The sequence below is a fragment of the Paenibacillus sp. 01T47 genome (genome assembly GCF_056398245.1).
This window is the reverse complement of sequence record NZ_JBFTPA010000002.1, coordinates 519,045-634,387: the sequence shown is the minus strand read 5'-3', so window position 1 is coordinate 634,387 and position 115,343 is coordinate 519,045. Positions and strand designations below refer to the sequence as shown.

Below are 115,343 nucleotides of genomic sequence, written 5' to 3'. Positions count from 1 at the left end.
GGTAGCGGCAGTCGAAGGCTTGCAAGGGGAGTCCATCGCTTCCGATGATACCGTTATCGCAACACTCAAGCATTTCGCCGGCTACGGCAGCTCCGAAGGAGGACGCAATGCGGCGCCCGCTCGAATCGGCGCGAGGGAGCTTCTCGAAAAGGATTTGTTGCCATTCGAGCGAGCGGTGCAGGCCGGTGCGCTGTCGATCATGACGGCATACAACGAAATTGATGGCGTGCCATGCACGTCAAATCATGAGCTGCTTACCCGAACTTTGAGAGAAAAGTGGGGATTCGACGGATTCGTCATTACCGATTGCGGAGCGATCAATATGCTTTGCGGCGGCCACCAAGTAGTAGAAAGTGAAGAGGATGCAGCATGCGCGGCGCTGCTTGCGGGCGTCGATATGGAAATGTCCGGTGACAGCTTCGGCAAGCATTTGCTGCATGCCGTACACAATCAAAAGGTCTCTATAGACGATATTGATCTTGCAGTGCGCCGCATCCTTCACCAGAAATTTGAGCTAGGCTTGTTCGAGAGACCATACGTGAGCCCAGACAGGGCCTCGGAGGTTATCGGCCAAGAAAGCCACATCAAGTTGGCGGGAAGGATGGCGCAAGAAAGCATAATCCTGCTCAAGAACCACAATCAGGTGCTGCCATTGTCAACAAACTTGAGCAAAATCGCGGTGATCGGACCTAACGCGAACAACATTTATAATCAATTGGGTGATTATACATCTCCGCAGGAGCGCTCCGGAATTGTGACGGTACTGGATGGCATTCAGCGAAAATGTGTTGGCCAAAGCGAGGTCATGTATGCGCCGGGCTGCCGCATTAAAGATCCGTCGAAGGAAGGATTCGAGCACGCACTCCAAATCGCGCAGGCTGCAGATGCGATCATAGCCGTAGTTGGCGGTTCCAGCGCAAGGGACTTCGGCGAAGGAACGATAGATTTGAAGACGGGTGCTGCGATTATTACCGATCAGTCAAGCTTAAGCGATATGGATTGCGGGGAAGGATTTGACAGAGCGGAACTGAGTTTATCAGGCGTTCAATTGGAATTGCTGAAAGAGCTTCACAAGACAGGCAAACCGCTTATCGTCGTCTATATCAACGGACGGCCGATCGTGGAACCGTGGATCGATGAACACCCCGATGCGATTCTAGAGGCTTGGTATCCCGGACAGGAAGGCGGGAATGCAATCGCGGACGTTCTATTCGGCGATTACAACCCGTCCGGCAGGCTCACAATATCGATTCCAAAGCACTCGGGACAGCTTCCGATTTATTACAATACGAAGCGGACCAAAGGCAAGCGGTATGTGGAGACAGACTTAGAACCTAGATATCCATTCGGTTATGGCCTTAGCTACACGTCTTTCCAGTATGACGGCATCAAGCTAAGCAAATCTAATATAAAGCCGGATGAGAGCTGCACAGTAAGCGTTGACGTCACGAATATCGGCGGAATGGCGGGACAGGAGGTCGTACAGCTTTATGTAACGGATGTTGTCAGTTCCGTAACGAGGCCAGCTTTGGAATTGAAGGGCTTTCTGAAAATTCAATTGGAGCCTGGCGAATCGACGACCGTCCAGTTTACGATCGCAAAGGAACAATTGCAATACGTAGGAAGGGACTATCGCCGCATCGTCGAACCGGGTCAGTTCCGTATCCAAGTAGGCGGTCACGCGGAGTCGCTCCTTAAGGCCGACTTGTATGTACTACCACCCGAATAAGTATGGAGAGAGGATGAAACAACACTATGAAAAACCATCGTTTGCCGCAAATTGATATCCCCGAGCTGAAGCTGCCACCTTCTATCGTAAAGGCGATGGAGGAAGCGGAGAAGCTGCTCGCTCATCGGCCGAAGCTTAACCGATTATTTCAGAACTGCTTCCCAAATACGCTGGAGACGACAACAAAGCTGCTGGAGGACGGGACTACCTTTGTCCTAACAGGAGACATCCCCGCTATGTGGTTGCGGGATTCCGTGGAGCAAGTGATGCATTATGTCCCGTTTGCCAAGGAAGACCCCGAGCTGCAGCGTATTCTGGAGGGAGTCATTAATCGCCATATGTTCTATATTAGCATTGATCCTTATGCTAACGCGTTTAACGAAACCGCCAATGACTGGCATTGGAACTCCGGAGACGAAACGGAAAGTTCGCCTTGGGTGTGGGAACGCAAATTCGAACTCGATTCCATGTGCTTCTCTTTCCGTCTAGCCTATCATTATTGGAAGGAAACGGGCCGGACGGGCATATTCAATGAGCAATTCAAAGCTTCTTTACTGGCGATGCTGGACGTCTGGCAGATCGAGCAGCAGCATGGTGAGCTCTCGACGTACAGGTTCCAGCGCCATAATGGAATCATGATCGATACGCTGCGGAGGCAAGGGCGCGGCATGCTGGTCAACGAGACTGGCATGATCTGGTCAGGATTCCGTCCAAGCGACGATGCTTGCGATTTCCATTTCAACATTCCGTCTAATATGTTCGCCGCTGTAACCCTTCGCGACATGGGCGAAATCGTCCGTTACGTATACCGAGATGAGAAGCTTGCGGCTCGCATGGCTGTAATGGAAGAAGAAATCCGGCATGCTATTGAATTGTACGGCATCGTGGAACATCTGAAGTACGGACGCATGTACGCATTCGAGACAGACGGCTTCGGCAATCACGTCCTGATGGATGACGCAGGTACGCCAAGTCTGATATCGGCACCTTATATCGGCTTCGCGGATGCAAACGATCCTATCTATTTGAACACGCGAGCTTTCATTTTGAGCGAAGATAATCCTTACTATTACAAAGGTGAGAGCCTTAGCGGTATTGGCAGCCCTCATACACCGCCGGACTTCGTGTGGCATCTCGCTTATTCTATGCAAGGTTTGACCGCTGTGGATCCGGATGAAATCAGGGAAATGATCGATATCATGGAGGCCACGGATGCTGACACCGGCTTTATGCATGAAGGCTTCCACAAGGATGATCCTACCAACTTCACGAGGGATTGGTTTGCTTGGTCAAACAGTCAGTTTGCCCATTTGGTGTGGAAGGCTTTGCAACAAGGCATTATTTAGAGCGATAGACTGTTCATTTAAACATACAGCCCTGTTTATCAAATATATGACGGCGATTATTGAAGGAGGTATGATCCATGTTTAATAAATATCCTATAAATCCAGTCAGGCAGCCATTCTCGAAACAGCCAATTTCAAAAGGTTACGAGGCCTTAACGGAGCTATTAAAAGCGAGTTTGGACGAGAAGACGGACACCCCCCCGCTTATTATCGTGGACGGCACGCACGGCGCTGACTTTCAGTCATTCATTCGGCATGCTGCTTCCGCGATCGAGAAGCAAGGTTGGAGCTTGAACGTTCAAAGTACGGCAGGTTACTTGAAATCCGGCGAAACGCTGCGTGAGGAATTCGACCGCAACATTACGGAAAATAGAGCGTTCGGTTACGTAACAGAAGGTGAAATCGAGGCTTATTTCGTATTGGACGCAAGAGAAACGCTCGCGAACCGATTGAAAGAACAAAATGGGAGAACGGCGTTTATCGTGTTCGGGCCAGGCGCTTATTGGCTTGCGGGAGAGCGGAGCAGCACTGTCTTATTTCTGGATGTTTCTAGGGAATATCAGCAAATCCAGCATAAAAAGCAACTGCTCAATTTCGGAATGTCATGGAACCGCGATTCCGTCGAAAAGTATAAAATTAGTTATTTCGTGGAATGGCCGATACTGGAAACGTACCGTAAACGTATTTTCCAGAACATCGATCTCTACTTGGACATGAACAAGCCGGAAGAGCCTGTATTTTTGACCATCTCTGACCTTGAAGCGATGATTCGGAGCGTGGCCCAAAGTCCGCTTCGCGTCAAGCCGTTTTTCGCTCCTGGTATTTGGGGAGGACAATATTTGAAAGACATGGCTGACCTTCCTAAGGAGTGGGTGAACTGTGCATGGAGCTTCGAGCCAATCGCACCAGAGAATTCTATTCTGATTGGATATGGAGGCGACGTGATCGAAGTACCGTTCCTGATCGTCATGGCCCTTGAATATAAAGCCATCATGGGTGAACGTCCGGTGTCTTTGTTCGGCGATTATTTTCCGGTAAGGTTCGATTACCTTGATACGATGAACGGGGACAAACTATCTTGCCAAGTGCATCCGAAGCAGGACTATGTGCGTGAACATTTCAACGAGTTTATGACACAGCAGGAATCGTATTACATTATGGAACAGAAAAAGGATGCCAAGGTTTACCTCGGGCTTACGGAGGGAACGGAGAGAGAGAATTTCCAAAACGCCGTCTTGCAGGCACAGGAGACAGGCGTACCGATGGAATTCACTGAATATGTCAACGAATTCGATTCGAACAAAGGAGATTTGTTCCTCATTCCTCCGGGAACCGTTCATGCTTCAGGCATCGATAATCTTGTGCTTGAAGTATCATCTACGACTTGGTGGTTTACGTTCAAGCTATACGATTATTTGCGTAAGGACCTAGATGGCAAACCGCGTCCCATCAACGCGGATCACGGCTTCCGTAATATCGATTATGACAAAACGACATCATGGGTTAAGCAAAACCTCATCCCTGAGCCACAGCTGCTGCAGAGCCAAGGAGGCAACGAAGAGTATTTGCTCGGTCAACGAGACGATCTACTGTTTTACGTAAGGCGGATCCATCTGCAGACGGAATGGCTAGACCAGACAGACGGCGAGTTTGTCATGTACAATCTCGTGGAGGGAGATAGTGTACGCATCGTATCCATTGCGGATGAATCAATATTCGTTGATTTGAACTACGCGGAATCTTATATTCTACCTTCCGTATTCGGTGCATACAAAATCGTAAACCTGACGGAAACGCCATGCAAACTGATTAAAGCGGGAGTATCTCCGGAATGGAACGTGAGCCTGATTGAACGCTGATCTCATATTTGCTTTGGATGTGGGTGGAACCTATGTCAAGGGATGCGTTGTAGAACGCGGGGAAGTAATGGAAGGCACGATCTCTCATTATGCTGCAAATGCCAAGGGTTCGGAAGAAGTCATCATTGGCGGATTGGCAGCTATCCTATTAGACTTGCTTGAGAAATATAAGCGGTTTCCGAATTCATTCTCACCCGAAGCCATCGGCATCGGCATGTCCTTTCCTGGACCGTTTGATTATGAAAACGGCGTGAGCTGGATTCGTGAGCTGGATAAATTCGAATCGCTATACGGTGTAAACGTGAAAGAGAAGCTCATGCAAGCATTGCGTGCAAACGGCTTTGGGGAGAATACAGATTTCTTGGACATCCGGTTCCAGAATGATGGCAGATTGTTTGGTTTGGGAACCGGCAAGCTCTATCCAAATGAACGAATACTGGCTATTACGCTTGGGACCGGCATTGGTTCAGCTTTTATTGATTGCAGAACTCTTGTCACCGAAGGTGATCACGTACCGAATGATGGCTATTTATATAACTTGCCTCATCAAGGCGTGGCTGCGGATGAATGCTTCTCGCGGAGAGGTATTCTTCATTTATTCCGGGATGCCGGCTGTCTGCATGATGGCATGGATGTGAAGGATCTTGCGGAGCTTGCCCGGAAGGGCGAGAATCGCATGAGCGAGCTGTTCAGGGCATTCGGGGATGATTTGGGACAATTTCTACTGCCATTCCTAATAGATTTTAAGGCTGACCGTCTCATGATTGGAGGCCAAATAGCCAAAAGCATGGATTTGTTCGAAGAAGGCCTTATTCGCAAGCTCTCGCCACTCGGAATTAAAGTCGAAGCCCTCGACAATGCACTGCACCATACCTTTATCGGCGCTTCCTGTATGTTCGACGCAGAATCACATGGAACCCCGTAATAGGACTCCTTACTAGTGGAGCCGTATATGGAGACCGTGATTGGAGAATGGAGCGGGAGCAATCGCTTATCGCTAAACCTTATTATAAATAATAAAACAATCTCGGTGGCTTTTATGTTAGCAACGACGATAGAATGAAATAGAGAGATACAAATGTATGTTATATTAAAAAGCGAAAGGTTTAGGATAGGACTCTCCACTCTAATCCAAACCTTATAGTGCTCATCAAAAGTATGGACCATCCTTCGGGATGGTTTTTTTTGAGAATGAATGGGATTTGTCAACACAAAGCTACATTATAATAGAAAAAAGCCAGGTTAGCGTGATGACTAAAACTATCTTTTAAGGAATAATCAGTTTATAAGGATCATTGATGGGGGTCAATATGAAAAAAATTGTACTTATTGGTTCTGGAGGTTCAGGCAAATCAACTTTGGCTAGCAAGCTGGGCAGAATATTATCGATTAAAGTTCATCATTTGGATTCAATTTTTTGGAAGCCGGGTTGGATTAGCACGCCTAAAAACGAGCAAAAAGTTGTTCAAGAGGAGCTCATAAGTCATGATAGTTGGATTATTGATGGTAATTATGGAGGCACTTTAGATATTAGGTTACAAGCGGCTGATACAATCATATTTGTTGATCTATCAAGATGGATCTGCATTGTTCGCGTGTTGAAGAGAAGGTTTCAGTACCGCAACAAGAAGAGAATGGATATGGCAGAAGGTTGCGAAGAAAGGGTTAGTTTGGAATTTTTGAAATGGGTCTGGGAATACCCAGACAAACAGAAGCCGAAGATAACAGAAAAACTGCGAAGGTTATCGAATGAAAAGAAAATAATCATTTTAAAGTCTCCGAAGGACGTGCGAGAATTTGTAGCAAAACTTGAATAAAACATTGATGAGCAGGCGCTGCGGTGGCCTGCTCATTTTATTAAGCTAATAGACAGTCATGCATAATTAGAATGGTATAATTAGTCTAGTAGATTCCAATATGTGGTATTATTATTTTGAAAGTGCTTTTATATACGATTATTGAATGGTGAATCCGTATTTGGTAACAATCGAGAGTTTATGTCAAATGGATAACTTTTTACTAGTTTCAAGGATAGGGGGAAAAACTAATGGCTTTTTTATTTGCTATATTGGCTTTTTTATTTATGTTGTTTTTCTTAAGTACATTCCGTGCTCTTATTAATAAAGAAAATAGTACTCAATTAACTATTATTACATCATTACTTTTTGGGGGGCTATTTTGGGTATGTCTTCTAATTTGGTCTTAATAGAGTTTTTGAACTAACGGGATTGAAGTTGATTCTACGTTTAAAGGAGAAATGAAACGTGACCAAACTAAATATGGATTTTTTATTGAAAGCGATTGAGCAGAAAGACAAGGAATTAAAGCAAGCAGAAAAGGATGCATTTTCCTTAGAAATCACTGATCCAAAATTCGAAGAGAAGTACAATAAACTTGAAAAAATAAGGCAGGAAGTAATGGATTTAAATTTACAGGTAAGCAATTTAAGTAGTTTAAGAATATAAAGATCAACGATTGCACAGACAACAAAAAGAGGAAAATAAAGCCTTGAATATTACACGAAAAGTCGGAATTCCTGCAATATATGTAAGTAAGGTGCGTAATCGTTACAGACTTGTAGGAGGTAGGTTTCCATGATTACGGACTTAAAACGTGATATAATCGCTATTACTCTAATCGTGTTCATTATTGGCGGAATCGCCTTTAAAACCTATATGCCCGATGCATTCTCAAGCAAGCCCGCACCGACTTTATCACTTGAAGAGGCAAGCGAGCGCCTAGAGCGAATTATTTCGAATGACGGAACGTATATAACCCGCTTCGATAGCCACGCCCTTGAACCTGTGGTATATGAGGCGTTAGCACACACGGTAAATGATTACGGGGCTTCGAATGATATGTTATTTGTAGCAGAATTAGTGGAGAAATATAATGACGATGGGATCGTGGAAAATTTACGCGAAGCGTTAGTGATAGTAAACGATATAAAAGAGAGAAATTTATAAATAAGACCCAGCCACCTTATGCTGGGTCTTCGTTTTATTAGAGTATAGGCCACGGAATCTCACGTGAGTATTCGAACCTAGAGGCGCAGTAAAACTATTTATTCCCTATCTACAGATGCATATAGGAATATAGTTAAAGAGAAAGATTATAACATGATTGACCACATGGAGGGCAACAACTCCATGTGGTTTTTTTGATTAAAGATATTTCAAACTTGACTCATCATGTTTTATTAGCAGTAAACGCAGCAATTATCACTTAGGATACTTTTCTGATAAGCCACAAGAGTCGAGAAAGTGCTATGAAATTGACGGAAAATGGATAGAGATAATTTTTCTAAGGCGATATGATAAGGGAGGACTTTATTTCAAGGGAGAAATGGCGATGAGTATGATTACGTTAAGGTTTTGGGCTGATCTACCGTAAGTTTCGGAGGCAGCACTTTTGTGGTGTGCCACATGAGCTGAATGTATAGAAGTTTGATTTGTAATGGCAGCAAGTTGGCTGAAATATAGATTTTCTGCCTAATCATCTAATGAAATGAAAATCATTCCAGAAAATACTAATAATCAGCGGGAAAAGAATTGTCTAGGACATATGGGACCATGGCTGGCCAAAGCTGAGTTTACCGAACTGGCTGAACACCTCGGTGGACAACAAACGCCGGTGTCTATCAAATTGCCTCCGATGACTTTGAATCCAACGGACGAGAGGGCAATCAAACTAATTGAAACAATGTTCAGCGATCTTTTGCCACATTTTATATCCGAATATGTCAATATTAATCTGGATGAGCCGTTTGGGCTTGGCAGCGGAACACCGTTTGAGCTGGATTACCAATATGACGAAATGCTGAAATGGATTGAGCAGCGAAAACTGGAGCTTGACGGGGTACAGCTTGAAATCGAGGATGCGGATACGGTCGTTGCTGAACTGGCAAATGCGATTCGTCTCATCGAGCAAGGTTCCGCTCTGCACCGGTTAATCTTCCAAATTGATCTGCCTGACATCGATTCAGAGAAATCGTGGATCAAGAAGCAGAAGGCAGAACTCCTTGTTATTATCAAGGAATTTGATCGACTGTGGCTGCTTCGCAACCGGAAAGGCGGACTTGCTGCAAGCAACAGCAAGCTGCATAAGCTGCTCGGTCAATACGACGAGCGGTTGCAAGAGCTGGAGGCGGGACTAGCGTAATAGTTATATCGATGCTGTTCAAAAAGTTGTAACGGCTATATTACGCCCCATTTGATAGGCCACTCCTATTAGAAGAAGACACTAACTTCACAAACCATGTGGAGTTGGTGTCTTCTTTGTTTGGAATACGGAGCTTCGTACAGAGCCTTCCCTTTATCATAGGAGACGCTTTTTTGTGAGTTTAGGACAATCTGAAACTTCCACGTAAAGTAAGTCTCAGGGTACTGACTTATTTCCTTAACTCCATACTCGTTATTATTTTACTCCGAACCGTTCACAGGTACCCAGCCAGTCAGCAGGGCTCCACCTTCCGAATGGTTTTCTGCAGCAAGCTCGCCTCCGTGACGCCTAATAATCTTTTGTGCAATCGTCAATCCTAACCCGCTGCCTCCGGTTAACCGATTCCTAGATATTTCACCACGATATAATGGTTCAAACACTCGCTGCAGCTCTTCCAAAGAGAAACCAGAGCCTGTATCCTGGATTGTAAATTTCATGTTTCTTCCATCTTGATCACATTGGACTACAATTTTTCCTCGGGGAGGGGTGTGCCTAACGGCATTATCCAAAAGATTATTTATGGCGCGTTCCAATAAATGCATGTCGCCGCTAATGATGCAATCGTCTGTTAAATGACTGGATATTGAGATGTGTTTTTGCAGAGCTAGAGGATTTAGACTATCAATCGACTTCCGAATGACTGACGTGAGATCAAAAGTGTTGTTGCTTAGTTTTTCCTCCAAATACTCCATCTTTGTAAATGTGAATAGGTCCTCAACCAGCCGATCCAACTGAGTTGATTTTTCCTTGCAAACAGCCAAATATTTTGCCGTTTTCTCAGGTGAATGAGCAATTCCTTGTTCCAGACCGTCCAAATAGCCTCGTAATGCAAACAACGGTGTTCGTAAATCATGTGCGACGGCTGCAATCACAAATCGACGTTCTTCCTCGAGCCTTACTTGCTTCTGATTAGATGTTTGAAGGCCATTCACCATTACTTCAAAACCATCACTTACTTCGGCGATTTCAGTGATTCGGGATATGGGTAATCGCACACCCCAATCTCCTGCAGCAATTTGTCTCACTGCAAGGCTCATCCTCTCTAGTGGCTTTAGAATGAACCTTCGCATTTCGATACCAATAATAAAGAATGCCAAAAATAATCCGACAATCATTGAAATGAATTGTACTGTATTTGTCTTCGGCACATAAAGGACGAACTTTCCAAGTAAATGACCGTCCTCTAAGAGAGTAAACCGCTCGGTGGTTGTCGAAAAAGCGCTGTGGGAGTTCATGTTGGACCGGAAAATTTCCTGATCTGACGATGATACTATAACCGCATTCATATTCGCTTTCCGTAATTGGGTTTGCAACTCTTTTTGCCAATTGGGTTCCGTCCATTTGTCGGTGTTCGATTCAATCAGGAGAGTCATTTCGGCTAAATGTTTTTTTAGAGTCTCGTTTTGTGAATCGCTTCTGTCCAAGCTGAGCGTGTTTGTTTCCAAGAAGTGAGCGGTAATATAAAAGATCCACGGCAGTGAAAGGAGAAGGAAGAAACAAAGTAAAGTAAACGTGCGAATGCGAATGGACCTCATTTTATCCTCCCTCGAAGCGATACCCAATTCCCCATACATTGATGAGGTACCGTGGATGGTTTGAATCGGGTTCAATTTTGTCACGAAGCCGGCTTAAATGAACCCGAATCGTATGCTTGTCGCCTACCCCTTCCCAAAACCTTTCAAGTAATTGTTCAAAGGAAAAAACATGCCTGGGATGTTCCATAAACAATCGCAGCAGCTCATATTCCTTAGGTGTGAGCACTACGTTTTGCCCTTCCACTAATACTTCTCTTGAGGACAAATTTATCTTGATGCGACCATAATCCAAAATTTTTTCATCCAAATGCTGCGGGGAAACGGAACGTCGCAATACAGCTTTTACCCTAGCAACAATCTCTCCTGGGGAAGCGCTTTTGACGATATAGTCATCGCCGCCGAGTGTCAGACCTCGAATCTTGTCCACATCATCGCTGCGGGCACTTAAGAAAAGGATTGGAACTTTGCTCTCCTTCCGAATACGACGGCATAACTCGAATCCGTCTTGCCCGGGCATCATGATGTCAAGAACGATGCAATGTACCGTGTTTTGTTGGAACAATGTCCATGCTTCAGTGGTGTCGTTAGCAGTTACCACTTGAAAATGATCATTTTCCAAAAAGTCACTCAATAGTTCAACGATACTTGGGTCATCGTCTACAACGAGTATCGTATTAAATAAGCTCATAAATATCCCACCTTCCAAACCAGTTTATCATTTTTTTTACCGAAACAATCGAATTCCAATGTTTTGTGATGGTTCGTTTATAGTTTTGTGATTATTTCACAACCATGATTGAGATATTGTGCTGTTATGATTTTATTACGATCGATTTTTATTGAGATGAGGAGGAAGTATTCATGTTAAATGTTCAAATTGTGCTTTTTGAAGGCTTTGACCTTCTGGATGCCATAGCACCTTACGAGGTTTTTTGTGCTGCCGCGATGCTTGCAGACAAGGCATTACACGTAGAATTTGTCACTGCCGAAGGGCCGAGGTCCGTGACTAGCGGTATCAATGGGTTGAAAATTGAAGCAAGCGGCAGTTTAAACACGGCAACGCAGGGGATCATTCTCGTTCCAGGAGCATCCGGTGAGGTAGAAGGAGATGGCCCCGACTCGATTCCGGTTATTCTAAGCCGTGCTAAGAACACGGCATTAACAGGTTTGATGGAACAGGCGCTCATGCAAAAGGACATCGTAGTCGCAACGGTATGCGGAGGTTCGCTGATACTTGCGATGGGAGGATTGCTGGAAGGCAGACCAGCCGTAACGAACCATCTCGGTATGGATTTACTTGGAGCAACTGGAGCTGTTCCCGTCCCAGCACGCGTCGTGGATGATGGCAACTTGGTTACCGGCGGCGGCGTAACCTCCGGTATTGATGTAGCTCTTTACTTGGTGGAACGTGAGCTTGGACCGCGTATCGCGCATGCGGTAGAACAATTATTCGAATACGAACGAAGAGGGACAGTTTGGAGAGAAACAGGGAGGACGCCTGGCAGCCATAAAACAATGGAAAGTGAGGAGCCGAACGTAGCAGCAGACACAGTTGAGATGAAGAATGAAGTTTTTGACAATCACATGATAGAGTCATCTATCTTCGAAGGGAATTGGGATACGACAATCGCTACGCCAGTCGGGAAAATGCAGGTCAAGCTCTCGATAACGACTAGAGGGGGTTTAATTCAAGGCATGGCAACTCAAGGGGACGAAACGGTAGAAATGATGAACCCTTTGCTTGAGAATAATAAGCTTACCTGGTCGCTGCGAATAACAAAACCTATGCGCTTAAATCTAAAATTCGAGGTGTCCGCCAAAGGAGACAGCCTGACTGGAACGGCTAAAGCAGGAATTTTACCGGCATCCAAATTAACTGGCAATCGAATTTCCTTTTCCGGAATGATGTAGAGGTACAAACGATATGAGCCGCGGAGGGAGTAGTATTGGAACAAGAAACGAAACGAAAATTATTATTTGGCATATTATCCTGTGTTAGCATTCTATTTATTCTTTACGCTTTGGCGAAAAATTATATGATCGATCCCGGTGCAGAGGGCTTTCTTAGCCAAAAAATCGGGATTAAGCGAACGCTTAATCTTCCAGTCTGGTTAAATGTGATGCATGTTCATGTTGCATTTGCCTGTTTAGCTATGGCGTCGGGGCTGCTCAACTTTTCTAGCTTTATTTTCGAGAAAAGCCGTAAGCTCCATCGCATAAACGGCTACGTATATATCGTGTCTGTTCTTATTGTGGTGCTGACTTCAGGATATTTGGCACCTTACTCCACCGGGGGGAAAACCAGCAGTATGGGGTTCAACATGCTAAATATAATATGGCCGATTATTACGATTACAGCGCTCGTACAAATTAGAAAGAAGCAAATGATCCGGCATCGGAACTGGATGATCCGAAGCTACGCGTTTTGTTTTACGAATATGTTGATTCATCTTGTCACTTTTCTTTTTGAACAGGTGTTTGGTTACGGTTACGCTGATAGCTATACCATAGGAATCTATATCACCCTTGGGTTGCTGCTGCTTATTCCAGAGGTCATTATCAGAACAATCAATAAATCCAAAGAGGATTTGAGAAATAAATAAAAAATAGATTGGGTTTAATCATACGTTTAAAAATGGAGTGTATCACCAATCCCGCTTGGGTTTTCACCTTGAAAAATATTAGAAATTAATGTTTCATCTAAGCGGAAATTAATTGCATGTTGTGAAAGCCCGTGTCTATGAACTTATGATCTCACAGTTAACGTTTCATTATGCGAATTCTGAAAAGCATTGTGGAAATCATATCAATTTCAAAGAAGAGAATGGTTTATAAAATTGTCCTCGTTCGATTATGTTAAATTAAGTTAACATTGCATGTTTGTTTGAAAGAAATTAGAAGAGATATGCAATTTATAATTATGGAAATGCCTCTGTTTAAGATAAATTGACTAACTAACTCATTGTTGATGGCTGCTGGTTATTATGGTTGTTTTCTTGTTAAAATAATGGGCAGTTTAGTGCAGCTTATTACGTTAATTTTGACACCATACCGAACTTAAGACTATTCTTATGAGTACCTAAGATTCGCTGTATTTGGCAAAAGGCAGGCATCAAATCACAACCAATATTAGTGAATATATAAAAATAGATAGAGGAGGTCCTTATGGTTGAAGTCTCATACAGCTGACCGTATTAAAATCCCGGCAGGTTTTTGGATAGGATTACGTCAATTAGGAATTGCTCCTCATGACGTAGCTCGTAAAGCAGGATTGCCGCTCACCATTGCTACTGAATCAGTAGTTACCACCGCTCAATATTTCGCTATCTGGCAGGCTTATTCCGATCTCATTGGCGACACAGCAAAAGGAATTATCAAGCTTGCGACCATCTATGAAACAGCGCAATATCCACCGACCGTCTTAGCTACTTACTACGCTCGTGACTATCGTGACGCTTTAAACCGAATGGCTAGGTACAAACAAATGTGCCCACCCGAAAGCCTGCGTATTACTGAGGAAGGAGAGGATTGTACAATCGAACTGGAATGGCTGCATACGGAGAAAGCAGGTCCGCCGCTGCTGGTGGGTATCACATTGGCATTTCTATTGGAGCTAGGGCGCCGGGGAACAGGTCAACCTTTGACAGCGCGTGTTGTCGAATTTTCACAATCGATGGGCGATGTACAAGCTCTTGAAGCTTATTTTGGCTGCCCAATCCGAATGGATGCAAAATGTAACCGTTTGACGCTGCATCGAAGCGATTTGGATCGTCCTTTTGTCACGTACAACGAAGAGTTGCTGGAGATTCTGACTCCTGTTTTAGACCGATCGCTCAATGAACAGCAAAGCAGCCGATCTATAACTGAAATGGTCAAATGGATTCTAAAACGCAGCCTTACAGGTGGGCGCCCCGATATTCAGGTTATCGCGAAGGAACTCGGTATGAGCGACCGTACCTTGCAACGCCGGCTTACCGATGAAAACACGAGTTTCAAGCATGTTTTAACACAAGCTAGACATGAGCAGGCACTAGAGTACTTGGCAGATTCCTCACTTGATATTAAGGAAATCGCTTTTTTGATTGGATATGAAGACCAAAATTCATTCTACCGCGCCTTCCGTCTTTGGGAAGGTGAGACTCCTACAAATTGGCGTACGGAATATTTGGGTACAAACCCATTAGCCGAAGGACGGCTAGAATTGCCGATTATATAGAATTCCCAACCATATAAATTTATAGAGAGCTAGTCTTTATTGCGTTTTTTTATTTGGCGTGTTAAACGAGTACATTGGCGCGATATGCTAGTTACTATCCCATTCAGACAAGGTAATATTATCACTATCCTCATTACAAGACTGTTTTAATCATGACTATTAATCAGCTTGTCGTGAATGAATAAGTAAATGAAAAGGGAGAAATTTAATATGGATATGGGATTAAAAAATAAAACAGCTTTAGTTACAGGATCAACGAAGGGTATAGGTAAAGCAATTGCAATTGAACTTGCTAAAGAAGGTGTCCATGTACTCATTAATGGTCGAAATTACGAAGAGGTGGAACGAATTGTAAATGAAATCAAATCAGATTTCCCGGCTACCTCACCTCAAAATGCTACAGCCGATATTGTGGATATTGCGCAAAGAGAAGCTTTATTCGAAAAATACCCCAATATTGATATATTAGTTAATAGTATGGGCATCTATGAAATGATGAAATATGAAGATGTTGACGATGAGATATGGGAAAAATACTTCCGCACGAACGTACTTACCGCAAATGGATTATCTAAATTTTATTTACCTAAAATGTTGAAAAATGATTATGGCCGCATTATCTTTATTGCGAGTGAAGAAGCAATTATGCCTTCAGGACAAATGCCTCAGTATTGTATGACAAAATCAATGCTATTATCATTGTCCAAAAGCTTATCCAAATTAACAGTTGGAACAGAAGTTACAGTGAATACGATCCTGCCAGGACCAACACTCTCTGAAAATGTGCATCAAATCATTGAGGGCATATACTCAAATGAAGATATGACTTTTTCAGAAAAAGAGAAAAATTTTATGACTACAAACCTGCCTCAATCTGAAATACAACGATTTATCAAGCCTATTGAAATAGGTAGACTAGCTGCATTTTTATGCAGTCCTTTTGCATCCGCATTTAAAGGCTCTCCAATCCGTATGGATGGGGGAATGGTACCGACTATTTTTTAATAGGTTTACGATTTGAATGATTGATTCTCATTTCATTTGGAATTGATGTAATAAAACGTTAGAATTATTTTGAAAAGATATGGTAAGTACTCTTTCTTCAGAAGGTTCATAGAATTGAGAGGAGAATGGGAAATGGATCTATCTATTAGTAAACGGCATGCCTCGCTACGAGAGGCTGAAAGCAAGGCGGAACAACTATTCAAGGCGATCGAAGATCAAGGAATTATTCGTCCTGATGTGACTGAAAAGCAAATAAATCGTGAAATCTATCAATTGGCATTCGAGATGTTTGGTATTAAGAAATACTGGCATAAACGAATCGTGCGAGCTGGAAAAAACACGTTGTTCCCATATAGAGAAAACCCGCCTGATCTGATTGTTTCCAAAGATGATATTATATTTCTGGATTTCGGTCCAATTTTTGAAGATTGGGAAGCTGATTTCGGAAGAACCTTCGTCCTAGGAGATGATCCAGCAAAATTAAAACTGAAAAATGATATTGTGGAGGCCTGGGATGAAGGGAAGGCCTATTTTCAGTCTCAATCTGCGATTACAGGTAGTGAACTTTATACCTATGTGAGTCATTTAGCTTTAAAATACGGATGGGAGTTTGGAGGTCCGCATGCGGGTCACCTTATTGGTGAATTCCCTCATGAAGTAATACAGGGAGAATCCGTTGAAAACTATATTCATCCTGATAATCATATTCCAATGAGAGATCCGGATTCGAATGGTAGGCCTCGCGATTGGATTTTGGAAATTCATTTTGTGGACAGGAAGCTGGAAATTGGCGGCTTTATAGAGCAATTATTAACCGTTGATTATCTGTAATTATGGAAAACATAGTTGAAACTACAGAGTAACTACAAATGGCTGCCGAGCTTATCGGCAGCCTTTGTTGGTAACTTGGTGATCTTTCTTTTCAAGGATTTGTTTAGAAATTAGCTGTAATCATACATCTTAAGATGTGTAGCTTCTTCCAAGGCCAAGCTGTGTAAGCAATTGCCTATAGGCAATTGAAGTGCGATCAGCTGGAATATGGGCTTCGGCCATCAAATCGAGGGGTAGATCTTCTGGTGTTTGGGATTCAACCATTTCTCGATCTTCCTGAAAAACTTGCAAATTAAATTTAATCGTATCTTCAATCGGAAGCTCTTTATCAAAATTCCGTGAGATTGGACAAAATAAACGAGTGTACCGTGCTGAGACTGGAGATGCGCAGTTCAAAATCATGAGCTTGCCGTCATTTGGGAAATGTACAGTTAGTGAGGCCGCGAAAGGTGCAAATACACGAAACGCGCGAAGCCACATGAATCCTTCAGGAGCGGGATTTTCCTGGCCTTTACCGTAATTGCTGACGGTGCTCCAATAGTCCGCCTGAAGCTGATTCCCGTCGCGCGTTACTTTGTATTGTGGAACTTCTGTGTTATTGCGGTCTCCGAACGTCTCCGTATGCACGTATGCAAAATGAGAAACATCTAAAAATCCTTCCATTTGGCGTCCTGCCGAACCGGCAATATCAAAGCTTGGAGGTAATATATTAATAAAATCCGGATCGTCCCACCCAGAGAACGGCGGAATTTGTTCGTCTACAGCGACTAAAGATGTCCAGATCAGCCCATACCTCTCAATAACCGGATACATGATTAATTTTAGTTTGGGTGATATTTTGGAGTCAGAATGGGCTGGAACGGCAGTGCACACCCCTTCGCAGTTATATCGAAACCCATGGTAAGGACATACGATTTCATCGTTTTCAATCCAACCTTTGCTCAGAGGTGCTCCACGGTGAAAGCAGAGATCACGAGCAATCACGACTTTGCCGTAGCTGCTGCGGTAACAAACGAGCTTTACATCAAGCAGCTTCACAGCAACTGGTTTATTTGTTACTTCTTCAGCAATGGCCACAGGATACCAGAACTGAGAAAGAACATTCCAATCATTTAGTGTAAATGTACAATCACGAGGGTATTGCAATGCGGATTCAACATGCGACTTTGGCTTATTCATACACAATCGCTCCTTTAGAATGAATGATTAGGCTGAACGCAATAAAACCCCAGGCTTAAGAGGCGCGTAGTGAAATAGATCTAATTTTTCTGAAATGAAAAAATTAGAGTATCTTCACTAACGGCCTCTTGTAGCCTGGGGCAATTTACGGTTGCCTGGTCGAGACGCTCACACCAATTTATGAGCTTATACAAGAGAAGTTCGTGTTAGATTACTTAACATGAACTATGTGTTTATTCTATTCCGGAAGAAGCTTTTTGTCAATTCTGTTATTTAAGGAGTTATTCTAAGCAGAGCCATTCCAGTTTATGTTCAGCCTAAAAAGGTCGCCAGCATATTTATTTCAATAGCTATCTTGCATTCCTAGTCCTTTAATAGCAATATATTATTAATTGGATTGAGAATAAGATTAAGCTGAAAGAAAGCACGATTTGTTTAAAAAAATGCTGTTAAACGGAGGAAAAACATAGTGAAAGCAGACCCTCTACAGCAATATTTTTTGATGAGTTTTAGATTCGATAAATCAACACCTAAAGAGTTTGGATTAAAAAGGAGTGCTGAAAACGGCTTCTATATTTGTCCAAAGGATAATTCTTTATGGGTTCAACGAGATCTATATGATTTCGGTTGGGGAAATGAGACGGGGTTTGTTAGATTGCCTGAATGCGACTTTGAACAGCTATGGCATTTAATGATGGATTCAGGCATTCAAGAAAATAGGTATGGTTCAGCAGCGGAAATATTAAGGCAATATGCTGACGAATTACTCTCAAAAAGTTATCCCATTATAAGTGATCCACTTTATAGTAATGACTATTCATTAAATGATTCACTAAAAATATTAGAATTAAATAGACCCTACAATAGAAGCAGTATACTTGGGAAATCACAAGAACAAATAAAGGAAGACTATAATAAATGGCTCTATATTAGTAAAATGATAAACCTGTAAAGCGGCGTCATGAAAGCTTTATTGCGAATTGCTTTTGGGAAATGAGTTTATTATGGACATGATACCACATTGTCTATGGGTTGATTATCCCGTCAACTCGCCATATGCTTATTTTACATTCATGTTAGGAGGGATCATTATGGAATTATTAATTATGTCATTTAATCTTCGTATCCATGTTGCGGAGGATGGGGAAAATGCTTGGCCTAACCGTGTCGAAGCGGCTGCAGAAGCGATTAAAGCGTCTGGAGCTGCCGTTGTATGCACGCAAGAAGGAAGCTTGCCCATGCTGGAGAGCTTGAATGCGCTGCTTCCCGAATATGAATGGATCGGGGAGGGCAGACTCGGCGGCGAAGAGGGTGAGTTTTGCGCGATTTTCTTCCAGATAGATAGGCTGAAGCCAGTCGAAAGCGGCACATTCGGATTGTCTGAACGGCCGGAGCAGCTTGGCTTTCAAAGCTGGAACACCGCTTGTCCGCGCATTTGCACTTGGGTGAGGCTGGGGCAAATCGACGGGCAGGAATATCTGATTCTGAATACACATCTGGATCACATAAGCGAGGAAGCAAGAATAAATGGAGCTATGCTCATCTTGGATAAGATGAATATTACCAGTGGAGCATCGGCGATTCTAACAGGTGATTTCAATTGTGAACCGGAAACCAAAACGATTCAAACTCTGATCCAAGCAGGGCTGCGTCATACATACACCAATCCTGATGTACATCCGGGCTGCACTTATCATGGTTTTGAGGGCGGCGAAGAAGGTGAGCCGATCGATTATATATTCGTTACGCCGAATATTCGGATCGTGTCAGCGAATGTCGACAAGGGCAAGTACGATGGCAAATACCCATCAGATCATTATCCAATTATTGCTACTCTGCAGGTATAGCATACGAACAATAAAAGAGTGGATGGTCAGGAAACTGCCAAAATCCATTCTTTTTTTATATCGCTCGCTAGGAAATCATCAGTTGAAATAGAAGACTGGCCCAATTTGATGGGTGGTGTTACATTTTCTGACAGACAAGTTATTTTAGGGTACTTATCAAACGCTTCGGTAAGCTTGAGAAAAATCTGTTGAGAAAAAGATGGAAATCTTGTAGTGTAAATAATACCATTTATCCAGCTACCCGATGATGAGTGGTTATTCAAAACTAATATCGATACCAGCGCATAGGAGGTGAAGTGGAACACGATGGATCTCCAATATGATCCGACTGTATGGCAAATTAGTTTATTTGAGATGACGCTAAGACTATTATTGGCTTTAGTGCTTGGCGGTTTGATTGGTCTAGAACGTGAGCTTGGCGGACATTCCGCGGGTTTCCGGACGCACATTTTGGTTTGTCTTGGTTCGGCTGTCATTGTATTGTTATCCATGTATGGATTTTCTGATTTCGCCGCAGAACCGAATGTTCGTTTAGATCCAGCTCGGTTGGCAGCGCAAGTAATCAGTGGCGTCGGTTTTCTCGGCGCGGGTACCATTATGCGAAATGGGTTTGGTGTTTCCGGATTGACTACGGCAGCCTCATTGTGGGTATCGGCAGCAATTGGACTTTCTGCTGGTGCAGGATTTTACTACGGCGCTGTCATAGCGACCTTCTTGGTGGTGGTGAGTTTGTTTTTATTGAACAAGGTTGAGAAACTTTTCTCCCGAACGAAAAAAGTACGCGAGTTGTTAATAAAAATGGATAAAACATCAGCTGGTCTTAATCTTGTTTTGATGCATTTGAATCAAAGCGGACTACAAATCAGCAAGCTCACGATAAACAACGACGAAGAGGAGGAGCAGCTAAGTGATCGGCATTTAACGATTCGCATTCAGTTGAAATTAAAGAAAATAAAAAACTATGAGGTATCTATCGCAGCGTTAGCTCATATGGATGGAGTACTAAGCTTGGAAACGGAAGGCGTCTCCGCTTAATTTGAAAGCGGAATCATTTTAATTTAGAAAGAGGAGGCATGGCATGCATAACACGATGGTAGCAGCCCATACGGGATGTGGTGTTTATCCGGATAACACAATGGCATCATTTGAAGAAGGCATTAAATTCGGCGCAGATATCGTAGAAGTCGATGTACGCATAACCCAAGATGGTATTGCTATCCTTCTGCATGATGATTCACCTTATCTTTACTCACACACCTTCGAACAGTTGAATAATCCGGATATACGGCCGCTGCTCGATCCGATTTATAAAGATCATGAAATTGCGACGTTGGAACAAGTGCTTCAGCTTTCGGCTTCGCTAGGAATCAAATTGAATTTGGATATAAAAACAGTAGAAGCTATTGATCCGACGGTAGGGCTTATTCACCAGTTTAAAGCGCAAAAACGGGTTTTCATTACAGGATGTTCCGATAACATTACGGTAAGATACCCGGATATTCAAGTCATGCTGAATACGCCGGACGATTTGACTTTGGAACAAATGGAGCGATATTGCGACTTCGCGGAGGCCGTATGCAGGGAAGCTAAGCAAGCTGGATACGCAGGGCTCAATATGAATGGCTTTACTTGTCTTCCGCCAATCGTAATTCGAGCGCACGCTTTAGGTTTGAAGGTATGGGTTTATACTGTGAACTTTCGGTCAGCAATGGAATGGTTTCTGAGGATGAAAGTTGACGCTATTACTACACGTTCACCGATGGATCTAATCGCACTTAAAAAAGAATGAAATTAACTGTAGCCAATTGAAAAAAAGTTTGGTATAATCCGTTCATGGTAAGCGCTTACTTTAAGAGGCGCACTTTATTTTAATCTTCATGGTATCGCTTCCAGAAAAAGCAGTTTCAGATGAAGACGCTCATAGTCAACATGGAAGAAGGTGAATTTTGTTGCAGCTCTTGATACCAATGAGTGAATGAATCTTAACGAAATATTTACCTATAGATAACAAATAATGGTTTAAGAAACAAGTTTTTGTTAATACAATTTGTCTAGGATGCAAAATTATTATTCGGATAAGAGGGTGATTGGTTAAAATTTATGTAATTGAAATTTTATATGGTATCGCTTCCAGACAGTAATCAGAAAGAAGGTGACTTTCAACTTATGAAGCAAATGACCGTACCAATGAAGCGAAAAAACAGTGGTATCGTTTTATGGAGAAAAATGTTGGCTCACAAATATTTATATTTCATGTTGTTGCCATGTGTTGTCTTCTTCATCATTTTCAACTATATTCCGATGGCTGGCTTGTTGTTAGCCTTCAAGGAATACAAGTTCAATGAGGGCATCTTAGGAAGCCCATGGGTTGGCCTGGATTATTTCAAGCAATTTTTTAATTCTTATCAAAGCGGAGAGTTGATTAAAAACACACTCATCATAAGTTGTATGAAATTGTTTCTATACTTGCCGTTTCCGATTATTCTTGCACTTATGTTTAATGAAGTTCGCTCAAAATGGTTCAAAAATGTTTCTCAGAGCTTGCTGTATTTGCCGCATTTCCTCTCGTGGGTTGTCGTCATCGGTTTAGTTCAACGTATACTCGCTCCTGATACTGGCTTGTTGAATCAGGTAATAACGAATATGGGCGGCGACGGAAGTACATTCTTTATGATGGATTCGGATTACTTCTACCAGATTATGTTCGGAAGCCATGTATGGAAGTCTATTGGTTGGGATTCGATCATCTATGTCGCAGCGATCTCAGGAATTAATCCCGAAATGTACGAAGCGGCTAAAATTGATGGGGCAAGCAAATTCCGAGAGGTTTGGAATATTACGCTGCCGTCCATCACACCGACAATTGTAATCCTCTTTATATTGTCTCTGGGCAGTATATTATCCGCCGGGTTCGACCAGATTTATTTGCTCAAAACACCGGGTAATGCACCGCTCTCTGATATTTTGGACACTTACATTATCCGAGTTGGCTTGCAAGGCGGTCAGTACGGATACGCGACAGCCGTGGGCATGCTGCAAGGATTAATTGGATTGATCTTGGTTGTATTCGCGAACCGAGTTTCCCGAAAGGTTTCTGAAACATCCTTATGGTAGCTTACTTCTGATAACGTTACCATAGTTGCTATGCGAAAAGGTTTGCATGACCATCCACTTGGTGGGAGACGTCTTCTGGCGTGTTTCATAAAATCATTTTAGAAAAGGGGAACAATCGCATGAGTAAGAAATGGGCAAAGTATTTCGCAATACCTTTGGTGACAGCGATGCTGATCGCCGGCTGCTCGAATGGCAACAAAAACAATAATGAAACACCTGCTCCTGGCGGCACAGATGGGGTTTCACCTACAACGGAAGGGAAACCGGCTACATGGATTGCTGATCGTAAAATCAAAGGTCTTGTATTCATGGGTACCGACGATTACACAGAAGATATGAACCCGGAAATTAAAGCGAAGATAAAGGAGCAAACGGGGATCGACTTTGAAATTGAAATCATGAAAGCCGAAAAATCCATCGATGGCTTGATTGCAGGCATCGCTGCAAACGACTTGCCGGATTTCGTTGCTTTCTACCTCAATAACAGTGGCAGACCGGAAATGCCCGTTGTCTTGAAAGCGGCGCGCGAAGGTATGTTCACTGATTTGACTCCGCTTATGAAAGATACGAAAGTGTACAGCAAATATTTGCAAGATGACTATTTGCCGCTTGATACGAAATACGGCGTTATGTTCCGTCCTGAGTTTAACGGCTCTTCTTACTTCGTTCATATGAATATCAATCGACAAGGCGGCTATCTATCTAACAAATATGTAGGCGGCGCTTATATCCGTAAAGATATTGCTGACTCACTAGGAATCGACCCGCGCACAATCAAGACGTCGGATGAAGTGTATGAGCTAGCTAAGAAAATTAAAGCCGGCAACTTCAAAGACAACAATGGTAGTCCAGTGATTCCAATCGGTCCATCCTTTTGGGGTGGTAAAGATGTTTCAGCCGCTTTCAAGGATCTGCAGTGGGGCGAAGACGACCAGCGAATCAAAAAATCGAAAGACGGTCAAATCCTTCATGAAGCAGAAACCGAATATCCGATGAAAAAAGTAGAGTATTTCCAAAAGCTGCTTAAAGAAAAGCTTATTCATCCCGAGTACTTTACGATTGACGAAAGCCGCGCAACAGAGGGCGCTTTGAATGGCTCATGGGCGATTATCGGTGATGCCCACAACTATCAAGAGTTCAACCAAGATATGCATTACCTACCGCTTGGACCAATTAACAACGTAGACGGGCCTTACCAAATGCAAGTTAGCTTTAAGTCCGGCTACAGCGCTTGGGCGATCCCAACTACAACGAAAAACCCGCAAGAGATTGTCAAATTTGCGGACTACTTAGCTAGTAAGGAAGGAAAACTTATTTGGAAATACGGTTTGGAGGGCCGCGATTATACGCTCGGCGCAGACGGTTTTCCACTTGTGAAACAAGAAGTGTTGGATCTGAAAGCAACAGATCCGAACGAAGCGAAAAAGCTCGGCTTCCAAGGCGTCGGCAACTCATGGGGCGATATTCTAGGCGGCACGGACACCGATAACTTGGCTGATTTCGGGGAAATGCAGTATGGCGACAAATTGAAAAAAGAAGACAATAACGGTGCTCTAAAACTAATCGAATATTGGAACTTTGAGGAAAAGTACAAAAATGCGAAGATCGTTGACAGCTACGTACCTACCGCGTTCCTCGGTGAATTCGACAGATCTTCAGAACTTAAAGCGGCTTTGGACGCTTACAATGAAACTTTGATCCGTGCTTATTACGGCAAGAGTCTTGATGAAGCTAAGAAAATGTTGGAAAGCAACTTGAAACAATTGAAATCAGCAGGATTGGACGATTATTTGAAGCTTCTCGCAGAAAAAGATGCCGATCCAAAAACGGACGTAAACCTGAACGATTAGAGACTAGGTTCAACATTTAGAAGCAGAAAATTAGTGGAAGAGGTAAGGCGATTTTATCCGCAGCTGGGTAAAAACGCCTTTCCTTCAACGGAGGAGGGAGAAAGTGGGAAACGAATTTTATAAGCTCAGCACGGGTGAAAGAATTTTCAGAGTCATTAACTACTTGCTTCTAATCGCGCTGTGTTTATCGATCATTCTACCTTTTTTTAATATTTTTGCACTTGCTTTTAATCCCGGTAAAGACGCGGAAAGAGGCGGCATTTACTTCTGGCCGAGGATTTGGTCCTTGGAAAACTTCCAAAAAGCGTTTGAAACGTCCAATATTACAACTGCTTTTGGGATTTCAGTCTTCCGAACGGTCGTAGGAACGATCTCAAGTGTTTTTCTGACTGCAGCAGCAGCTTATGCATTAAAGAGCAAAACGTTGCCTGGCGGAAAATACATTATGATGATCATTTTCTTCACCATGTTGTTTGGAGGGGGAATCATTCCCTATTACATGCTGCTTAAGTCCATTCATTTGACGAATAATATTTGGGTTTACGTCATTCCAAGCTTATATAGCGTGTGGAACATCATCATTATGCGAACATTTTTCCAACAAATTCATCCGAGTTTGGAAGAATCGGCACGAATTGATGGGTATAACGACTTTTCGATCTTCATGCGCGTCATTATGCCGCTCAGTCGGCCGGTTATAGCGGTTATTGGCTTGTTTAACGCCGTTGGCCATTGGAACGATTGGTTCACTGGTGCATTTTATATTCGAAAATCGTCTTTGCGCCCGCTGTCCACGCTTCTACAAGAAATGTTGATGAGTGCGGAAGCGATGCGGGATACGCTCAATCAGGCTGCTGGACTTAGATACGATTTGATCGAAAAAATGCAGGTTACAGGAAACTCGCTTAAAATGGCAACGATCATTATCGTCGTTACGCCGATTATTCTTATCTACCCATTTGTGCAGCGCTATTTTACCAAGGGTATTATGATCGGATCGATCAAAGAGTAAATCAGCCTAGGAGAGGATGGGGGAAAAATGAAAATAGTGAATCCATACGTAGAGTCGGGGACTTGGTTTAAAGGAAGCTTTCATAATCACACGACGAACAGCGATGGTTGGTTTTCGCTCGAAACGGTTTACAAAATGTACGGTGGATACGATTTTCTCGGTATTTCTGACCACGATAAAATTACGAAACACGAAGGCAAAAGAGAGATACCGAATGTTTTCGAAGCCATAGAAGTCAGCAGTCGGCAAACACATATGCTGCTCGTGAAACCGCCGCAAATGATTATGGAAAACTACAGCAATGCATTTACGATTGAGAACTATCAACGCTTTGTGGATCTAACAACGACGAACGATGGATTTGCAGTGCTCGTGCATCCGAATCGGTATTTCTCGAATTTTTGGGAACTAGAGGATATGTTTAAGATGGAACGTTATCTTGGGGTTGAAGTCTATAACGGGGACGGCAATCCAGAGTACGATATCGCGTTTGACAAGTGGGATGCTCTTTTATCCGCCGGTCGTAAAGTTTGGGGTTTCGGTAATGACGATTCGCACGTATATGGACAAGAAAAACGCGCTTGGAACGTGGTCAGAGCTAAGGCAAATACGAACGATGCTATCATTGATGCGATCAAAGAAGGCAACTTTTATGTATCAACGGGGTATGGGTTTGATGCGATCAGAGTAGAAGGCAACAAGGTTGTTGTTGATCTTCGCTCTAATGATTTGCTTGATAAAATGTACAAATACGTCACGTTTTTCGGCAAAGACGGACAGGTGCTTAAAGAAACAACAGGACGAATCAAGCAAGCTGAATATGAGTGTAATGGAGACGAAAAATACGTCCGGATAGCCGTTTATTTGGAAGGCGGGTATTCCGCTTTTTCTCAGCCATTATTTATTGAAGATTAATCAGGTTTTAGGTCGAGGAGGAGTTATGGTGGAGCACAACAAGTTAAGATTCCGATCAGACGGGACATTTACGATCATTCAATTTACCGATATGCATATCAAGAATGGAATTGAACCTGAAAAGGATGCTCAAACGTTAGCTGTTATTCAGCAGCTGATTGCGTCGCAGAAGCCCGATTTGATCGTCCTTACTGGCGATGTCATATCCAGCTATGATACAGAGGATCAAGAAGCAGCATTTCGCCGTGCGATTGCGGATGTTGTCCAGTCTGCCATTCCGTTCGCTGTCATTTATGGCAATCATGATTCAGAGACAGGTATTACTCGTCAGCGATTGAATGAAGTTTTAAAGGAATATAGTAATAACTTATCTGAGGATGGTCCTAAGGACATCCATGGAGTTGGGAATTATGCTCTAACTGTAGCGGGTTCTGCGAGTGAAGAAGATACCGCTGTTCTGTACTTTTTTGATTCGGGAGATTCAGCACCTGAGTCCGTTGGTGGATATGAATGGATACATCCAGATCAGGTTCATTGGTACTGCAGCGAATCGAAAAAGCTTGCTCAGAAGAATGGCAGCGCATTGCCTGGACTCGCTTTTTTCCATATTCCAATTCCGGAATATGAGCAAGTCTGGCAGGAAGGCAAAAGTATAGGCAATAAAGGCGAGGAGGTCTGCTGTCCGAAGTTGAACAGCGGTTTATTCACGGCAATGCTGGAGCAGGGTGATGTCATGGGGACTTTTGCCGGACATGATCATGATAATGATTACGTAGGAGAGCTTCATGGCATCCGATTGTGTTATGGACGTGCCACGGGCTTCAACACATACGGAGAGCTTGAGCGCGGAGCAAGAATCATTACGTTATTCGAAGGAAAACGGGAGTTCGATACACGGATAGAAATAGCGAAATTGAACTAAGTTGATAAGGATTAGTTCGCGGCTGAATGATATTAAAGAATAAATGATGAGAAAGTTTGTCGAAGTCGAAGTATATCTTATATAATTCTAATATATGAACGAAATATACTTCCACGAAGGGTGAATAATGTGCAACCAAAAATCAAAGATGTGGCCCGGGTAGCAGGAGTTTCGGTTACGACTGTGTCCAGAGTGCTAAATGGCGAGAGGTATGTGAAAGACGATCTCAAGGAAAAGGTGAATCAAGCCATCGATCAATTGGGATACGCTCCTAGCCATATCGCCCGAAGCTTGGTACGCAACAAAACGAATCTCATTGGGGTAATTGTGCCAGATCTTACCTCAAGCTTCTATTCGACAATTTTAAGCAGCATCGAAGAAGCGGCTAGCACTAATGATTATAACCTTTTGGTATGCAATATCATCGAGGATATAGATAAAGAATTAAAGTATATCAATGTGTTTCAGGAAATGCGGGTAGAAGGCATCATTATTATGCATGAGAAAATTAATGAGGAAATTCGTGCTTTGATTCATAAGATGAACATTCCCGTTATTTTTTCTAGTGTTAAACCGATGGACCAGGAGTTCGCTTCTGTAATTATTGATGACTACAAAGCTGCTTACGATGCGACAAAATATTTGATTGAGCTTGGCCATGAGGAAATCGGGTTTATCGGCGGCGACATGCGTGATATTACATCGGGACAAAACCGGTATAGCGGATATCGAAATGCATTGTCAGACCATTCCATTAAAATCATATATGAAAATATCCGGTTCGGTGATTATAAAGTGAAAAGCGGATACGAGCAAATGAAGGATATTCTTCGCAATAAACAAACGCCTACGGCTGTATTTGCCGTAAGTGATGATATGGCTGTTGGAGCGATGAACTGCATTTGGGATCATAACCTTCGAGTTCCAGAGGATATTTCCATTATGGGCTTTGACGGAAGTCAACTGACCGAACTTGCCCGTCCGAGGTTAACCTCAATGGAGCAGCCTATTCAAGACATGGGCAAAGTGACGATGGCAGCGCTGTTGAAACAGATTACGAATAAGGAAACGTCAACCGAGGATATTATCTTGGAGCATAAACTAGTTGTCCGTGAAAGCTGTATAAGAAGAGATTCATAAGGATTAGAGAGCATAGCACATCAGTGCATATCGGAAATAGATGGAGATGAGGCACCATTGAAAAATTACGATGTCATCGTGATTGGAGACGCGAATATTGATTTAGTTGTTGAGGGCTGCAACGAGCTGCCAGCACCCGGACAAGAGGTATTTGTTCAAAATATGACCATCCACGTCGGCGGAGGGGCAGCTTTGTTTAGTTTGGCGACAGCCAAGCTAGGTTTGAAGGTTGCCTTTAACGGGGTTCTAGGTGACGACGGATTTGGTCAGCTTATAAAAGATCAATTTTCTCGGTATGGAATCGATACCAGATATATTAAAAAGAGCAGCAGCAATACAGGAATATCCATTGCAATTAATCCGGAAAATGATCGTTCTTTTATTACGTATGCTGGTTCAAACGCCGAGCTAAGCTTGCAGCAGCTTGACATGAATAGTGTTTTATTAGGACGTCATGTTCATTTGACTTGTTATAAGGGAAGCCGCAATCATGCTGAATTTTTGGAAACCGTAAAAAAACTTAAAGCACTAGGCGTAACGACCTCTATTGATATGGGGTGGGATGACACTGGGGAATGGTATCCTGGCATTTTTGAATTAATGAAGCATATCGACGTTTTTTTCATGAACGAAACCGAAGCTATACACTATACCGGTTGTGCAACGGTAGAAGAAAGTCTTGAAGTTCTTTCTAAACACAGCAGCCATATCGTGCTCAAATTGGGTTCGAAAGGTGCAGTGACATCGGTAGGCGGGCAGCAGTCCTATCGTTCGAGCTTCTCCGTCCGAGTCGTCGACACGACTGGAGCGGGTGATTCTTTTAATGCCGGTTATATTTATGGATATTTGGCAGGGAAAAATCCAGAGGAATGCTTGATATATGGAAATGCTTGCGGTGCTATGTCTGTAAGCGAATATGGTGGAAATACAGGGACGACAAACATACAGCTGCTAGAGAAATTTATCGCAGATCGAATTGGTGAAACAAAAGAAACGCTGGAAACCACACTATGAATCTAATGATTCATAGTGATGGTTTATGTACGAGACTATAAGCGGGTTTTAGGAGAGTGGACATCATACAAGTCGAGAAACTGAACGCAAATCTCGTAAAGCTGAAAACTCGTGTGTCGGAAGGGCAATGGGGCAAACGCATTGTTGCGGAATTGGAATATGCTAATCGGGTTTCAAAGGTGTTGGGGGGTCGGTATGATGATCTGATCGTTCCCGTTGTTATTGATCTGCTGAATACATTAGATCAAGAAGGCATTATCGGGGAGCAAACGGTTCTCAGTGCAGAGCAGCGGTTGTCTGAAATGGCAGCAGCAGCGAAGTCGTACCATTTGATTTGTGCTGCTCATGCCCACTTGGATATGAATTTTCTTTGGGGCTGGGATGAGACGGTATCCGCGACTCTTAACACGTTCCGGACAATGCTGGATCTGCTGCAGGAGTATCCTGATTTCCGCTTTTCCCATTCACAAGCAGCTGCCTATCATATTGTTGAAACCTATGATCCTGAAATGCTAGAAGAAATCAAAGTTCGTGTGCAAGAAGGACGATGGGAAGTAACGGCATCAACATGGGTTGAAGCGGATAAGAACATGCCAAGCGGTGAAAGTATGACTCGGCAGTTCTTATATGCCAAAAACTATCTTACACATTTGTTCGGATTGCAGTTGGATGATTTGCAAATCGATTTTGAGCCGGACACTTTCGGTCATGCGCTTAATGTGCCGGAATCTTTGCATCACGCGGGCATCAAATATTATTACTATTGCCGCGGTCATAACAATGAGGGACATCACCTCTATCGCTGGATGGCGCCCTCAGGGAGATCGGTTATCGCATATAAAGAGCCGCATTGGTACGATTCCCGCATTGAGGGTGAAATGGTGCTTACGGTGCCGGAGTTTTGCCAGAAAACAGGCTTGAATACAATGATGAAAGTATATGGGGTAGGTGATCATGGCGGCGGTCCGACGCGGCGTGACATAGAGCGCATACTTGATATGAAGGAATGGCCGATTTTTCCGACCATTCGCTTCGGAAAGTATGCAGAATACTTCGCGTTAACAGAGCAAATAGCCGATCAACTCCCGATTGTGCAAAACGAGCTGAACTTTATTTTTACAGGGTGCTACAGCTCGGAAGCACGTTTGAAACAAGCGAACCGAGTTTCGGAAAACCTGTTGTATGAAGCGGAAGCATTGTCTAGTGTGTCCGCGTTGTGGACTTCATCCAAGTATTATGGCAAGCAATTAGAAGAAGCTTGGAGAAAAACTTTGTTTAATCAATTTCACGATATTTTGCCGGGAACAGGCATTCCAGAAACGCGTGATCATGCACTTGGAGCGTTCCAAGAAATATCCGCCATGGCTAATAGCAAACGAAGCGCTGCTATGCGTAGTCTTGCTGCGCGCATCGATACGTCACGTTTTCTTGTTGAGGGCGAGGACCTGAAAGAAAGCTTTTCCGAAGGAGCAGGCGCTGGAGTCGGTGTCAGCATTAAGCATCAGTTTCGAACGGGTGAAAGTGACCGCGGACGCGGGAAAACACGGATATTTAATGTGTTCAACAGTGCTACTACCGCACGTAAAGAATTAGCCGAGATTACGATTTGGGATTGGGATGGAAATATCCAAAGCATCGGTTTCGAAGACGACGAGGGAAATTCACTTGATTTTCAATTTGTGGATCGTGGATTTGCCGAGCATTGGGGGCACTTTTTCTTGCGTATATTACTGCCCGTAAATGTCCCAGCATTAGGATACAGCACCTATATCATGACGGAAAAAGCAGGGGATATGGCAGTCCTTACGGCAAATGATTTCTATCTCACGGGTCAAAACCTTCCACCTGTGGAACTGTATACGTTTGTGTTGGAGAACGAACTGTTAAAGGCAGTTCTTGATGTGCGAAAGCTTACGATTATCTCATTAATCAATAAAGAGAATGGTCAGCAGTTCATCGATAGCAGTCGACCCGCAGGCGTATTCCGATTCATCGAAGAGGATACTTTTCAAGGAGGTGGCAATGCATGGCTGGTAGGCCGATACCGCAAAATTGAAGAGCTCACTGAAGGCATCAAAATCGAAAGCAGTGAATTAGGCAGCAAGCTGCTGAGGCAATCCATTACGTTCAGCGTCCCGTTTCGAAGATCGAAATTGCAAGTTACGGTATCTCTGGATCAGGGCAGCAGCAGGCTCGATTACAATGTGGAATGTGATTGGCATGAATACGGCAATGAAAAGGAATTTACACCACAGTTACAGTTTTATGCGCCTTTTGGTTATGAAAGCGATTCCTATCGATACAATATGGCTTTCGGTACAATTGAACGTCCTTCACTCGACTTAGACGTACCTGCCAACAGTTGGGCTCTCGGGGTTCCTTCGAACCATGAGAAGGGTAGAGCAATTATGCTTCTATCGGATTGTAAATATGGATTCCGAGGTACGGATCGTGCACTTTCCGTCACACTGCTGCGGGGCTCATATGGCCCGGATGCTTATCCGAATACAGGGGTTCATCGCATTCGTTTAAGTATTTGTGTAGTTGATGCTTCTAAAAACCAGCAATTGATTGAACAATCCTCCCATTATCATCTTCCGCTCCAATACATCTCAGCGGCTGCGAGTAATGGAGATTGGCCAACAACACAAAGCTTCTTGCAATTAATTGAAGGAACGATTGCAATCTCTGCGATCAAGATGCCTGAGAGCGATCAAGCTGTTAATCGATGGATTATTCGCGTGTATGAAACCGAAGGAAACACATCCTCGGTAAAGCTGGAGTTATGCCGCAAGGTGATCAAAGCTTATTTTGTCGATACGTTAGAACGTCCTCTAGTTGAGGGGGAAGTATTCATTAATGAATCACAAATAGGTTTTGAGGTTATGGCTTTTGGCGTCGCGAGCCTATGTATTGAATTTGAACAATAGGAGGGTTGTCCGGTGAGTATCGATCAGCAAGCAGAAAAGACTACACAAACCTTAATTTATCCGGTTTATGAACAAAATGTAGAACGGATTCTGGATCTGCCGCGAGTCCGGCATCTGTTCGATGTGTCAGTATTGAGACCGCATATGGGCGCCAAAGATGCAATAACGTGGTTCTATGGTCGTCTAGGACAACCGGATGTTGTTATCGTAGGTATGGGTGACGCCTCGCTAATTCACCCTGTTCGGATTAGGGAAGCAGCCGGCAACACGGGAAGAGCAGCAGCCAAAGAGAAATGTGGTCGTGTGCATGTTTCTTTTCAAGCGCTGTGGGATGCCAATATAGCATCCGATCAAGAAGCAGAAGCTATCTCGGCATGGGTGGAAGGTTGGAAACTGGGTACGTATTCCTTCGATAAATATAAGACGAAGTCAGATAAGCTGGAAATCCCGATCCTTTCTTTCGATGGACAGACCGGTTTGCAGATCCAGGAGGCTATTCGCCAAGGGGAAATTCATGCTGAAGGTACGATCTGGGCGCGCGATCTTGCGAATGAACCAGCCAACTATTTGCGCCCGTTAGAACTTATGGACAAAGTGATGGAGCGTTTTGCCGGAACGGGTGTGGAGATTAATGTCTACACTGGCGAGGAGTTGGAGAGGCAAGGTTTTGCCGGCGTAATAGCGGTTGGTAAAGGAAGCGTATATGCGCCTGCTTTTATCGAACTTCGCTATTGTACGGATGAGTCAAAGCCGCTTACAGCTCTAATTGGCAAAGGAATTACGTTCGACACCGGAGGAATCAGCCTTAAAAAAGATTACGATATTAGCAGTATGAGGATGGATATGGCCGGTGCGGCAGGTGTGCTTGGGGCGCTGGATATCGTCGTTAAGTGCGGTGCGTCCGCCAACATAGCGGTGTTGGTGCCGACTGCAGAGAATGTTATATCAGGGAACAGCTTACTACCGAGTGATGTAATCCGATATGCGAATGGCCTAACCGTTCAAGTAGGCAATACCGATTCGGAAGGCCGACTCATACTGGCTGATGCGTTGATCCATGCTCATCGAATAGGGGCAGTGGAAGCGATCGATATGGCAACGTTAACTTACGCTGTCGTAGGCGCACTAGGAACGAAGATTGCAGGTATCCTCGGCGACGACGAGTTGGTGGGGTTGTGTAAAAATGCAGGTGAGCCGTTTGGCGAGAAAGTATGGCAGCTGCCATTGGTAGATGAATACGAATCGTATTTGGATAGCACATATGCCGATGTCTGCAACATTAGCAGCGGTGATGGGGGAGGTGCGATTTCAGCGGCACTGTTCTTATGCAAGTTTGTCCATCCATCATTGAAATGGGCACATATCGACATGAATGGTCCCAAAGATTCATCCTCCGCAAGTGGCCAGCAGGCTATCGGTGCGACCGGCTTCGGCGCGAGAATGTTGGCTTCGTTTGTGATGTCGAGATAAAAAGGAGGGTAATCCTCCTCTTTATTTATTTTTTTTTAAACGCAAACAAATACATATATAACATTAAACAACAAGTGGGTGAGCGTTGAATTTATTATTCTATCCAATTAATGTAGGAGGTTATTTATGTTGCTTATGAGAAATAAGAGATTGGTTAGCATGGTTTTGGTTATGAGTTTATGGATTAGCTGTATCAGTATCGGTTTTCCTCATGCTATTGCTTATGCTGATGATAGCAGTCAACCTACGACGATTTCCGGTTTAGTTGGTGAATGGAAATTTGATGAAGTGTCGAAGGATGGCATATCTCCGGACACGTTGAAGCGGAATAATGCTATCCTTACCGATGCTGCAATAGGAAGCGGCAAGGTAGGAAAAGCCTTATTGTTAAATGGTTATCTTAGTTACGCCACTATACCGAATCAGAATTTGATAAATACAGGCAGCGATTTCTCCATGAGCTTACTTGTCAATTTCAATTCACCCTATACAAACAGAGACGTTGTCATTGTTCAGCAGCAAGGCGAAGGCGCAGAAACGCTGCTATCACGCAGAGCAGATGGTAGATTACAATCCTCTCTAGGCGGAAATACGACAATCGGAGAAACCGTAATTGAGCCTAAAAAGTGGTACCATGTTGCTCTTAGCAGAGAGGGTAACCGGGTTAAGCTATATGTCAACGGTGCGTTCGAAACAGCTTCGGACGATACGTTATTAGTATCGAATTATGGTGATTTTCGGATTGGAGCTGACCGAGAGCCGGAAGTGACAAATGCGTGGCCGGGGCTCATCGACGAATTCAAGATTTATGACAAGGCTTTGACAGATGAGGAAATGAAACAGGTTCCGGGTTTTAATTGGCCTATTATTTCGTTAAACGGTCATTCGGAATTGAGTTTATCTTTGAACGATACCTATGTGGAGAGCGGAGCAGAAGCATCCGATTCAAAGGACGGAGATATTACGGCCGATATTCAAACGACTGGTCTTGTCGATACGAGTAAAGGCGGCATCTACAAAGTGAACTATACGGTATCTAACCAAGCAGGAGATTCGGTTACCAAAGTGAGGACTGTAACTGTTATTCCACCAAAAACGTTATCTCGCGCTAGTAGAGTTTTGATTGATAAAGGGCTGCAAATGCAGACGTGGATGACAACGGATCAATCAGGTCGGAAATACGCTAGTGCAGAGGAATGGAAAAACAGTCATTTTACTACAGCTACCTATTACGAATATCCGGGCTATAACCAAATGTTCCATAACCAGGTGCCAGAAGCACAATGGTCGTTTGTAAAAGGGGCATTCGGAGATGGCTTGGGAGGCGGTCCGAAAGAAAAAGATATGACGGGATTTCTGAGTGATGCGCAAAAAGCTAATGTAGATAAGCTGATTACGATATCATTTGGAGATGAAGAAAACTACAACAAAGAGATTTTAAAAACCTTTACGGATTGGTTCAAGCTAAGCCACAGACTTTATCCGGATGTCCTCGCTCACAGCAACCAACAATCGCGTCAATGGCAAAGGGACGATTATGAAACGTACATTCGTACGGCCGAACCTGACCTGCTCACTTTCGATGATTATTTATTCTCAACGAGAGGCTCGGACAACAATCTATTTACAACAATCGTCAATAACATTAATGACCAAAGAACGATTGCACTTAAGGGCTATGACGGAACCGGGCAAAGTCCGATCGCTTTCGGGCAATATTTGCTTGGCTTCAAGACAGGTGAGATTCCTGCAGATGTAGGTCCATATATTATAACTGAATCTCAAATATATGGCGTTCCGTTCGCTACATTGACGATGGGCGGCAAATGGCTCAGCATGTTCCGTTGGGAATATGACAGCAACACTTTCTTGTTTTTTGACAAGGATGGTAAACCTACAAAGCAATATGATCAATATGCCGAAATGGCAAGGCAAATAAACAACCTTGGACCGCATCTCGTACGGCTCAATAGCACAGATGTCTCTATTTTGCCGGGGCAACATAAGGATTCAAGCGGAAGAATCGTTAAAAACCTAACGCCTAGAGAAACACCAATATTTGATAAGAATACTCAGCTAAAGCATCCTTATTTAAGGAGCGTAGTTTCGAAAAACTCCAGCGTTCAAGGTGGACTTAATGGCGATGTAATGCTTGGTTTTTTTGAACCTCTGCCAGATACAGAGTCGTTTTTCAACTACACAGACATGGAATATTTTATGGTCATGAACGGACTGACCTCAGGGAACGGTAAAACGGTGGAGCAGCATGGAGAGGGTGCTGAGACGGAACAGATGATTACGGTGCAATTAAATCTAGCAAAATACAATAAGGATGCGATTAAGAAAGTAAGTAGACTTACAGGAGATCTGGAACCTGTTGAATTGACGCCAATTGGCGGAAACCTCTATCAACTAGAAGTCGTCCTTAACGGGGGAGTAGCGGATTTATTCCAATTGGATAAAACAAAAGTAAATCTTGACTACATTGCTGCGAATGCTTTAAGCCTTCCAGAGACACTTACAATGGATGCAGGAGAAACGGAAGCAATAGAAGCGGTTGTTTTACCAGCAGGAGCGACCGAGAAGAGTGTAGATTGGTACACATCGAATGAGCAGATCGCGACAGTAGACAGCAATGGAAAAGTAACTGCGATAGCTGGAGGGAAAGCAGTTATTACGGCAATTAGTGTAGATGGCAACAAAAAGGCATCCACTAGCATCACGGTTACTAGTGACGTTGTTCCTGTAACTGGCATTAAGGTTTCCCCCTCAACCGGAACGCTCTATACGAATGAAACGATGAAGTTGACTGCTGAGATCTTACCAAGCAATGCAACGAACAAAACATATGAATGGTTCAGCAGCAACGCTGATGCAGCTGCCGTGGATCAGAGCGGTAAGGTATTTGCGAAATTACCGGGCTCGGCTGAGATTTCGGCCAGAACATTAGACGGACGATTTGTCGCTAAAAGTATAATAACGGTGTTGGACGCAAACAGCGAAGCGTCATTGTCGGAGTTAGTGATTAGTGGAGGAAAAGAGAACATTGTCTTTAATAGCGAAATATACGATTATACAACAAGGGTTAATACAAAAGTAGATGCCATTACGATTCAGCCACAGCAGAAAAACAAAAAAGGCACGATGACAGTTAACGATATTCCTGTCATCAGCGGCCAGAAGATTACAGCGAAGCTGCCGATGGGCAATAGTAAGATCGTATTCGTTACCAAAGCAGCGGATGGCTTGACAACAAAAACTTATACGCTAACGGTAAAACGAAACAAAAATGTAGCGCTTGAAGCTACGGTTGTAAGTGCGACATATTTGAATAAAGATGGAGAGCCAGCTAACTTAATTAGAAACGATTACGATAACTCAAGTGAGCATTCGCCGCTCAAGTTTGCTGACGGGGATGAGGAGACGTATTTCCAAAGTGCTTCTATTACAAACCTGAATCCAAAAGGTGAGTTTAATCCTGCGCATCGGATTATGCTCCAATGGGACGACGATAATCTTCAAGATTTTAATAAACTAGTTCTTGTCGTCAATAATGCACAGCAGCAAGGCATAACCGTCATCGATACTGAAACTTCTGTAAATGGCACCACATGGCAGGAGCTTAATGCTAAAGCCTATAAACCGACATGGCAGACAGACAGTCCAGACATTTACGAGAGTGTAACCATCGATCTCCCCAATTATAAGGAATATTACGGTGATGGTTATAAGGGGTTGAAAGGCATTTATTTGCTGCTATGGGCAGCGAATTTAAATACCGATCATAAATATGCGATCAGCGAATTTGAGCTTTACAATGAGCAGGATTCAGCAGAGCCTGTTGAACTGACTTTAGGCGAAATACCTGGCACTGATCCTGAGAATTCCGTAATTGCTGATTGGGTATTTTCCCAAGCAAATGTGCAGCCCGGAACATCTATCGAAGCAGGCAATTTGGTTATAAAAGATAGGAGCGGCATGGGCAATGATCTTAAAATGGCCGTTGCTGGAACCCCGGTAGGCAATAGGCTGTCATTTACTGAAGACGGTGCTCTTGATTTTGCAAATGAGAAAATAAATGGCCAATATTTGACTACAGTAGAAGGCGCCCCAATCAATACGAAAACTTTCGATAAAGGTTTTACGATTGAAGCAGAATTTAAGCTTGGCACCAATATTAATGACTGGATGGGGATATTGACTCGCCAAGGGAATAACACATTTGATCCAGGGGAACAGGAGCCGCTATCAACGCTATCCATTTCAAGCATTCGCGAAGTTCAATGGGCGAGTACGCATGGGAACTCGAGCTCGAACGAACTCCAATCGAACTGGTCGAACTCACTTTCAGCTGTTAAAGCATGGGCTCAGTCAGATGACTACACACACGTTGCAATTGTGAATGATGGCTCAAAGACTCGATTATTCTTAAATGGTGTAGAATCCATTCGCAATCCTGAAACGGACGAAATCATAAATGGAATCGCAGCCGAAGCGGGCATGGGGTGGAATGTTGGAGCTTATGAGTGGGATAGAGCGCCAAGCAGTCTCTTTTTAGGGAAAATCAAACATATCCGAGTATCCAGTAAAGCATTGGAGAAGGACCAATTCATTAAAACGGAGTTCAATTATAAGGTAGATTACGGGACTAACAATGATCTTCCGATGTTTGCACAAGATACGTATACGTTTGCGGTTATTCCAGATCCTCAGTATGTGGTGCAATCCAAACCGGAAATTCTTGAAAAGCAGCTGCAGTTTATTGCAGACAATTATGTTAGCAAGAATATCGCGATGACAGTAAATGTTGGCGACACGACGCAAAGCAGTGCAGCTAAGGAATGGGCTTCTGCCGATAAGGCCTATAAAATTTTAGATCAAGCCAACGTGCCTTATATTGTTACTCGCGGTAACCACGATTTGAATGGCTCTGGCTATCTGGACACCATGGGTCCCAATAGATTTGCTGGTACGGAACATTTCAAGGGCGCTTCGCCTTCGGGATTAAGCACCTACTCGATCATTACAGCCGGCAGCTACAAGTATATGTTCCTTGCGGTAGACTCAGTGGGGAACAATTCGAGTAATACGAAAGAAAGAGACTGGGCAAAAACGGTGCTTAATGAGAACCAGAAAATGCCAACCGTCATCTTCTCGCATAATATTATGACGATCGATGGCAACGGCCAAGTAAGCGAAGGCGGTCAGGGCAGCTTATTTTGGCGAGACTTTGTCGAGAATTATGATCAAGTATTCATGATGGTAGGCGGACATATTAGCGGTGCTGGTCTGAATGTGAAGAAGAAGGCTAATGGAAATGAAGTCTTGCAGGTGTTAACTGATTATCAATCGGATATCGCTGGCGGCAACGGTTGGACATCTTTTTTTGAATTTGATGAAAAGTCAAAGGAGATTCGTGTGAAGACGTTCTCGCCATATGTTGATAGCATTCCGGTAGGGGAGCGTTCATATCTGGACACGAAATTTCTGATTGGTCCCGGAGATATGTACAACATTCCATTTGATTTCAGCACCAGATTTCGTTTTGCAAAAAATGATGTCGTTGATGTCGTCACTCCCGACGTGACAAACGACAAAGGTTCAATTAATTTAGTGCCTAAAGTTGATGCTAGAACGGGAGAAGCAAGGGCCGTGGTTGAAGAGCGAGACTGGAACAAAGCGCTTAGCACATCTTCAGCTGATGACGATGGCGTGAAAACGGTTAAAGTCGAGGTGCAGAAAGCGGATAAAGCAAAAACATATGTCGTTGAGCTTCCGAAAGCAGCACTTCATTCTGATCTAGCGACGCATTTGATCGAGATAAAGACTGCAATTGGAACAATAACGGTACCTGCCAATATGCTAAACGGACAGGATTTGTCCAGAGCGAAGTCGGTTGCGCTAGTTATTGCGAGCGTAGAAAAAACATCGCTTGATCCAGCTTTACAGGAACAGGTTGGCGATAGGCCAATTATTGAGGTTGATGTGTATATCGATGGAGCTAAGGTTGCTTGGAACAATCCACAGGCTCGAGTGAAAATTTCAGTTCCGTATACACCATCAGATGTAGAGTTAGCCGATTCGGAGCATATTGTAGCAGGGTACATTAATAACATTGGTAAAGCGATCACAGTACCAAACAGCAAATATGAGCCAATTACAAAAACGGTTACATTTACGACGAGTCATTTCAGCAAATATGCGATCATGTTTGTTCATAAAACATTCGATGATCTCGAGAAAGTGAAATGGGCTAAAAAACAAATCGATGTGCTGGCATCCAAAGGGATTATTAATGGCACGTCTGCAACAAAATACAATCCTTCAGCCACTATAACAAGGGCGGATTTTATCGTTCTGCTTGTTAAGGCGCTTGAATTAACTGCTCCAATCGATACGAATTTCGATGACGTCAGTTTATCTTCTTATTATTATAATGAAGTGATGATCGCCAAAAAGCTTGGCATCACTAATGGCAGCGGAGACAATAAATTTAATCCGCTTCAACCGATCACGAGGCAGGACGCGTTCGTTCTACTCCATAAATCGATGAAGGCTGCCGGTATGAAGCTGAACGAAGTCACGTCAGCTGGGCTGGATCGTTTTAACGACAAAGCAAAAGTTGCGAGCTATGCGATGGAAAGCTTGACGGCGTTGATTGAAAATGGAATTGTCAAAGGAAATGGGAATTACATTCTTCCGCTGGCTCCACTATCAAGAGCAGAATCAGCTGTAATCTTGTATAACATGATCAATAAATAATGAATGGGGGAGTGCCGCTCTAGCTCAACAGGGCGGCTATTCCTTTTTTGCAATGACTGAATATGCACGATACTTAATGTTAAATGAAAGGGTTTTCAATATTTTTGGTTTAGTTGAGGAAAGTAATTTTTAGAGGCTATTGTAAAACGGGGTAGAATCTATTATACTGACTTCAATTACCGTATGGTAGCGATACCAGAAAACATGATTGTCCATTTATGGTATCGCTACCATACAGATTATTGAACAAAATAGATGAGCTATTAAAGACGTTTTGTTGGAGACATTATTGAACTTCGATTGATGTCTCTATTGAAAGAGGAAGAACAGAATAACTGCAGCATGAAAGGAGTGTTCATATGGAAATGATGGAGATGCAAGGTGTGAACAAGCCGATGTCCCGATTGATTATGGGAACGGGAGACCTGAGAGTATTGGACGATGCAAAACGGTTGATGCTTGATGCTTACATTGAAGCAGGCGGCAATATGTTTGATACTGCCCATCAGTACAGAGGGAAAGAGAAGATTTTGGGACAATGGCTGGCGGAGAAGAAGATTAGGGAAAAAGTAGTCATTATGAACAAAGGCGCTCACCACGATGATGGGAGTCCAGGCCCACGGGTGAATCCACAAGCCATCCGAAAGGATCTGGACGAAAGCTTGGAGAGGCTGGGAACAGATTATATCGATCTATATGCGCTTCATAGAGATGATCCGACCGTCGAGGTTGGGCCGATCATGGAAGAGCTGAATGAGCAGCTTGAGAAGAAGAAGATTCGCGCGATTGGCGCATCGAATTGGTCGCATCAGCGCATACAGGAAGCGAATGAATACGCGTCGGCGCATCAATTAGTAGGTTTTACGTTTAGCAGTACGAATTTGAGTCTTGCCAAAGCGAAAGAGCCGAGGTGGGAGGGCTGTGTGTCTGCTGATGAGGAAACCTGCAATTGGCATGAGCGTAACCAACTGCCGCTATTGTCATGGTCTTCGCAGGCAGGCGGATTTTTCTCAGGCCATTTTACGCCAGACAATCTCTCTGATACGGAAATGGTGAGAGTGTATTATAACGACAACAACTGGGAGAGATACCGACGTGCAGTGAAGCTAGCGGAGCTGAAACAGGTAACACCGATTCAAATCTCATTATCTTATGTTCTTCATCAACCTTTCCCAACATGCGCGATCATCGGACCTCGAAATCTTGATGAGCTTCATGATTCGGTTATGGCTATGAATCTACCATTAACTGCTGGGGAAGTCGAATGGCTGGATTTGAAAAAGGAGGAAATTGCGGAATGATCAAACACCAATTGGCGGCTCAGCTCTACACTTTAAGAAACGAAGTAAAGAAGGATTTTCTAGCGGTGCTGAAGCAATTGAGTGAAATGGGATGGGCGGCCGTTCAAATCGACGGGCTGCACGGATATGAAGCACGAGAAATTGCTGCGGTGATGAAGGAACTCGGATTACGTACCGCTGGCATGCATGTAGGGCTCGAACGAATGAAGTTTGATTTAGATGCTGTGCTGGAAGAGGCTCGATTATTCGATACGAAAGACTTTATCTGTCACTCCCTGCCGGATGGGCTGCAAAATCCAGAAGGGTATGCAAGCGTAAAGAAAGACTTGCTTGAAGTGGCTGCTAAAGTTAAGGGCACGAAATATCGCGTTGGCTATCATAATCATGATTTTGAATTTCATACATCCATAGATGGTAAATTTGCACTGGAGTACTTGCTTGATGATCCGGCCATTTACGCTGAGATTGATACGTACTGGGTTCGCAAAGCTGGCCAAGATCCTTTGTCTTTCATCCAGAACTATGCGAATCGTATGCCGATTCTTCATTTGAAGGATATGACTGCAGACAGCAGACAAACTTTTGCTGAAATCGGATCAGGAGTTATTGATTTTTCTCCAATCCTGCAATGGGGATTGCGAAGCGGCGTTGAGTGGTTTGCGGTAGAGCAGGATTACTGCACAGGAAGTCCGTTGGACAGTCTGGCTGCTAGCCTGGAATACTTATTGAAATTGGAAAAAACGCTCGTTTAACCTTGAAGCCCGCATCTGAATAACCGGAACAGCGGGCTTTTCCTTATCCAATCTATAATGAATCGAGGTTTTGCTGATGAAAACGATTCGCTTGACTATGGCGCAGGCTTTGCTGCGATTTCTGGATCAACAGTATTTGTCTGTAGACGGAGAAGAGATAAAGTTCGTTCGTGGTGTTATGGGCATCTTCGGACATGGTAACGTCACAGGCATCGGTGAAGCTCTTGAGCGAGAAACTACCGATTTATTGTTCGTGCAGGGCAAGAACGAACAAGGTATGGTTCACGCGGCTACAGCTTACGCTAAACAGAACAACCGCCGTCAGATCTTTGCTTGTACGACTTCAATCGGCCCAGGAGCACTTAATATGATGACTGGCGCCGCAACCGCAACGGTTAACCGCATACCTGTGCTGCTTTTGCCAGGCGATAACTTTGCTTCCCGTCAGCCTGACCCCGTACTGCAGCAATTGGAGGTTCCGAGTGACTACTCCATATCTGCAAACGATCCGTTCAAGGCAGTCAGCAAGTTTTGGGATCGCATCGTCCGCCCGGAACAGCTGATGTCGTCGCTTCTACAGGCGATGCGTGTGCTGACTGATCCAGTTGACACCGGAGCGGTTACGTTAGCGCTGCCGCAGGACGTTCAAACAGAAGCTTATGATTATCCAGTACGCTTCTTTGAGAAGCGTATCCATTTCCTACAGCGCCGTCCAGCGGAACAAGATGCAATTTTACGTGCCGCAGATTTGATCATGCGCAAGAAGAAACCTTTGATCATCGCAGGGGGAGGCGTTCACTATGCGGATGCGACGAAAGAACTTCTCGCATTTGCAGAAGCATTCGGCATTCCGATAGCTGAGACGCAGTCGGGCAAAAGCGCGGTGCCGTGGAATCATCCGCTTGGCCTGGGCGGAGTTGGTACAACCGGCACACTGGCGGCGAATCGGGTAGCTGCCGAAGCAGACTTGATCATCGGAATCGGTACACGATTTTCTGATTTCACGACGGCATCCAAATCCGCTTTTCGCAGCTCCGATGCTGCATTTCTGAACTTGAATGTTAGTTCATTTGATGCGGTTAAGATGGAAGCGGATTCGATCACAGCAGACGCAAAGTTGGCGATTGTCGCACTGCAGATGGAATTAACGAATCGCAGATTCAGATCCAGCTATGCTGACGGTTATATACAAGAGTTGAAAGCGGAGTGGGACAGTGAAGTTGATCGTCTCTACGCCTTGGAGAGCGCCAATGGGTTAACCCAGACAAGAGCACTCGGTATCATTAATGGATTCATCGAATCGAAGGATGTTGTCGTTGGCGCCGCTGGAAGCCTTCCGGGCGATCTGCACCGTGTATGGCGTGTAACTGAACCGAACACTTATCACTTGGAATATGGTTTTTCCTGCATGGGGTATGAGATAAGCGGTGCTTTTGGCGTCGCGCTAGCGGAACCGGATCGTGAAGTGTATGCGTTAGTTGGTGATGGGAGCTACCTCATGCTGCACTCTGAGCTGATTACGGCAATACAAGAGGGCGTGAAGCTGACCATTATGCTATTCGATAACAACGGGTTTCAATGCATTCATAACTTGCAGCGCGGTCACGGCAGCGACGGCTTTGGCAATGAATTCCGATTCCGATCCAAAGAGACGGGAAGGTTAGATGGACCGTTTATGCCGATTGATTTCTCATTACTTGCCCGCGGCTTAGGTGCTGCCTCATATAAAGCTACCTCAGTGAAGGAACTGGAGCAAGCGCTGCACGACGCGAAAGCGGAACAAGGACCTGTGCTGGTGGAAATTAAGGTGCTTCCGGGAACGAATACGGATGGTTATGACTCATGGTGGAATGTCGGCGTACCTGAGGTGTCTGTGAGCGACAAAGTGAGGAAGGCGCATGAGCAGATGAAGCAAAACATCAGTGCGGCGCGCCCTTATTAATTGGAAAGAAGGGATATGATGGATACGATTACTTTTGCGGACGATAAGGATTTGGATTTTGTAGCAATCGGCCGCCTATGTATTGATTTGAATGCCAATGAAATCAATCGTCCTATGGAAGAAACGATGACTTTCACCAAATATGTGGGCGGGTCACCCGCCAACATCTGCATCGGTATGTCGCGATTAGGCATGAAAACAGCGTTTATCGGCAAGGTTGCTGATGATCAGATGGGCCGATTCATTGATCAATACCTGCGTAATAACGGCATAGATACTTCAGGTGTCACAACGGATCGGACCGGAGCGGTTACCGGACTTGCTTTTACAGAAATCAAAAGCCCAGAGGATTGCAGCATACTGATGTACCGCAGCAATGTGGCAGATTTGTTACTTGCGCCTGAAGAAGTTGACGAATCGTTGATCAAGCGAAGCAAAGTGCTGCTCGTATCCGGTACGGCGCTGGCACAGAGTCCATCCCGCGAGGCGGTGCTTCTTGCAGTTCGTTACGCACGTAAACACGGTACGAAGGTGATATTCGATATCGATTATCGGCCATATTCGTGGGCATCTCCCGAGGAAACAGCCATTTATTATCATTTGGCAGCGGAGAAAAGCGATATCATTATTGGCACGCGCGAGGAATTCGATATGCTGGAGCGGTTCGACGGTAACACCGAACGCAGCGACGAAGTAACTGCCGCGCAATGGTTCGGTTACCACGCAGAAATCGTCGTCATCAAGCATGGCAAAGAAGGATCGATTGCTTATAGCAAAAACGGCAGCTCACAGCGGGGTTCTATTTTCCCAGCTAAGGTTATCAAGACATTCGGAGCCGGCGACTCGTATGCAGCTGGTTTCATTTATGGACTTATGCAAGGATGGGATATCAGCCGCAGTATGACATTCGGCAGCGCGTCAGCTTCCATTGTTATTTCCAGTCATAGCTGCTCGGACGCCATGCCGACAGTGGGGCAGATTGAACAATATATGCTTTCTTCCAAACAAGCGTAATTGGAGAGGAGAACGACAATGATGACCCAAATGCAAGCAATTATACCTTTATCGAATTTTATTGGAGGCGAATGGATCGCCTCAACTTCAGGCAAGACGGAACCCGTATTCAATCCAGCAACCGAAGAAATTTTGGCTTACGTTCCGCTGTCGTCTAAGGATGAAGTTGATCAAGCTGTCCGAAATGCGAAAGAAGCGTTTAAAACATGGAGTAAAACGCCGGTACCGCGCCGTGCTCGAATTCTTTTCAAATACCAACAGCTGCTAGTTGAACATTGGGAAGAGCTTGCGCAGATCATTACCTTGGAGAACGGAAAAAACTATCAAGATGCTCACGGGGAAGTCATGCGCGGCATTGAATGTGTTGAATTCGCTGCCGGGGCGCCAACGCTCATGATGGGAAAACAGCTTCCAGACATCGCTACAAATGTGGAGTCGGGCATGTTCCGGTATCCGATTGGGGTTGTGGGCGGAATTACACCGTTTAACTTCCCAATGATGGTACCCTGCTGGATGTTCCCGCTTGCAATTGCTTGCGGCAATACGTTTGTCCTGAAGCCCTCCGAGCGGACGCCGCTGCTTGCGAATCGTCTGGTGGAGCTGTTTAAGGAAGCGGGTTTGCCGGATGGCGTGCTGAATCTTGTGCATGGATCACACGATGTCGTAAATGGTCTGATTGAGCACCCGGACGTCATTGCGATTTCGTTTGTTGGCTCCCAGCCTGTCGCGGAATATGTGTATAAGTCCGCAACAGCGCAAGGGAAACGGGTTCAGGCGCTTGCCGGCGCGAAGAACCATACCATTGTCATGCCGGATGCCGACATGGACGGAGCGGTGACTCAAATCATCAACGCAGCATTTGGCTCTGCGGGGGAGCGCTGCATGGCATGCGCTGTCGTCGTTTCCGTTGGGAAAGCGTCCGAAACGTTGATTGATAAATTGGTCGCGGCTGCTGATAAGCTAATCATTGGTAATGGCATGGATAAAGATGTTTTTTTAGGGCCGGTTATCCGCGGTCCGCACAAGGAACGTACACTGGGCTATATTGCGACAGGTACAGAAGAGGGAGCGGTACTGCTCCGTGATGGACGTACGGATGCGGCATCAAATGGCGAAGGGTATTTCGTCGGCCCGACAATTTTTGATCATGTGACGAGTGAGATGAAAATTTGGAAGGACGAAATATTTGCTCCCGTGCTGTCGATTGTCCGCGTTGATACGCTGGAAGAGGCGATTGAACTTGCCAATCGTTCAGAACTAGCAAACGGAGCGTGCATTTTCACTCAAAATGGCAGTCATGTTCGTCAATTCCGTGAAACGATCGACGCTGGTATGCTGGGTGTGAATTTGGGCGTACCTGCCCCAATGGCATTTTTCCCTTTCTCTGGCTGGAAGAAATCATTCTACGGTGACTTGCATGCTAACGGTTCAGACGGTGTCGAGTTTTTTACGAGGAAGAAAATGGTCACTTCCCGCTGGTAAGCGGCTCGTTAACAGGAGGATCGGTTGATTCTGATCCTCCTGTTAAAATGTATGGACAATGGATCAAAATACCCGAAGGGAGGCATTTGAACATGAGTGAACTGATTGTAAAACCGAACCAAACTCCGGATCAGGAAGGTAATACGCTTCGGATTACTCCTGAATCTGCAGGGTGGGAATATGTTGGTTTTGAAGTGTTTACGCTAGATGCCGGACAATCACTTAGCCGTCTGACAGAGGAGCGGGAAGCTTGCGTTGTCCTGCTTAGAGGAAAGGCTGACGTTTCCACAGAGAAGTCAGAATGGAAGAGCATCGGCCGCCGGATGAATGTTTTTGAGAAAATTCCTCCTTATTCCGTGTATATTCCATCTGAGGATAAGTTCACAATTACCGCATTAACTGACCTGCAAATTGCTGTATGCTGGGCACCCGGCAGCGGTACGCACGCAGCTAGATTGATCGAACTTGGTCATGTTGGGGTTGAAAATCGTGGCGAAGGCAGTACGCAGCGGCTCGTTCATAATATTTTGCCAGAAACCGCAGATGCAGACAGTCTGCTCGTCGTAGAAGTGTTTACGCCTGCCGGTCATTGGTCCAGTTTTCCTCCGCATAAGCATGACCGTGATTTTTTGCCTGAGGAATCACTTCTGGAAGAAACCTATTATTATCAAGTTCAGCCGGAGCAAGGATTTGCAGTACAGCGTGTCTATACCGACGACCGTTCACTGGACGAGACGTTGACTGTAGGCAACGGTGAAGTTGTCCTTGTACCTAAGGGCTACCATCCTGTATCTGCTCCTCCAGGTTATGATGTATATTATTTGAACGTAATGGCGGGGCCAGTTCGTATTTGGAAGTTTTATAACGATCCGGATCACGCTTGGCTGATGCCGAAGCCACGATAAGATATATAACGAGGATTAAAATGCTACATTAGAAAGAGAGCAATGCCATTTGTAATGATGGCATTGCTCTCTTTCAATTTTCGATTACTCAAAACTTGACATCCCATTCTGTAACTAATATTATTACAGTAAGTCAAAAAAGAATAGAGGACATAAAGCATGAAATGCAAAATTAATCGAAATGCAGCAAATGTTTTAAAAAAGATGTTGAGCAGTAATGAAGCAGAAGGGAAGATGATTCGTGTTTTTATAACTCAGAATCATGGAGATCATGGTCATTATGATATTAAGCTGGATACACCTACTGAACATGATGAAATTGTAAAAACAGACAAAGACATTGAAATTGTATTAGATAAACGTGAACCGCTATTGGACGGGGTTTGGGTTCAATATTTTTATGTGCCGGAAGAAGGTTTCTTCATAACGAACCCTTCTACAGGTTTTCTTGAAAAATAAGGTTTAAAATATTGATGGTCAATAGGGAGGATGCAAAAATGCATCCTCTTTAAGCATTTATAGAGAGTACATGACAGGATAATGATATTGTCCGATTGCTTGAAACCCTACAGATGGACAAAGTCCAGTAATGGAGTTCTGACGACTGCATAAAACGAATATGCAGGATAGTTTAACTTCTTCGCGAATATTTCAAGTATGGAAAATATACGAAATTATTAGCGCAATCAGAAATCTGTAGGCAAGGAGCATAAAATGAAAAACCTGAAAGACCTCAAAAAAATATTTTCCGATTATACATATACAATTGTAGAAGAATAAACATAACTAGCTTATTGTAAGTCTCAGACTAAAATCAATTAATTAATCATTATGGAATCTAAAAGCAATTGGCCATTTATCTAAGTAAGGTGAAAAAATCGACCTTATCATGGACCAGAATGTAAGAGATAGACAGTTTCTTGTTCAATAAGTCAAGAGGTTCTATGAGGAGTTTTATCGACGAATGGGGTTGAAAGACTTCTCTGAAAGATAACTTATTATTTTTAGGAGGGCACAACATGGAAGTTTTTGAAGAGTATTTAGCAACTATCGTAAATCCACAACATCGGAGCCGAGCGGAAGAAGTTTTAACTTGGGTAACTAAGAAATTTCCAAATTTAAAGCCAAAAATCGCCTGGAAGCAGCCTATGTTTACCGATCACGACACATTTATTATTGGCTTTAGCGTAGCCAAACAACATATGGCTGTTGCTCCTGAAAAAGCAGGCATTAATCATTTTTCTGAGGAGATTGTGCAATCAGGTTATGACAACACCAAGGAGTTGATACGTATCCCATGGGCTAGTCCGGTCGATTTCTTATTACTTGAGAAAATAATCGAGTTTAATATTTTGGATAAGGCAGACTGTTCGACTTTTTGGCGCTAGTATAAAGCCTAACATGAAAATAGCTTATTCGCACTCGGGATATTCAGGGTTATCAAAACAGAAATGAAATATATTTATTAATTGGAAAACCAGTGTTTAATAAACTAAAATAAATGACACGAGCAAGAGCGTAGGCACAAATGTGCTTACGCTTTTTTTTCATGTTTCAACGGGAATATAGAAATAGGAGGAAGTAATTGTCTAAGATAAGGTATAATATGGTACAAAACAACTTTGTTGTCAATTCATTCGTAGTGGGAGTATTGGAGGGGAGCAATTATCAAGAAGAAAAATTGGATTGTCTTATCATTTATCTGTGTACTTTTAGGACTGTCAGCTTGGTTGACTGATATTTTATTTGAGCATATGTACAAATTGTGGTTGCTCACCTTTCTAATAAATCCTATAGGATTTTTATTTGGGCTGCTTGGAAGAAGTAAATGGGGAATGATCTCCAATGCACTAATGACCATCAGTGTTTTTATTTTTATGTTTATTGGATACTTAATTGCTGCCCTTTTTGGAGGACAGCCGTGAAATTAAAGTAATCAATTTGAAACGATTGATTTTTTAAAAGGGAGGTATTGTATGAGGAGAAATCATTTAATTTTCTTTATTTTGATCACTTCATTATTATTTCCAGGCAATTTATCAGCAACTTCATGGGCAAATGAATTTGTTGTTTGGCATGGTTATGTTTATGTAATAAGTGATGAGTATGTAACGGATATACATAAAAAGATTGGGCATGTCACTGTATATTCAGATATGGCAACCTATACTGGCAATTACTCTAACTCATATAAGAAGGGGACTAAATATTATTCAATTAAAGGTATTAGTACAGATGAAGCGATCGCAGTTCAACATAAAGATGGGAAGTTTATAAAAGCAAACAGGGATGGTAAATTCAAAGGAGAGAATACTGATTACTCAGGTTTAGTGAGAAATGTGATCATTATTTGTTTGTTAGCCATTTTGGTGATCTTTCTCGTTAGAAACAGATATAAGAAGCGGACTTAACTCGTATAAGCTCTCTAGTATGTAGATTGTAGAAGTCAAATACGGGATTATAAGGGAAACAAATGCCAACCAGATGTTCTTGGTTGGCATTTGTTTTTTCTACGAGTACATGGCAGAAAATAGAGCTGCTTTATGTGTTCGAAGAAAATAAAGTCTTGGACTGAATTTGTTGAATCAAGCGTCTCGATTTTCTTTCCCGATGTAGCGTCGGAAAAGGAAGGTGTGATACTCTTTATCTGTTCAAAGAATTAAACATTTGAATCTCGAAAGGGGGGGTGGATGTGAACCAAGAAATCACAGCTAATCTCGCAAACGAATTTAAAAATAATCAAAAGGTACTGACCGCAATCGGAGATGAAACCAGACAAGCCATTCTTATGACCCTGATTCAAGGACAACAAGATCCTGGCATGCGTGTGGGAGAGATTAAGGAGAAAACCCATCTATCCCGTCCGGCTGTGTCCCATCATTTAAGATTATTGAAGGATGCGCAAATTATTAGTGTTCGTAAAGAAGGGACCATGAATTATTATCGTCTGAACGTCACAAGCAAGCTCAAGCTGCTGAAAAATCTTGTGGATGAAATCGAGATGCTGCTTTCGCAATGCGAATGACACATGAGGATTACTTTTTATAAAGCAAGGAGGGCGAACCCCAGAATGAACATGGTAATCGAAGCAGTGAACGGTATCAAAATTCCCCAATTGGGTTTTGGAGTGTATAAAATAAAAAAAGGGGAACAATTTGAAAGGGCTATTCGTGAGGCGATCCGTGCCGGCTATCGTCATTTTGATACGGCTAAAATTTATGGGAACGAAGAAGCACTCGGCCTAGAGATTCAAAAAAGTGGAATCCCCCGGGAACAATTTTTTATCACCTCAAAAGTGTGGACGACGGATCTCGGTTATAAAGCGACGAAAATAGCATTTGAACAAACCTGCAAAAAACTGAATGTGGCGTATCTTGATATGTACCTGATTCATTTTGCCGGTCCTCATTATGTGGAAGCATGGAAGGCGATGGAGGAATTATACTCCGAAGGCAAAATCAAAGTTATTGGCGTTGCGAATTTTGAGATCAATCATCTTGAATATCTCATGAAGCATTCCAGCATTTCGCCAATGATTAACCAAATCGAAACCCATCCGGAATTTTCACAAAACGATTTGCACGATTATCTTGTCCAGAATCGAATTTCGCATGAGGCCTGGGGACCGTTGGGGCAAGGCAATAAAGCACTACTGGAGCGTCCGGAGTTAGTCGAAATCGCCCAACATCACAAAAAGTCGACGGCGCAAGTCATTTTGCGCTGGCATCTGCAGCGGGGGATTATTGTGATCCCTAAATCTTCAAACCCCATAAGGATAAAAGAAAACAGCGAGATATTCGACTTTGAATTAACCGTGGAAGAAATGGAAAAAATCAATCAATTAAACACGGGCAAAAGGCATTCAGTAAACCCGACCGGCTACATGGTTAATCCGTTTTATGTTAAGACGATGAAGCTATTTATGAGATAAATGTCAGAAATGGAAAGGAAACTTGCTCCCGCCAGGAACAAGTACAAAAAAAGGTCAGGAATCCTTCCTTTAGGTACATAGAGCAGCCCTCAACTTGATGATAATGTGAGGGCTATTTGACGTTCCTTAATATAATAATTATCCATAGTTATTTAACAACTATGCTATCCGTTCATAATGGCCAAGTCCTGTCTAACACTTTATTTTCTTCTGACATTATGGACGGGAAAAGCAGCATTTACAACCTCAGGAACTTATGATAAATTGAAAGTAGTTTCACATTATGAAATGGTGTTTCGTACAATGAAACAAAATACTCTTTTTATAAGAGGAGGAGCAGCAATGGGAGAATCAATAAAAGATCAAGTACAGAAGCAATTTGGAAAAAATGCTGCAAAATATGTAACAAGCAGCCGCCATGCCAAAGGCGAAGATTTGGCTTTTCTTGTTTCGTCATCCCAAGCCAACAAGGAGATGGAGGTACTTGACGTTGCAACAGGAGGCGGGCATGTGGCCAATGCGCTTGCACCGCTCGTCCGCCATGTGATTGCTTATGATCTGACAGAACAGATGTTAGAGAAGGCAGCGGAATTTATTCATGGTAATGGACATTCTAACGTCGACTTCGTACAGGGGGATGCCGAGCTGCTTCCATTTGCCGATGCTTCCTTTGACTTGGTAGCTTGCCGTATTGCAGCGCATCATTTTCCAAATGTGCCTGCTTTCGCTTCAGAAGCATTCCGCGTCATTAAGCCGGGCGGCAAGCTGCTTCTAATTGACAATGTTGCTCCTGAGAATGATAAGTTTGATGAATTTTACAATCAGGTTGAAAAGAAAAGGGACCCTAGCCATGTTCGTGCCTGGAAAAAGTCTGAATGGATTAACCTGCTGGAGAATAGCGGGTTTCGCCTTGAAATAATGGTTTGTTTTCCCAAACCGTTTAAATTCCAAGATTGGTGTGAACGGTCTGATCTTCCAGAAACGGAGCAGGCTTTACTTGAGACAAAAATGCTGCAAACCCCAAAGGAGATGAAAGATTTTTTCTCTATCCAAACTGATGAATCTGGCAGACTTACCTCCTTTAACGGAGAATCTGTATATATTCAAGCGGTCCGTTCATAATTATTTCTTAAGTAAACGTCCCCATATAAATAGAAAAAGGCTGCTCTCAAGTCAAGTAGGTTTAACTACGATTTGAGGCAGCCTTTTTATTTGAACGGTGTATGAACGCTCATTCGCTATGACAGCTATTATTGCTGCATGTTTGCTGAATAAACATCTTTCCAGCGTTGGTTCTTTAAAATCTCAGCGTCTTTGCCCATAAAGGCGGCCATAGCCTGTGAATCGTCCATTAACCGATATCTCATCCATGCGGTCAGATATCCTCTATGTTGACCGCCATCTTGTTCAATCGCCGTATGTGCCGCACCTTTTGCCATCGCCATCATTGCCGGAATATGTGGATTTGACTTACTAATCTCTACTTTGTTGGAGGATGAAGGGGAGATAATAAAATCACGCGTTCCACTCATTACAAAAAAAGGTACCTTTATTGCGGATGTGTCGTAAACATCCTCTGGATCACAATATTTCAGCTTCGGGAGCGCAATTGAGACAACCGTCTTGATGAGAGCGCCATGTTCAAAGTTGGTGTGGGCGTTTATTACACCTGTGGAGCCTTGAGAATGACCTGCAGCACCTATTTGATCTTTTTGAATTCGTTGATAGAATGGGCTGCCGGGCATATCGTTTTGTGCTAACATATAATCAATAGAGGCAACAATTTCTTTTCCTGTCCCAGTTGTTGTACTAAAAGTATCAATAACTACAAATCCCCAACTAGCTAAATGGTTAAAAAGTTCATCGTATTGCTCAGGCAGCGCTCCTGTTCCGTTGCCCCAAGCAATGAGAGGATGCATCGAATCTTGTGATTTTGGGGAGTAGACTTTATACAGCTTTTCACCATGTTCGTCTAAGATCTCGCTCGTCTCTACATCGTATTCTCCAGATGATGCATATTTCTCTTCCACGCTGCCCGTCTCAAAAGCAGCAGAAACGGAGTTCACCAACAGAAAGGACACCGTAGAGAAAGCAATAATCATAATTAAAACAATGCCGGTCGTCCATAATAGCCATTTGCTTCTGAGAACTCTCTTAATTTGTGGCATACAATCTCCTCTCGCTATGACTAACGTGTACGTTATCCGAATGTCAGGGTGTAATGCCGGATGTTCATGATGATGAGCCTTATTAGTTTTCATAGTTGTTTAGTAGTTTTATTATACTCTATGCTTATCGGCAATGATAATTTTCACATCAAACCGTTCGCAGTTCTTATTAAGCTAGGGAGGATGAACTAGAATGCTTTACGATTTAAAGGGTGAAGCCAATATGACACCTATTGTGGGAATGTTATTTTCCGCTGTAAAAGAGAATAACCAACGGCTGCAATTAATTACTGGCGGCATGTCACAAGAAGAAGTAGATTATAAGGGGCCTGATCACAATTTTAATAGTACTGCTCAGTTAATCAAACACATCATGTATGTTGATCTGAATTGGGTTTATAGATTAAAGGGGCAACCACTTCCACAGTCATTAAAGGAATTATATGGCCCCATGATAGATGAAAATAATAGACTTCCTATGGTCAAAGGGATATCTTTGAATACACTAATGACCAAATATGATGATGTATTAAAAATGTTAAATGATTCATGTGCACAATTAACAGAGGCTGATCTAGATAAAGTTGTTACATTTGGACATGAAAATGAAAAGCATGCAACGATACGTTGGGGCTTATGGCATATGGCTGACCATAGCCGCTATCATCAAGCTCATATTAATTTGCTTCGGAAATGGTATGGTGACAACTCGCTGTCTAAATAATGGGGGAATCACAGGCATCATTTTTTGTGCGCTGTAAATATAAAAAGAGCAAACGCTGCAGCAGCGTTTGCTCTTTTTATTGATGTAGCCTAACATTAATCAATTTTATCAAGAGATCGGTTTTTGGCGATATCTAAAACAAAATCCCCTAAATCATCATAACTCATTTGATTTAATTTCTCTTTGAGAGCTTCCGAAATCGTCTCTTTTTCAAATATTCCTTTAATAATATCAATGACCAATTCAACCCTAGCCTGATGCCTTTCCTTCGTATCCATGCGCATTCCTATATTCTCCTGTTCTCGATAGGCGTTCTTCAATATCGGCAAAACCTAAAGTGTAAACTGATGACTGCCTATTTTTTTAGTGGCTGTACGCGTCTTGAACCAAGCCGAATTGGTAATTATCGGATTAAAGAAGAACAGCGCATTGCCAGTGGGATCATTCCCTTTTACAGCAGCTTTAGCGGCTTTGAATGCCGTTTGGTTCGGAATAAGCCAGTACTGACCGTCCTTTACGGCAGAGAACGCATTGGGCTCCATAATGACTTCTTTTACTGTGTTGGGGAATTTTGAAGACTGAAGCCGATTCATGACAACTGCCCCAACCGCCACTTGGCCTTTATACTCTTCTCCTCTAGCCTCGGCATAAATGACACGTGCGAGCATGGAAAGTTCCTTTTTGTTGACCGACAATTTTTTGAGCTTCGCCCATGTTTTTGGACCTACAACGCCGTCACCCTGGAGACCGCTCTTTTTTTGAAAGGATTGAACCGCAGTGCGGGTAGCCTTTCCAAAACTGTTATCGATGGGCAAATTGTAATAACCCATTGTTTGAAGCCGAAACTGCAGATCTGTAATGTCCTGTCCCTTGCTGCCAAGTTTCAACACGGGTGAAGCCTCAACTTTGTGATTTGATACGGCTGCGGTAACTAGTACGAGTAGGACAAATAGAGTCAAAAATCTGTTCATGATGAATAAATCCCTCCTGATGCGAATGATAGGTAATGATTGGATGGCATTGAGCGTTTATTCTAGCACAGCATGAATAGGATAATCTTGTTAAGATTTTCTCATTTACACGCCCCCCTGAAATCAATAAAACGCGACGAAACCTTATAAAAGCAATACATAAGGAGTGAATAACGATGGTGAATAATTACAAACGCTTCATTCAAAATCAATTCGAAAAAGCGAAGTCTACCGCTTCCGAGCTTATTTCTTCAAGAAATGAAGAAGAAGAAAAAGCTATCATAGAACTCAATCCACAAAATTATGTTGAGCTGAAAGCAATCGCCGATAAGCAGCATACGACCGTGCAAGCGATTATCGATGGAATCGTAGTCCAATACTTGGCAAGCGCTCCATACGAAATAGCCCCGATCACGACGGGCCAGAAGGAAGATAACCCGCTTTTGTATTTGGATGGTATTTGCAAATTAGAGGATTAAGGAGTGCTGACAGATGGATAACCACTTAAATGTACAAGATACAATATTTTTGGATGAAACAGCTTTTGCTGCATTGATGAACCCAGAGGACCCTCATTATGTGAAAGCTCGTTCCCTGTTTTTGGATTTGCATGATCTTGAACGTAATTATGTAACAACCAACTCTATTTTATTTGATCTTCACGAATGGCTTCGCAATGAATACAGCTATCAACAGGCAGAATATTTTCTAAATGCAATTGATAAGGCAGTTAGTAAAGGCAAGCTGGCGGTCATCTCCAGCGGCCCTGAATTTGAGGGGGAATCGCGCAGATTGCTTATCGACAGGCCTGAGCTCCGATTTTCTCTCAGTGAAGCATTAACCGCTGTGACTATGTCCTATTACCAGGTAAAACGTATCTTTACTTTCAATCACAATTACATGATGCTAGCCAATTTGGATAAGGATATTCGGATCATTCCGTCCAATTAATGAGCATTTAAATAAATACAGCCATATTGGCATGCATCGTATTAGACTTTTTTAGTATTGATGCAGCAATTGTGAAAACGCCAAAAAGCAGCTCTTCCTCGTTAGAGGAGGGGCTGCTTTTGTTCTTTCTAATGTGAATTAAGTAGAGCTGCGAACGACCAAATGTGTAGGTAAAATAACCTTCTTCGGCAGCAAGCTATTCCCATTCATTCGTTCTAATAATAAGTCAACGGCTACCATCCCGATTTCCTCGGTCGGTACATCAATGGTTGATAGAGGAGGATTGGAGTATTTGGATACTTCAATGTTGGATAGGCCGATAACAGCCACTTCATCAGGCACAGAGATCCCGTTGTTGTATAAGCTGTTAAGGGTTGCCATAGCCATCAAATCACTAGCTGCAAAGAAGGCGGTAGGCAAGTTGTTTGTTTGGCATAAATGATTGACTTTATCGATACAGACAACCTCATCCCACATGCAATCAATAAGCCATTCGGGATTAACACTCATTCCAGCAGCATGCATGGTGGAATAGTACCCTTGATAGCGCCGGCTTTCCTTTAAGTTGCTTTTTAAGCCGCTTCCACCTATATAGCCAATATTCGTATGTCCTTTTTCAATAAGATGGCTCACGGCTAGAGAAGCAACATTGTAATGGTCATAACCTACATTATCAATATCCCAGCGTTCTGTATCGATGCCAACAATATAAGGTACCTGCTTGCGAACATATTCATATGTTTCGATATTTAAGGATTCCATTAGGATAAGCCCTGTAATCGATTCACTAAACGTGTTAAACAAAATCTTCTTATCATCTAATTCAGGACCCGTTCGAATAAAGGCAATATTATAACCTGATTGAAGCAATCTCTTTTCTACACCGGACAATATAGACATGAAATACGGATCGTTATACTTGTTTTTTGTCACACTTAATACGCACCCTATTTTGACTTGAGCTTTGTTTGCTGAATGATCCTTCGTTGCTGCTTGATGCTTGGGGCTATCAGTAATTTTATAGTTAAGCTGTGTAACGGCCTGCCAGACTCTTTCTCGTGTTTCATCTGTGATTTTATACTTCGTATCATTATTTAAAACTCTAGATACGGTAGCCGTGGACACATTCGCTAATTTAGCAACATCCCTAATCGTACTCATAGCTATGCATAGTCTCCTTTTGAAAATGCTAATGATCGTTATGTTACGTTGTGATTCGTCATTAGCGCTTTTATGTTTTGTTGCGTGAAAATTACGTTCATACCGATTTATCAGTATATATGCCTACTAAACTATATAGTAACATACGAATGATGCGTAGTCTCACATTAAATTTTATTTGAGAACGATGTAATTTCCTCTTGCAGGATTGGTTAGAAATGTTATAATTGCACCATAAGATTACTAAACAAACTGCATATATAACGTAACACACAACGTAACAAAAAAGCAAATGTTGTTTATTTAAAGAGAATACCTAGTGAGGAGATGATGAGACATGAATAAAGCGATGACCGTGTACCCGGTAATCGTGGATAGCTTACTAAGCAATCCTGGCATTGGTTTTACTTCAGCACCTGGTTTAATGGATGACATCGGCGAAGTGTTTGACAATAGAGGGGAAAAGAAAGAGAAATATAAATTTACGCAAGACAGCAGGACATACAATCATCCGGATAGCAAAGTCTATTTCTGTAGTGCTCGCTGGAGGGATATAGAAATTGCAAAAGGTGTTTTCAGGTGGGAAGTGCTTGAGGAAAAGCTAGAGTATGCCAAATCCATGGGATGTACTGCTGTGGTACGTTGTTCGCCATATGCACTAAGTGAAGAAGATGATATTCCGGAATGGTTTCGAGCGGAAAGTCCGGAGGTGCCCGATTTTCCTTTTTGGAGAGTAGATCCTGAGACAACGAGGTATGTGGAGTATTGGTCTGATTTTATAAAAGCTTTTGCGAAGAAGTATGACGGGCATCCCGTTATAAGCTCTATAGATCTGACGATTGTTGGAGCATGGGGGGAAGGCGGGGGCACGGAATTTTTAGAGCCAGAGGCCATTCAATGTATTACAGATGCTTATTTGGATGGTTTTAAAATTACACCTTTGCAAGCGCTGTTACATGATCCACTTTCAATGAAGATCATAACGGATCGCAAAGGCAAAGTTGGCTTTCGTGTCGATTGTCTCGGTGATATGGGCGGTTTTCATGGCAAACGATGGTCTCATATGACAGACTTCTACCCTCAAAATATACAGAACTTTAAAATGGAAAATGCTTGGGAGAAAGCTCCGATTTTATTTGAAGCATGCTGGCATATGAATGACTGGTATATTCAGGGCTGGGATATTGATTACATTATTCAAGAAACGCTCAAATGGCATATTTCTTCCTTCAACAACAAAGGGACAATCGTACCGGAGCCTTGGAAAGATCATGTGAAGCAGTGGCTAAAAAAGATGGGCTACCGCTTTGAATTAAGAAAGTTCACTTATGATGCTGAAGTTGAGGCAGGCGGGAATCTAGATGTTGCTGCTTTGTGGGCTAATGTTGGGGTCGCACCTATTTATAATCGCTATCCGCTTGTATTGAAGCTAACAAGCAATAATCAGACTTATACACTTTATAGCAAAGAAGATATAAGAGAATGGCTGCCGGACGAAGATATTGCTTGGGAAGAGAGTTTTTCGATTCCGAGCGATGTGCCAGCAGGAGAGTATCGTTTAGAAATTGGTATAGAAACAGGTGTACAAGAGATTGGAAATGTTAAGCTGGCGATTGAAGGAAATACGGACGGCTATTACGAGATGGGAAAACTTTTGATAAAAGGGGATCAGTAACGAATGTCGATACGGTTGGATTTTAAAACGGCTGCTGCGTACTGCAAATTTGATTATCTTCCAGAAGGTTTAGAAGACAAATATAAAAGCTACGAACCGAGTAACAAGACTATACTCATTCCACGTAAGTTTTTAAATGAAATTTTTGAGCAATATCAACTTCCCGAGCATACCAAACAGTGGCTGGTTGGCGGAATTGAAGCGATAGAAAAGGATGAAATATTATTTCTATTCACGGCCTTTTTAGTAGATGACATGTGCTCGTTGCGCAATCGCTGTGATGAAGATTTTTATACGAATATGACTCCGGGATGTATGAAGCAATATAGTGATCTATATTCCTTTCTTTTGCTGCTTGCTTGTGTTGTCCCTTCTATGGAAATGGTGGAAAAGCGCGGAATTCCTAAACCATATTACGAGAATATTCCTCATCAGCCACTTAAAGCTCAGTTGGAAAAATTAGTTGCATACGGTGATTCTAAAGTCAGTGACTTTCCGTGGGATTTGAATTTTTATACTTGTTCAATATTTCGATTAGATCGATTTCTCTTTATACCTTATCGATTTGAAGATCCTTTTACCATGTATCGTCATGTTCACACGCAAGAGGTTATTGCACTTCGTCATGCGGGAGAAGAGTTTCGCAGCGATGGGCAAAGGAATGGAATCAATGGTGTATTTGATCCTGGGGGACATTTCACATCGAAATGGGAGGAAAATGCTGATCACATTATTGCTAATCGGATTAATCCAATGGGCTACGTGGAAAGAAAACCAACTTCGATAGTAAAGAAGGAATGGGAACCGGTTCTTCAAAGAGGAGATACCCTATTAGCGCTGCATATTCCATCTGGACCTGGCTATACACCCGAAAGGCTGAAACATTCGATGTCACTCGCAATTGAACTGTATGGTAACTATTTTCCGGAGTTAGCTATAAAAGGCTTCTGGAGCGCAAGCTGGCTTTATGATACGAGATTATCGCTGATATTGGACAATGAAAAAAGCAATATCGTATTGGTTCAAAGGCAGTTTTATAATTATCCCACATTTGAAGGGGACAGTATGCTGCGTTATGAAGCCTTTGGCGATCGGGAGGCAGATCCTGTCCAGAACGATGTGAAGTACAAAACCTCGTTGCAAAGAGCTGCTGCAGCTTATATGAAGACGGGAGCGCGATTTAACACATTAAGCATGATTGTTTTGAAGGAAGAAATCGAACAGATTGGAAATATGCCCTATATTTCAGATGCGGATATTGATCAATTCTTTAATACCGTTGACTGCCATTTACAGAGGAGGTAATGGGATGGGTAAATATTCGCTTGAAAACTACGAGAAGTATAAAACCGTAAAATTCCGGCCTTATCCATTACCGAGTAATGACGCTCAATCAAGAAATGGTGTTTTTCAATATGTTTCTTATTCATGGAATGAACTAGAGCCAACTAGAGGGGAATACAAACTCGAACAGGTGAAGGCAGCACTTAACACAGCAACAAATCCAATACTTATGATCAAACCGGACTTACCTAATTGGGTGAAAGGCCATGCTGATGATTGTTTTGCGGCTTTTATAAGAAAAGTTGGGAGTTATATAGATTCAGATAGTCGACTTGCAGGAGTTGTAATATCGACTCTCGCTGACGGCAAGGAAGAATGGAATGCCTATATGGATTCATTTGAAGTCACGACGCTTCTTGCTGATCTGCACAATGCAAGACTGATTCAATACTTAAGGGAACAAGGCCGTGGGTTTGGATTGATCGTTAATTGCAGTGAAGATAACTGGATAATATGCTGTGAAGCATTTGCCAAACAGAAGCTGCAGCAGGTATGGAAGAGTTATCCGGTCGTCCTGCATTTTACCGATAATGTATGCGGTCCTAATAGTAGGCGTGAGGCGCATCGATGGCATGCAAGCCTTTCTAATTTGGAAATAGAGCTTGGATATGACCTTACTCTACGAAGATTGACATATCCAGAGAACGTTTCTAGTGGGGGCAGCTTACCGCTTCGGTTCTGGTTTGTTAACACAGGGACTTCAAGAAATTACCGTGAATTTCGTTTGTGGGTGAAATTAGTGCAAGGGGATGTATCGTATGAAATTCCCATCCATGCTGCAACGGAGTCATGGTTAACGGGGGATCTTGTCCATAACGAGATTATACAATTGCCGGATATGCCGCCGGGAAATTATACAATAAGCTTTGGCTTATTTTTCGAAGACCGAACATTCATTAATCTGAATATACAAAGCAACATGCAGGATGGTTATTACGAGGCAGGTACTGTGAACGTTGAAATCACATGTGAAGATCCTCTTTTGAATATATGGGATACCTATTATCCCGAAGGATATTATCCATTGGAAGATCCTAAATTGCCGGAATAGTAATAGAGTGCATCTTGGATAAAAACTCATACGCTGGAGGTAGTTGATTTGAAACTTGCATTAATCGGAGCAGGGCAAAGAGGCATGATTTATTCAGAATACGCAAGCAAAACAGTAGAAATTGTTGCGGTAGTAGAACCAAATGACAATAGAAGAAAGGTTGCAGCCGATCAGTTCGGCATCCCTTTGGAGAATCAATTTCAATCTGTAGATGAATTTTATCGATTAGGAAAAATTTGTGACGCTCTTATTATTTCTTCGATGGACAGAGACCATTATACGCAAACGATGGAAGCGCTTGATCTTGGTTATGACATTCTGTTGGAAAAACCAATTTCGCCAAGTCCGGAGGAATGTTTAAGAATACAACAAAAAGCGAATGAAAAAGGTCGCAAAGTTATCGTTTGTCATGTGCTCCGATATACAAATTTCTTCGCAGAAATAAAAAAAATTATTGATAGCAATGAGCTTGGAAAGATCATAACCATTCAGCATAATGAAAACGTCGGAAATTATCATATGGCTCATTCTTTTGTAAGGGGGAATTGGAGAAACAGCGACCTAGCGAGCCCAATTATTATGCAGAAATCGTGTCATGATATGGATATATTGGCATGGCTTGTGGACAGTGATGCGAAGCGGATTTCTTCCTATGGGGACCTGACTTATTTTAAAGAAGAGAATGCACCAGCGAATAGCGCTGATCGATGCCTAGACTGTAAAGTTGCCGCAGATTGCCGCTTCGATGCAAGGAAAGCTTATCTTCCAATAAGAGGCCAGTGGCCGGCTACAACGATTTCGGTGGATCAGACTGAAGAGGGATTATTGAAAGCTTTGGAAACAAGCCCTTATGGACGTTGTGTTTATCGGTCTGATAATAATGTTTGTGACCATCAAGCATCCATTATTGAGTTCAAAAACGGCGTAACGGTCACCTTTAATTTAAGCGGATTTACCAATAAGATGTATCGAACGCTTAAAATTATGTGCGAGCATGGAGAAATTAGAGGTGATGACAGCTTAAATATCATTGAAGTAACGCGGTTCACATCCAATATGTCTGAACAATATGAGCACACTGTGATCAGGCCAGCAGCGATGAATGGCGGACATAATGGCGGGGATACAGGACTGATGATCGATTTCTTGGACAATTTAGAAAATGAGGACAGCAACAGCAGATCTTCCATTGATAGATCAGTAGAAAGTCACATTATGGCCTATGCAGCTGAGAGAGCAAGGGTTACAGGTACAGTAATTGATATCGATCATTTAAAGGAAGAGCTGCAAGAAACATTACGCGATAGCCGCTCGATAACGATGCAAAGGTAGTGATGTAATGAGTTCAGTTGTGAAAGGTTTCTTATATGAGATAAAGAAAAACAGAATATTGTATCTCATGTGCGTGCCTGCGCTTGTTGTATTAATCATGTTCAGCTACATCCCTTTTGCAGGAATATGGATGGCATTTACCGACTTTAATGTAGTTGACGGCATATTTGGCAGTAAATTTGTTGGTCTTGATAACTTCACTTACTTTTTTTCTAAAAATAGCATGGGCTGGAAGGTTACCTATAACACCTTATACATCAACTTTTTCAGCCTCATTTTAGGCATTATTGTTCCAGTCAGTATCGCTGTTTTCTTAAACGAGATACGCAATAAATCGTTTAAACGGATTGCTCAAAGCATGATGTTTTTTCCCTATTTTATATCGTGGGTTGTAGTGGGAGCTATTCTTTATGGGATCTTCTCAACGGATGTAGGTGTTGCCAACAATGTTTTGGAATTTTTTGGGGCAGATCCGATTAGATGGTATTCAGAACCGAAGTATTGGAAATGGATCATTATTCTATCGAGTGTTTGGAAGTGGAGCGGGTATAGCTCGATTCTTTACATGGCTGCAATGGCTAACTTTGATGGGAGCTTGTATGAAGCAGCGAAAGTAGATGGCGCGAATAAGCTGCAGCGCATTGTTTTCTTAACGATTCCTATGCTAAAACCAACGATCATTGTCTTGACATTACTAAGCGTTGGACGGATCTTTTATGGTGACTTTGGTATGATATACGGCATTGTCGGTAATAACCCGGTACTCATTGACGAGGTTACCGTAATCGATACCTATGTTTACCAGTCTATGCGTACGTTGGGCTTTTCTTATTCGACTGCAATCGGATTATTTCAGTCTCTAATGGGATTAATTCTAATCTCTGCAGCTAACAAATCGGCTAAGAAAATAAACGATGGAGAGGGTCTATTTTAATAATGGAAACTAATCGATTGCTTGGAGATAGGCTCGTAAAGAGCTTGGCGTACTGTTTTATTGGCTTATTTGCACTCGTTTGTTTATACCCGCTTGTATTGACCTTAAGTGTTTCCTTCTCATCTGAGCAGGCCATTGTCAAAAATGGTTATTCCATTATCCCGCTGAGTCCAAGTTTGGATACGTATAAATATATCTATGTGAATAGTGGCATGAAGATATTGAAGTCTTATGGCGTAACCATCTTTGTAACTGTAATTGGTACGGTAAGCGCATTGCTGATTACAAGTATGATTGCATTCTCGATATCCGTAAAAAAGCTAAGATATCGCAATATTATCGCATTCATTAGCAACTTTACGATTATTTTCTCGGCCGGCTTGATTCCGTGGTATATGGTTAGCGTGAATTATTACGGTTTGAAAAATAGTATTTTAGCATTAATCCTTCCTTCTATTTTTAGCGTATGGAATATGTTTTTGCTGCGAACGTATTTTTCTAGCATTTCACCGTCTTTATACGAAGCGGCGGAGATGGATGGAGCTAATTATTTTACCATTTATTTGAAAGTAGCTCTTCCTTTAAGCAAGACTGCTCTGCTCACGGTGGGTTTAATGTATGCGCTGAATTATTGGAATGATTGGTGGAATGCACTCATCTTCATCAACGATAAGGATCTATTTCCGCTGCAATACTATCTCTACAACATTCTATCGAATGTAAATGCGATCAGCTCCGGCCGTATTCCCTCTGGGGCTTCCGGCAACATAACGCTGCCAGCAGAAACCGTAAAGATGGCAATTACCGTAATTACAATTGGTCCCATTATTTTCCTATTTCCTTTTATTCAAAAGTATTTCGTTCATGGCATTATGGCGGGCGCAGTAAAGGAATAAGCGATACATGGTTTGTAGCCTATCTAGGCCTAACATACATTAACCATTAAATAGGGAGGGTTATCAATGAAATCCAGTAAAATGCTTATCTTTTTGGTTTTAATGCTAGTTACTACTTCAATACTAGCAGCGTGTAGCAACAAGGAAGAGGTTGGAGGAAAGGGGAAGCTTGAAACACTCACCATCTTGTACCCGGGGGACGAAAGTGATCGTATGACTGAATTTCTTGAAAAAGAATTTTCTGAGAAGATGGCAGCCGATCTTGGATTAAAGTTGAAAGTTATTTTTGTTCCATGGGCTCAGTACTGGGAGCAAAAAGATATTATGCTCGCTGCAAATGAGCCGATTGATCTTTATTGGGATGGCCTTCCCGACCTTTCTACTATTGTGAATAAGAAGCAAAGCATGCCATTGGATGATCTAATTAAGCAATATGGCCAGGATATGCTCAAAGTGCTGCCGATGGAACAGTTTCAGGGTGCGGTAATTGACGGCAAAATTCATGGTATTCCATCGGCGTATGCTCCGTCATCAGCCATGTATCAACTGGTAGCTGTTCGTCAGGATATACTAGAGGCTGTTGGTATGAACGAAATAAAAACAGCTGAAGATTTAAAAGAGTTTGCAACCAAAGCGAAGAAACAGTTCCCGGAAATGAAAGGGCCAGCTGATATTGTCTTTAAACCTCTAACCAGATATTTTACAGAAGAGCAGTATAACTTTATTGCAGTAGAAGATTTAATCGTATTTGGCGAAGACAGCAAAAAAGCACATAGCTATTATGAATCAGAAGCTTTCCAAAAAGTAGCGAAATTTAACCGCAGTATGTATGATGCAGGGCTTTATTCAGAGGATCTGACTATCAAATACAATGAACGGGATTCTCGCATGCAGACAGGTCTATACTTATGGGTTGAAGGCTCGTTAGGCAAAGAAATGGAAATTATAGATGCAATAAAAGCAAATGCACCTGATGCTAGAGTGAAAACTTATCTTCTGGCACCGGAGAAACCTCGTTATATTACTGCAACAGGAGGAGAAGTTCTTGGCGTTCCGGTAACGGCTCCTAATCCAGAGGGTGCGATAAAATTCGTGAATTGGATTTATAAATCCAAAGAAAATTATCAATTAGCGCTCTATGGCGTTGAAGGCAAAGATTACGAGATTGTAGATGGAAGAATCAAAAAGCTGACTGCAAATGAGTTTTTCTATGAATGGATGTTTAGAAACCAGAACTATCAATTGTTTGGACCGGACGTAGCACAAGAATCTATTGATCATTATAAAACGTGGGATGACGAGGCAGTAACTTCCGCTTCACTCGGCTTCCGATTTAATAATGAGAAAGTAAAATTGATTGAGACTGCCCTAAAAGAAGTGGCAGGCAAGGACTTAGCAGCTATACGTTCAGGCTTTGTCGATTTTGAAACGGAATATCCGAAAGCGATTAAGAAGCTAAAAGCAGCAGGGATTGATGAATACGTAGCTGAGATTCAGCGCCAGTTGGATGAGTTTTTGGCTAGTAAATAAAGAGATATTATATTTTTAAGTTCATAGCATTGGCATAGGAGCAAAAGTAAGTTATGTGAAAACCCCGACCTAAAAGAGGCCGGGGTTTTTGCGTTGTTTTGCATAACGCCCTATGCAGGATGTAGTACTATAGAAATAGGAACCAATCTTTCCTTTTGAGGGGTATATTTAATGAAGAAAAGCAAGCATATTAGGGATTTGATATATGTAAGCGGCGAGCATGAAAAGAATTATTTTTGCTCCTATGGAATCGAATTTCATGAATTTATGAACTGTGTACATCATAGGCCGGAGAACCTTATACTTCTTAAACATGATTTTCATAACGTACAGATGAATCGGCATTCTAGACTTCATTATGTTTTGAAGCAAGGATTGGATGAATTAATTGAAGAAAACGTGTATGACTATGGAGATTTTTGTTGGGTAGATTTTTCCAAAAAAGAGGATTTAAATGCTTTAAGCAACAATCAAATCGCTGAATTATTGTTTTTTGGCGATATGGGTGAGCCATTGCATCATATACCAAAGCTGAGGTTTGCTTATTTTGCACATGATGATGGCTGGTTTAACAAACTTTATGTTACAGATTTATATGACTATGAAGTTCTTTTAGCTAAAGTGATTGCTTTTAAGCTTCATAAGCTAGCCGGTAGAAAAGTTCAGGATATTCCAAAGGACATATCATCGGTACTTTTAGAATGGACAAGAGATGGATTATTGATTGACTTGTCAAAAATTCAAAAAAGCAAAGTTGAATTAAGAATACCGGTAGCCTTTATTGGTCATGACATTAATATGGACAGCGTATACGATTTTAGAAAAGAAATAAGGGATTACAAGGTTTGGTTAGTTTATTCAAATAAGGTTTGGAAGCTTATTAAAGAAGATTAAAACGAACGTTTGCGTTATGGGGAAGTATGGGTAAGTATCGTCCCTGTCATTTGTGAGCGATTGTTGATATTTCTAATGGGTTATAAATTCGTCCAAGTTTGTTACATATCCACAGGTGGGTCGAAAATCAGACATCGTGGATCTTATTTTATCGATAAATGTATGTCATTATATTTCTAGGGGGGATTGGATGTTTACTGAATTCAATTTGACGGATGACAGCCCTGCCTATACCCAAGTAAAAGAATACATGAAACGTTTAATTACTTTAGGTGTATTGCAAGCGAATCAGAAGCTACCGTCCACGCGCGAACTCAGTTCTATGCTGAATGTCAGTAGAAATACGGTAGTTAGTGCATACGCAGATTTGAAAGACGAAGGTTTTGTGTATGTAGATAAAGGAAAAGGGAGCTTTGTTGCTCAAAAATTCGGTGTGGCAGCAACTGAACAATTATGGCAGCTTGATTGGAAGCAAAATATTAGCAAGCAAGCGAAGATTGCTGAAGAAATGGATCTTAGCAAGCACGGGATACGTTCGAGCACAGGGGAAATCAATTTTACTAGTATTGCACCGGATGGAAAACTGTTTGATCTCGATAATGTCAAACGAGCATTTTTAGATCGGATGTCCATAGAGGGTGAAATCATCTTAAACTATGGATATGCACAAGGCTACAAGCCATTAATGGAATATTTACTTCGATATATGGAGAATAAAGGGGTAAATCTAGAGGGTAAGGATATTCTGATTACGAACGGTTTTACAGAAGGATTAGATCTTATTTTATCGGCTTTAATTAAGAAACATGGTCGTGTCCTTTGCGAGAACCCTACCCATCATGCGGCAATTAAACTGTTTAAGATGCATGGATTTGATATTGAGGGTATCGAAATGGAGCAAGACGGGATTAATCTTACGGAGCTGGAGAGGGCATTGTCACAACGATCGTTTGATTTAACCTATCTTGTACCTTCTTATCATAATCCAACGGGTATTGTGATGTCTCCCCATAAACGAATGGAAGTCATCAAGCTGCTCCATAAATATCAAGTCCCGCTTATTGAAGATGGATTCAACGAGGAGCTAAGGTTTTCAGGTGACCACATTGCTCCTTTACTTGCATGTAACGGAAATGGAAATAGTGTCATCTATCTAGGCAGTTTTTCGAAAATCCTTTTCCCCGGCCTCCGGGTTGGATGGGTCTTGGCTGAGAAAGAGCTCATTTATTATCTGGAAAGTGTAAAGCGTGCGCGAAGCATCCACACCTCCACGTTAGATCAATCCTTGCTTTATCAATATCTTCATAATGGCAAATTCGAGAAGTATTTGAAGAAAGCCAAATCTGAATATAAACGAAAATGTGAATTAGTCATTCGGTGCTGTAAAGCGTTTATTCCGTTAAAACGCCTTTCAGGCGACGGAGGGCTTCATGTTTTTATTGAATTCGAAGACAACTTTGATACCAATGTCTTATTAGAATACTGTCGCCACAAAGGAGTCATATATACTCCGGGCAACAGTTTTTTTACAGATAATAAAGGTCATCATACGATGCGGCTTGGTTTCTCACGAGTAGCAGATGAGGACATCATAAAAGGGATTCAAATTATAGGTGATACGGCTAAACAAATGATGAAGGAGAGACAGCTATGAGAGTTGGAGTGATAATGGGGGGTATTTCATCAGAAAAAGAAGTATCCCTTATGACTGGACGCGAAATGATTGCTAATTTGGATAGAGAAAAATTTGAGTTGTATCCGATTGAAATCAATCGAAAAGATGAACTCATTGAAAAAGTGAAAAATATTGATGTAGCTCTGCTTGCGCTTCATGGGAAGTTTGGTGAAGATGGAACGATTCAAGGAGCGCTTGAAACACTAGGCGTTCCTTATACCGGCTGCGGTGTTTTATCGAGCAGCTTGAGCATGGATAAAAATATATCCAAAAAGCTTTTTCGTAATGAAGGCATCCATACTCCTGACTGGATACATTTGAACGGTGCAGATGAATTATGTATTGAAGATGTCGAACGTCTGGGGTATCCGGTTATCGTGAAGCCAAATTCAGGCGGATCGAGTTTAGGAGTCAAAATATTAAAGAACAAAGAAACGTTGGTTGATGAAGTACTAGAAACCTTTCGATGGGATAATGAAGTATTGATCGAGCAATATATCGAAGGTGAGGAAATAACCTGCTCCATTTTAAACGGTAAACTTCTTCCTATCATCGCTATTCGGTCTCAATCTGAATTTTTTGATTATTCTTCCAAGTATGATGACGGTGGAGCCGATGAACAAGTGATCCAGCTGCCTCCTGAGATTTTTGATCGGGTTCGTGCTTCTGCACTCGGCTGTTACAAGACATTAAAATGCAGCGTTTACGCCCGAATCGACATGATTATTAAAGATGGAATTCCTTATGTAATGGAAGTGAACACATTGCCTGGCTTGACGAAAAATAGCCTTCTGCCCAAAAGCGCCAAAGCTGCGGGAATTTCATTCAGTCAACTGTTGGATCAGATTATTGAATATTCATTAATGGAAAGAAAGAATGGGTTACTATAGCTTAAAAAGAACGAGGCTGCCGGTATGAAACGGCAGCCTCGTACTGTTATTGAGCAGTTAACCTCAATGATTTGTGTTAAAGTGGGAATGATCATTTATTTTATAAAGGGAGAGGAAGAAATGTCATTATCACTTATCTTTGATATGGACGGAACACTATTTCAAACAAATAAAATTTTAGAAATATCACTTGAAGATGCGTTTAATCAGTTAAGGTCAATAAATGAATGGGATACAGCAACGCCTATTGATAAATACCGCGAAATTATGGGCATCCCTTTACCAAAGGTTTGGGAAACTCTGTTGCCTAATCATTCCAAAGAAATAAGAGAACAAACGGACTCATACTTTCTAGAACGATTAATTGAAAACATTAGAAGCGGGAAAGGTGCTTTATATCCTAATGTAAAAGAAGTTTTTAGTTATCTAAAAGACAATGGTTTTTCAATATACATAGCTAGCAATGGTTTAACGGATTATTTAAAAGCAATTGTTAGTTATTATCATTTGGATAATTGGGTTACAGAAACCTTTAGTATTCAACAAATTGAATCACTGAATAAATCAGACTTAGTTAAAAGTATTATTGAAAAATACGGTATTACCAACGCAGCTGTAGTAGGAGATCGTCTATCGGATATAAATGCAGCCAAAGATAATGGTTTAGTCGCTATTGGATGCAACTTTGATTTTGCACAAGAAGATGAACTCTCTCAGTCAGATATTGTCATAGATGATTTAATTGAGCTAAAAACAATAGTGTCACAGTTGAAAAATAGGTATTTATTTAATGAATAACGATTGCTTAAAAACGGCGGCTGATATGATGGCTGCCGTTTGCTCAACAATTTTATAAGAACTTTAATGTTTTTTAATGGAGGAGTCATGACTAGAACAAATTTTCTAGAGACAAGATTATCGAGCAGATACGGTGAAGTAGGTTTAAAACAAGAGAACAACACAGTGTTTGCTGACTTGGTCATTGATTCAGTGTCCTTATATCAAAGGCTAAAAGAATACGACTTAGTACCAGCTTTTGGCTATGGGAATGCTGACCAACAAAAGCTTATAACTGATTACTATTTATTTAAATATCCCTTTGATTATAGGTATCATAGGTATCCCATAATGATTTGTCCTCAATGTGGTGATTTGGACTGTGGTTATATTTCTGTAGCTATAGATAAAGAAGCAGATATTGTTGAATGGAGTAATTTTTATTTAGAACATAATAATTTATTGCTAAATATCGGGCCTTTCCACTTTGAATGGGATAATTACAAATCCACAATAGAAAAAACTTTTGAGATAGGTCGATTACGCTAACGGTGAAGTCTAGTTAAATGATGTACATTAATGAGCAGGCTCTACGATAGCTTGCTTATTTCATTATTTAGTAATATTAACGGCAGTGCATTCTTTTCTTTTATAAATTCCTCTCTAATAATATCCCCACTTGTTCTGCCATCACTTTCGGCGATTCAGGTATTCCATTCGTAATATACGTTTCCATTATTCCAACGATAGCAGTACCAAAAAATTTAAGAATAATATCTTTATTCAATCCTTTATTTATTCCTTGAGTTATATCTACGTCATTTTCTAATTCTTCAATGAGAAATTCAAGGAGTCGAGTTCGGAATGTTGAGGCACCGCTGCTTGCTAACATGGTCGAAAAGAAAGAAAAATTACGTTCGAAATAGTCGAACATAATCAAATTTGCTGCCACGAAATCTAATTCTGATGATGCCTTGCATATTTTCCTTAGTTCGTTTATATGTTCTTCAATCAGTTTGTCCAGTAGATCAAACTTATCTAAATAATGATGGTATATTGTTCTTCGACCTACATTTGCTTTGTCGGAAATATCTTGAATCGTAATTTCATTAAAGTTTTTTCAGACATCTTGCCATTGATCCTGATACTACTTTGGGCCCTGCTCAATGGTTTGAACCCGTAACCGATGAGGAATATAACAAGTTAAAATAAGTAGAAAAAACATTCATGAATACCCAAGAAAGCTACTGGTTCTGAGTAAGGCTCTCCATAATGCTCATCAAGAGTAAAAAACACCCTTCGGGGTGTTTTTTGTCATGTCTTTTGAATGACTCTACTAGGAATTTACGCTCATTTTCGCGTTCTAAAATATAGATTAGAAGGATTTTCCTTCATTGCTGTCGAAATTCGTAGAATAAGCATTTGAAATGGAGGAAAGTTAGCTTTGAGATTAAGAAATCAAATATTGGGTGGAACGATCATTCTTTCTTTATTAGCAGGGGGATCCGATTCTGCCTATGCGTCAATTCAGAACTTGTCGGCAGGAAAAAAGCTAAGCCAGGGAGTACAGCAGTACGCACAAACCGTTCAAAAGAAAGAAACAATCGCTAAAATTGTGGATACTACCAATTTGCGCAAAGGACCGGGGCTTGAATATGAGATTGTTGCCAAAGCGAAGGCGGGCACATCTTATCCAATCGTTGGATCGAAAGGGGAATGGTACAAAGTAACTCTTTCCAGCGGTAACACGGCTTATGTTGCAAATTGGGTAGTGGAGACGGTTGAGAGCAGCGGCAGCCAACCTACTTCAAATAATGGACAAAACCAGGAAAATGCCAACAAGCCGAGTGGTGGTCAAGATAAGGAAGCTATAGTAAATATAGTAGATACTACTAATTTGCGAAAAGGTCCTGGTTTAGATTATGAGATTGTTGCCAAGGCGAGAGCTGGAGAAACCTTTCCTGTCGTCGGATTAGAAGGAGATTGGTATAAAGTATCGCTGCCAAGTGGAGGAACCGCTTACGTTGCTAATTGGGTTGTGAACACGGGGAGTAACAAACAAAGCGGCAGTAAAGTGTATATCTATCATACCCATAATAGGGAGTCCTGGAGAAATGTATTAGGTAATTCAAAAGGGACCTCCGTCGACGATGCCAAAGTGAACATTACGCTTGTAGGCAAGAAGCTTGCTGAGAGTCTTCAGAAAAAAGGGATATCCTCCATTGTTGAACAGACCGACTTTACTGAAAGACTGAATGAACAGAAATTAAGCTACACAAAAGCCTACGTTGAATCGCGTAAAGCAGTCGACAAGGCGATGAAGGCTAATACTTCACTATCCTATTTCTTCGATATACACCGTGACGCTGATGTTCCGCGGAGCAAAACAACGGTTGTCATTAATGGTAAAACGTATGCACGCATTATGTTCGTCATTGGTGATGCTAATCCCGCGCATAAGGAAAACAAAAAGTTCGCCGAAGCGTTAAACGCTCTATTGAACAAGAAGTATCCTGGCATATCGAGGGGAGTTCTTATGAAAAGCGCCCACCAGGGGAATGCCGAGTACAACCAGTCCGTCTCTAATGGAAGCCTGCTTCTGGAATTTGGGGGAGTAAACAATACGCTGGAAGAAAATCTTCAAACAGCAGAGGCTTTCGCTGACGTGTTTGCGGAGTATTATAAATCAATTAAATAAAGTAAAAAAAGCAGGGGAAGTTTCCTTGCTTTTTTTGTTCCATGCTCACATTTTGTTGTTTACCTTAATGTTAATGGTCATATAAAAAATAAAAAAACCGATTTTTACATCGGCCTTGTAGACATTGTTTTTAGACGAAAAATGAATTTGCTGTTCTGTGAATAATGCTTCCATCTGACATGCGAACAGAATCGTCGTTATATCCTGTTATGGTTGATGCTGGGCGAATCTGCATGCCGTTTTGCATAGGTTTGATTATTGCTTTTTGAGCAATCGCAACTTCAAAATCTTTGTTCGTAATTAGTCGTTGACCTTCTTGAAGTGTAATTTTTGCTTGCATGTAAACACGTCCTCTACGGTTCTATTTTTTTGTATTCTAAGGACAAATAATACACTAATAACTTTATACAAAGCAATGGAAGTGAATGCAAATGAGAAAAAATATTTCAGAATATGTTGTAAAATATACAAAACAGTGAATTTTAATCTCAATACGTGATAGTATACCCCAACGAATCCTCAATCATAATTTTGTCAATCTAATTGGATTAATAATTCTCCTACAATTCCTGATGCATGACTTTGGGATCATATGCGAAAAAAGGCAAACCAGATGATCTGGTTTGCCTTTTTTGTAAATCAAATTAGCGATAAATGAATCAATATGCCCGACGAGGCTTCGCCTTAATGGAAGCAGCGTTCTCCTGGCTCTTAAGTTCAGCTAGAAGTTTATCACCTTCGACATCCAGGTTCGGCAGCATGCGGTCTAGCCATTTTGGCAGCCACCAAGCTTTGTCGCCGAAGACTGCCATGACAGCTGGGACAAGCGCCATGCGGACGAAAAAGGCGTCAATAAGAATGCCGATTGCGAGTGCAAAACCGATCTGCTTAATCATAATATCATGCGCGAAAATAAAGCCTGCGAACACGGACACCATAATCACGGCAGCGGCTACTACTACACGGCTGGCCTGATTGTAGCCGTGAACGACACTCTCTGTTCCGTGATGACCATGTACGTAAGACTCGCGCATGGAGCTGACGAGGAACACTTGATAATCCATCGCAAGACCGTAAAGAATGCCGGTAACCATTATTGGCATAAAGCTGAGCAGCGGACCGCCGGTATCAAAGCCGAAGAGGGAGTGAAGCCATCCCCATTGGTATACGGCCGTTGTAATCCCGAATGTGGCGAGCACACTGAGAAGGAATCCAACCGTAGCTTTGAGCGGAACGATGATTGAGCGAAACACGAGCAGCAGAATAATAAGCGATAGGATGACGATAATGCCGACGTAGAGAGGGAACACCTCAGCCAGCTTCGATGACATATCGATGTTAATTGCTGTGAACCCAGTAACGCCAACCGTGACATCATACGTTAGCGCCATGCTGGAATCAGAAGCTCGAATCTCACGAACTAGGTTTTTGGTTTCTGCATCCGTTGGACCTGTTTTGGGGATAAGGCTAATAATCGCCATATCTCCGGTTTTGTTTACGCCCATAGGTGTCACAAGCGAAACATTTTCATGCTTCCCTAGATCTTGAACTAGACCATTCAGCAATTCCGGCGTCACTTTGTCCGATACGCCTTTTGGCTTTGCTACCAGGAGCAACGGGCCATTGAAGCCTTCGCCAAAACCGTTTGAAATGGCGTCGTAGCTCTGCCTTGATGGTGTATCTAAGTTAGCCGTGGCTCCCGATGGGATGCCCATTTCCATTTTTGCGACTGGTAGTGCTGCTGCGCCAAGAATAACAATAACAGCAACAATAACTAGCCAGCGGCCTTTCGCTATAGCTGTTACCCAGCGGTGTGCGAACCCATGAGCAGTTTTATTCGATTGGGTGCTGCTCTTCGTACGCGCTTTTGCTGAGCAGATGCGTTCACCCAACAGACCTAGCAGTGCCGGCAGCAGAGTTAAAGCAACCAGAACATTGACGAGGACAGCCAAAGCAGCAACAAGCGCCATGGCAGACAAGAAGCCAATTCCGATGACAAGCATGCCGCACAAAGCAATAATAACGGTCAAGCCAGCGAAAAACACTGCACTTCCGGCTGTGCCGACTGCTCTGCTGGCTGCTTCCCGCGCACTTAATCCCTGATCAAGAATCATGCGGCGTTGACGATTTACGATAAACAGCGAGTAGTCAATTCCGACGGCAAGCCCAACCATAAGCGCTAGAACAGGAGTGAGATCAGTCATATGGATGAATTTTGAGAAGGCGTATGCTCCTCCTACACTAATTCCTACTCCCATTAAGGCAGTTAGAAGCGGCAAGCCAGCAGCAACAACCGAACCAAGTGTCATGAATAGCACAACGGCAGCTACGGCAATACCGATAGCTTCTGTCGAACCAATGGAAGGTTTAGTTGACAGCGAGTCGCTTGGCAATGCTTGAATACCCGTTTGTTCAACAGACATGGCGGCATCGATGACGGAATCGGGTACCGATTCAGGAAGCGACATTTGCTGAACGGTGAATTGGAATTGGAACAGGGCAACGCTGCCGTCAGAGGCAAGCATCACGCCAGGTACCGGAACACCGTTGACCATTAGAGGGCCGAAAGGAGGCAATTCACCTGTGGTTGCTTGCGCTGTTCCGTCCCCTTCTTGTGGTGCACTCCCTTGAGCGTTTTCTGAAGCTGAAGCGCCGGCTTTAGCAGCCAATTCAGCAGCATTAATAACATATTCAAGGTTATAAACATCATTAACAGCTTTAGTAATGGCGCTCAAACGCTCTGGTGTATCTAGTCGTTCGTCTTTGGGAGCCGTAAATACGATGCTGGCTTGTCCGCCTGAAGCTTCTGGCAGTTCCGCTGACAACTGATCCAATACCTTCTGCGATTCCGTTCCCTCAATTTTCATATCGGAGGTTACATGGATTCCATTGACCCCGAGTATAGCGAGTACAACTCCGAGAATTGCGATCCAGCTAATAATGAAATACCATGGCTTGGTATAGGCTGACTTACCCAATCTGTACAGAAAAGTTGACATCTGTTAATGATTCTCCTTTGCATGTAGAAATAACGTGAGGTCGTGTACTAAAATCCGTTTCGCAAGTAACCAAACATGGTGTCTAAATATTGATCGAACGTTACGGCCTCTGGGTTCTCGGCGACGGATTGACCTGGTAACAGCACACTCAGGCTGCCATCCAGAATGGGGAGCATGGCTCCATAAACAGCTCCGGCGAGGAGGTGGGTATAACCATCGGGATATCGTTCATGGGAAAACTCATCTAAAGTTTCCTGAGCCATAATTTGCAAACGGCGCAGTCCGCTTAAGATGTAAGGCTCAAGCGTAGGGTGCTGCCTCGAAAATGATACAAGCTGTCGCAGTTTTCCAATATGTTCTCCTGTCAGATGCAGCTTCATCAACTGGTGAAGAATGTCGAGTGGGGACATGTCCTGGTTTAAGCTTTTGATCCAATTCCCAATTTCGTCGGCGCCTTTAAAGATGAGAGCTGCTGAAGCTATCGCTTCCTCTTTACAGGAGTAGTGGTTGGCAAACGTTCTTCTGGAGTATCCGGCGCGTTGCACGACATCTTCGACGACGAAACCATCCATTCCCCTTTCCAGAGCAAGAGCGAAAGCTGCATCGGCAAGCGCATTTGCGGTTGCTTCTCTTTTAATATCGCGTAGGCTTTGTTTGTTCATCATGTAACGCTTAAGCGTTCACCCCTTTTCAAATAGAATGGAAGCATTTTCAAAAATAATCCCTGCTTTTATTATTGCCCAATGGGCAATGATGCACAATGAGCAAGTTGTTACGAATTTGTGGCGTTGAGCTAAACGATTTGAGCGAGAGCTTACAAATAGGAAGGTGTAAAGCATAGTAAGAAATTTAAACAACAAAATTTTATCGTTTTACGATAATTTTATATTGACTTAAACAGGTAATGAAGATATTATTTTTGTAGTTAGCTTTGAGGAGGATTTTTATGAGACAGAAAAAATGATCAGCGAAGTTAAAGGAATTATACAAAACCGCTATTGCGTTTATATGGGTGACTGCGATTCCTTTTTTTATAGCATTAGTTTTAGGGTGGAAAATATGTTCGGATATTGGCTCTTATCAAGCCTATACCGCTAAAAATGGGTATTGACTAGGAATCACAATGGCTAATGTTTCAATTTTAAAAAATGGAAAAGATAAAGCTGTAAAATTTTCAACTTTAGAAAAAATATGTGAAATTTTGGAGTCTCAACCTGGAGACATTTTAGAATATAAGAATGATATTTAATTTTGTAGGCAAAGGAGAATGTATGTTGATTAACCAATATCGATTAGCTTCTATCCCAATTTTTTTGGGAATCATTTGTCTAGTTATCGGAATGATGGGGAAATCCGAAGTCGCTCCAGATGGTACACTAATAGAACCTTTGTTCTTTTTAATTCCATTAAGTTATCTATTATTTTTAAGTGGAATGATTATATTATTGTTGATGGCTGTCATTTCTATGATCAAAAAAAATAAACATAATTTATAGAACAATAAAATAAAATAAAAAACAATTTCCTGATCAGAAAAGGAAATTGTTTTTTTATTTAACATGGCGGGAGATCTAGCTCGTAGGACAGTTGTAGAACGTTGACACTGTCGTGAAATGTTATCCTTTGGTCATGGTGAGGAGAGAAATAAATTGAAATCAATGTTACAGCTACTGCATTTTGGCTACCATCAGGCGATGAGCTGCATATTTCCTGTTGCGATTTTTGGAACATTAGCTCTTTCTAACATCGTAGAAATACCTTTCATTCATCGTTATGATGCCATTCTACTTGTACTGCTTGGCGTGCAATACCTCATGTATCGCAGCGGATTAGAGACACGTGATGAAATCAAAGTAATCTGTATATTTCATATCATAGGTTTACTTCTTGAGATCTATAAGGTAAGGATGGGCTCTTGGTCATACCCGGAGTTAGGGTATACAAAGTTGCTAGGTGTTCCGCTCTATAGCGGATTTATGTATGCAAGTGTTGCAAGCTTTATGTGTCAGGTTTGGCGGAGACTACGCATGGACATGACGGGCTGGCCTGGACTTACGTCATCGGCGCTGCTTGGAGGAGCCATCTATTTCAACTTTTTCACACATCATTTTATTCCTGATTTTCGCTGGTGGCTGACGGCGCTTGTATTTATTGTATTTTGGAAAACATGGATCATATTCCGAGTAAGAGCTATAACTTATCGAATGCCGTTAACCGTTTCATTTATTATTGTAGGTTTTTTTATTTGGTTAGCTGAAAATATAGCCACGTTTTTTAATGCTTGGAAATATCCTGATCAGAATCAAACCTGGCAGCTGGTCAGTTTCAGTAAGATTAGCTCATGGTTCCTTCTGGCAATCATTAGTGTCATTATCGTCGCACAGCTGAAACATGTAAAAGCGGAACGGACAAAAAACGATTCATCATTCAGCTAGGATTCATGTTCCTCTGGAAGAGCGCCAATTGCTTGGAGACTGACCATACTTTCGTTTAAACAGTTTAGAGAAATGAAACTCGTCATAAAATTGCAGCTGGGAAGAAATTTCCTTCACTGACAGGCTTGTTGTCTCCAGCGATACTTTGGCCGATTCTAGCTTTAAATTTTGCATATACTCGCTGGGGGATTGGCCAGTTAATGCGCGGAAGCGCGAAAAAAAGGACGTTCGCGACAAGCCGCTGCGTTCGATGAGTTCTTCGACCCGAATACCTTTATCCATATTCCGATGGATATAGATTAATATATTGTTGAGTTCGGTTTGGCGCGAGGTCTGCCCTGACTCAAGTTCTCTAGCAAAGAGTACCAATAATTGTTGCAGGAAGATATTCGAAGAATAAGCGTAGCCGAAGGATTCTGCAATCAAAGTATCAATGATACGCTCGCACAGCAATACTGCCTCTGCAACTTTTCCGGTTGTTTCGACCTTGCTTACAGGGAGCTGCAGATTTCGAATGGCATCCAGGGAATTGAAATCAAGATAATAAAATTTCCAGTTATTATCCTGACACTTGTATTCGGAGGGAATTCCCTCCTGTACGAAAAAGAAAGTGCCTGCATGCAGCTCATAGCGGTCATTCCCTTGGGATAGGATGCCCTTACCTTCATAAGTAATAAAAAGACCGGGAACGACGAATCCTTCACTGGTTATAATGTTGTAGGCATCGTCAGCCTGCACTTTCCAAATCGAATTAAATTGAGGGAAGCTGATGGGTTCTTTTCCAAGTATATAAGGAATATTCATGTAGGTCATATTAATCAACTCCATACCATTGTTCTAATATACATTTAATTTCAGTAATCTCCGTAAAATCTATGTATAATATGTACAATTATACATGATGTGAATACATGTATCCATGGATGCATAGATGCTTTTCCTCTACACTTAGAACAAATACCGAGTAGAGGAGTGTAATTGAAATGAAGCTAAAAGTTGGAAGCCGTGAGTTGGAGATGGATGGAAAAGAGCTTACAGAGCTCAGAAGCTCTAATGATATTTTTCATGATGTTCAGGCGCTGCGCGATCGGATGGAGGAAGACGGTTATTTACTGATCCGCGGGTTTCATGATCGCGATAAGGTGTTGCAGGCTCGAACAAATATTTTGGAAAAGATGAAACAGATGGGAAAGCTAGATCGGGATACGCAATTAGAAGATGGCGTCATGGCAGACGGAAGCAAAACGATTTTTTTTGGAGGAACGAACGAGGATCTTCCTGCACTGCTTAATGTTTTGAATGGGGAGCACATCATGCGTTTCTTCGATGAATTTCTCGGAGAGCAATCACTGACTTATCACTACAAGTGGCTTCGTGCGGTAGGTAAAGGTGATTTCACAGGAGCGCACTATGACATTGTTTACATGGGAAGAGGTACCCCAAATGTCTATACCGTATGGTCTCCTCTTGGAGACGTTTCGTATGAAATGGGGGGACTTGCGATTTGCCTCGGCTCGCATCGATTTGAAACGCTGAAGCAATCGTATGGATCGAAAGATTCGGATCGTGATGGTTTGGGACATTACACGGATGATCCGCTTGTTATAACGGAGAAGTTCGGTGGTCAGTGGGCGACAACTCAGTTTCAGGCAGGCGATGTACTCATTTTCGGCATGTTTTTAATGCATTGCTCACTGGAGAATACAACCAATCAATACCGAATTAGTGTGGATGCGAGATACCAATCAGCCTACGAAAAGGTTGACGAAAGATGGAGCGGCAAAAAGCCGAAGGGTCATTTTAAATAATTGTACTAGCCACCCATTGCGGTGGCTATTTTATTGATAGGAAGTGAAGCGTCAACTTAGAAAAGATGATTGACTATAGTATTAATTAGTTTTATGATTTGTAACAAAATTGAAATCCGAGAAATTAATTCCATAATTCACTTCTACAAACAAAAAATCAGATAAAAAAATACCGATTAGACTAGAAAGGGCGGTCTGCAACAATGCTTAAATTGATGAGAAACAAGTATATTGTTGTATTGATTGTTTCTATCGTTTTTATCATATTTTGGATCTATAAACCGATAGAGACTACTCGTATCACAGTTGGCACGATTGAAAGCAAGGAGAGTAAAGGCGGAAATCATTTTATAAATATTATTTATGCTGACCAAACTCGTACGGATAAAATTAAAGTTCCATTAACAACTTGGAATCTAATAAAGGCAGATATTGAATATTTTTTCGTTTATAAATTTAATTTAATACGTAAGCCTTATTTAGTAGATATTAGAGAGCACTAAAGTTATTGTTCTGACGAACTTGGCAAGATGATGTATGCCGTACGTTTATAACGATTATACATTCCTCTCTAGCAATGTCCCCAGTTGTTCTGCTAAGACATGATGGGGGACAGGCATTTCATTCATGAACCACCATTCCACTACTCCTACAAAAGAAGAAGCGACAAACCTCACAAGAAGATCTTCATTTAACCCTTCATTTTTTCCTTTCGTTACATCGATTTCATTCTTAAATTCTTCGATAAGAAATGCAAGAAAACGACCGTGAAAGTAAGGAGCACCTTTACTCGCTAACATCATGGAAAAAAATGAATAATGACGTTCAAAATATTCGGTCCAGATTAGAGTCGATTCGGTAAAATCCAATTCCGCAGCCGCTCTGCACGTTACCCTTAGCACGTCAATATGTTCTTCAATGAGTTTATCCAGCAGATCATATTTATCTAAATAATGAAGATAGATGGTCCCGCGGCTCACATTCGCCCTTTCGGAAAGATCCTGAATTGTAATATCATCAAAATTTTTTTCTGACATCAGATCTATAACCGCTTTTTTTAACGCATCCTGCGTTTTTTGTATTCTTCGATCCACTTTAGCCAATTTCAGGTCACCAAGCTTTCGTAAATAATTAACAAATATACAGAAGTTGTTCATTAATTAACAAATCACGTTCAGTTAACAATTGCAGATGTTTTGCATCTGTTTATAATTATAGACAAGTGTTCATTAATGAATCAATGATTATTATTACATCATTGAAATTGGCCATACATTTTGCTCCGAAGCAAGTGGAATTTATGTATTGACTTGGAGTTCACTCCATGGATTAAGCTTCTTTATATCTTCTGTATTTCCTGATTATTGTTCATTAGTAGAAATCAAAACATTTTGCACCTGAGGAGGAATGAAATATCGAACGCCTATGGACGAAGTCGTTTATTCTCATGACTATAGGTAACCTGTTCTTATTTAACGCATTTTATATGCTGTATCCGACGCTACCGCTGTTCATCAAACAACTGGGAGGCAATGAATCGCAGGTCGGTCTAGCGATGGGTGCTTTTATGTTGTCTGCTGTTATTTTACGGCCGCTTGTTGGCGGGCTGCTAGACCGGTTCGGCAGGCGACCGTTTATCATTTGGGGACTGATTCTCTTCATCCTAGCAATGTATTTGTATAACTGGGTCGGGGGAATTGCTGTTTTGCTGGGGCTCAGAATATTGCATGGCATGAGCTGGGCGGTATCTACAACCGCTACGATGACGGCGATTACAGATATGATCCCGTCCACCCGCCGTGGTGAGGGAATGGGGTGGTTTAGCACATCCATGACACTGGCTATGGCAATCGGCCCAATGTTCGGCATATGGGTTGCTCAGAATCGATCATACAGCGATTTGTTTTTAATCGCTGTGGTCCTCTCATCAGGAGCACTGCTCCTGATGTTAGGTGCAAAAATGCCTTTCCAGCCAAAAGCTGACACAAGAAAAATTGAATTATTCGAAAAATCGGTTTTGCCCGTTGCGGCCTCGGTCTTTTTTCTCTTTATTGCTTATGGCGGCATTACAACCTTTGTTCCGCTTTTCGCTGAGTCGATTCAGGTTAATTCCGGCGCGTTTTTTCTAGCATTTGCTGCAACGCTTGCCCTAAGCCGTCCCATTTCGGGAAAACTATCTGATCGGTACGGAGAAATTTTTGTCATTGTACCGGCACTTGTAATTACGATTGGTTCATTGATTGTATTGAGCCTCTCAAGCGGATTGATGGGCGTACTGCTATCAGCAATTTTATATGGTATTGGTTTCGGTTCGGCGCAGCCAGCTCTTCAAGCGGCTACGATCCGTTTGGCTCACCCGAATCGTATAGGAGTTGCGAACGCCTCAATCTCGACTGCTAATGATCTTGGTATTGGGTTAGGTGCAATCATGTTAGGCTCTGTCTCTCAGTATGCAAGCTATAAGGTGTTGTTCATCGTCAGTGCTTTGTCCGTCGCGATTTCCTTGATTCTTTTTACTCTTTTTGCGAAACGCTTGATACAAAAGAAACCGTTTCTTCATGCAGAATCGCTTCCTCTCGAATCAAGCTAGCCATAAACTATCGACATTAATAATATGTATCAGAAACCACCCTTAAAGGTGGTTTTTTGCTTTTTTTAGCTACTACATACCTGCCGTAACTTCGCCAGAATATCAAATACTGTTCTACGGTTGCATGCAATAAGCTTATTATAAGTTTGATCTTCCACTGTGTTCATGATTGCAAATTGAAAGTTCTAGTATTTTCCTATACAATAACAATGAGAACAATTCTCAGTGAATACACTTATATAAGGGTTTATTGCTAATAAGCAAAGAGTTATACACTTTGATCGCTGCGAGAGTAGAGAGAGGATTTGAATCGAAGCAAATGAACATTAATGACCATATCCAATTATGGGATCAGGCAATTGTAAGGGTTTTAGATGTTAGACAAAACACGTTAGAGCAAGGAAAATGCTTGCGAAAGTATACATTGCCCACCAGCACCTTTGTTTATATTGTTCGTGGCAGAGGTCGACTTTGGCTGGACGGAGATGTCCATTTTGCCGACAGGTTTTATGTGCTGCACGGAGGGAAAGGAGCTTGCTTGGAGATTGAAACAGAAACGGCAATTGAATACTATCTAGTTCTATATAAGGCTGTATTGCCGCAAAACTGTCTTTATGATTTTAAATTACTGATGCAAAATGATAATCCATTCGAGAAGCCATACAGCTATACTCCATTTGACGGGTTGGCACTCTTGGAATTTATACAAATGATGCATAGAGATTGGATTCAAGCAAACAAGCTGGACATGCTGCATGTTAGAGGGGTATTTTATCAATTTGTACATAGGCTGTTTCGTCAAATGCTGCAAAGCCCTGAGGCGATCAGTCAAAATAATCTAGCAGAGCAAGTATTGCGTTTTTTATCCGATAGATATCAAGAGCCGAAATCAATGGAATCATTATCTTTGGAGCTCAATTACAGTCCACAGTATCTTACGCGCAAATTTAAAGAGCAGACAGGATTCAGTCCGATTGAATATGTCATTAAATTGAGAATAGAGAAAGCACAATTTTTATTGCTTACGACAGATGCTACTTTACAAGAGATCGCACTGAATGTGGGATATTCAGATTTGTTCTATTTCAATCGTATTTTCAAAAAATATGCAGGTATTGCACCAGGTAAATTTCGAAATAAACATCTGTCCGATCAAGGACAGGGTTCTAATCATACAAAAAAAACGTTAAAAAACTCCATTGTTAATCAAACCTCTCAAAACTATATTTATAATGAGAATGAAAAACATTCTCAATTCATAAGAGAAGAGGATTACACAATGAACAAAGGCTCCAAAACGGTAATGCTGTCCACAGTATGGCTCTGTTTTGCTATTATGGTTAGTGCGTGCTCAGCAGCGACTAACACCCCGAGAAACGCGAGCTCGGGCAATATGACAGGAACAGAGAAAACATCAGACAATCAGTCTGCCAATACTTCTACAACTGCTGCGCAGTTAAATGAAACAAAAATAGTAGCTACCCATTTTGGTGATGTGGAAATTCCAATAAATCCGAAGCGAGTAGCATCTATTGACTATTTGGGCACTGTAATTGCTCTTGGCGTTGAACCGATCGGTTCCAATAATGTGCTGCTGAATAGCCCGTATTTAAAGGGGCATTTGGAAGGTGTGGAAGATGTCGGTGACTCGATAGAGAAGCTCCTTTCTATAGAGCCGGATATTATTATTACACATACGACCAAGCCAGAGGTTTATGAGAAATATAGTGAGATTGCACCGACGGTGTCTATCGCCTCTAATACCTTCAATAGTGTTCATGAAGAATTAACCTATTTTGGAGAAGTATTAGGCAAAGAAGATGAGGCGGCTGAATGGTTGAAACAATATGATCTCCATACAGCTGAAGCGAAGGAGAAAATTGCAGGGCTTTTACCAGAAGGTTCTACATTTTCAGTATTCCAGGAGTATGATGGACAAGTTTTCGCATTCGGCCCCAAATCAGGTCGTGGAGGCAGAAATATTTATCAGATGCTGGGCCTTGCTGCTCCAACTGCAATCCCTGAAAATATATTAGCTAATACTTACTCGAAAATATCAATAGAGAAACTGCCGGAGTATGCAGGGGACTATATCGTCCTAACAACCGAGTCATCGCTGGAAGAGCTCAAAAAAGATCCAATATGGGGTTCTCTGGAAGCGGTACGGGAAGAACGAATTTTCCTTTGGAATGAAGAACGTTCATGGTATCGTGATCCTATCGCTCTCCTCGCACAAACGAAGGAGTTGGCTGACTGGATTGTTGGTCTATCGAAGCTTAAGTAATTTTGTTATAGGAAATACGTGTATATTTGGCAATCATTCAATATTTTTACACAAAGTATTTAATACCGCTGATATGAAATTGGATGCATGAACACAGATAGAAACAAGGTCAAGCATGGTGTGTACTCACCGTACTTGACCTTTTTTTTCCATAAGCCGTTATTTCACCAGCTCCAAAAACTTGCTTGCCGCATTGGATAGCGGCATATTGTGCATGATCATAAAGCCTACTTGTGATGGAGGCATCTGAATATCCAATTGAATCTCAAAGAGAGAACCTTCTTCCAGTTCTTTGGCAATAAATTCTTTAGTCACATAAGAAATACCAAGGCCTTTCCGCGCGAATTCGATGAGCAGATCAACGCTTCCTACCTCAATTTCTGGCTTGATTTGATGCCCATAATTTTGGAATAGTTCGGTAATCGCCATTCGTACACGACTGTTTCGAGAGAACAGGATAATTGGATACTGGAGCAGCACTTCTAGTGAGAGCACCTTGTCCTTAAGCTCAGCATATCTTGCTCCTGCTACAAAACAATCCTGCAGCTGAATGCCCTTCATAACCTCTAGCTGCGAATCGACGATGGGCATACGAACGACGCCCAAATCGATTTTGCCTTCCTTCAGAAAAGCGATGGTTTCTGGTGTCGTTCCATGATTCAGATGCAGCTTGATACCGGGATATTTTTCGTGATAGGTTTCCAAATAAGGCAGCAAATAATGCTTGAACAACGAATCACTTCCACCGATCCGCAGCTCACCGCTGTCCAAATTTTTAAGAGCCGCCATCTTTTCTTCGGCTAGCGAGATGAGAATTTGAGATTTCTCAATATAGGAATAAAGGATTTCACCCTCTTGCGTCAGAGCAACACCCTTAGAATTCCGATAAAACAAAATGATGCCTAAGCTGTCTTCCAACTGCTTGATGGCATGGCTAACGCTCGGCTGCGTGATATACAACGATTTTGCGGCTTGGGATAAGCTTCCCTTCTTCGCCGTCCAGTAAAAAACTTTGTATAGCTCATAATTGATCATAGACAGTATCTATAGCTCCTGTGAAAAATATGAATTACTTGTATAGGTCATATTCGTATTATAGTGGAATTAGGAAATAGAAACCAGTACTAACTACAAAGCACTGCTGGAAGGAGTAAGAACATGGAGGCTACCACATTTGTTTTGTTTGGAGCGACAGGGGATTTAGCAAAAAGAAAAATTTACCCTGCTTTGTATAATTTATTTATTGATCAAAAGCTGCCGGAGTTCTTCTCCGTGGTCGGCCTCGGAAGAAGAGAGCTATCCGATAAAACCTTTCAGGACAATGTCGAACAATCTCTTCGTATGTTTTCCAGGCGTGAAGCAAATGATCCAGAATTGATTCAAAAATTTTTGCGTACATTCCGCTATAGTGTTTTGGATGTTGGCCGCAAAGAAGATTACCATAAGCTTCTTCATCTTATTGAGAAACGGGAAGAAGAGCTGCGTGTTGCACCCAATCGCTTGTTTTACTTGTCGGTTGGACCTGAATTTTTTGAACCGATTGCAGCTAACATTCATGAAAGCGGGCTTGGTTCCGCTAATGGCTGGAAGCGGCTTGTAATCGAGAAGCCATTTGGTCATGATTTGCAGTCTGCTCGAGAATTGAATGAAAACCTGAGCAAATCGTTTGCGGAAGAAGAAGTTTTCCGTATTGATCATTATCTTGGCAAGCCGATGGTTCAGAAGCTTGAGGTTTTGCAGCAAAGCAATCCAGTCCTTCAAGCACTTTGGGACAAACGCTACATTGCCAACGTTCAAATTACGGCAAACGAAATTGTAGGGGTGGAAGAAAGAGCTGGCTATTATGATCATGTTGGTGCAATCAGAGACATGTTCCAGAACCATATGCTTCAATTGCTCATGATGTTGACCATTCACCTTCCGAACAACAGCACCTCAGAAAATGTCCGTTTCAAAAAGAAACTGGTCATGGAATCACTGGAACTGCTGCAAAAAGAGGATGTCAACACCCAAGTGATAAGAGGACAATATGGAGAAGGAGAGATTCAAGGGAAATCGGTGGTCGGTTATACCTCCGAACCAAACATTGCTGCAAACTCCATGAACGACACCTTTATTGCAGCTAAACTGCAAATTGACGATTACTTCTGGCGGGGCGTTCCTTTCTATATCCGTACAGGCAAAAGAATGAAGGACAAATCAACAAGAATTGTGATCGAGTTCAAAGAACCAATAAAGCAAGCTGCAACAAACGATGATAGCAAAATGCCTAATCTGCTTGTATTTGAGATCAGTCCTGACGAGAGCATTAGATTGCAATTAAATACGAGGGACCCTGAGCACAAGGGCGAATTCAAGCCCATGAATATTGACTTTCATGCGACGAGAGACAATGTGCCAGAAGCTTATGAGAATTTAATTCACGATGCTTTGCACGGCGACTCTACATTTTTCGCGCATTGGGACGAAGTCGAATTGTCATGGAAATGGGTTCAACCCATTTTGGAAGCTTATGAAGAAAACTTAGTTCCACTGCATCGTTATGCAGCTGGCACATACGGACCGGTTGAGTCTGATATGCTGCTTGCACAAGACGGCTTCCATTGGTGGTTCGATGAGAAGACCGAACAAGAAATCGAAACCATAAAAGGAGAACAATATGCTTAATACAAAAACAATTGAACAACTATCTATTGATACAATCCGTACACTGTCTATCGATGCTATAAACGCTGCAAATTCCGGACATCCGGGGCTTCCAATGGGAGCTGCGCCTATGGCGTACTCACTTTGGGGCAACCATCTTAATCACAACCCGAGCCATTCAAAATGGTTCAACCGTGACCGTTTCGTCTTATCCGCGGGTCATGGCTCGGCTTTGCTTTACAGCCTGCTGCATTTATCCGGTTATAACGTATCGCTCGAGGACTTAAAGCAGTTCCGTAAGCTGAACAGCAAAACGCCTGGACATCCTGAATATGGCCATACAGATGGCGTTGATGCAACAACTGGGCCACTGGGACAAGGACTTGCGATGGCTGTAGGTATGGCAATGGCCGAAGCTCACCTAGCATCAAAATTTAATCAAAACGGATACCCAGTTGTTGATCATTACACGTATGCACTTGTCGGAGACGGCTGCTTAATGGAAGGAATTTCTTACGAGGCGATGTCAATGGCTGGACATATGAAGCTCGATAAACTCGTTGTATTGTACGATTCCAACGATATTTCCTTAGACGGCGACCTCAATCTTTCTTTCGGTGAAAACATGCAGAAGAGAGCGGAATCTGCTAACTGGCACTATTTGCGAGTTGAAGATGGCAATGATATCGAACAAATCACGAAAGCGATCGAGGCAGCAAAGAGCAATGAAGAGCAGCCGACCATTATCGAAGTTCGTACGGTTATCGGATACGGAAGCAAGGCAGCGGGAACGAATAAAGTGCACGGCAATCCACTAGGCAAAGAAGAGGCAAAAGCGACAAAAGCGGTTTACGGTTGGGATCATGAGGAAGAATTTACCGTTCCAGCAGAAGTTCAAGCTCACTTTGCACAGTTGAAACAAAAAGGCGAAGCAAAAGAAGCAGCGTGGAATCAGCTAATGGCTGCTTATAAAGAACAGCATCCAGAGCTTGGTACGGAACTTGAGCAAGTCATTGAAGGTTCTGTTGTCATCGATGCTGCAGATCTTCTTACTTTCGATGCTTCCAAAACAGTTTCTACTCGTGTAGCGAGCGGTCAAGCGATCAATCATTACCTTAAAACGGTGCCTTCAATTTTTGGCGGTAGCGCAGACTTGTCGCATTCAACGATGACTGATATTAACGGCGAAAAAACCTTTGCTGTTGAATCTTATGCAGGACGAAATATTTACTTCGGCGTTCGTGAGCATGCTATGGGCGCTGCTGGAAATGGTATGGCACTGCACGGCGGCGTAAAACCGTTTGTAAGTACATTCTTCGTGTTTAGCGACTATCTGCGTCCGTCCATTCGTTTGGCTGCACTGCAGAAGCTACCTGTCATTTATGTATTTACACATGATTCCATCGCTGTTGGCGAAGATGGACCTACTCATGAGCCCGTTGAGCATTTGACCGCATTGCGCACGATTCCTGGGCTTACAGTTATCCGTCCAACTGATGCCAATGAAACGGCTAATGCTTGGGCTTATGCTTTGCAGCAAAATGAAGGACCAGTAGCTTTAGTACTAAGCAGACAAAACTTGCCTATATATGAAGAAACTAAAGGCAATGTCGCTGCGGTTGCCAGCGGTGGTTATGTTCTAACGGAGACAAACGACAAGCCTGACATTATTCTAATCGGTACCGGTTCTGAGGTTTCTCTGGCAGTTGGCGCAAAAACTGAACTTGAGAAGGAAAATATTTCGGTTCGTGTAGTAGCTATGCCAAGCCGTGAATTGTTCAACCGTCAATCGGCAGAATATAAGCAATCAGTGCTGCCTGCATCTGTTACGAAACGTTTAGCTATTGAAGCTGGTATTTCGTTAGGCTGGGATAGTTACACAGGACCAAGCGGCAGCGTATTGTCCATCGATACGTTTGGCGCTTCTGGACCCGGTAGTGAAGTTTTAGAGTTTTTCGGATTTTCGGTAGATAACGTGGTTCGAATGGCGAAAGAATTACGCTAAGCAATGCATGAAGACAATAAAAATTTAATAATAAAAAACGGAGGTTTTCATTATGAAATTTTTCATCGACACTGCGAATTTGGTAGATATCAAAAAAGCTTATAAAATCGGTGTATTGTCTGGTGTTACGACGAATCCATCTTTGGTTGCCAAAGAAGGCGTGAAATTCGAAGACCGCATAGCAGAAATTCTTCGCGAAGTGCCTGAGGTAGAATCGGTATCAGCAGAAGTGACGCCTGACGCAGAAACAGCTGAAGAAATGATCGCGCAGGCAAATGAACTGATCAAAATCAACAACAATGATAAAAACATTACAATTAAGCTTCCGATGACGCTAGCTGGTCTAGAAGCTTGCCGCTACTTGACCAAAAAAGGCGTGAAAACAAACGTAACATTGATTTTCACTGTGAACCAAGCGCTTTTGGCTGCTCGCGCTGGAGCGACTTATGTTTCTCCATTCCTCGGTCGTTTGGATGATATTTCAGAAGATGGTGTTCTGCTCGTCACGAAGATTGCTGAATTGTTCCGCACGCACAATCTGGATGCCCAAATCATCGCTGCATCTGTTCGCCACCCGGATCATGTCACTCGTGTAGCGATGGCTGGGGCACATATAGCAACGATTCCGTTCTCTGTAATCGAACAAATCTCCAAACATCCTCTAACGGATCAAGGTATGGAGAAGTTCGCAGCTGATTGGAAGAAAACGGCGCAGCAATAAGCTGCAGTTTCCAAACATTAATCGGTTCGACTAGCCTAGCATAGAAGCCTATATAGTTCATATATTCGCACTGCTAGGCAAGTCGGATATCGATGCGCATAAGCAAAGTTTTTGAAACTTTTATCTACAACAGGACAGTAATGACAGGGAGGCAGTTAAGATGAAGAAACAACAAATTGGCGTGGTTGGTTTGGCCGTAATGGGTAAAAACCTAGCCTTGAATATAGAAAGCAAAGGTTTCTCGGTTGCCGTGTATAATCGTTCAGCAGAGAAAACAAATGAACTATTGGCGGAGGCGCAAGGAAAAGATTTTGTCGGCGCATTCAGTGTGGAAGAATTCGTACAATCACTGGAATCGCCGCGTAAAATTCTTATCATGGTAAAAGCGGGTCAACCGACAGATGATACGATCAATCAGTTGGTGCCGTATCTGGATCAAGGAGATATTCTAATTGATGGCGGAAACGCCTATTTTCCAGATACACAGCGCAGAAACAAAGAACTTCAAGCATTAGGCTTCCGCTTTATCGGAGCCGGCGTTTCTGGCGGCGAAGAGGGTGCGCTTAACGGGCCAGCTATCATGCCGGGCGGTCAAAGGGACGCATACGAGCTTGTAGAGCCAATCTTGACAGCCATTTCAGCAAAAGTGAATGGTGATCCATGCAGCACTTATATCGGTGCTGACGGTGCTGGCCACTATGTCAAAATGGTACACAACGGCATCGAATACGGCGATATGCAGCTCATCGGCGAAGCGTACCACCTGCTCAAAGATGTGTTGAACCTGAACACTAGCCAGCTTCATGACATTTTCACGGAATGGAACAATGGCGAGCTGGATAGTTATTTGATCGAGATAACGGCTGATATTTTCAAAAAAATTGATCCGGAAACAGGCAAACCAATGGTAGATGTCATTCTCGATTCAGCAGGACAAAAGGGTACTGGCAAGTGGACTAGCCAAAGTGCATTGGATTTGGGTGTGCCATTGTCGATCATTACGGAATCCGTGTTCGCTCGCTTTATTTCCGCTATGAAAGAAGAACGTGTGGCTGCGAGCAAAAAATTAAACGGCCCACCGGTATCCAGCTACGACGGTGATCCGCAGGAATTTATCGAAGCTGTTCGCAAAGCGCTGTACACAAGCAAAATCGCTTCCTACGCGCAAGGCTTTGCCCAAATGAGAGCTGCTTCTGACGCTTATAACTGGGATTTGAAATATGGGAGCATTGCGATGATCTTCCGCGGAGGATGTATTATCCGTGCAAGATTTTTGCAAAATATTAAGGATGCCTATGACCGCAATCCAGCTTTGAATAACCTATTGATGGATGAATACTTCAGCAATATTGTTGAGAACTATCAAGAGGCTTGGAGAAAAGTCATTTCCATCGCTGTAACTAGAGGCATTCCGGTTCCAGCATTCGCTTCCGCATTAGCGTATTATGACAGCTATCGTACAGAAAGACTTCCTGCTAATTTGCTGCAAGCGCAGCGGGATTATTTTGGAGCACATACGTTCCAGCGCCTTGATAAAGAGGGAAGCTTCCACTTTCAATGGATGGAAAATAACGAATAACGATTAAAACCAACACAAACTCCTAGCAGATAATCATGAATTCATTTTTCATGTTATCTGTGTAGGAGTTTTTTTGTTTCAGATGGCGAATGGAGACAGTGATTTTGGAGCGCGAAGGATAAAAGTTGTTTTTGACAGAAGGAAAATTATACAATGGAAGTAAGGAACTGCTTGAAGTAGCCATCCTCATATTGTAAATGAAGGGAAGAGTGCCGATGAACACACGAATGAAACAACTTGAGGATCGACTTTCCAACCAGCAACATAAGGATTTATTTCTGCAAACGATGCACACGCTGAAAGCGATTGACGATCTTGCTGATCAGCACAGACGCTTTCAATCCATGCAGGCCATTAGCGGCGTCAAAATCATAGGTACGGAAGAGGCGTTGTTTTACGAAACGCTGACACAGGTTAAAGAAGAGATTGTGTCTACGCTTGAGAAAACGGTAAAGGACCTGGAGCACAAAGGTGATAAAAACTATACTAAAAACTTCAAGGACGGCGTGGAGTAACCCATTCGCAGCCACAATAAAAAGTTGAGTAGAAGGAAAACTTCTGCTCAACTTATTTGTGTTCATGGGAGGATACAAGAGCACAGATTCTTTTTTCTTTGTAAAAGGAACGATTCGTTATGCGCAACTTTCAATCCTATTACACGTCTGTAAATTATGGGATTATATTGAATTAAGCGAAATTAGAATGAGATAGAAGACTTTGCAATAGAATTATTCACGAATAGGAGACAAGATGAAGCCAAAACGGTCGAGAATACTTATTTACTCTGTATGTGTATTTCTTCTCCTAGTTTATTTTGGAAATAGAAGCGGGTATGTATTTAGTGAAAGTAAAGCACTGAAAGAGGCATATCCTCGTGCAGACGGAGAAGCGGTGTATCACCAAGCATTTGGGAAGGATAAACTAGTTATATGGAAAATGGAGGATATGGATTTTGTTAAGCTAGTTACGAAGAAATGGGGATTTCTATATCGCGTATCCGAGACCTCTCCATTAGCGCCAAGCGCTAACGAACCGAATACCATTCAACGAACATGGTCAGCTCAATTGAATGCCAACAAAATGTACGACATTATTTTTGCATTCTCGACGATTAACCCTGAGATAAAGCGAGTCATTATTAGCAATGATAATTTTAGCAATGTTTTAGAGGATAATTTGAAATTAATCAAGAGCGATTCAACCGTATATATTGAATTACCTGTACGAAATGGGTATGCAGTATCATACCTAGAAATTAGTCCTAAAGACAATAGGGGATTTGTTTTTCGAGGCATGGATAACAATGGTCATTTGATCGCAGCAACTAGATAGCAATAAAAGGCTGCCATCGGCAGCCTTTTATTCATGGAACCATCGCATCATAATCGTTCTAGTCATTATTTTTTTAAGTGATAAGGTACTGTAGTGACGATCACATTTCTTCGATATAACAAGTGAGCACGAATCAATAAACTGGATTGGTTATGCAGCATATTATGCCATCCTTTTTTTGGAATAAACTGCGGGATGATGACAGTAACTTTGTAATTTGATTCACTCGCCTTGCGCTGAACGGTATCAATAAATTTAGTTAATGGTTGAATGATGCTTCGATAAGGCGAATGTAAAGTAACGAGTCGCACATCAGGCTGCCACATTTTCCATTTCTCTTCGAAAGTGAATTCATCCTCTCTTTCAAATGGAATATGAACGGCAATGATCTGGTGAGCAGATAGCGATTTGGCGTAATTCAATGAGTTCTCGACCACGTGCGTAATACCAGCTACAGGAAGTATGATGACATTCCCCTCAATAGGAATAGCAGCCTCAGAGGTCGTAATTCGCAGTTGATCGGCTACAGATTCATAATGCTTTCTAATTCGGTGAAAGAGCAAAATGATAAGAGGTAGAAAAACTAATACGGACCACACCTGTGCGAATTTGGTTAAAAAGAACATCATGGTGACGATAAAGCTTATAACCGCACCTGTTGAGTTAATGATTAGCTTAGATATCCAGCCTTGCGGTTTTTCACGAATCCATTTTACCATCATACCCGTCTGCGAGAGGGTAAAGGGGATAAATACACCTACGGCATAAAGCGGGATGAGATGCTCAGTTCGGCCTTCAAATGCTATAATCAACAGGATTGAGAAAACGCCTAGAATAATAATGCCGTTGGAATAACCTAATCTGTCTCCTCTTATGGTAAACATTCGAGGGATGAATTTATCTTTGGCTAAGTTGACTGCCAGCAAGGGGAAAGCAGAATATCCCGTATTAGCAGCAAGGATCAGAATTAATGCGGTTGTTCCTTGTATAAAATAATACATAAAGTTCCGACCAAACGTATGTTCAGCAATGTCTGAAACAACGGTGACTTCTTCCCTCGGACTAATTCCATAGTAATAAGCTAAAAATACGATTCCGGAAAATAATATGGCAAGCAGCGATCCCATCGCAATTAACGTTTTGGAAGCATTATTTGGAGACGGGCTTTTAAAGTTGGGTATTGCGTTCGAGATAGCTTCAACCCCAGTTAAAGCAGAACTTCCGGAGGAAAAAGCTTTCAGCAGCAGAAACAAACTAATTCCTGCCACTGGCGTTCCAATAGGTGTATGTAATTCTGGCGAGACATTGCCTAATAGAATGTTGTAAATGCCTACAATGATTAAAATGAATAAAGCCAAAACAAATAAATAAACCGGATAGGCTAATATTGAAGCGGACTCCGTTACTCCCCTTAAATTCAAGATGGTTATAAATAATACAAAAATAATCGCAATGATCACATTATAAGGATGCAAGCTTGGGAAAGCAGATGTAATGGCATCTGTTCCGGCAGATACACTTACCGCTACCGTTAAGATATAGTCAACTAACAGTGAGCCTCCGGCTACTAACCCAGAGTATACACCTAGATTTTTTTTGGATACGACATAAGCGCCTCCGCCGTGAGGATATGCAAAAATAATCTGCCTATAGGATAAAATAAGTGCTAATAATAAAATCAATACACCAATGGCAATCGGTATGGAATACCAAAAAGCGGCGGCACTAACGGTGATTAAGACTAACAATATTTGCTCAGGACCATATGCCACAGAAGATAAGGCATCTGAAGAAAGAATGGCAAGAGCTTTTGTTTTATTCAGTTTTTGCTCGCCTAATTCCGTTGATTTTAATGGTCGTCCGATTAAAAACCTTTTTAATGAAGAGAACATTCGTTAGCCTCACCTCGCTTAATTTATTGTGTGTATATTACCCTGCAAATGAAATAATTAAACTTTATGAAATAAAACTGGAGCGACTTAACAATCGCATAATCATTCCTTCCCTTTTGAGCTTCATAAACGTAGTATGGTACTTACAATTACACGGAATTTGTTCTTGGTTTAAATAATGATGAGTTGGCCAAATTTATTCTCCACAATGAATCAAAAACAAATGAAATGGGATTTGATTATAAAACAAATTATTTAATTTATTCAGCAGAGAGAGTACGAGGGAGTGATTTAATGGGTGGTCAAATTGGAGTAGTAGGCATACTACTCGTTTTTGCTAGTTTATTTTTAAGAAAATGGATAGTTGGAACCGCAAAAAAAGAAACTTCAGATAAGGGTAAAAGAGTGAGTATGTGGGGAATGATTATCGCAGCAAGCGTAGCAACAGCTATTATTATTTTTATTGATTTAGAAGGAAATGCTCTGAAATGGTTTTGTATGTTGTTCATATTTATCATTGCGGGCTTTCAATCATTTGTAGATTGGAAGTTTCTAAAAGGATCAAAAGAATATATAGTTACACTTCTCGTTCTAGTTATTGGTGTAACTTTATCTTATTTCATCGTCTAGTGTTTCTGATCGGCTTGGCTGTTAGGGAAGATGTACAAGCCGAAATACGCGAGGAGCACTTGACGCTACTAGTGCTTGATTGAAGAAACTGCGATTTCATCACGATATTTCAGTGAGTCTAGGTATGATTGAATTACTCACCGCATCATATATGGACGTTATCGACATAAGCTAAAACTTTTGAGGAGAGATATGTGTTAGTTCATATGACGGATGAATCTTTCACTGGAGGTTCTGTGTGCAAGCGAGCTTGAGTTGCTGCGTACAGGGCAAACAAAGGCTTCGACTCGTAGTTTACTGCTTTGCAACCCTAGAGGCATAAAAAATTAAAAACTCAAGTTTTAATTCATTTGCCAGAATAAGCTTTTGTGTTTAATCATTTGTCTCACCGTCAGTGCATATCATCCTTTGATCAATTCGCTAACGAACTGTATCAACCTTATTATGCAGAAAATTACTCTTCTAAAGTTTTAACGAACCGTATCGTCGTTATTTCATGCTGTATAGGGTGTTATGCGTTATTTTCCACGAAATAACGATTGTGGAGTTCGTTAAAATATAAATTCACTACAAAAGGTCTAAATAAGAGCTGCTGGGTTCGTAAAAGACTTATCCATTAATAATGACAGCTGCAAACAAAGGTTTTTGAGCGTCTAATTTTTTTCGCTTCAACATATGGCACGATTAAATAGGGGTTGTTTCACACGTAGATAAATCTACTTTTGAGAGGGCCTTTTGCTGTATAAAGCGAGAAAAGTGAAAGTGAAATGAGCTAATTATTGTCTTGTGAGTGATAATAAGCGCATTTCCAATGTACATCTGACCTATTTAAGTCGATGTTTAGGGATTAAGAATTGATTTTCTTTTGCGACTAACGCTTCTTTTCTTCGTATTTTTCTGAATAAGTATCGGTAATGTTATTTTCTTAATTGAGATTGTATCTATTCATAAACGAAGTAGACCAAGGGCAAGTCGGTATAAAGTAGTTATTGCTGTTAGGAGTAGAAAGAGGACAAGGAAAATGCTTTAATGTGGCTATTTATCGTAAAATTTATTACAAAGATATGACTTTATCCAGCAATAGCTCTATCGAGTCATGCGTAAGCAAGCAAGTGTAAAAGAAAATGAAATTAAGGCAATCGATGCTTTTTGATGCTTTTGAAGCATTTGAAGCTCTAGGAGCTCTAAGGGCTCTAGGAGCTTTAGGTGTTTTTGAAGGATTTGAAGCTTTTGTAGATTTTTAAAAGCTATCAAAGCTATCAAAGCTCACAAGTACAACCTTCATGTGGATCACCGACCCAACTCGGCGGATAAACATTTGAAGGGGATTGGATGTAATGTTACCACGACAAAAATGAGAGGAGGCAAACCTAAAATGAGTAGTTTAAAACAGTTTTCAGTAGGTGTTGCGATTGTGTTGGTTTTGTTATTGTCAGCTTGCGGCGGGGGAACAACAGGAGACGCGCCAAATAAGGACAACAGCGGTGAAGGCGCAGAGAGCAGCGAGGCGGTGGCACTATATAAGAAAAGGTGTATTTCTTGTCATGGCACGGAGCTGCAGGGAAGAGCTGGACCTAATTTGCAGCAGGTCGGGGCCAGACTGACAGAAGAGGAAATAGTGGATGTTGTTTCCAATGGTCGTAAGGGTATGCCAAAGTTCGAGAGCAGCTTAACGACGGAACAGATTCAAAGTTTGGCTGCATGGCTAGCTGAACATAAATAAATGCCAAAGAACCGTTAATCAATAGACTCAGCCTATAACAAAGAAAAACAAGGGTCTACTCTACAAGTCAAATTGACTTATAGAGTAGACCCTTTATTCATCTCTTAACGTAGAGTTTCTGAACACTATTTTTCTTTCGAGTGTTTCGTTATATTCATCAAGATAAGTGGATGACCATTTCCTCGCCCAATTGAGAAGTTTTCTTGAATGGGCTGCTCCGCACCAACGAGCAGGAGAACTGTCAACGTATGATCTTATTGTTTTTTATTAAGCTTTTTGTTGCAGCATCAAGTGTGGTGTATGCTTACGAAATGACATCCTCATGAGATGTTGATACATAAGACTTCGCCATTTTATCCTGAAGGACGTTGTCTTCTTGAACGAGTTTTGCTCCATTCAGCATGAGATATAAGCCGCCTGACAGAAATAAGCCTCCTAAAATAATCCAATACAGCATGTTTCATTTCTCCTTTCTGAATCTATTTCGTTAGTCCTATCATTATAAAAGGAAATGGTGCCTGAAAATAATAGCTCGAAGTAGTCATTTCCTTGCTAAATGTGTCCGATATGTTTCGTTCAAGTGAGCAATGTACCAATCAATTTCAGTGTAGGAGTCAACATTGCATTTAACTTTTATCAATTTCACATAATGGAAGGATAGCTAAGCTGAATGTAGAATAGAGTAGCTATGAATTCCAGCGAGGGGTGGCGTCAATAAAAAGAGAATTCAATTGATTTAAGTAAACGCTTTCAATTCTAAGGCAGTTGGTAAGCAACAACGAATTTTTTGTCATCATTTAATGAAACTATCGCAAACGGTTAATGGAAAAGGGTGAAGGCATGTTCAGGAAAATGATTGTTATCCTGTTATTAATTTTTACTGTAACCGCATGTCAGGGGCGTTACTCAAAAAGTGATTATGACGTGATCCATTCCATTAAATCGAATTCAACCTCAGAGAAACAGGAAGATCATCGAAAGTACACCATCGGTATTGTACCAAAAGTGATGGGGATTTCTTATTTTAATGTCGCAGAAGAAGGTGCGATGGAAGCAGCTAATGATTTAGACGTTAACGTCATTTATGAAGGGCCTCCAATCGCTGATGCATCAAAGCAGATTAATGTAATTAGACATCTTATCAATTTGTCGGTAGATGCGATTGCAGTTTCTGCAAACGATCCAGAAAAGCTGCTGCCCATCATTTTAGAAGCCAAAAGCAAGGGGATCAAGGTCATTACATGGGATGCAGATACGAATCCAGAAGGCAGAGATTTTTTTGTCAACATGGTCGATACAGAGACATTAGGCCGCCATTTGTTGGATACGCTTGCATGGAACACCGAAGAAACTGGCGAATACGCAATTATGACAGGGGCTTTCTCTGCTTCTAATCATAATGAGTGGCTCAAATGGATCAAACATCAGCAGAGTGAGTTTTACCCAAAAATGAAGCTGATTGATATTGTAGAGACGGAAGATGATCCACAAAAGGCTTATGAGAAAGCAAAACAACTGTTAGCTAAATACCCAAATCTTGCAGGCATTATCGGCAATTCTTCTGTAGGACCTCCTGCTGCCGCACAAGCTGTAAGAGAAGCTGGCAAAACAGGTCAGGTCAAAGTTGTCGGTCTCTCCACGCCGAATTTGATGCGCGATTATTTAAAGGACGGCTCGGCACAAATGGCGACACTTTGGAGTCCCAAAAAACTTGGATATTTAACTGTTGTGCTTGCAAAAAATCTGCTCGAAGGCAAGCTGCCATATGATGGTCAAGACATTTATAATGTCGGCACAATTAGGGTGAACAGGGATACGGTCATTATGGGAGAACCGATCGATTTTACAGCAGAGAATGTGGATCAATATGATTTTTAAATTTCCAGAGCAACTGCGCTTCAGAAACTATCGGCTCAGCTCTAAGCTTATATTAGTTTATTTACTGCTAAGCGTTATCCCCATGTCGCTGCTCGGTACTTTTTCTTATTTGCAGTACACAAAATCAATTGAAGAACAAATTGGTGAATATATGCCGCGTTTTCTGTATCAAGCAAATGCGAATATAACGAAGCATATGGAGGATTTTGCAGAGCTGCATACGTTAATGTTCAACTCTGACAATATGATCGCAATATTGCGTCGCGACTCCTATCAGAGCCGTTCACAGCTGAATCAGGACCAATTCGAGGTAAACAATTATTTGGCACGTACTTATTTAAATACGGGGAACCCCGATGTTATGGGTGTTTTCATATTTTCGAAAAACAGGTTTTTTTACAGTGCGAGATCAAAGTTTACAGGTCTTAATGCGGATAATGCTTTTATCCCTTATGGGCAGGATCTTGATTTACGGGGAAAAGCGAAAATTATTCTTCCTAGCCAAATCAATCTGACATTCGAGAATAACGAACCCTATGTACTGATCATGAAACAGATGAATGATGTGGATAACCGCAAAAGCCTGGCGACGATGCTGGTTGCGGTAAAGCTCTCTTTTATTGACAACATATTGCGGGAGTTTGAACAGAACAATACAGCAGATTTATGGCTGATGAACCGTGAGGGCGAAATCATCTTTCATACAGATGAGGAGAAAATAGGAGGCTTTGATGAAGAAATAAATCGATATCCCATTTTTAACGGCAGCTTTCGAAAAGGGGCAGGGAAAAAAGCGGTGATCGTAAGCCTTAGCGAATCAAATGATTTTGACTGGATACTAGCTCATAGCATACCGCTAAAATATTTAACAGAGCGTACAGATTTGGTTATGAATGTGACCATTTTTGTATTTATTTGCTTTGTCCTCATTACTTCGATCATTTCGATCTTCTTCGCAATGAATGTAACGCGGCCGATCAAGAAGCTTTCCCGTCTAATGAAGGATGTAGAAATGGGCAGGTTTCAGGTGGATCTTAAGGTCGAAAGCAATGATGAGATAGGAGCACTCGCGCGCAGCTTTAATTCGATGGTAGCTACGATTCATGAGCTGATCGAAACGAATTTTGATATCAAAATTAGACAGAAGGAAGCAGAGCTGTACGCCCTGCAATCTCAGATCAATCCGCACTTCATGTACAATACGCTGGAGACCATTAACATGGCGGTAGAGGACGGTAGATCGGAAATGGTTGTCGAGATGGTTACTATGCTTGGCCGCATGCTTCGTTTTTCAGTTAGTAACAAAAACAAATTTGTAGCGATTGCGGATGAAGTCCAGCATATTAGCAATTATTTGACCATTCAGAAATATCGATTCAATGATCGGCTGTTGTTTGAGATCGATAAAAAAACGGACATCGAATCCTTTTATACACCCAAATTTATTTTGCAGCCGGTTATTGAGAATGCCATTAAATATGGACTTGAAACCCGTAAAGCACTCGATATTCGTCTAAGCATCAGTCGTGAATTTGGTGCGCGTTCTGGAGAAGAAGATATCGTTTTTCGAATATGGGACAATGGTCCGGGTATCGATCATGATCGATTGGAGAAGCTCGAGAGGTCACTCAGATCGGAGACACTAGCCCACAAGGATTCTGGTTTTGGGCTAAGTAATGTAAACGCTAGAATTATGATTATGTTAGGCCAGCAGTATGGGGTGCAGCTTCATAGCATTTTTGGTAAGGGAACAGAGGTTATTATCCGTATTCCTGTCATCACCCTGAACGATGTGGCAGAAAAATCGAAAAGCAAGGAGGAGTAAGCATGCACAAGGCGATCAGAACATTGATTGTAGATGATGAAGAAATGATTCGAAACGGCATTGCTAGACTCATACGCTCTTGCGGTGAGGGGTGGGAAATCGTTGCGACGCTGTCTGATGGCAAAGAAGCAATGGATTATTTGCATCAGTCACAAGGAGCAGTAGATTTGCTTATTACGGATGTGAAGATGCCCGTGATGGATGGTCTAACGTTAATAAGCGAGGGAAAACGCCATTATTCCTTCTTCCCGCTTGTGATTAGTGGTTATGATGAATTTCAATACATTCAGACAGCGCTTCGAGAAGGAGCTGTTGACTATTTTTTAAAACCGATTGACCGGGAACAGTTTAAGAATCGAATGGCAGAAATTAAGGTGAAAATCGAAAGCGGACGGTTTCAGCATATGAAATGGAACGAGATGGAAAGAAAATCCGAGGAGCTAAAAACATCGCAGCAAGTGCAACTGTTAAGCTATGTCACTTCGGCAGGGCTCGATATCTCACGGCTAGGATATTGGGTGGATGAGTTTCCGAAAGGCCGATACGTCCTTCAATATGTAAGCCTCGATGCTCTTCCTGTAAAGACAAGAAGTTATACCCCAAAAGACTGGGAAGCTTATGTTTATGTGCTTGAGAATATCATCAAAGAGGTGGTAGAGAAATGTTCGAATGAATCAGAAATCATAGGCTGGTGCTGGAGAGGGGACGATTCGAATTTTTGGATATTGCTGCATCTTTCCGAGGCTTATGGCGAAAACAACGGTAAATTAGAAAAAACATCGTTCGAGCTGTCTGGTCAAATTCGTTCAGCGATTCAGTCCTACACGCCATTTACAGTTTCTGTTTCATGCGGCAGCTCGATTGAGGATTTATATTTGCTGCCAGAAGCAAAGGATCAAGCATTATCATTAATGTATTATCGTTTATTATATGGCGGCAATCAGTTGTTTGGCCGAGATGGCATTCAATTCAAGACGGAGAGCTCTTCAGACCAAATGGATAATGAGCTTGTCCATATTGCGCAGCGAATGAAGCAGGCAGTCGAACAAGTAAATGAGCAAGCAGCAGTTCAGTTTACGAAGGAGTTTTTTGCCCGGCTTGAAAAAATGGATTCGCCTGCTGCAATTCAACGAGCAATAATGAACGCATTTATTCTTATCCATTCGGTCGGCGTTGAAATGAAAGTGAATACGCCAATGTTAGATCCGCTCGAGAGCCGACTTCAAACGATTAAACGAGCGATAAATCTTAATGAGCTCAAAGTGGAACTCGATCAGCAGATCGCTCAGCTTGTTCTGGAAATGAAACGAATGCGTCAAAGCGGCAGCATGAAACCGATAGAGCAGGCCAAAGCTTGGATCATAGCCAATCTACAAGACGACTTAACGATTAAGCGTATAGCTGAGCAAGTCTATATGAATCCCTCGTATTTCTGCCGGCATTTCAAGACGCAAACAGGTGAAACAATTCTCGATTACATCACGCGTCTTAGAATGGAGAAAGCAAAGGAGCTGCTTATTGATTCGCAATTAAAGCTCTACGATATAAGCGTTCTTGTTGGTTATCAAGACGTAAAGTATTTCAGTAAGCTGTTCAAGCAATGGTCTGGGGAGACGCCATCTAAATATCGAGAACAGAAGTTTTCGAAATGATAGTCAGTATAGTAGAGAAACTAAAGGGTAGGCCTAGCGCCTGCCTTTTTATTTTGTTCACAAACAGCCATACAATGTGGATTCCATATACAAAGCGAATACACTCCCCCATAAGTAACGAATGTCTCCTTCTTCACGATCTGCAATTTCGGTAAGGTAGACCTAGAAGGAAGCAAGAAGCAGCAGCATGTAGAGAACAGCGAAGGATGGAGGGTGATCCGGAAATGGCCGAGTACATTTTGGAGCTAGAGGGAATTACAAAAACTTTTCCAGGCGTCAAGGCGCTTGATAATGTCTATTTTAAGTTAAAGCCCGGTGAGATTCATGCGTTGATGGGCGAAAATGGAGCGGGGAAATCAACCTTTATTAAGGTGATTACCGGTGTCCACCCAGCAGATGTCGGCGAGATCCTCTTTGATGGACAACGCGTGGATTTTAAAAATCCTACGGATGCGAAGCGGATGGGCATTGCAGCCATTTATCAGCATGTTACTTGTTATCCTGATTTAAGCGTCACAGAAAATATATTTATGGGGCATGAGAAAATTCAAAAAGGGACTAAGCGGATTCTTTGGAACGAAATGCATAAGGAGGCCGATAAGCTTCTGAAGGAGCTTGGCGCAGCATTCAGCCCCAAAACGCAAATGGGAGCATTAAGTGTAGCTGAGCAGCAAATCGTCGAAATTGCGAAAGCGCTTTCTGTTGATGCGAAGATCATTATTATGGATGAACCAACAGCCGCTCTTACCAATAGGGAAAGCGAAGACTTGTATCGCATTACAGAGCGTTTGCGTGACAAGGGAACAGCTATTATTTTTATCTCTCATCGCTTCGAGGACATGTATCGACTGGCCAGCAAGGTGACCGTATTCCGGGATTCCAGATACATCGGGACTTGGAATGTGGATGAAATATCGAACCAAGATCTAATTATTGCGATGGTAGGTCGTGAAATTACGCAATTGTTTCCGAAGAAGGAAGCGCAGATTGGGGAAGAATTGCTTCGGGTTGAAGGTCTTGGCAGAACCGGCTACTTTGCTGATATTTCTTTTGCGCTGCGAAGAGGGGAAATATTAGGATTGACTGGTCTCGTTGGGGCAGGACGGACAGAGGTTTGCCAAAGCATCTTCGGCATTGAGCGAAGCGACAAAGGAAAGGTATTCTTCAAGGGGCAGGAAGTGAACATCCGAAAACCGATCGATGCGATGCGTATGGGGATTGGCTACTTGCCGGAGGACAGGCAGAAGCAGGGGCTCGTACTACAATGGAGCATCGGTAGAAATATCACATTATCATCGCTTGATAAGATTTCAAGCAAAGGTGTTCTTAACACCGATAAGGAAGCGATAATCGCTAAGCAATTAGCTGAGAAGGTGAATGTTAAAGCAAAAAGCATATTCGATTTGGCCAGCTCGCTCTCAGGCGGCAACCAGCAGAAGGTTGTATTTGCAAAGCTGCTGACTGCTGATGTGGATGTCATCATTTTGGATGAACCAACCAAAGGTGTGGATGTTGGCGCCAAATCTGCCATATATGAAATGATCAGCGATTTGGCATGTCAAGGGTATGGGATATTGATGGTATCGTCCGAGATGCCTGAAATGATTGGGATGTGTGATCGGGTAGCCGTCATGCGCGAGGGCCGGATAACAGCTTTTCTAGACCGCGATTCGATCTCGCAGGAAGCGATACTTCAAGCATCAATGGCTGACGATCGCCCTCTTATACAACAACATTAAAGGTGGGCATGACACATGCAGGAGAGAGAACTCAGTACGAGAGGTATAACCGCAGCTTCGCTTAGAGCTACAAGGCCAACGCGCACGCTCAGCGCTAAGATCGCCAAATTCAGAGAGCTTGGACTACTCGGATTTATTGTTTTGCTTTCAATTGGCGTCCAGCTTCGCAACCCCAGCTTTTTGACCTTGGAAAATATAAACGATATGGTAACGAACACCGCGATTTTGAGCATTTTGGCTGTGGGGATGATGCTCGTAATCGTTACCCGCGGAATTGATCTTTCCATCGGTGCAACATTGGCTCTTTCAGGCATGATCGCGGCACAGACGGTCAGTGCATTTCCAGAAATTCCAGCTGTCGTCGCCCTTCTGATCGGCACTTTAACGGGACTTGTCAGCGGTGTGATCATTGGTTTCCTGGTTTCCAAAATCGGTATCCTGCCCATCATAGCCACACTCGGGATGATGAACGTGTTCCGCGGGTTTACTTATCTAACTAGTGGGGGCAAATGGGTTAGTGCACATCAAATGCCTACAAGTTTCAAAGCGATGGCAACGGGAACAACGCTCGGAATCAATAATCTTATCTTTATTGCAATCCTCATTTATTTCGTCGCTTATTATTTTGTTAATCATACCCGAACGGGCAGACAAATCTATGCTGTTGGAAGCAATCCAGATTCGGCAGTAATAAGCGGCATTAAGGTAGACAAAATATTATGGCTTGTATATTCCATTATGGGCGGTCTCTCCGGCTTAGCAGGTGTGCTATGGGTATCCAAATTTGCATCAGCGCAAGGTGATACGGCATCGGGTTATGAGCTCAGCGTAATTGCTGCGTGTGTACTAGGCGGTGTGAGCATTGCAGGCGGTTCTGGCAAAATATCGGGCATCATCCTTGGCTCTATTTTACTAGGTATTTTGAATAATGCACTTCCTTTGATTAACGTATCGCCCTTTTGGCAGAACGGCATTCAAGGCGCAATTATTTTGATCGCGGTCCTTATTAATGCAATCGTCAAGCGCGGCGTTGATCGCAACAATCTTATGAGGAGGAAAATCTAACGCTATGGAGCCGAGAATTGTTACGAATAAGCAGGATTTTTCCTTCAAACGGTTTTTCCTTCAGTGGGAATGGATGTTGGTTGTATTGTTTCTTGCCATAACCGTCATGAATATGAATCTATCTGAGTTTTATTGGGATTACGATAATTTGCGAGATGCAACAATGGGTTTTCTAGATAAAGCATTTATCGTGCTCCCTATGGTGTTCATCATCATCCTCGCGGATATCGATATATCCGTCGCATCGATTGTAGCATTATCGTCTGTTATTATGGCGGACTTATTCAATAAAGGTGTCCCTATTGTGCTAGCTATGGTCATTTGTTTGGCAGTGGGCACCATTTGCGGATGGATTAACGGCATCCTTATTGTGAAGTACAAGGAATTGTCCGCAGTTATCATTACTTTGGCAACGATGATCATTTATCGGGGAATCGCCTACATTATTTTGGAAGATCAAGCAGCAGGATCTTTTCCAGAGTGGTTTAGCTATTTGGGCTGGGGGTACGTGGGACCGATTCCGTTTATCTTGATCGTTTTTGCGGTATTTGCCATTGTGTTTAGCTTACTGCTGCACAAAACCGTGTTCGGCCGACAATTGTACGCGATGGGGAATAACATCAACGCGGCCCGCTTCTCAGGTGTGAATGTCGATCGTGTAAAAGTAATCGTCTTTACGCTTGCAGGACTGATGTCCGCTGTGACTGCTTTGTTTCTAACTTCCCGTATGGGAAGCACGCGTCCTAATATTGCGATGGGGTATGAACTCGATGTCATTGCCATGGTTGTTCTCGGCGGCATTAGTACGGCTGGAGGAAAAGGAAGAATGGTAGGAGCCATACTAGCGGTCTTCCTCATAGGTTTCCTGCGTTATGGTTTAGGATTAGTCAACGTACAAGCGCAAATCCTGCTCATTATTATAGGCTTGCTGCTTATATTCGCCGTCGCTGTTCCGAGACTTAAAGTAGGTCGGAGTCGTACGAAGAAAACTTAAGTTGGTGCAATACAGTCGATCGGCTGTTTTGTATATAAAGGATTGGACAAAAAAGGGAGGAAAGACAATGAGAAGAAACAAAGTGTTATCTGTATGCTTAACTGTTTTGCTTACGATCTCGATGTTAACCGCATGCGGAGGAGGCAACAGCGGCAGTAATTCCAAAAATACGGGCGGCAACAAGAGCGAAGCTACAGAGAAAAACAAGGGAAATGACACAACGGACAGTACGAAAAAGAAGAAATATGCCATTATCTTTAAAAACACGGGTAATCCATACGGTGAGAAGCAAATGGAAGGCTACAAAAACGCTGTTGAAGAGCTCGGATATGAAGCGATTTTGAAGGCGCCTGATCAGCCGACAGCAGAAGCGCAAATTCAAATGATTGAAGAGCTTATCTCGCAAAAGGTGGACGTGATCGCAATTGCGGCAAATGATCCGGACGCGCTCCAGCCGGCGCTGAAGAAAGCGATGAATCAAGGCATTAAAGTCCTTTCTTTAGATTCAGCGGTTAACGCAGCCAGTCGCATGGTTCATGTAAATCAAGCAGATCCTGAGCGTATCGGCCGCACACTAATTCAAGGCGTATCGGAAATGATTGGCGGCGAAGGCGAAATTGCGATCTTAAGCGCGACCTCTCAAGCGACAAACCAAAACACATGGATCGAATGGATGAAGAAAGAGCTGGAGGATTCGAAATACAGTAAAATCAAGCTCGTTAAAGTAGCTTATGGTGATGATTTGCGTGATAAAAGCGTGTCCGAGACTGAGGCGCTCTTGAAATCGTATCCTGATCTGAAAGGTATTATTGCGCCAACGACAGTAGGAATCGCGGCAGCGGGCAAGGTTTTAACGGATAAGGGTCTCACTGGGAAAGTGCAATTGACCGGTCTTGGCCTGCCAAGTGAAATGGCGGAATATATCGTGAGCGGCGTATGTCAGTGGATGTATTTGTGGAATCCGATTGATGTTGGGTACTTGTCCGGTTATGCAGCTGACGCATTGGTGAACGGCAAGATTACAGGTGCGGTTGGGGATAAGCTGACAGCTGGCAAACTAGGTGAGAAAGAAGTCGTGAAAGACGGTGAAGGCACGCAAATTATGCTTGGCGATCCCTTCAAATTCGATTCCTCTAACATCGCTGAATGGAAGGATGTTTATTAAAACAATCCTTTCATCATTACACATAATCGAAGAATGAGAAGATTGGCCGGGTAGTCGTTGAAGGACCTGCAGCAAGCAGGATATCCTTTCTTGTACTCCCGGCTATTTTTTTTTGGATTTATGTTTAGTCTTCCAAATTGAGAGCGATACCAATGTAATGAAAAAGGGAGTGTTTTGGCAAATGAATAGTTTGTTCAGGAAGAAGCTACTTGGTTTATTTTTAGCAACTGTTCTTGTAATTGCTTTATTACAGCCAGTAGCCGCATTCGGAGCAGAAGGAACGGGCCAAATGACTGCATATGACTTACATACAGAGTATAGCCATAACCCAATCGGAATCGATAACACCATGCCGAGACTCAGCTGGTTGCTTGAATCAACAGAGAGAGCACAGATGCAAACTGCCTATCAAATCATTGTCGCTTCAGAAGAGAGCCGTTTGGCTGGCAATGAAGGAGACATTTGGGATTCTGGCAAAATCATGTCCAGCGATTCCAACAATGTGGAATACAAAGGAGAAGCTTTACAATCCGGAAAACGTTATTTCTGGAAAGTGAAGGTTTGGGATAACAATGATCACGCTTCAGCATGGAGTGAGCTGGGCTCGTGGGAAATGGGATTGCTCGCGCCTGCTGATTGGCAAGCCAAGTGGATTGCCGCCTCAACACCTGCGACTGTACCGTCAAGCTATTCTATCGAGCTGGATTTTATAATATTAAATGATGGGGCAGCCATTTTGTTTGGCGGACCTAATGCTTCCAATAATTTTTTCTGGCAGTTTAACGTAAAAGAAAAAGCGTATGCCCAGTTTCGGCCACACACGAATGTCGGCGGTACGAAGCTTATGAAGGAAGTAGATATTTCACGTGTCATTCCGAATGACAAGCAATTGAATGTTGCTTATCATCTGAAAATTGAAGTGAACGGCAAAGAAATCAAAACCTACATCAACAATGAGTTAATCGACACGATGAAAAATGACAATATATCATTCGGTCCTATTGGATTCCGCCAGCATAAAGACGCAAGGACGAATGAGCGCGCCTTGTTCGACAATATCGTCATTAAGGATGAACACGGCAAGGAGTTGTTTCAAGCAAATTTTGATGATAAGGAAGCAGCAAGCTTTGAAGGGGGACAATTAACGGAAGATGGAAAACTTCTCGTAGAGAACGGCACCTTTTATCAGAAAGTCGAGAGCAGAAGCTCACCTATGCTGAGGAAAGATTTTGAAATTGCGAAGCCAGTACGCAAAGCGACTGTCTACTCGACGGCGCTTGGACTTTATGAGCTCAGCCTAAATGGGACACGGGTAGGCAGCGATTTCTTTAATCCGGGATGGACGGATTACAATAAGCGTTTGCAGTATCAGACCTATGATGTAACCGACATGCTCCTTGAAGGAGGAAATGCGGTTGGGGCAATGCTGGGTGACGGTTGGTACGCGGGAAATGTGGCACATGTTGGTCCAAATCAGTACGGAACAGAGCTGTCGTTTTTATTCCAATTAAAAATTGAATATGAGGATGGCACAAGTGAAACGGTAATGACCGATTCTTCTTGGCATTCAACGACTTCGGGTCCCGTTCGCTACTCCGACATTCTAATGGGAGAGACATATGACGCGCGCAAAGAAATGGATAAGTGGAACCGTTCGAATTATGACGTTTCATCATGGAACGATGTAAAAGAGGTCAGCCATTTCCGCGGGAAGCTGGTTGCACAGGTAGGCCCTACTGTCAAGGCGACGGAAGAATTGAAGCCGAACTCAGTGAAGCAACCTAGTGCCGGTACTTATATTTTTGATATGGGACAGAACATGGTTGGCTGGGCAAGGTTAAAAGTCGAAGGCACTGCCGGAACGAAAGTGAAGCTGCGGTTTGCCGAGATGCTGAATGATGATGGGACGCTTTACACGGAGAACTTGCGTACAGCTAAACAAACAGATGAATATGTCCTAAAAGGAAGTGGGCTTGAGCAATATGAACCGCATTTCACATTCCACGGTTTCCGTTACGTAGAAGTGACTGGTTATCCGGGTGAACCTGCTTTAGATAGCATAACGGGGATTGTTGTTCACACCGATACACCGAAGACCGGGACATTTGAAACCTCCAATCCGATGGTCAATCAGCTTTATAGCAACATCACATGGGGACAACGAGGAAATTTTTTAAGCGTTCCAACAGACTGTCCTCAGCGTAATGAACGAATGGGCTGGACAGGAGATGCTCAGGTGTTCGTTCGCACTGCTACCTATAACATGGAAGTTCCTGGGTTTTACGAGAAATATATGCGGGATGTTGTTGATGCGCAGGGGGCAAATGGAGCATTCCCAGACGTTGCGCCAAATGTTAGCGGAATGGGTAATGGAAGCAACGGCTGGGGAGATGCAGGCGTTATTATCCCATGGACACTGTACTTAGCTTATAACGACACTTCCGTAATCAAAGAGCATTATGATGCGATGGTGAAATGGATCGAGTTTCTCAAAACGAACAGCAACAAGCTCATTCGTCCGGCTGGTGGTTACGGAGACTGGTTGAGCGTGAATGAAACTACACCAACGGATGTGGTGAATACGGCCTATTTTGCATACAGCACGAATTTATTGTCCAAGATGGCAGCGATCATTGGGAAAACAGACGATGCGGAGAAATATAGTCAATTATTTAATGATATTAAAGCTGCTTTTAACACCGCATTTGTTGGTTTGGACGGACAGATCAAAGGCAATACACAAGCAGGTTATGTGTTTGCACTGCACATGGATTTATTGGATGGAGATATCAAGAAGAAAGCTGCTGAGCATCTAGTTAAAAATATTAAGAGTAAAAACTGGCATCTGTCGACCGGGTTTCTTGGTGTAGGTTATTTGCTGCCGGTACTAACAGAAGCGGGCTATACAGAGGTTGCTTACCGCTTGTTGACGAACGATACTTACCCCTCTTGGGGATACAGCATCAAAAATGGCGCAACGACCATTTGGGAGAGATGGAATTCCTATACACAGGAGAATGGATTCGGTGACGCAGGAATGAACTCTTTTAACCATTATTCGCTTGGCTCCGTTGGAGAATGGATGTTCCGCTATGCGGCAGGAATCGAGGCAGATCCAGAGCAGCCTGGATTCAAACATATTATCATTCAGCCTACACCTGGTGGAGAGTTTAGCCATGTGAATGGAGAATACAAGTCTATTTACGGTTTGATCAAGAGCCGCTGGGAGCAGGAAGGCTCAGCCTTCAAGCTGAATGTGACGATTCCAGCTAATACAACAGCGACCGTATACATTCCAGCGGTAGATCAAGCATCCGTGAGCGAAGGCGGACAGCTTGCTGAAGAAGCTGTTGGTGTCAAGTTTTTGCGAATGGAAGGGGACAAAGCGGTCTATTCGGTCGGATCTGGAGCATACTCGTTCGCTAGTACAATGGCTGATTCCAACTTAAAGCTGGAAAGCATCAACTTGAGCAGCAAAGCAACGAAGCTGCAGCATGGTGAACAAACTCAGCTCACATTAAGCGGAAGTATGGATAATGGAATGGAAGCCGATTTCACTAATGCTGAGATTAAGTATGAGAGCAGCAACACTAATGTGATCAAGGTTGCTGATAACGGAATCGCAGCTGCAGTTGGACCCGGCTCCGCAGAAATTACTGCAACGGTAAAATCAGGAGAAGTTGTGCTTACCTCCTCTATTCGGTTGATCGTAGTTACCGGGGCGAATCTGGCGTTAGGCAAAAAGGCAATCGCACGCGAAACGTTGGAGATTTCGCCAGAGTGGGGGGCAGCAGGGCTCACGGACGGAAATTTGGCGCGAAAATATTCATCAACAGGCTCTCCTTCGCAGTCGCAAGAAAACAATCCGCTTTGGGTAGAGATTGATCTGGGTGCGAATCAAGATCTGAATAGTGTGGTGCTGTATCCAAGAACGGATTCCAGTACAAAGGATTCACGAACCGCCTCCTATCCTATCGATTTTCATATTCAGGTTAAGCCTGATGGCGGAGATTATTTAGAAGTAAAGAGAATGACTGGTGAGCCGAACCCGTTGATGCTGCCACAGCTGTATACGTTTGAAAACCAAACCGCTAGATATGTGAGGCTGTCGGTCAATAAGCTTGGGGATATGGCATCAGACGATATTTACTATAGGCTCCAATTAGCTGAGCTGGAGGTATATAACAATCAAGCTGGCTTGCCCGTTACTGGCATAAGCTTGGATCGTACTTCGCTCGAAATGAAGGATGGAGAAAACATCGAAATTGCTGCGACAGTGCTTCCGGCAAATGCTGCAAATAAGCTGGTGCACTTTGAGTCCAATCACGAGAACATTATCGTCACGAATGTTCATTATGATGAAGCTAGCGATACAACGAAAGCAACTGTAACAGCAACCAATAAGGGAGCAGATCAAGTAAATGGCGTCATAACTGCGACGACAGAAGACGGCAGCAAGACGGCTGCGCTAAATGTTACGGTAACCGCAGCTTCCGCAGAACGAGATATGGCTGCTTTGTCAGGAAGTGACACTGTCATAGCAGGACAGGGAACGGAGTGGACGATCGGTGCTGAAAATGTAGGCTCAAACTTCACGGCTCTTGATGTTATTGTTCATTATGACCCACAGAAATTCGAATTCCAGACGGTTGGGGAAAGTACTTACCTCTCGCTGGACCCATCGGTCATTCAGTCGTTGAAGCCGAATTTCGAAGTGTTTGGAACGGCGGTTAAACCCGAGCTTGGCCAGATTCGGATCATCATGGTCACCTCAGGCCAGCAGCAAGCAGGTATTGACGGTGGCAATCTGTTCCGCCTCCACGGGAAGGTGAAACCGAGTGCACAAGCAGGCAATACAACGGTATCGCTGTCTGATTTCCAAGTGTCGGATAGTGGCAAGGGAACAATGATGAATGTATCGCGAGCTGTACTCTCGATGGAAGTGCTCCTCGCTGACAAAACAGCGCTGAATACGGCAATCGAACAAGCGCAGGCGTTACATGATGCCGCAATGGAAGGCACGCAGCCGGGCCAGTATCCAACGGGTTCTAAGGCGGCATTGCAAGCAGTAATCAACAGTGCGATTGCAGTGAAGAATGATCCGAATGCGACTGTGGAGCAAGTCACCATAGCGCTTAATGGCTTGAATGGAGGAGTAAAAGTATTTAACGAATCGGTGATTCCATCAGCTCCTGGTGACAGGACGGAGTTAAACCGATTGATTGCAGAAGCACAATTAAAACATGACAGGGCAATCGAAGGCACAAAGGTCGGCAAGTACGCTGCAGGATCAAAAGCGCTGCTGCTGGCAGCCATTAACACAGCCAAGAATACCGGAAGCAGCCAGTGGCAAATAGATGAGGCTGTAACGATGCTAAACAAAGCTCTTCAAGTTTTCAAAGCGAAGATTGTGACACTGATCGAGGGACAAACGAAGGTTACGATTCGAGATCTGTCGATCATAGCGAATTTCTATGGTGTAACCTCCAAAGATCCAAACTGGTCTGAAATTGAGAAAGCAGATGTGATCGGCGCAAATGTAATCGACATTCGTGTATTAGCTTCCATTGCGCAAATGATTCTTGAAGAGTGGAGCTTGGAATAGACATACGAATTTCGAATTGGAGGCAGGCACACTAACCTGCCTCATAAACTCTGCTATGAAAGGATTCATGCGATATGTCGAATGCAAAACGAATGGCGATAGTATTCACAATTTTAATCAGTATGTTCAGTTTAATGCCCATTTCGGCAATGGCGGATATGGCTGCTGCTTCTTTTGAACTAAAGCTCACTGGTCAAGAAGCCAAAACTGAAATTTCAGTAGTGGGAAAAAACTTAACCGATGTATTTGCCTATGATATTTCGATGAAATACGATTCCACTCGATTGAAGTTTGTTGGAGCACGTACTGCTTTGACAGGTTTTTCTGTCGATCCGATCGTAAAGAAGGGGACCATTCGGTTTGCCCATACGAAAACAGGCAATTCAGCTGGCGAGACAGGGGACAAAGAGCTGGTATTGCTGAAATTTGAGCGAATTGCTGAGGGGAATGCTGAGGTCAGCCTTCAAGCTGTGCAGCTTGTTAATTCGAAATTGGAGATGAATGAACTGAAACCTGTGCTGCAGGTAACTGTAGCTGGAAAATCTATTACTGTGGATTGGAAAGATATTAAAGGACATTGGGCGGAGAGTGCGATTAGGGAAGCGGCTGAGCTCGGTTTTGTTACGGGATATGCCGATGGAACATTCCTTCCTAACCGCGCAGTAACGCGTGCGGAGTTCTCAGCTATGATGGTTCGGGCGCTTCATCTAGAACTTGGAGCAGACAGTAAACTTGCCTTCAACGATAGCGATAGAATAGCTGCGTGGGCGAAACCGTATATTGCAACTGCGGTTAAGGCAGGTCTATTAAAAGGTTATGATGACGGAAGCTTCCGCGCAGACCAGTTAATTAATCGGACAGAAATGGTTGCTGTCGTCATG

The 115,343-nt window shown here is 42.5% G+C and carries 93 protein-coding genes, 2 pseudogenes and 1 riboswitch (2 of these 96 cut by a window edge); of the genes and pseudogenes, 79 read left to right on the top strand and 16 right to left on the bottom strand.

The features are described 5' to 3' along the window. From AC1DOV_RS06865 to AC1DOV_RS06830, 8 genes are all read left to right on the top strand, one after another. Positions 1-1,729 carry the 3' portion of a glycoside hydrolase family 3 N-terminal domain-containing protein gene (locus tag AC1DOV_RS06865; protein WP_477549605.1) on the top strand. It extends 581 nt beyond the left edge of the window, so only the last 1,729 of its 2,310 coding nucleotides appear in the window; its start codon lies beyond the left edge, outside the window; its stop codon occupies positions 1,727-1,729. A gap of 26 nt (positions 1,730-1,755) precedes the next feature. Then, complete coding sequence (locus AC1DOV_RS06860) at positions 1,756-3,075, top strand: glycoside hydrolase family 125 protein (RefSeq protein WP_477549527.1); 1,320 nt, start codon at positions 1,756-1,758, stop codon at positions 3,073-3,075. A gap of 77 nt (positions 3,076-3,152) precedes the next feature. Then, complete coding sequence (locus tag AC1DOV_RS06855; RefSeq protein WP_441874924.1) at positions 3,153-4,934, top strand: class I mannose-6-phosphate isomerase; 1,782 nt, start codon at positions 3,153-3,155, stop codon at positions 4,932-4,934. Continuing rightward, on the top strand, positions 4,924-5,859 hold the full coding sequence (locus AC1DOV_RS06850; RefSeq protein WP_477549526.1) for an ROK family protein: 936 nt from the start codon (positions 4,924-4,926) through the stop codon (positions 5,857-5,859). The genes AC1DOV_RS06855 and AC1DOV_RS06850 overlap by 11 nt, the downstream gene beginning before the upstream one ends. 385 nt (positions 5,860-6,244) lie before the next feature. Beyond that, entirely contained in the window at positions 6,245-6,751 is a 507-nt protein-coding gene (locus AC1DOV_RS06845) for a DNA topology modulation protein (RefSeq protein ID WP_477509750.1), read from the top strand. A gap of 447 nt (positions 6,752-7,198) precedes the next feature. Continuing rightward, entirely contained in the window at positions 7,199-7,399 is a 201-nt protein-coding gene (locus AC1DOV_RS06840; protein WP_477509749.1) for a hypothetical protein, read from the top strand. Between the two features lie 129 nt (positions 7,400-7,528). Then, positions 7,529-7,900 carry a hypothetical protein gene (locus AC1DOV_RS06835; RefSeq protein ID WP_477509748.1) on the top strand — a complete coding sequence of 124 codons (372 nt, stop codon included), beginning with the start codon at positions 7,529-7,531 and terminating at the stop codon, positions 7,898-7,900. A 598-nt stretch (positions 7,901-8,498) separates the two neighbouring features. After that, positions 8,499-9,095 (top strand): hypothetical protein, encoded by a 597-nt coding sequence (locus tag AC1DOV_RS06830; protein ID WP_477549525.1) that lies wholly within the window; start codon positions 8,499-8,501, stop codon positions 9,093-9,095. Positions 9,096-9,355: 260 nt separating this feature from the next. Here AC1DOV_RS06830 and AC1DOV_RS06825 read toward each other — a convergent pair whose 3' ends face one another. Continuing rightward, a complete protein-coding gene (locus AC1DOV_RS06825; RefSeq protein ID WP_477549524.1) occupies positions 9,356-10,690 on the bottom strand; it encodes a sensor histidine kinase in 1,335 nt (444 codons plus the stop codon). A gap of 1 nt (position 10,691) precedes the next feature. Beyond that, the gene (locus AC1DOV_RS06820; protein WP_477549523.1) at positions 10,692-11,378 is read right to left on the bottom strand and encodes a response regulator transcription factor; all 687 of its coding nucleotides are present in this window, start codon (positions 11,376-11,378) and stop codon (positions 10,692-10,694) included. A 173-nt stretch (positions 11,379-11,551) separates the two neighbouring features. Between AC1DOV_RS06820 and AC1DOV_RS06815 the strand changes: the two genes are divergently transcribed. The 5 genes from AC1DOV_RS06815 to AC1DOV_RS06795 all read left to right on the top strand — a co-directional run bounded on the left by AC1DOV_RS06815 (position 11,552) and on the right by AC1DOV_RS06795 (position 16,742). Further along, complete coding sequence (locus tag AC1DOV_RS06815) at positions 11,552-12,601, top strand: DJ-1/PfpI family protein (RefSeq protein ID WP_477549522.1); 1,050 nt, start codon at positions 11,552-11,554, stop codon at positions 12,599-12,601. A gap of 35 nt (positions 12,602-12,636) precedes the next feature. Next, on the top strand, positions 12,637-13,293 hold the full coding sequence (locus AC1DOV_RS06810) for a DUF2306 domain-containing protein (RefSeq protein ID WP_477549521.1): 657 nt from the start codon (positions 12,637-12,639) through the stop codon (positions 13,291-13,293). Between the two features lie 566 nt (positions 13,294-13,859). Continuing rightward, positions 13,860-14,906: a helix-turn-helix domain-containing protein gene (locus AC1DOV_RS06805; protein WP_477549520.1), complete on the top strand. Its 1,047-nt coding sequence runs from the start codon at positions 13,860-13,862 to the stop codon at positions 14,904-14,906. A gap of 210 nt (positions 14,907-15,116) precedes the next feature. Next, entirely contained in the window at positions 15,117-15,911 is a 795-nt protein-coding gene (locus AC1DOV_RS06800) for an SDR family NAD(P)-dependent oxidoreductase (RefSeq protein WP_477549519.1), read from the top strand. Between the two features lie 132 nt (positions 15,912-16,043). Continuing rightward, positions 16,044-16,742: a M24 family metallopeptidase gene (locus tag AC1DOV_RS06795; protein ID WP_477549518.1), complete on the top strand. Its 699-nt coding sequence runs from the start codon at positions 16,044-16,046 to the stop codon at positions 16,740-16,742. A gap of 129 nt (positions 16,743-16,871) precedes the next feature. Here the strand turns inward: AC1DOV_RS06795 and AC1DOV_RS06790 are convergent, their stop codons facing one another. Then, positions 16,872-17,921, bottom strand: a complete 1,050-nt coding sequence (locus tag AC1DOV_RS06790) for a Rieske 2Fe-2S domain-containing protein (protein ID WP_477549517.1) — start codon at positions 17,919-17,921, stop codon at positions 16,872-16,874. 111 nt (positions 17,922-18,032) lie between these two features. After that, a riboswitch (purine riboswitch) is annotated at positions 18,033-18,135 on the bottom strand. Positions 18,136-18,390: 255 nt separating this feature from the next. Between AC1DOV_RS06790 and AC1DOV_RS06785 the strand changes: the two genes are divergently transcribed. The 26 genes from AC1DOV_RS06785 to AC1DOV_RS06660 all read left to right on the top strand — a co-directional run bounded on the left by AC1DOV_RS06785 (position 18,391) and on the right by AC1DOV_RS06660 (position 53,346). After that, entirely contained in the window at positions 18,391-18,873 is a 483-nt protein-coding gene (locus AC1DOV_RS06785; RefSeq protein ID WP_477549516.1) for a hypothetical protein, read from the top strand. Between the two features lie 139 nt (positions 18,874-19,012). Beyond that, on the top strand, positions 19,013-19,768 hold the full coding sequence (locus AC1DOV_RS06780; protein WP_477549515.1) for an endonuclease/exonuclease/phosphatase family protein: 756 nt from the start codon (positions 19,013-19,015) through the stop codon (positions 19,766-19,768). Positions 19,769-20,074: 306 nt separating this feature from the next. Next, positions 20,075-20,803: an MgtC/SapB family protein gene (locus AC1DOV_RS06775; protein WP_477549514.1), complete on the top strand. Its 729-nt coding sequence runs from the start codon at positions 20,075-20,077 to the stop codon at positions 20,801-20,803. Between the two features lie 43 nt (positions 20,804-20,846). Continuing rightward, positions 20,847-21,557, top strand: a complete 711-nt coding sequence (locus AC1DOV_RS06770; RefSeq protein ID WP_477549513.1) for a glycerophosphodiester phosphodiesterase — start codon at positions 20,847-20,849, stop codon at positions 21,555-21,557. Positions 21,558-21,934: 377 nt separating this feature from the next. Continuing rightward, complete coding sequence (locus AC1DOV_RS06765; protein WP_441875547.1) at positions 21,935-22,882, top strand: ABC transporter permease; 948 nt, start codon at positions 21,935-21,937, stop codon at positions 22,880-22,882. Between the two features lie 119 nt (positions 22,883-23,001). Next, positions 23,002-24,732: an extracellular solute-binding protein gene (locus AC1DOV_RS06760; RefSeq protein WP_477549512.1), complete on the top strand. Its 1,731-nt coding sequence runs from the start codon at positions 23,002-23,004 to the stop codon at positions 24,730-24,732. Positions 24,733-24,835: 103 nt separating this feature from the next. Continuing rightward, positions 24,836-25,744 carry a carbohydrate ABC transporter permease gene (locus AC1DOV_RS06755; protein WP_477549511.1) on the top strand — a complete coding sequence of 303 codons (909 nt, stop codon included), beginning with the start codon at positions 24,836-24,838 and terminating at the stop codon, positions 25,742-25,744. Between the two features lie 27 nt (positions 25,745-25,771). Next, a complete protein-coding gene (locus AC1DOV_RS06750) occupies positions 25,772-26,659 on the top strand; it encodes a CehA/McbA family metallohydrolase domain-containing protein (RefSeq protein ID WP_477549510.1) in 888 nt (295 codons plus the stop codon). Positions 26,660-26,684: 25 nt separating this feature from the next. Further along, a complete protein-coding gene (locus AC1DOV_RS06745) occupies positions 26,685-27,581 on the top strand; it encodes a metallophosphoesterase family protein (RefSeq protein ID WP_477549509.1) in 897 nt (298 codons plus the stop codon). Between the two features lie 129 nt (positions 27,582-27,710). After that, positions 27,711-28,721, top strand: a complete 1,011-nt coding sequence (locus AC1DOV_RS06740) for a LacI family DNA-binding transcriptional regulator (protein WP_339203046.1) — start codon at positions 27,711-27,713, stop codon at positions 28,719-28,721. A gap of 57 nt (positions 28,722-28,778) precedes the next feature. Then, a complete protein-coding gene (locus tag AC1DOV_RS06735; RefSeq protein ID WP_477549508.1) occupies positions 28,779-29,735 on the top strand; it encodes a carbohydrate kinase family protein in 957 nt (318 codons plus the stop codon). A gap of 56 nt (positions 29,736-29,791) precedes the next feature. After that, positions 29,792-32,665, top strand: coding sequence for an alpha-mannosidase (locus AC1DOV_RS06730; protein ID WP_477549507.1), 2,874 nt, complete (start codon positions 29,792-29,794; stop codon positions 32,663-32,665). A 12-nt stretch (positions 32,666-32,677) separates the two neighbouring features. After that, the gene (locus tag AC1DOV_RS06725; protein ID WP_477549506.1) at positions 32,678-34,135 is read left to right on the top strand and encodes a leucyl aminopeptidase family protein; all 1,458 of its coding nucleotides are present in this window, start codon (positions 32,678-32,680) and stop codon (positions 34,133-34,135) included. A gap of 126 nt (positions 34,136-34,261) precedes the next feature. Further along, the gene (locus AC1DOV_RS06720; protein ID WP_477549505.1) at positions 34,262-40,897 is read left to right on the top strand and encodes a LamG-like jellyroll fold domain-containing protein; all 6,636 of its coding nucleotides are present in this window, start codon (positions 34,262-34,264) and stop codon (positions 40,895-40,897) included. Positions 40,898-41,256: 359 nt separating this feature from the next. After that, the gene (locus tag AC1DOV_RS06715) at positions 41,257-42,198 is read left to right on the top strand and encodes an aldo/keto reductase (protein WP_477549504.1); all 942 of its coding nucleotides are present in this window, start codon (positions 41,257-41,259) and stop codon (positions 42,196-42,198) included. Next, a complete protein-coding gene (locus AC1DOV_RS06710; protein ID WP_477549503.1) occupies positions 42,195-42,950 on the top strand; it encodes a sugar phosphate isomerase/epimerase family protein in 756 nt (251 codons plus the stop codon). Before AC1DOV_RS06715 ends, AC1DOV_RS06710 begins: the two co-directional genes overlap by 4 nt. A gap of 76 nt (positions 42,951-43,026) precedes the next feature. After that, positions 43,027-44,892 carry a 3D-(3,5/4)-trihydroxycyclohexane-1,2-dione acylhydrolase (decyclizing) gene (iolD, locus tag AC1DOV_RS06705; RefSeq protein ID WP_477549502.1) on the top strand — a complete coding sequence of 622 codons (1,866 nt, stop codon included), beginning with the start codon at positions 43,027-43,029 and terminating at the stop codon, positions 44,890-44,892. 18 nt (positions 44,893-44,910) lie between these two features. After that, positions 44,911-45,906 carry a 5-dehydro-2-deoxygluconokinase gene (iolC, locus tag AC1DOV_RS06700; protein WP_477549604.1) on the top strand — a complete coding sequence of 332 codons (996 nt, stop codon included), beginning with the start codon at positions 44,911-44,913 and terminating at the stop codon, positions 45,904-45,906. Positions 45,907-45,924: 18 nt separating this feature from the next. Then, on the top strand, positions 45,925-47,388 hold the full coding sequence (locus tag AC1DOV_RS06695) for a CoA-acylating methylmalonate-semialdehyde dehydrogenase (protein ID WP_477549501.1): 1,464 nt from the start codon (positions 45,925-45,927) through the stop codon (positions 47,386-47,388). 92 nt (positions 47,389-47,480) lie between these two features. Continuing rightward, entirely contained in the window at positions 47,481-48,293 is an 813-nt protein-coding gene (gene iolB, locus AC1DOV_RS06690; protein WP_477549500.1) for a 5-deoxy-glucuronate isomerase, read from the top strand. Positions 48,294-48,452: 159 nt separating this feature from the next. After that, on the top strand, positions 48,453-48,752 hold the full coding sequence (locus AC1DOV_RS06685) for an iron-sulfur cluster assembly accessory protein (RefSeq protein ID WP_441874978.1): 300 nt from the start codon (positions 48,453-48,455) through the stop codon (positions 48,750-48,752). Between the two features lie 560 nt (positions 48,753-49,312). Further along, positions 49,313-49,681 (top strand): iron chaperone, encoded by a 369-nt coding sequence (locus tag AC1DOV_RS06680; protein WP_441874980.1) that lies wholly within the window; start codon positions 49,313-49,315, stop codon positions 49,679-49,681. A gap of 588 nt (positions 49,682-50,269) precedes the next feature. Beyond that, positions 50,270-50,704 carry a hypothetical protein gene (locus tag AC1DOV_RS06675; RefSeq protein WP_441874982.1) on the top strand — a complete coding sequence of 145 codons (435 nt, stop codon included), beginning with the start codon at positions 50,270-50,272 and terminating at the stop codon, positions 50,702-50,704. 275 nt (positions 50,705-50,979) lie between these two features. Beyond that, positions 50,980-51,318, top strand: coding sequence for an ArsR/SmtB family transcription factor (locus tag AC1DOV_RS06670; protein ID WP_441874984.1), 339 nt, complete (start codon positions 50,980-50,982; stop codon positions 51,316-51,318). Positions 51,319-51,363: 45 nt separating this feature from the next. Next, positions 51,364-52,224 carry an aldo/keto reductase gene (locus AC1DOV_RS06665; RefSeq protein WP_441874986.1) on the top strand — a complete coding sequence of 287 codons (861 nt, stop codon included), beginning with the start codon at positions 51,364-51,366 and terminating at the stop codon, positions 52,222-52,224. A 342-nt stretch (positions 52,225-52,566) separates the two neighbouring features. Beyond that, positions 52,567-53,346 carry a class I SAM-dependent methyltransferase gene (locus AC1DOV_RS06660; protein WP_477549499.1) on the top strand — a complete coding sequence of 260 codons (780 nt, stop codon included), beginning with the start codon at positions 52,567-52,569 and terminating at the stop codon, positions 53,344-53,346. 128 nt (positions 53,347-53,474) lie between these two features. Here the strand turns inward: AC1DOV_RS06660 and AC1DOV_RS06655 are convergent, their stop codons facing one another. Then, on the bottom strand, positions 53,475-54,392 hold the full coding sequence (locus tag AC1DOV_RS06655) for a poly(ethylene terephthalate) hydrolase family protein (protein WP_441874990.1): 918 nt from the start codon (positions 54,390-54,392) through the stop codon (positions 53,475-53,477). Between the two features lie 193 nt (positions 54,393-54,585). Between AC1DOV_RS06655 and AC1DOV_RS06650 the strand changes: the two genes are divergently transcribed. After that, positions 54,586-55,116: a DinB family protein gene (locus AC1DOV_RS06650; protein WP_477549498.1), complete on the top strand. Its 531-nt coding sequence runs from the start codon at positions 54,586-54,588 to the stop codon at positions 55,114-55,116. 95 nt (positions 55,117-55,211) lie between these two features. Here AC1DOV_RS06650 and AC1DOV_RS06645 read toward each other — a convergent pair whose 3' ends face one another. Both AC1DOV_RS06645 and AC1DOV_RS06640 read right to left on the bottom strand, forming a co-directional pair. After that, complete coding sequence (locus AC1DOV_RS06645) at positions 55,212-55,400, bottom strand: hypothetical protein (RefSeq protein ID WP_430058443.1); 189 nt, start codon at positions 55,398-55,400, stop codon at positions 55,212-55,214. Between the two features lie 48 nt (positions 55,401-55,448). Beyond that, positions 55,449-56,087, bottom strand: a complete 639-nt coding sequence (locus AC1DOV_RS06640; protein ID WP_477549497.1) for a cell wall hydrolase — start codon at positions 56,085-56,087, stop codon at positions 55,449-55,451. Between the two features lie 176 nt (positions 56,088-56,263). Here AC1DOV_RS06640 and AC1DOV_RS06635 point away from each other — a divergent pair, with 176 nt between their 5' ends. After that, positions 56,264-56,566: a hypothetical protein gene (locus AC1DOV_RS06635; protein WP_477549496.1), complete on the top strand. Its 303-nt coding sequence runs from the start codon at positions 56,264-56,266 to the stop codon at positions 56,564-56,566. Between the two features lie 13 nt (positions 56,567-56,579). Continuing rightward, positions 56,580-57,038: a hypothetical protein gene (locus AC1DOV_RS06630; RefSeq protein ID WP_339203021.1), complete on the top strand. Its 459-nt coding sequence runs from the start codon at positions 56,580-56,582 to the stop codon at positions 57,036-57,038. Positions 57,039-57,176: 138 nt separating this feature from the next. Here AC1DOV_RS06630 and AC1DOV_RS06625 read toward each other — a convergent pair whose 3' ends face one another. Next, positions 57,177-58,199 (bottom strand): LacI family DNA-binding transcriptional regulator, encoded by a 1,023-nt coding sequence (locus AC1DOV_RS06625; protein WP_477549495.1) that lies wholly within the window; start codon positions 58,197-58,199, stop codon positions 57,177-57,179. A 337-nt stretch (positions 58,200-58,536) separates the two neighbouring features. Here AC1DOV_RS06625 and AC1DOV_RS06620 point away from each other — a divergent pair, with 337 nt between their 5' ends. The 12 genes and pseudogenes from AC1DOV_RS06620 (at position 58,537) to AC1DOV_RS06565 (ending at position 71,746) form a co-directional block, all read left to right on the top strand. Further along, on the top strand, positions 58,537-59,874 hold the full coding sequence (locus AC1DOV_RS06620; protein ID WP_477549494.1) for a DUF4832 domain-containing protein: 1,338 nt from the start codon (positions 58,537-58,539) through the stop codon (positions 59,872-59,874). Positions 59,875-59,877: 3 nt separating this feature from the next. Next, on the top strand, positions 59,878-61,179 hold the full coding sequence (locus AC1DOV_RS06615; protein WP_477549493.1) for an acyltransferase domain-containing protein: 1,302 nt from the start codon (positions 59,878-59,880) through the stop codon (positions 61,177-61,179). A 4-nt stretch (positions 61,180-61,183) separates the two neighbouring features. Beyond that, the gene (locus AC1DOV_RS06610) at positions 61,184-62,269 is read left to right on the top strand and encodes a DUF4832 domain-containing protein (RefSeq protein WP_477549492.1); all 1,086 of its coding nucleotides are present in this window, start codon (positions 61,184-61,186) and stop codon (positions 62,267-62,269) included. 48 nt (positions 62,270-62,317) lie between these two features. Continuing rightward, complete coding sequence (locus AC1DOV_RS06605) at positions 62,318-63,601, top strand: Gfo/Idh/MocA family protein (protein ID WP_475442638.1); 1,284 nt, start codon at positions 62,318-62,320, stop codon at positions 63,599-63,601. A gap of 7 nt (positions 63,602-63,608) precedes the next feature. Next, complete coding sequence (locus AC1DOV_RS06600; protein ID WP_477549491.1) at positions 63,609-64,535, top strand: ABC transporter permease; 927 nt, start codon at positions 63,609-63,611, stop codon at positions 64,533-64,535. A 2-nt stretch (positions 64,536-64,537) separates the two neighbouring features. Next, the gene (locus tag AC1DOV_RS06595; protein ID WP_339203014.1) at positions 64,538-65,431 is read left to right on the top strand and encodes a carbohydrate ABC transporter permease; all 894 of its coding nucleotides are present in this window, start codon (positions 64,538-64,540) and stop codon (positions 65,429-65,431) included. Positions 65,432-65,497: 66 nt separating this feature from the next. Beyond that, positions 65,498-66,961 carry an ABC transporter substrate-binding protein gene (locus AC1DOV_RS06590; RefSeq protein ID WP_477549490.1) on the top strand — a complete coding sequence of 488 codons (1,464 nt, stop codon included), beginning with the start codon at positions 65,498-65,500 and terminating at the stop codon, positions 66,959-66,961. A gap of 171 nt (positions 66,962-67,132) precedes the next feature. Beyond that, positions 67,133-67,855, top strand: a complete 723-nt coding sequence (locus AC1DOV_RS06585) for a hypothetical protein (RefSeq protein WP_477549489.1) — start codon at positions 67,133-67,135, stop codon at positions 67,853-67,855. Positions 67,856-68,045: 190 nt separating this feature from the next. Next, complete coding sequence (pdxR, locus tag AC1DOV_RS06580; protein ID WP_477549488.1) at positions 68,046-69,509, top strand: MocR-like pyridoxine biosynthesis transcription factor PdxR; 1,464 nt, start codon at positions 68,046-68,048, stop codon at positions 69,507-69,509. Continuing rightward, positions 69,506-70,420, top strand: a complete 915-nt coding sequence (locus tag AC1DOV_RS06575; RefSeq protein WP_477549487.1) for a D-alanine--D-alanine ligase — start codon at positions 69,506-69,508, stop codon at positions 70,418-70,420. Before pdxR ends, AC1DOV_RS06575 begins: the two co-directional genes overlap by 4 nt. A 96-nt stretch (positions 70,421-70,516) precedes the next feature. Next, positions 70,517-71,218: pseudogene (locus AC1DOV_RS06570) on the top strand (HAD family hydrolase); the annotation flags it as partial. 87 nt (positions 71,219-71,305) lie between these two features. Continuing rightward, positions 71,306-71,746, top strand: a complete 441-nt coding sequence (locus AC1DOV_RS06565) for an oxidoreductase (protein ID WP_477509707.1) — start codon at positions 71,306-71,308, stop codon at positions 71,744-71,746. A gap of 100 nt (positions 71,747-71,846) precedes the next feature. Here AC1DOV_RS06565 and AC1DOV_RS06560 read toward each other — a convergent pair whose 3' ends face one another. After that, on the bottom strand, positions 71,847-72,149 hold the full coding sequence (locus AC1DOV_RS06560; protein ID WP_477549486.1) for a TetR-like C-terminal domain-containing protein: 303 nt from the start codon (positions 72,147-72,149) through the stop codon (positions 71,847-71,849). Positions 72,150-72,641: 492 nt separating this feature from the next. Between AC1DOV_RS06560 and spoIIP the strand changes: the two genes are divergently transcribed. After that, entirely contained in the window at positions 72,642-73,895 is a 1,254-nt protein-coding gene (gene spoIIP / locus AC1DOV_RS06555; protein ID WP_477549485.1) for a stage II sporulation protein P, read from the top strand. Positions 73,896-74,025: 130 nt separating this feature from the next. Here spoIIP and AC1DOV_RS06550 read toward each other — a convergent pair whose 3' ends face one another. From AC1DOV_RS06550 to AC1DOV_RS06540, 3 genes are all read right to left on the bottom strand, one after another. Continuing rightward, positions 74,026-74,235, bottom strand: coding sequence for a hypothetical protein (locus tag AC1DOV_RS06550; RefSeq protein WP_076265602.1), 210 nt, complete (start codon positions 74,233-74,235; stop codon positions 74,026-74,028). A 319-nt stretch (positions 74,236-74,554) separates the two neighbouring features. Further along, entirely contained in the window at positions 74,555-76,894 is a 2,340-nt protein-coding gene (locus AC1DOV_RS06545) for an MMPL family transporter (RefSeq protein WP_477549484.1), read from the bottom strand. A gap of 47 nt (positions 76,895-76,941) precedes the next feature. Beyond that, positions 76,942-77,559, bottom strand: a complete 618-nt coding sequence (locus AC1DOV_RS06540; protein WP_477549483.1) for a TetR/AcrR family transcriptional regulator — start codon at positions 77,557-77,559, stop codon at positions 76,942-76,944. Positions 77,560-78,005: 446 nt separating this feature from the next. Between AC1DOV_RS06540 and AC1DOV_RS06535 the strand changes: the two are divergent. From AC1DOV_RS06535 to AC1DOV_RS06525, 3 genes and pseudogenes are all read left to right on the top strand, one after another. Then, a pseudogene (locus AC1DOV_RS06535) lies at positions 78,006-78,143 on the top strand (helix-turn-helix domain-containing protein); the annotation flags it as partial. Between the two features lie 22 nt (positions 78,144-78,165). Further along, positions 78,166-78,390 (top strand): DUF3955 domain-containing protein, encoded by a 225-nt coding sequence (locus AC1DOV_RS06530; protein WP_441875556.1) that lies wholly within the window; start codon positions 78,166-78,168, stop codon positions 78,388-78,390. Positions 78,391-78,552: 162 nt separating this feature from the next. Further along, positions 78,553-79,329: a DUF817 domain-containing protein gene (locus AC1DOV_RS06525; RefSeq protein ID WP_441875559.1), complete on the top strand. Its 777-nt coding sequence runs from the start codon at positions 78,553-78,555 to the stop codon at positions 79,327-79,329. 3 nt (positions 79,330-79,332) lie between these two features. Here the strand turns inward: AC1DOV_RS06525 and AC1DOV_RS06520 are convergent, their stop codons facing one another. Then, positions 79,333-80,142, bottom strand: a complete 810-nt coding sequence (locus AC1DOV_RS06520) for an AraC family transcriptional regulator (protein WP_430058478.1) — start codon at positions 80,140-80,142, stop codon at positions 79,333-79,335. A gap of 170 nt (positions 80,143-80,312) precedes the next feature. Between AC1DOV_RS06520 and AC1DOV_RS06515 the strand changes: the two genes are divergently transcribed. Continuing rightward, positions 80,313-81,137 (top strand): phytanoyl-CoA dioxygenase family protein, encoded by an 825-nt coding sequence (locus AC1DOV_RS06515; protein WP_441875038.1) that lies wholly within the window; start codon positions 80,313-80,315, stop codon positions 81,135-81,137. Between the two features lie 203 nt (positions 81,138-81,340). Next, positions 81,341-81,640 carry a hypothetical protein gene (locus AC1DOV_RS06510; RefSeq protein WP_477549482.1) on the top strand — a complete coding sequence of 100 codons (300 nt, stop codon included), beginning with the start codon at positions 81,341-81,343 and terminating at the stop codon, positions 81,638-81,640. A gap of 54 nt (positions 81,641-81,694) precedes the next feature. Here the strand turns inward: AC1DOV_RS06510 and AC1DOV_RS06505 are convergent, their stop codons facing one another. Next, positions 81,695-82,240 (bottom strand): TetR/AcrR family transcriptional regulator, encoded by a 546-nt coding sequence (locus AC1DOV_RS06505; RefSeq protein WP_477549481.1) that lies wholly within the window; start codon positions 82,238-82,240, stop codon positions 81,695-81,697. 311 nt (positions 82,241-82,551) lie between these two features. Between AC1DOV_RS06505 and AC1DOV_RS06500 the strand changes: the two genes are divergently transcribed. Both AC1DOV_RS06500 and AC1DOV_RS06495 read left to right on the top strand, forming a co-directional pair. Next, positions 82,552-83,727 carry an MFS transporter gene (locus AC1DOV_RS06500; RefSeq protein WP_441875562.1) on the top strand — a complete coding sequence of 392 codons (1,176 nt, stop codon included), beginning with the start codon at positions 82,552-82,554 and terminating at the stop codon, positions 83,725-83,727. Between the two features lie 277 nt (positions 83,728-84,004). Further along, entirely contained in the window at positions 84,005-86,011 is a 2,007-nt protein-coding gene (locus AC1DOV_RS06495; RefSeq protein ID WP_477509698.1) for an AraC family transcriptional regulator, read from the top strand. A 159-nt stretch (positions 86,012-86,170) separates the two neighbouring features. Here the strand turns inward: AC1DOV_RS06495 and AC1DOV_RS06490 are convergent, their stop codons facing one another. Then, positions 86,171-87,046, bottom strand: coding sequence for a LysR family transcriptional regulator (locus AC1DOV_RS06490; protein WP_076265614.1), 876 nt, complete (start codon positions 87,044-87,046; stop codon positions 86,171-86,173). Between the two features lie 123 nt (positions 87,047-87,169). Here AC1DOV_RS06490 and zwf point away from each other — a divergent pair, with 123 nt between their 5' ends. The 6 genes from zwf (at position 87,170) to AC1DOV_RS06460 (ending at position 94,294) form a co-directional block, all read left to right on the top strand. Beyond that, complete coding sequence (zwf, locus tag AC1DOV_RS06485) at positions 87,170-88,678, top strand: glucose-6-phosphate dehydrogenase (protein ID WP_477549480.1); 1,509 nt, start codon at positions 87,170-87,172, stop codon at positions 88,676-88,678. Further along, entirely contained in the window at positions 88,671-90,662 is a 1,992-nt protein-coding gene (tkt, locus tag AC1DOV_RS06480; RefSeq protein ID WP_477549479.1) for a transketolase, read from the top strand. Before zwf ends, tkt begins: the two co-directional genes overlap by 8 nt. A gap of 52 nt (positions 90,663-90,714) precedes the next feature. Next, entirely contained in the window at positions 90,715-91,383 is a 669-nt protein-coding gene (fsa, locus tag AC1DOV_RS06475) for a fructose-6-phosphate aldolase (RefSeq protein ID WP_076265617.1), read from the top strand. 160 nt (positions 91,384-91,543) lie between these two features. After that, the gene (gene gndA, locus AC1DOV_RS06470) at positions 91,544-92,962 is read left to right on the top strand and encodes an NADP-dependent phosphogluconate dehydrogenase (protein WP_477549478.1); all 1,419 of its coding nucleotides are present in this window, start codon (positions 91,544-91,546) and stop codon (positions 92,960-92,962) included. Positions 92,963-93,177: 215 nt separating this feature from the next. Next, positions 93,178-93,477: a hypothetical protein gene (locus AC1DOV_RS06465; RefSeq protein ID WP_076265619.1), complete on the top strand. Its 300-nt coding sequence runs from the start codon at positions 93,178-93,180 to the stop codon at positions 93,475-93,477. Between the two features lie 235 nt (positions 93,478-93,712). Beyond that, on the top strand, positions 93,713-94,294 hold the full coding sequence (locus tag AC1DOV_RS06460; RefSeq protein ID WP_477549477.1) for a hypothetical protein: 582 nt from the start codon (positions 93,713-93,715) through the stop codon (positions 94,292-94,294). Between the two features lie 65 nt (positions 94,295-94,359). Here AC1DOV_RS06460 and AC1DOV_RS06455 read toward each other — a convergent pair whose 3' ends face one another. Then, a complete protein-coding gene (locus AC1DOV_RS06455; RefSeq protein ID WP_076265621.1) occupies positions 94,360-96,186 on the bottom strand; it encodes an APC family permease in 1,827 nt (608 codons plus the stop codon). 294 nt (positions 96,187-96,480) lie between these two features. On the opposite strand from AC1DOV_RS06455, the gene AC1DOV_RS06450 reads away from it, so the two are divergent. Then, complete coding sequence (locus AC1DOV_RS06450; RefSeq protein ID WP_477549476.1) at positions 96,481-96,816, top strand: DUF4181 domain-containing protein; 336 nt, start codon at positions 96,481-96,483, stop codon at positions 96,814-96,816. A 1,375-nt stretch (positions 96,817-98,191) separates the two neighbouring features. Then, positions 98,192-98,539 carry a c-type cytochrome gene (locus AC1DOV_RS06445; protein ID WP_477549475.1) on the top strand — a complete coding sequence of 116 codons (348 nt, stop codon included), beginning with the start codon at positions 98,192-98,194 and terminating at the stop codon, positions 98,537-98,539. Between the two features lie 304 nt (positions 98,540-98,843). Here AC1DOV_RS06445 and AC1DOV_RS06440 read toward each other — a convergent pair whose 3' ends face one another. Next, complete coding sequence (locus AC1DOV_RS06440; protein ID WP_477549474.1) at positions 98,844-98,996, bottom strand: hypothetical protein; 153 nt, start codon at positions 98,994-98,996, stop codon at positions 98,844-98,846. 383 nt (positions 98,997-99,379) lie between these two features. On the opposite strand from AC1DOV_RS06440, the gene AC1DOV_RS06435 reads away from it, so the two are divergent. The 9 genes from AC1DOV_RS06435 to AC1DOV_RS06395 form a co-directional block, all read left to right on the top strand. After that, complete coding sequence (locus tag AC1DOV_RS06435) at positions 99,380-100,417, top strand: autoinducer 2 ABC transporter substrate-binding protein (RefSeq protein WP_477549473.1); 1,038 nt, start codon at positions 99,380-99,382, stop codon at positions 100,415-100,417. Then, entirely contained in the window at positions 100,407-102,242 is a 1,836-nt protein-coding gene (locus AC1DOV_RS06430) for a cache domain-containing sensor histidine kinase (RefSeq protein WP_477549472.1), read from the top strand. Before AC1DOV_RS06435 ends, AC1DOV_RS06430 begins: the two co-directional genes overlap by 11 nt. Positions 102,243-102,244: 2 nt before the next feature. After that, positions 102,245-103,894, top strand: a complete 1,650-nt coding sequence (locus AC1DOV_RS06425; RefSeq protein ID WP_477549471.1) for a response regulator transcription factor — start codon at positions 102,245-102,247, stop codon at positions 103,892-103,894. Between the two features lie 224 nt (positions 103,895-104,118). Continuing rightward, a complete protein-coding gene (locus tag AC1DOV_RS06420; protein WP_477549470.1) occupies positions 104,119-105,633 on the top strand; it encodes a sugar ABC transporter ATP-binding protein in 1,515 nt (504 codons plus the stop codon). Between the two features lie 15 nt (positions 105,634-105,648). Further along, complete coding sequence (locus tag AC1DOV_RS06415) at positions 105,649-106,698, top strand: ABC transporter permease (RefSeq protein ID WP_441875092.1); 1,050 nt, start codon at positions 105,649-105,651, stop codon at positions 106,696-106,698. 4 nt (positions 106,699-106,702) lie between these two features. Next, on the top strand, positions 106,703-107,692 hold the full coding sequence (locus AC1DOV_RS06410) for an ABC transporter permease (RefSeq protein ID WP_339202968.1): 990 nt from the start codon (positions 106,703-106,705) through the stop codon (positions 107,690-107,692). Positions 107,693-107,759: 67 nt separating this feature from the next. Then, on the top strand, positions 107,760-108,857 hold the full coding sequence (gene rhaS / locus AC1DOV_RS06405) for a rhamnose ABC transporter substrate-binding protein (RefSeq protein WP_477549469.1): 1,098 nt from the start codon (positions 107,760-107,762) through the stop codon (positions 108,855-108,857). 181 nt (positions 108,858-109,038) lie between these two features. Next, positions 109,039-114,462 (top strand): family 78 glycoside hydrolase catalytic domain, encoded by a 5,424-nt coding sequence (locus AC1DOV_RS06400; protein ID WP_477549468.1) that lies wholly within the window; start codon positions 109,039-109,041, stop codon positions 114,460-114,462. A 74-nt stretch (positions 114,463-114,536) separates the two neighbouring features. Then, positions 114,537-115,343, top strand: the 5' portion of a protein-coding gene (locus tag AC1DOV_RS06395) for an S-layer homology domain-containing protein (RefSeq protein ID WP_477549467.1). It continues 207 nt past the right edge of the window; the window shows 807 of its 1,014 coding nt (coding positions 1-807); its start codon is at positions 114,537-114,539; its stop codon lies beyond the right edge, outside the window.

Coding starts and splice junctions, on each gene's coding strand:
- AC1DOV_RS06860 (WP_477549527.1), top strand. CDS start 1,756: ATGAAAAACCATCGTTTGCCGCAAATTGATATCCCCGAGCTGAAGCTG.
- AC1DOV_RS06855 (WP_441874924.1), top strand. CDS start 3,153: ATGTTTAATAAATATCCTATAAATCCAGTCAGGCAGCCATTCTCGAAA.
- AC1DOV_RS06845 (WP_477509750.1), top strand. CDS start 6,245: ATGAAAAAAATTGTACTTATTGGTTCTGGAGGTTCAGGCAAATCAACT.
- AC1DOV_RS06835 (WP_477509748.1), top strand. CDS start 7,529: ATGATTACGGACTTAAAACGTGATATAATCGCTATTACTCTAATCGTG.
- AC1DOV_RS06830 (WP_477549525.1), top strand. CDS start 8,499: ATGGGACCATGGCTGGCCAAAGCTGAGTTTACCGAACTGGCTGAACAC.
- AC1DOV_RS06825 (WP_477549524.1), bottom strand. CDS start 10,690: ATGAGGTCCATTCGCATTCGCACGTTTACTTTACTTTGTTTCTTCCTT.
- AC1DOV_RS06820 (WP_477549523.1), bottom strand. CDS start 11,378: ATGAGCTTATTTAATACGATACTCGTTGTAGACGATGACCCAAGTATC.
- AC1DOV_RS06815 (WP_477549522.1), top strand. CDS start 11,552: ATGTTAAATGTTCAAATTGTGCTTTTTGAAGGCTTTGACCTTCTGGAT.
- AC1DOV_RS06800 (WP_477549519.1), top strand. CDS start 15,117: ATGGATATGGGATTAAAAAATAAAACAGCTTTAGTTACAGGATCAACG.
- AC1DOV_RS06795 (WP_477549518.1), top strand. CDS start 16,044: ATGGATCTATCTATTAGTAAACGGCATGCCTCGCTACGAGAGGCTGAA.
- AC1DOV_RS06790 (WP_477549517.1), bottom strand. CDS start 17,921: ATGAATAAGCCAAAGTCGCATGTTGAATCCGCATTGCAATACCCTCGT.
- AC1DOV_RS06780 (WP_477549515.1), top strand. CDS start 19,013: ATGGAATTATTAATTATGTCATTTAATCTTCGTATCCATGTTGCGGAG.
- AC1DOV_RS06775 (WP_477549514.1), top strand. CDS start 20,075: ATGGATCTCCAATATGATCCGACTGTATGGCAAATTAGTTTATTTGAG.
- AC1DOV_RS06770 (WP_477549513.1), top strand. CDS start 20,847: ATGCATAACACGATGGTAGCAGCCCATACGGGATGTGGTGTTTATCCG.
- AC1DOV_RS06765 (WP_441875547.1), top strand. CDS start 21,935: ATGAAGCAAATGACCGTACCAATGAAGCGAAAAAACAGTGGTATCGTT.
- AC1DOV_RS06760 (WP_477549512.1), top strand. CDS start 23,002: ATGAGTAAGAAATGGGCAAAGTATTTCGCAATACCTTTGGTGACAGCG.
- AC1DOV_RS06750 (WP_477549510.1), top strand. CDS start 25,772: ATGAAAATAGTGAATCCATACGTAGAGTCGGGGACTTGGTTTAAAGGA.
- AC1DOV_RS06745 (WP_477549509.1), top strand. CDS start 26,685: ATGGTGGAGCACAACAAGTTAAGATTCCGATCAGACGGGACATTTACG.
- AC1DOV_RS06720 (WP_477549505.1), top strand. CDS start 34,262: ATGTTGCTTATGAGAAATAAGAGATTGGTTAGCATGGTTTTGGTTATG.
- AC1DOV_RS06715 (WP_477549504.1), top strand. CDS start 41,257: ATGGAAATGATGGAGATGCAAGGTGTGAACAAGCCGATGTCCCGATTG.
- AC1DOV_RS06710 (WP_477549503.1), top strand. CDS start 42,195: ATGATCAAACACCAATTGGCGGCTCAGCTCTACACTTTAAGAAACGAA.
- iolD (WP_477549502.1), top strand. CDS start 43,027: ATGAAAACGATTCGCTTGACTATGGCGCAGGCTTTGCTGCGATTTCTG.
- iolC (WP_477549604.1), top strand. CDS start 44,911: ATGGATACGATTACTTTTGCGGACGATAAGGATTTGGATTTTGTAGCA.
- AC1DOV_RS06695 (WP_477549501.1), top strand. CDS start 45,925: ATGATGACCCAAATGCAAGCAATTATACCTTTATCGAATTTTATTGGA.
- iolB (WP_477549500.1), top strand. CDS start 47,481: ATGAGTGAACTGATTGTAAAACCGAACCAAACTCCGGATCAGGAAGGT.
- AC1DOV_RS06685 (WP_441874978.1), top strand. CDS start 48,453: ATGAAATGCAAAATTAATCGAAATGCAGCAAATGTTTTAAAAAAGATG.
- AC1DOV_RS06680 (WP_441874980.1), top strand. CDS start 49,313: ATGGAAGTTTTTGAAGAGTATTTAGCAACTATCGTAAATCCACAACAT.
- AC1DOV_RS06675 (WP_441874982.1), top strand. CDS start 50,270: ATGAGGAGAAATCATTTAATTTTCTTTATTTTGATCACTTCATTATTA.
- AC1DOV_RS06665 (WP_441874986.1), top strand. CDS start 51,364: ATGAACATGGTAATCGAAGCAGTGAACGGTATCAAAATTCCCCAATTG.
- AC1DOV_RS06660 (WP_477549499.1), top strand. CDS start 52,567: ATGGGAGAATCAATAAAAGATCAAGTACAGAAGCAATTTGGAAAAAAT.
- AC1DOV_RS06655 (WP_441874990.1), bottom strand. CDS start 54,392: ATGCCACAAATTAAGAGAGTTCTCAGAAGCAAATGGCTATTATGGACG.
- AC1DOV_RS06650 (WP_477549498.1), top strand. CDS start 54,586: ATGCTTTACGATTTAAAGGGTGAAGCCAATATGACACCTATTGTGGGA.
- AC1DOV_RS06645 (WP_430058443.1), bottom strand. CDS start 55,400: ATGCGCATGGATACGAAGGAAAGGCATCAGGCTAGGGTTGAATTGGTC.
- AC1DOV_RS06640 (WP_477549497.1), bottom strand. CDS start 56,087: ATGAACAGATTTTTGACTCTATTTGTCCTACTCGTACTAGTTACCGCA.
- AC1DOV_RS06635 (WP_477549496.1), top strand. CDS start 56,264: ATGGTGAATAATTACAAACGCTTCATTCAAAATCAATTCGAAAAAGCG.
- AC1DOV_RS06630 (WP_339203021.1), top strand. CDS start 56,580: ATGGATAACCACTTAAATGTACAAGATACAATATTTTTGGATGAAACA.
- AC1DOV_RS06625 (WP_477549495.1), bottom strand. CDS start 58,199: ATGAGTACGATTAGGGATGTTGCTAAATTAGCGAATGTGTCCACGGCT.
- AC1DOV_RS06620 (WP_477549494.1), top strand. CDS start 58,537: ATGAATAAAGCGATGACCGTGTACCCGGTAATCGTGGATAGCTTACTA.
- AC1DOV_RS06615 (WP_477549493.1), top strand. CDS start 59,878: ATGTCGATACGGTTGGATTTTAAAACGGCTGCTGCGTACTGCAAATTT.
- AC1DOV_RS06610 (WP_477549492.1), top strand. CDS start 61,184: ATGGGTAAATATTCGCTTGAAAACTACGAGAAGTATAAAACCGTAAAA.
- AC1DOV_RS06600 (WP_477549491.1), top strand. CDS start 63,609: ATGAGTTCAGTTGTGAAAGGTTTCTTATATGAGATAAAGAAAAACAGA.
- AC1DOV_RS06595 (WP_339203014.1), top strand. CDS start 64,538: ATGGAAACTAATCGATTGCTTGGAGATAGGCTCGTAAAGAGCTTGGCG.
- AC1DOV_RS06590 (WP_477549490.1), top strand. CDS start 65,498: ATGAAATCCAGTAAAATGCTTATCTTTTTGGTTTTAATGCTAGTTACT.
- AC1DOV_RS06585 (WP_477549489.1), top strand. CDS start 67,133: ATGAAGAAAAGCAAGCATATTAGGGATTTGATATATGTAAGCGGCGAG.
- pdxR (WP_477549488.1), top strand. CDS start 68,046: ATGTTTACTGAATTCAATTTGACGGATGACAGCCCTGCCTATACCCAA.
- AC1DOV_RS06575 (WP_477549487.1), top strand. CDS start 69,506: ATGAGAGTTGGAGTGATAATGGGGGGTATTTCATCAGAAAAAGAAGTA.
- AC1DOV_RS06565 (WP_477509707.1), top strand. CDS start 71,306: ATGACTAGAACAAATTTTCTAGAGACAAGATTATCGAGCAGATACGGT.
- AC1DOV_RS06550 (WP_076265602.1), bottom strand. CDS start 74,235: ATGCAAGCAAAAATTACACTTCAAGAAGGTCAACGACTAATTACGAAC.
- AC1DOV_RS06545 (WP_477549484.1), bottom strand. CDS start 76,894: ATGTCAACTTTTCTGTACAGATTGGGTAAGTCAGCCTATACCAAGCCA.
- AC1DOV_RS06540 (WP_477549483.1), bottom strand. CDS start 77,559: ATGATGAACAAACAAAGCCTACGCGATATTAAAAGAGAAGCAACCGCA.
- AC1DOV_RS06530 (WP_441875556.1), top strand. CDS start 78,166: ATGTTGATTAACCAATATCGATTAGCTTCTATCCCAATTTTTTTGGGA.
- AC1DOV_RS06525 (WP_441875559.1), top strand. CDS start 78,553: ATGTTACAGCTACTGCATTTTGGCTACCATCAGGCGATGAGCTGCATA.
- AC1DOV_RS06520 (WP_430058478.1), bottom strand. CDS start 80,142: ATGACCTACATGAATATTCCTTATATACTTGGAAAAGAACCCATCAGC.
- AC1DOV_RS06515 (WP_441875038.1), top strand. CDS start 80,313: ATGAAGCTAAAAGTTGGAAGCCGTGAGTTGGAGATGGATGGAAAAGAG.
- AC1DOV_RS06510 (WP_477549482.1), top strand. CDS start 81,341: ATGCTTAAATTGATGAGAAACAAGTATATTGTTGTATTGATTGTTTCT.
- AC1DOV_RS06490 (WP_076265614.1), bottom strand. CDS start 87,046: ATGATCAATTATGAGCTATACAAAGTTTTTTACTGGACGGCGAAGAAG.
- zwf (WP_477549480.1), top strand. CDS start 87,170: ATGGAGGCTACCACATTTGTTTTGTTTGGAGCGACAGGGGATTTAGCA.
- tkt (WP_477549479.1), top strand. CDS start 88,671: ATGCTTAATACAAAAACAATTGAACAACTATCTATTGATACAATCCGT.
- fsa (WP_076265617.1), top strand. CDS start 90,715: ATGAAATTTTTCATCGACACTGCGAATTTGGTAGATATCAAAAAAGCT.
- gndA (WP_477549478.1), top strand. CDS start 91,544: ATGAAGAAACAACAAATTGGCGTGGTTGGTTTGGCCGTAATGGGTAAA.
- AC1DOV_RS06465 (WP_076265619.1), top strand. CDS start 93,178: ATGAACACACGAATGAAACAACTTGAGGATCGACTTTCCAACCAGCAA.
- AC1DOV_RS06460 (WP_477549477.1), top strand. CDS start 93,713: ATGAAGCCAAAACGGTCGAGAATACTTATTTACTCTGTATGTGTATTT.
- AC1DOV_RS06455 (WP_076265621.1), bottom strand. CDS start 96,186: ATGTTCTCTTCATTAAAAAGGTTTTTAATCGGACGACCATTAAAATCA.
- AC1DOV_RS06450 (WP_477549476.1), top strand. CDS start 96,481: ATGGGTGGTCAAATTGGAGTAGTAGGCATACTACTCGTTTTTGCTAGT.
- AC1DOV_RS06445 (WP_477549475.1), top strand. CDS start 98,192: ATGAGTAGTTTAAAACAGTTTTCAGTAGGTGTTGCGATTGTGTTGGTT.
- AC1DOV_RS06440 (WP_477549474.1), bottom strand. CDS start 98,996: ATGCTGTATTGGATTATTTTAGGAGGCTTATTTCTGTCAGGCGGCTTA.
- AC1DOV_RS06435 (WP_477549473.1), top strand. CDS start 99,380: ATGTTCAGGAAAATGATTGTTATCCTGTTATTAATTTTTACTGTAACC.
- AC1DOV_RS06430 (WP_477549472.1), top strand. CDS start 100,407: ATGATTTTTAAATTTCCAGAGCAACTGCGCTTCAGAAACTATCGGCTC.
- AC1DOV_RS06425 (WP_477549471.1), top strand. CDS start 102,245: ATGCACAAGGCGATCAGAACATTGATTGTAGATGATGAAGAAATGATT.
- AC1DOV_RS06420 (WP_477549470.1), top strand. CDS start 104,119: ATGGCCGAGTACATTTTGGAGCTAGAGGGAATTACAAAAACTTTTCCA.
- AC1DOV_RS06415 (WP_441875092.1), top strand. CDS start 105,649: ATGCAGGAGAGAGAACTCAGTACGAGAGGTATAACCGCAGCTTCGCTT.
- AC1DOV_RS06410 (WP_339202968.1), top strand. CDS start 106,703: ATGGAGCCGAGAATTGTTACGAATAAGCAGGATTTTTCCTTCAAACGG.
- rhaS (WP_477549469.1), top strand. CDS start 107,760: ATGAGAAGAAACAAAGTGTTATCTGTATGCTTAACTGTTTTGCTTACG.
- AC1DOV_RS06400 (WP_477549468.1), top strand. CDS start 109,039: ATGAATAGTTTGTTCAGGAAGAAGCTACTTGGTTTATTTTTAGCAACT.